Source organism: Thalassovita mangrovi (assembly GCF_009857745.1).
Taxonomy (GTDB): Bacteria; Pseudomonadota; Alphaproteobacteria; order Rhodobacterales; family Rhodobacteraceae; genus Thalassobius; species Thalassobius mangrovi.
The window spans coordinates 57,443-168,717 of sequence record NZ_WWEN01000002.1; the positions used below are offsets into that span (position 1 = coordinate 57,443).

Consider the following 111,275-nt stretch of genomic DNA (forward strand, 5'->3'; position numbering starts at 1 on the left):
GTAGATGTCGCGCAGGAACCCGTTGTCGATCGCCGCCTCGGTGGTCGGCATCTTGGCCACCGGATAGGTGCGCTTTTCCGGATGCAGGGTGGAAATCGCCTTGCCGTCCTTCGACAGGCTGAACGTGCCCATGGTCGAGAAATAGTTCGGCCCCTGCACCCGTTCGACCTTGTCCAACACCAGGGTGTAGCCCGCGATGTCGAACGGTTCGCCGGTCTGCGCCACCAGGATGTCTTCCTGTTCCCAGGCCATCAGCCCGGAAATCCCCAGCATGGTCACGCCAAGCCCGGCATGGGCCACCGATTTCCCCCAATCGGCGCGCGGCAGCCGCATCAGCCGCTTGAAGCCGGCACTGCCGGTACGGGTCCACAGGTCAACCGCCGATCCGAAGACCAGCCAGGAGCCGAGGAACATCCCCACCGGCCCCAGCAGCGACCGGCCCGACTGCACCGCCCAGGCCAGCCCGCCGATCGCCAGCGCCAGCACGAAGACCGGCAGCAGCTTCTTGAAGGTCCGGCTGAGCGAGGCCCGTTTCCACGGCAGCATCGCGCCCACCGGCAGCACCAGCCCCAGCACCACCATGAAGGGGGTGAAGGCCATGTTGAAGAACGGTGCGCCGACCGACAGTTTACGGGCGAAGGCGATTTCGGCCACCAGCGGCCAGATCGTGCCGATGAAGACGACGAAGGCGGCGACCGCCAGCAGGATATTGTTCAGCACCAGCCCGCTTTCGCGGCTGACCATGCCGAAGATGCCCTTGGCCTCCATCGCGCTGGCCCGCGCGGCATACAGCATCAGCGCGCCGCCCATGAAGAAGGCGAGGATGAACAGGATGAATACGCCGCGTTCGGGATCGTTGGCGAAGGCGTGCACCGAGGTGATCACGCCCGAGCGCACGATGAACGTGCCGATCAGCGAAAAGCCGAAGGCCATGATCGCCAGCAGGATGGTCCAGCTTTTCAGGCTTTCGCGCTTTTCCACCACGATGGCCGAATGCAACAGGGCGGCGGCGATCAGCCAGGGCATGAAGGAGGCGTTTTCGACCGGGTCCCAGAACCAGAACCCGCCCCAGCCCAGTTCGTAATAAGCCCACCAGGACCCCAGCCCGATGCCGATGGTCAGGAAAACCCAGGCCGCCAGCGTCCAGGGCCGCACCCAACGGGCCCAGGCGGCATCGACACGGCCCTCGATCAGCGCCGCGACGGCGAAGGAGAACGCCATCGAAAGCCCGACATAGCCCAGATACAGGAACGGCGGGTGGAAGGCCAAACCGGGGTCCTGCAGCAGCGGATTGAGGTCCTTGCCGTCAAACGGCGGCACCGCCAGGCGCAGGAACGGGTTCGAGGTGAACAGGATGAAGGCGAAGAAGGCCACCGAAATCGCCGATTGCACCGCCAGCACCCGCGCCTTCAGCGTCGGCGGCAGCGCCCCGCCGAACCAGGCTGCGGTGGCGCCGAACAGGGTCAGGATCAGCACCCAAAGCAGCATCGATCCTTCGTGGTTGCCCCAGACGCCGGACACTTTGTACAGCATCGGCTTCATCGAATGGGAATTCTCCACCACCAGTTTCAGCGAGAAATCCGAGGTGACGAAGGCATAGGTCAGCGCCGCGAAGGAAAAGGCGGTCAGCAGGAACTGCGCATTGGCCGCCGGTTCGGCCACGGCCATCCAGCCGGGCCAGCGTTTATGCGCGCCGATCAAGGGAACCACCGCCTGCACGCAGGCGACGAGGAAAGCGAGGACGAGGGCGAAGTGGCCGAGTTCTGTAATCATGGCCCGGTTATAGAGCTTTGAATATGATGGGCCAATGGGATTCGCACCGCCCCGCCGATCACATTGTCGCGGGGTCGGTTGACAGGGGCGAAATCCGGCGCGGATTTCGCGGCGTTTTTCGTGTCAAGAAACGCTAGCGCGCCTCGCGCCAGTCCTCCAGCGCGGGATTGCGTTCCGGGGTGATCGCCTCCAGCGCCAGCGCCGCGTCGTGGCCGGTATCGGCCGCCGGTTCCATCCGCTCAAGCGTCCTGCCCGCCTGCCCCTGCGGCGCCCGGGCCAGGGTTTCGGACAGGCGCGCCTGGAATTCCTGCCCCTTGGCCTGATGCCGCGCGCCGAAATAGAACGACACGATCGCCCCCAGCAGCCACCACAGAGGTTCGGGCACCAACGCCAGCCCCTGCATCCGCGCCGCGAACCATTCCGGGTCGGCCATCGCCGCCGCGAACAGCCCCAACGTGCCAAGCGCCAGCCCCGGCCGCGGCAGCCGGTTCACCGCATCCATCAGCCGGTCGAAGCGGCCGCGCTGCGGCAGTTGGAACTCCGCCCCGAACTGGCGCAGCGCGGCACCGCGCGCCTGCGCCGCGCGCACCGCCCGGGCCTCGGCATTTTCGCGAAACAGCTCCACCGTCCGGCGCAATTCCTGTTGCCCCGGACCGAACAGCACCTCGAACAGGCTTGCCATCAATCCCATTTCGCCACCCTCGCGCTAAACTCCGCGTCGCTCAGCCGGTAGCGCGGCGCGATGAAGTCCTCGGCCCGTTTGATCCAGCCGCCCTTGCCGCCCGCCCGGGTGCGGGCGTATTTGCGGCTGGCCGGGCGGGCATCGGCCAGCCGGAAGTAATAATTGCGCCGCGCGATGCCATAGGCATCGGCAAGGTGATCCGACGCCGCCATCGCTGCCGCCTGCGCCGCGCCCGCCGTTTGCGGCCCGATCACCCCGTCGACCGCGATGTCGTGGCCCATCTGGCGCAGCAGCCGCTGCAGGATTTTCACCGCATTGGCGCCCGCGTTCACATACATGTCGAAGACGGAGGGCTGCAAAACCTCGGGCAAGCGGTCGATCCCCGGTTTCCGGAAATAATCGGTCAGGAAAATCTCAACCGCCCGGTCCCGCCCGAGCGCCCGCACATCCGCCGCATCCACGTCGCCGTCACCATCCAGGTCCAGCCTCAGGCGGCGCATCGTGTGAAGGGTGACGCCGTGATTGGTCGCCCCACCCGGATCGGCGGGATCGTCCACGAACCCGCCTTCGCGCGCCACGATCGTTCGCGCGATCTGCCTGACATCCAACATGAAAAACCCCAGCTCTGTCCGTTGCCGGATCAGGCTGGGGCGAATGGGTTAAGCGCCGGCAAACGGCCCGCGCTCAGGATCAGCTGTTGGGGTCCTGGTAGACGCCCTGTTCCTTCAGCGCGTCCATGACTTCCTTGGGCATATAGCTTTCGTCATGTTTGGCAAGAATTTCAGAGGCTTCGAAGACACCGTTCACATATTTCCCGGTGCCGATCATGCCTTGGTTTTCCGCGAACAGGTCGGGCAGGATACCGGTGAAGACCACCGGCACGGTGGCGCCGCCATCGGTGACGCTGAAGCTGACCGTTTCGCCTTCGCCGCGCTTCAGGGTGCCTTCTTCGACCAGCCCGCCGATGCGGAAGGTTTCCGACGGGCCCGGCGGTTCTGCCATGACCTGGCTCGGCGAGCGGAAGAAATTGATCCCGTCGCGCATCGCATAGCCGATCAGCCCGGTCGACAGCGCCAGCGCGAACACGGCCACCACGATCACCTGAATACGACGCTTTTTCTTCAAGCCCTTCATGCGCTTGCTCCTCACCCCTTGGTCTTCGGACCGGCCTTTGAAACCGCCCCCGGTTCCCCAATCATACATGCAGTAGTTAGCATTGATAAGCCTCAGCGCAAGTCCCCCGGACTGCTACCTTTTGTCAGCAATGCCGGTCCCGGCCGATTCCCCTCAGGCGGCCTGGAAGGTGATCTTGCGGCGCAGGAACTGCGTGGCCCGGTCCGACACCTTGCGCGGATCGCCGGTGGTCAGGAACATCGATTCCGTGCCCGAACCAATCATGGATGGATGACGTTCGAGGTAATCTGCCAGGCTTTCCGCCACCAGGTTGGCCTGCGAATAGACCTTCACATCGGCCCCCAGGGCATCCTGGAACACGTCCTGCATCAGCGGGTAATGGGTGCAGCCCAGGATCGCGGCCTCGGGATGGGGCATCTTGCGCTTCAGCGCGTCGACATGGCTGCGCACCAGCGCCTCGGCCAGGATCAGGTCGCCCTCTTCGATCGCGTCGACCACGCCGCCGCAGGCCTGCGCCTCGACATCCACGCCGATGGCGCGGAAGGCCAGTTCGCGCTGGAACGCGCGGCTGGCGACGGTGGCGGGGGTGGCGAACAGCGCCACGTGTTTCACCTCGACCTCGCGCGGCGGGCTGTTGTCACCCCAGCTGCGTTCGGTCAGCGCTTCGATCAGCGGCACGAAGACACCCAGAACCCGCTTGTTGGGCGGGATCCAGCTTTCCTGCATCCGGCGCAGGGCGGCGGCGCTTGCGGTGTTACAGGCCAGGATCACCAGGTCGCAGCCCGCATCCCACATCCGTTGCACCGCCGCGGTGGTCAGGTTGTATACGTCATCCGCGTCGCGCACCCCGTAAGGCGCGTTGGCGTTGTCCCCGAAATAGACGATCGGCACGTCGGGCAGCCGCTTGACCACCGCGTCCAGTACCGTCAATCCACCCAGACCACTGTCGAAAATGCCTACTGCCATCTGTCTGCCACCCGATTTGCGCTTATGCGCGGTGTTTCTCTTCGAACTCATACCCGTAGGAGAGGGTTTTGAGCGGTGTTGGGGAAAGCTCATACGTCGCTTTGCGCAGGAAATCCATCAATGCTTTCGCATCGGTTTGCCGCGCGCTGATCTCTTTGCGGTCAATGGGTTGGCCGATCACGACCCGCACCGGGGTATCGATCCGCCGCCTGAATTCTTTGATCAAAAGCCCCATGCGCAGGGTGCTGTGCAGGTGACTGGCGATCTGGAACAAGCGGCTGGTATGACCGTCGAAATAGACCGGCACCACGGCAGCGTCCGATTTCGCCACCATCCGCGCGGTGAAATTGCGCCAACCCGGGTCCATCGGACGGGCAAAGGGCGTGGCGCCGGTCGACACCGTGCCGCCGGGGAACACCCCGACCGCACCGCCCTGCCCCAGATAGCTCAGGCAGTTCTTGCGGGTTTGCAGGTTCAGCTGCAGCGCCTCTTTCGTTTCGTCGAAGGAAACCGGCAGGATCGCCCGGTTCAGGTCGGGCGCCTTGCGGAACACCTGATGCGCCAGGATGCGGAAATCGCCGCGGGTGCGCGCCAGGATATGGCCCATCATCAGCCCGTCGAGGATGCCGTAGGGATGGTTGGCGATCAGGATCAGCGGGCCGGTCGTGGGGATGTTGGACAGCGATCCGCCCACCACCTCGAGCGTCAGCCCATAGCGATCCACCATCACCTGCCAGAAATCGCCGCCATTCGCGACGTCGAGGTCATAGCCCCGCGCGCGTTTGATCAAACCTATCCGCCCGGTGACGTTTTCCATCGCCCGGATCATCACGCGCCCGCCCCGGCTTTGCGCCGAATGGGCATAACTGATGTCGCGCGCGATTTGGTGTTTCGAAGCCATGGCGGGATCGTCTTCAGATAGAATCACCGCCTGATTAGGAAATCCCACGCTTTCTGAATAGAGGCAAACCGCCGATTGGCCCCGGGCGGCATCAAACCGCCCGGGACCGATGGGTTCATTCCGCCGCCGTGGCCATCGCTGCCTTGGGGTTGGCGATCTGGTCCAGCAGCGCCTCGCGCTGTTTCGCCGCCTTCGCCTCGCTCTCGGCCTTGACCGGGCCGAAGCCGCGGATTTTCAGCGGCAGTTCGGCCAGCGCGACGGCGGCGTCCATGACCTCCGGCGACAGTTTGCCCGCCAGATCGGCCATGTCGGCCTCGTACTGCTTGATCAGTGCGCGTTCCATCTGCCGCTCCGCGGTGCGCCCGAACGGGTCAAACGGCGTGCCGCGCAGCCCCTTCATCTTCGCCAGTATACGGAAGCCGCGCATCATGCCCGGGCCAAATTCGCGTTTCTCGGGCCGTCCGTTCGCGCCCATCTTGGACAGGATCGGCGGAGACATGTGGAATTTCATTTTGAAATCGCCGTCGAATTCCGCCTCGGCCTTGGCGCGGGTATCCAGCAGCAGCCGCGCCACTTCGTATTCGTCCTTGTAGGACAACAGCTTGTGATAGCCCTTCGCCACCGCTTCCTTCATCCGCGGGTCGTCGAACTTGTCGACCAGCTTGCGGTATTTCTTGGCCAGGCGCTTGCCCTGATAATCGATCAGCTTGTCGGCGCGGAAATCGATTTTCTCCTGCAGGCTCAGCGGTTTTTCGACCACTTTCGGGCTCAGCAGCGATGCCGCCTCTTCCGGGTGCAGCGCCGCCCAGCGGCCGATTTCGAAGGCGCGCAGGTTGCGTTCCACCGCAGCGCCGTTCAGCGTGATCGCCTCGATCAGCGCCTCGTGGCTCAGCGGCACCAAACCGCGCTGCCAGGCCGCGCCGAAGATCATCATGTTGGAAAAGATCGAGTCGCCAAGCGTGACCCGCGCCAGTTCCGAGGCGTCGAACAGGATCACCTTGTCCTGCAGGCGTGCCTGCAACTGCAGCTCCAACCGGTCCGAGGGCAGATGGAATTCGGTGTTGCGGGTGAAATCGCCGGTGATGATTTCGTGGCTGTTGACCACCGCGCCGGTCTTGCCGCTGCGGGTCAGGCCCAGGGTTTTCGCCCCCGCCGACACCACCAAGTCGCCGCCGATCAGCGCGTCGGCTTCGCCCGTTGCGACCCGTACTGCGCTGATATCGTCGGGTTTTTCCGCGATCCGGCAATGGATATGCACCGCGCCGCCCTTCTGGGCGAGCCCCGCCATTTCCATCATGCCCGCGCCCTTGCCGTCGATCTGCGCCGCCTGCGCCAGAACCGCGCCGATGGTCACCACGCCGGTGCCGCCGACCCCGGTGATCACCACGTTATAGGTGCCGTCGATGCCGGGGATTTCCGGTTGCGGCAGGTGCGGCAGGTCCAGCTGCGCGGTTTCGGCCTTCTTCAGCTGCGCCCCTTCGACGGTGACGAAGCTGGGGCAGAACCCGTTGAGGCAGCTGAAATCCTTGTTGCAGCTCGATTGGTCGATAGCGCGCTTGCGGCCCAGTTCGGTTTCCACCGGCACGATCGACACGCAGTTCGATTGCACCCCGCAATCGCCGCAGCCTTCGCAGACGTCCGTGTTGATGAACACCCGGCGATCCGGGTCCGGGAACAGCCCGCGCTTGCGCCGGCGGCGTTTTTCCGCGGCACAGGTCTGGATGTAAACGATGGCCGTCACACCCTTGATTTCACGCAGTTTCTTCTGCGCTTTCATCAGGTCGGCACGTTCGTATTTTTCCACTCCGGACGGGAAGGCGTTCAGGTCGACCTCTTCCTTTTCGTCATAGACGACGGCGATATGCTTGACGCCCATCGCCTTGATCTCGTCGACGATGCGGTAGGCGTTCAGCCCGCCTTCGTTCTTCTGCCCGCCGGTCATCGCGACGGCGTCGTTATAGAGAATCTTGTAGGTGATGTTGGTGCCGGCGGCCAAAGCGGCGCGGATCGCCTGCACCCCGGAATGGTTATAGGTGCCGTCGCCCAGGTTCTGGAACACGTGGTCGCGGTTGGAAAACGGCGCCTCGCCGATCCAGTTCGCGCCCTCGCCGCCCATATGGGTGAAGCCCAGCGTGTCGCGGTCCATCCACTGCACCATGTAGTGACAGCCGATCCCGGCATAGGCGCGGCTGCCTTCGGGGATCTTGGTGGAACTGTTATGCGGGCAGCCGGAACAGAAATACGGCAGCCGCGATGCGATTTCTTCGGCATTGTCGTTGCGGCGCACTTCTTCGAGCGCCGCCAGCCCGGCCTTGATCCCGTCGGTGCCGCGGCCTTCGTCGATCAGGATCTTGCCCAGACGTTCGGCGATCATGATCGGGTCCAGCGCACCCTTGGTCTGGAACAGTTCCGGCCCGTGCATCGACCCGGCGCCGCCGCCCATGTGCCAGCCCCAGACGCGCCGCCCGCGGCGGTCGTCGAAGATCGCTTCCTTGACCTGCACCTCGATCAGCTTGCGCTTTTCCTCGACCACCACGATCAGGTCCAGCCCTTCGGCCCAGTCGTGGAAGCCCTTCATGTCCAGCGGGAAGGTCTGCCCGACCTTGTAGGTGGTGAGCCCGAGGCGTTCCGCTTCGGCCTCGTCGATGTTCAGCAGTTCCAGCGCATGCACGAGGTCGAGCCAGTTCTTGCCCGCCGCGACGAAGCCGATCTTCGCCCCCGGCTTGCCCCACATCCGCTTGTCCATCTTGTTGGCGTGGGAAAACGCCTCGGCGGCGAAGCGCTTGTAATCGATCATCCGCGCTTCCTGTTCGGTCGGATTGTCGATCAGCCGGATGTTCAGCCCGCCCGCGGGCATGTCGAATTCGGGAATGACCAGGTTCATCCGGTCGATGCGGCCATCGACGACCGCCGTGGCCTCGATCGTGTCCTTCATCGTCTTCAGACCGACCCAAAGACCGGAAAACCGGCTCAGCGCGATGCCGTAGATGCCGTAATCGAGGATTTCCTGAACCCCCGCCGGGCTGACCACCGGCATGTATGCATCGACCATCGCCCATTCGGATTGGTGCAGAACGGTGGAGGATTCGCCGGTATGGTCGTCGCCCATCGCCATCAGCACGCCGCCGTTTTTAGACGTACCCGCCATATTGGCGTGGCGCATAACGTCGCCGGTGCGGTCCACCCCCGGCCCCTTGCCGTACCAGAGCCCGAAGACGCCGTCGAACTTGCCCTCGCCGCGCAGCTCGGCCTGCTGCGCGCCCCACAGCGCGGTGGCGGCCAGGTCTTCGTTCAGCCCTTCCTGGAAGCGGATATCGGACTCAGTCAGCTGTTTTGCGGCGCGCGACATCTGCAGATCGACCGCGCCGAGCGGCGATCCGCGATAGCCCGTCACGTAACCGGCGGTGTTCAGCCCCGCCGCCTTGTCGCGGGCTTTCTGGGTCAGCATCAGGCGCACCAGCGCCTGCGTCCCGTTCAGTAGAATTGGCGATTTTTCCAGATCGAAACGATCGGTCAGAGATACCTTCTGGCGTGTCATTGCGGCGTCCTCCCCACACGGCATGCATTGCTCGAATATAGAGCAATATTAGGTCATAAAGTTTGACCTACCAAGGAAAAATTTTTACTTTTCTGTACAGATAGTGCTCCAGACCCCTTAACGTACAAACTGTTTCGTGTATGTGGGCCCGACGAATCTGAAAGTTGTGGAAATGGACTGGGATAAACTAAGAATCTTTCACGCCGTGGCCGATGCCGGCAGCCTGACTCATGCGGGCGACGTTCTGCATCTGTCGCAATCGGCGGTCAGCCGGCAGGTGCGCGCGCTGGAAGAAAGCCTGAACACCACCCTTTTCCACCGTCACGCCCGCGGACTGATTCTCACCGAACAGGGCGAATTGCTGTTCGACGCGACCCGCGCCATGGCCAAGCGGCTGGAAGCGGCCGAAGCGCGCATCCGCGACAGCGAAGAAGAAGTGTTCGGCCAGCTGCGGGTCACCACCACGATCGGCTTCGGGTCGCTGTGGCTGGCGCCGCGCCTGCCCAAATTGTACGAAAAATATCCCGACCTGAACATCGACCTGATGTTGGAAGAACGGGTGCTGGACCTGCCGATGCGCGAAGCCGACGTGGCGATCCGCATGAAGGAGCCCAGCCAGGCCGACCTGATCCGCAAGCGGCTGATGTCGGTGCGCATGCTGCTTTACGCATCGCGCGCCTATCTGGAAAAAAACGGCACCCCCGAAACCATCGAGGATATCGCCGGTCACCGGCTGATCAGCCAGAACCCGCATTCGGCCCAGGTCGGCGCCGGCGCCAACCTGGTGCAGCACCTGATGACCTATGACGTCAAATCGATGCTGACGGTGAACAACTATTTCGGCGTGCTGCAGGCGGTGATCAACGATCTGGGAATCGGCGTGCTGCCGAATTACCTGCTGTACGATTTCCCCGACCTGGTCCGCATCCTGCCGGACGTGCAATCGGTCGAGGTGCCGGTCTTCCTGGCCTATCCGGAAGAATTGCGGCACTCGAAGCGGATTTTTGCCTTCCGCGATTTCGTCCAGGACGAAATCATCGCCTATCGCAAACAGATGAAAAATCAGGCTCTTATCTGATTTATCAAGACAGCTATGCGTTGATCGCATAGCAGCCATGCTGCACCTGCGGCAAGATGGAGCTTGATCGATTCATTTCTGATGCCTATTTGAGCTTTCGACGGTGATGCTGAAGCTTTTAGCATCATCTTCATACCTCCCTGTTGGACTTTGGCCGAGCTTAGTGCTCGGCCTTTTTTTTCGCCGCTAGACTTCGCGGCGGGATTCGTCCGCCGCCGCCCTGCCCCCTCAATCCTGAAAAGCAGCCCATCTTGATGGGTGACCTTATTGTGCGCCTGCGGCGCGCAGGGGGAGCTTCGCGCGTGCCGCGCGAAGCGGATCAGGGGGCGCTGCCCCCGTCGTGGCAAGCCACGACTCCCCCGGAGTATTTGGACCAAGAAGAAGACCGTCGGCGTTTTATTAAAGATTGTCGCGGCCGCCGCTTTATACTGCCGGGCATTCTGCCCCCTTTCCCCGCGCGTTCTCATGGCGTAAAGAACGCGCAACAAGCGCCCTCGCAGAGAGACCTGACATGCAAGACCCAGCCATCACGCCGGACCTGATCGAAGCTCACGGGATCAGCCCCGATGAATATGCCACGATCCTCCAGATCCTGAACCGTGACCCGAACTTCACCGAGCTGGGGATCTTTTCGGCGATGTGGAACGAACACTGTTCCTATAAGTCGTCGAAGAAATGGCTGCGCACCCTGCCGACGGAAGGCTCGCAAGTGATCTGCGGCCCCGGCGAAAACGCCGGCATCGTCGATATCGGCGACGGCCAGGCCATCGTGTTCAAGATGGAAAGCCACAACCACCCGTCCTACATCGAACCCTACCAGGGCGCCGCGACCGGCGTGGGCGGCATCCTGCGCGACGTCTTCACCATGGGCGCGCGCCCGATCGCGGCGATGAATTCGCTGAGCTTCGGCGAGGTCGGTCACCCCAAGACCAAGCAGCTGGTGCATGGCGTGGTCGAGGGCATCGGCGGTTACGGCAACTGTTTCGGCGTCCCCACCGTGGGCGGCGAGGTCCGTTTCGACCCCGCCTATAACGGCAACTGCCTGGTCAACGCCTTTGCTGCCGGCCTGATCGATACCGACAAGATCTTCTACTCGGCGGCCTCGGGCGTCGGCATGCCGGTGGTGTACCTGGGCGCCAAGACCGGGCGCGACGGCGTCGGCGGCGCCACCATGGCGTCGGCTGAATTCGACGAAACCATCGAGGAAAAGCGCCCCACCGTTCAGGTCGGCGACCCGTTCACCGAAAAGCGACTGATGGAGGCGACGCTGGAGCTGATGCAGACCGGCGCGGTGATTTCGATCCAGGACATGGGCGCGGCGGGCCTGACCTGTTCCGCGGTCGAAATGGGCGACAAGGGCCAGCTGGGCATCAAGCTGCAGCTTGACGACGTGCCGCAGCGCGAAGTCGCGATGACCGCCTATGAGATGATGCTAAGCGAAAGCCAGGAACGCATGCTGATGGTGCTGCGCCCGGAAAAGGAAGCCGAGGCGCGCGCGGTGTTCGACAAGTGGGACCTGGATTTCGCCATCGTCGGCGAAACCATCCCCGAGGACCGTTTCCTGATCCTGCATGGCGACGAGGTGAAAGCCGACCTGCCGCTGTCGCGGCTGAGCTCCAGCGCGCCGGAATACGACCGCCCCTGGCAGCCGACCCCGGCGGCAGAGCCGCTGGCCGATGTGCCCGCGGTCGACGCCATCGACGGTCTAAAGGCGCTGATTTCCTCGCCCAACTATGCCGCCAAGCAATGGGTCTATGAACAATACGACACCATGGTGATGGCCGACACGCTGCGCACCCCGGGTCTGGGCGCCGGCATCGTGCGCATCCACGGCACCGACAAATCGGTCGCCTTCACCTCGGACGTCACCCCGCGCTACGTCAAGGCCAACCCGGTCGAGGGCGGCAAGCAGGCGGTGGCCGAAGCCTATCGCAACCTGACCGCCGTCGGCGCGACGCCGCTGGCCACCACCGACAACCTGAACTTCGGCAATCCCGAAAAGCCCGAAATCATGGGCCAGTTCGTCGGCGCGATCCAGGGCATCGGCGAAGCGGTGGCGGCGCTGGACACGCCCATCGTGTCGGGCAACGTGTCGCTTTATAACGAAACCGACGGCTCGGCGATCCTGCCGACGCCGACGATCTGCGCCGTGGGCCTGATCAAGACGCCGGAAGAGGCGATCCTGGACACCGCGCGCGACGGTCACGTGGCGCTGCTGCTCGGCGAAACGACCGGCCATCTGGGGCAGTCGGCCCTGCTGGCCGAGGTATTCAACCGTCAGGACGGCGACGCGCCGCATGTCGATCTGGCCGCCGAGAAGCGCAACGGCGATTTCATCCGCGCAAATCACGCGCTGATCAAGGCCTGCACCGACCTGTCCGATGGCGGTCTGGCGCTGGCGGCGTTCGAAATGGCCGAAGCCGCGGGCGTCGGTGTCACCATCGACGAGACCGACATGGCGCAGCTGTTTGGCGAGGACCAGGCGCGGTACCTGATCGCCTGCAACTTCGACCAGGCCGAAGCGCTGATGACCGAAGCGGGCAAGGCCGGCGTCACCATCAAGACCGTCGGCAAGTTCCACGGCGACACGGTGAAGCTGGGCGACGCCGAGGCCCCGCTGGCGGAACTCGCCGGGGTTTATCGCTCGAGCTTCGGTGCTGCTTTTGATTGAGATCATGGCAGGCATCGCAACGCCTCTCCACGCTTGAGTAAAACCGGGCCGCTGCGGCCCGGCGGGCTTGAGGGGAGAGACAAAGATGTTTGGAAAACTTGCAGCGACCGCCCGTATCCTGGCGGTCGCGGGACCGGTCTGGCTGGGGATCGCCCCCGCGCCGGTGGCCGCTGACGAGATCGCCGATCTCAATGACATGTACGAGTCGATGGTCGCGCTCGAAGCGCATCTGCTGGACGAGCAGCGCCAGGCGCAAAGCGCCCTTGCCGACAAGAACGCGATCCTGATGCGGATTGACGACGGATCGATCGTGGCGGTGCCCCGCGCCACCGTCCGCGACACCGCCGGGCAGATCTATGACTGGGCCCAGCACTGGGACATCCAGACCCTGCTGCGCCCCGTCATGCCGCCGGAAATCCAGGCGATGATGGATCACGAACTCAGCGGCATCGGCGCGCGGATCAAGGCCGCCGACGCGCTGGAAGCGGCGATGACCCGCGATCAGGCCGACCTGCGCGTCGATCTGAGCTGGCGGTTGCAGGAAATCGACCGGCTGCTGACCAAGGCCCGCACCATCGCCGCAAATGCCATCGCCCAACGCGACGCGCTGATCCGGCAGCGCGACAGCGCCGGCATCATCGATCTCAGCCTCTGCCTGGACCCGGAGGTGCCGATGGATGGCGAGGCCCAAGTCGCCACCATCGGCTATGGCGGCGGCAATTTCCCGGTCAAGGGGCAGTATATCTGTCTCGGGCCGCGAAGCTTCCTGTGGGACAGCGGCGCGACCATCCGCGAATACCGCTGCACCGGCCCGCATGACTGCTCCCTGTTCAGCGAAATGGCCTATGACACCACCCGCCGCGAGGATACCGGCAACACCGTCTATTGGCTCGAAGACCAGCGCACCCATATCACCTTCTTTTTCAAATAGCCCCGGGGGCCTGAACCGCGCCTCTTGCCTCGCTCCACGCGCCGCCCTAGATCAGGGCAGGACAGACAGGAGCGCGACACATGCCCACGCGGAACACAGCAGCCCGGCCGCCAAGCGGCGGCGGGCGGATCGGGGCCGCATGACGGCGGGGATGGCCGTGCCGCTTCCCTCGCTCGAAGCGGATTGCCAGGCCTGCGCCGCCCTGTGCTGCGTGGCTTATCCATTTGACGCGGATGAGGATTTCGCCCTCCTGAAGGAGGCCGACACCCCCTGCCCCAACCTCGGGCAGGATTTCCGCTGCACCATCCACAAGGACCTGAAACAAAAGGGCTTTGGCGGCTGCGTCGCCTATTCCTGCGCCGGTGCCGGGCAGCGCATCACGCAGGAGCTGTTCCCCGGCGAAACCTGGCGCGACGATCCCGACCTGATCTGGCACATGGCCTATGCGCTGCGGGTTCTGCGGCCGATTCACGAGGCGCTCTTGCTGTTGAAACAGGCGCAAGCGCTGGCGATCCCGGCGGAACGGGCGGCGCAGGGCCGCGCCCTGATGGAAGCGATGTGCCCCGAGGCCCCGACATCGGTCCACGATTTCGAAGAGCCGGAGGTCCAGGACGCGCTGGCCGCGGTTCCGCGCTACCTGCAATCGCTGGCGCCATATGTTTAATTTCACCAAAAGGAACTCTGCGAATTTGTTCGCCGCCGTGCCGGAATGAACTAAGATACGTGATACGCGCATCTTTTCCGCCTTGCGTGTCCGCACTCTCTTGCACCGGCCCCTAACCCACCTTAATTTCACGGTGAAAACACTTTAAGGAGACCCCAATGGCTGTCTATGCACAGGAGCTCGAAGACCTGCTCCGCGCAGCGTTCCCCAATGCCCAGATCGCTGTCGAAGGCAGCGACGGCAAGCACATGTCCGCAATGGTGGTGGATGAAAGCTTCCGCGGCATGAACCGGGTGCAGCAGCAGCGCGCCGTCTATGCCGCGCTGAAGGGCAAGATGGACGGGGCGAATGGCGAGTTGCACGCCTTGGCGCTGACCACCAAGGCGCCGGAGTGAGCTGGGGGGCGATCATAGCCCTTGGGTTGATCGCCCTGCTTTGCTTTGGCATCTGGTTGGAGCTGCGCGCGAAAAAAGGAAAACATAGGCCCTTGAGCGCAATGCAGCCTTCCGCCTTGACGGTCAGTGCAACACCCCCAGCTCCGCAACGTGTCTATGTACGCGAGAAATAGCAGGTCTGGCCGAAAGGCGTATGGAAGAAGAGGCTGAAAACCAGCGTCACCGCCACAGCCGAGCCAAACGCGCCGAACATGACGAGCGCATCGCCAGACAGAAGAAAATCCGCCCTTGGGATGATATGTAAGGGCAAGAAAAAGGAAACGCAGATGAGCGACGCACAAACCCGCATCGACGAAACCGTGAAATCGAACGACGTGGTGCTTTATATGAAAGGCACCAAGGACATGCCGCAATGCGGATTCTCGCAGCGCGTGGCCGGCGTTCTGAACTACATGGGCGTCGATTACACCGACGTGAACGTTCTGGCCGACGATGAAATCCGCCAGGGCATCAAGGAATATTCCGACTGGCCGACCATCCCGCAGCTTTACGTGAAGGGCGAATTCGTCGGCGGCTGCGACATCATCACCGAAATGACCCTGTCGGGCGAGCTGGACACGCTGTTCGACGACAACGGCGTCGGCTACGACAAGGACGCGGCGGAGAAGATCCGCGAAGCGAACGCTTAAGACAATGACGGCAAGGGGCGACAACCTTTGCCGCGAATTCCGGGGGGCGCGGCGATGAAAAGACCCGCGCCCCTTCGGATTCTGTGGGATCATCACAAACCCACGCTGGCGCTGCTGGCGCTGGCGCTGGCCGTGGCGCTGTTCTTCGCCGCCCGTTTCATGGTGCATTGGGTCTACTGGCATGATCAGCGCAGCGCGCGGCCCGATCTGGAACCGTGGATGACCGTGGGCTTCATCGCCCATGCCTGGCACAAGCCGCCCGAATCCATCGCCCTGCTGATTGGCGATCCCGACAAGCTGCACCGCAAATCGCTGGAAGACATCGCGCGCGATCAGGGCCGCCCGGTCGAAGACCTGATCGCCGAACTGACCGCCGCGCTGAGCAAGGGCCGGCCATGACCGAAACCCTGCTTGAGCTGCTGCCCGATTACGGCGCGCCCTTCCTGGGGCTGGTCACGCTGTTGAGCTGCCTGGCGCTGCCGGTTCCGGCGTCGCTGTTCATGATGGCGGCGGGCGGCTTTGCCGCCGCCGGGGACCTGTCCTTGGGGCTGACCATCCTGGCCGCGCTGATCGGCGCGGTGCTGGGCGATCAGATCGGCTTCCTGCTGGGCCGGGGCGGCTCGGGCGTGCTGCAACGGCTGGAACGGCGCGGCGGCAAACAGGCGCTGGCGCTGGCCCGCGCCACCGCGCTGACCCGCGAGCGCGGCAATATCGCGGTGTTCCTGTCACGCTGGCTGCTCAGCCCGCTGGGGCCTTACGTGAATTACGCCGCCGGGGCCGCGCGGATGCGCTGGCACCGGTTTTCACTGGCCAGCCTGAGCGGCGAAACCGTCTGGGTGGCGATCTATATCGGGCTGGGCGCCGGGGCGATGGATCAGTTCGATACGCTGTGGCCGATGATCAGCGACATGCTGGGGCTGCTGGCGGCGGTGGCGGTGGCGCTGCTGCTGGTGCTGCGGCTGGGGCACCTGGTGCAGATCCACCGGCAGGCGCACCCGCGCAGGCGGCGCGCAGACCGGGGCTAGGCCCCGGCCTTTTCCTCGACCGCATCGGCTAGTGCCTCGGCTTGGGCGGCGATTTCGGCCAGCGTGTCGGTCACAATCTGCGGGATCACCGGCACCTCGACCTTTTCGGCCTCGGGCGCGGGCGCGTTGCGCAGACGGGCCAGTTCGGCGTCCTTTTCGGCCAGTTCCGCTTCCAGCGTGCTGATGCGATCTTCGACCCCGGCGGTCTTATCCGCCAGCATCAGCCCGGCCATCAGCAGCATCCGCGCCTCGGGCAGCCGCCCGATCTGCTGCGTCAGAACCGAGGCTTCGGCATCCAGCATCGCGGCAGCGGACTGCAGGAACTGTTCCTCGCCTTCCTGGCAGGCGACTTCGAAGGACCGGCCGCCGATATTGATTTCAACTTCGGGCATCAGGCGCTCTCCTTCTCGTCAGCCGTTTCGATCAGGGTGTCCAGCGCCGCCGCGATCGCCGCCGTCTCGGCCGCTTCCGCCGCCCGTTCGGCCTTCAGCGCCTCGAGCTCGGCCTGCAGCGCGGCATCGGCTGCACCTTCCGCGCCCTCGCGCAGCGTCTCGCTGGCGCCGCGCAACTCCTCGCTGGTCGCTTTCAGCTGCACCTGCGCGGCCTCCATCGCGGCCATCGCCTGCTTCAATTCGTTGATCTGCAATTCGGCCTCGGCCTCTTGCTTGTCCAGCTTGGCGCGCAGCGCTTTCAGCCGCTCTTCCAGCTGCGCGTTGGCCAGCTTTTCGTCCTCAAGCGCCTGCTGCAGCCCGGCCACCTCGCCCGACGCATCCGCATCGGGTTCGGCCACGTCCTTTGCCGCACCCAAGCCTTCGACGCCCTTTGCGATGCGATCCATCGCGGCGGTGATGCGGCGCTCTAATTCGCTGATCTCGCTCATTCGCCTCTGCCCTCTGTTCTTAGCGGCCCGCTCGCAAGATGCGCGTCTGCGAATCAAAATGGCGGGTCTTCGCCCAAAGTTTACCCAATGGGATGGCAAAATGCGCCCCCCAAGGGAAGCCCTACCCTACCCTAGTGCTTGATCTTCAGCCAAGGGCTGTTATGAGCAGCGCCAACAAAGCCAGATCAAAGGACGTCTCCCGTGGATATTTCTGCACTGCGCACTGCGAACCCCGAACACTGGTCCAAGGCGGCCGCGATCCGCGCCCTGACGCTGGATGCGGTCCATGCGGCCAATTCGGGCCATTCCGGCATGCCGATGGGCATGGCCGATGTCGCCACCGTCTTGTTCGAAAAGCACCTGAAATTCGACGCCGCCGCGCCCTACTGGCCGGACCGCGACCGGTTCATCCTGTCGGCGGGCCACGGGTCGATGCTGCTTTATTCGCTGCTCTACCTGACCGGCAACGAAGACATCACGCTGGAGGAAATCCGCAATTTCCGCCAGTGGGGGTCGAAAACCGCAGGCCACCCGGAATACGGCCATGCCTCGGGCGTGGAAACCACCACCGGGCCGCTGGGCCAGGGCATTTCCAACGCCGTGGGCTTCGCCATGGCCGAAGAAATCCTGCGCGCGCGCTACGGCAAGAAACTGGTCGACCACCACACTTACGTGATCGCCGGCGACGGCTGCCTGATGGAAGGCGTCAGCCAGGAAGCGATCGGCCTTGCGGGCCGTCACCAGCTGTCCAAGCTGATCGTGTTCTGGGACAATAACAACATCACCATCGACGGCAGCGTCGACCTGGCCGACCGCACCGACCAGGTGCAGCGCTTCAAGGCGTCGGGCTGGCACGTGCAGGAAATCGACGGCCACGATCCGCAAGCCATCGACGAAGCCATCACCGCGGCCAAGAAGGCCGGCAAGCCCTCGATGATCGCCTGCAAGACCCATATCGCACTGGGATCGTCGGCGCAGGACACTTCGAAGGGTCACGGCGCACTGACCGACGAGAAACTGATCGCCGACGCCAAGGCCGCCTATGGCTGGACCTACGGGCCGTTCGAAGTCCCCGCCGACCTGAAGGCAGAGTGGGAAGCGATCGGATCGCGCGGCGCCGCCGACCGGGCCGAATGGGAAGCCCGCCTTGCCTCGGTTTCCGACCGCAAGCAGCAAGAATTCAACCGCGTCTTCGAACGCGGCGTGCCCAAGCGCCTGTCGGCCACCATCCGCGCGCTGAAAAAGCAGATCAGCGAAGAGGCCCCCAAGGTCGCCACCCGCAAGTCGAGCGAAATGGTGCTGGAAGTGATCAACCCGATCATGCCCGAAACCGTCGGCGGCTCGGCCGACCTGACCGGATCGAACAACACCCTGACCGGCGACATGGGCGTGTTCGACATCGACAACCGTTCGGGCCGCTACATCCACTGGGGTATCCGCGAACACGGCATGGCGGCGGCGATGAACGGCATGGCGCTGCACGGCGGTATCCGCCCCTATGGCGGCACCTTCATGGCCTTCACCGATTACGCCCGCCCGGCGATGCGTCTGGCCGCGCTGATGAAGATCCCCACCGTCTTCGTGATGACCCATGACAGCATCGGCCTGGGCGAAGACGGCCCGACCCACCAGCCGGTGGAACATGTCGCCATCAGCCGCGCCACGCCCAACACCATGGTATTCCGCCCCGCCGACACGATCGAGACGGCGGAAGCATGGGAACTGGCGCTGTCCTCCACGGAAACCCCGTCGGTTCTGTCGCTGACCCGCCAGAACGTGCCCACCGTGCGCACCAAGCACACGACCAAGAACCTGTCCGCCCAGGGCGGTTACGTGCTGGCCGAGGCCGAAGGCAAGCGCCAGGCGATCCTGATCGCCACCGGGTCGGAAGTGGAAATCGCCCTGGCCGCGCGCGATCTGCTGCAGGCCGAAGGCATCGGCACCCGCGTCGTGTCCATGCCCTGCATGGAACTGTTCGCCGAACAGGACGAAGCCTATCGCAAGCGCGTTCTGCCCGCGGGCCCTGTCCGCGTGGGCATCGAGGCCGGCGTGCGCATCGGCGGCTGGGACCGGTTGCTGCTGGGCGAACGCGGCCGCGAAGCCAAGGCCGGGTTCATCGGCATGTCCGATTTCGGCGCTTCGGCCCCGGCGGGCGTTCTGTACGAAAAATTCGGCATCACCGCCGAGGCTGCGGCGGCGAAAGTGAAAGAGCTGCTGGGCTGATCGCGCGGTGGGGTGAAACCCCACCCTACGGAAATTGACGAAGGGCCGTGCGCAAGCGCGGCCCTTTGGCGTTGTGGCGATTGGGGGGAATTGCCGCGTTGTCGAGTGCACTCTGCACGTCAGGTTCTCAATTTTCTGATGCGAACCAAAGCCTCTATCACGCGGTCCGATGCGAGCCCTGGCGCCAGGCAGTCGAGCAATCCCCGGTTTTGCGCAATCCCCAGACATCCCTTATAAGTAGTTGATCCAACAGTGTTTCGCGGTATCAGCCAGGCGGCGCGTTTCTGTGTCAGGTTGCAGAGAATTTCCGCTCATAAGCCCCGCCAGGGACCAGCCAACCTTTGCAAAACCGAGTCATTTCGTGTTAACTATTCACTAATTTTATACCAGTTGAGAAGATGGATTGGTGCGACGTCCCATCGCCGAACTTTCCGTCGAGGAGGTCGATTATGACTTCGGACGGCCCTGTTTTGCCGCATTCGGGCATACCCCTCGTTTTCATGGAGGAAGGTCATGCCCTCATCGCCCTGGATGAAGATGGGCACCTGATCCATGCGAATAAGCTCTGCGATCGCGCCCATAACATCGACATGAAACTGTCCTGCGGCAGCATCTGGACGGGAAACGCGCGGATCGACAAGACGATCGTAACCATGCTCGAGGCCTGCCGAGACTACAACGACGATGATCCCGTCCCGATGCCCGCCCCCGTCTCGGCCACGCTGAGCGACGGAAGAACCCTGCATGTGGACGTCTTCCTGGTGCCGCGCGAACTGGGCGCGGCCATCGACGGCGCCCGTTTCATGCTGGTCCTGCGGGAACTGGAGGGGCGCACGAAAACGCGCAAGCAGTGGCTGCGCAAGGATTTCGGCCTGACGGTCACCGAGGCCGACCTGGCGGACCTGCTGGTACAGGGATTGAGCCTGAAAGAGGTATCAAAGCAACTGTGCATTTCGATCTGGACCGTGCGCAGCCATCTGCGCGCGATCTTCCAGAAAACCGGCACCCACAGGCAAGGTGAACTGATCGCGATGATCAATCGCAAGACGCGGTGAGTGGCGGAAATATTGCACGCCAGCCGACCGTCGGGCTCGGCCATCGTCGGCGTGGATGTGCAACACAAGCCCGATCGGCCTGAGGGTCAAGGGAGCGGTGTCCCGCTCCCCCGATGAGCGCGATCAGTCCGGCAGGTTGGTCCAGAACTTGTCGCAGTTGGTCACCGCCGTCGGCAGCTGCTTGGAGTCGTTTTCGCTGCCGGTTTCGCTGCCGGTTTGCCCATTCGCGTTCTGCTTGATGATCACGGCGCGGCAGTTAGCCATCGCCTTTTCCTGACCATTGGCCGCATTTTCATTTGCGTTGGTCGAATAGGCGAAACCCATGCTGGACGTCGCCATCAGCGCCGACAGGGCCAGTACGATTGTCTTTTTCATCTTCTCCTCCTGTGTCTGAACAGACTTCAGATACTGAGTCGGCGCGGCGATTCCCGCATCCCTCGAATTGGTACGATCTGATGGCTCATTCGAGCGATACGCCGGCCGAAAACGAGCCTCAAATGAGGGATTTCAAATCACCCCACTCCTGTAGGTTTTTCGTACTGGTGACTCGGGTCCACCGAGGACCGGTAAGTGAGCTTTGTAGGGAGATTTATTATGAAAAAGTTAGGCCTTATTTCCGTTGCCGCGCTTCTCGCGCTGGCGCCGTTCGCGGTGTCCGCCGACGAGGGCGGAGTGCCCAACGAAAACGCATATACCCAGACCGGGAACGGTGATCCCAACGGGCGGAAAGGGACCTGCATCCCGCCCGGCAGCTTGTTCAGCCAATCCGCCAAGGAAGAAGGCCCGAACGAATACTACGGTGGCCCTCCGGGCCAGGGCGTGAAGAACGAATGCACGCCGAACGCACCGAGCTGATCGCAGCTCGCAGCGGACGGCGCCCGGCTATATAGCGCAGGGCGGAAGGAGGGCTCGCAAGAGCCCTCTTTTTACGTCAGCGCTTCGGGAACGAACCAGCCCCCGATGCGATCGCTTCATTCCGTGCGCAAACACTGGATCGGGTCTTCCGATGCCGCGCGGCGGGCCGGGTAATAGCCGAAGAAAACCCCGACCCCTGCCGAAACCAGCAGCGACAGCGCCATCGTGCCCGGCGACAGATAGACCGGCCATTGCGCGAAATGCGCCACCAGAACCGTCGCGCCAAGCCCGATCAGCAGCCCGATCACCCCGCCGAACAGGCACAATAGCACCGCCTCGATCAGGAACTGGCGCAGCACGTGGCGCTTGCGCGCGCCCAGGGCCATCCGCAGCCCGATTTCGCGCCGCCGTTCGCTGACCGACACCAGCATGATGTTCATGATGCTGATGCCGCCGACCACAAGCGACACCGATGCGATCGATGCCAGCAACCAGGCGAACACCCGCGCCGACGCATTCTGCGCCTCCATCGACGCCGCGGGCACCGTGACCGAGAAATCATCTTCCATGCCCGGTCGCAGTCCATGCCGCGCCCGCAGCAGCGCGGTGATCTCGTGGCGCGCCGGTGCGATCGCGTCTTCGGAAACGGCCTTGGCCAGAAGGTAATCCACCGCGTCGCGGTTCACCTGGTTGGCGCCCCCCAACAACCGTTGGCGCAGGGTCTGCAGCGGCATGAAGACGACGTCATCCTGATCGCTGCCGAACCCCGAAGGCCCCTTGGCGGCCAGCACCCCGATGACCGTGAAATTCGAATTCAGGATGCGGATGGTCCTGTCCAGCGCGGCGGCGGGGCTGCCGAACAGCTGCTTCGCGACCGTCTGGCCGATCAGGATGATCTTTTCCCCGGCCTGCTGTTCCTGCGCCGAAAAAGAGCGCCCCGCCTCCAGCGGCCATTCCCGAATGGCGAAATATCCCGTCTGGGTGCCGTTCACCGAGGTCCACCAGTTCCGGTTCCCGGCGATCAGCTGATAGGACCGCCGGACCGAGGACACGGAATGCGACACCGTCGCAAGCTGCGCTTCGATCGCCCGGGCATCGGCGTCGATCAGCGCCCGCTGCGACGCACCCTGCCGATGCACCCCGTCCCGCCGCGCCGCTTCTGGGTTGATCATCAGGACATTCGCCCCCAGCGACCGGATCTGATCCTGGATCTGATTGCTGGCCCCGGCGCCGACCGCGATCATCGTCACCACCGAGGCCACGCCGATGATGATACCCAGCATGGTCAGGGCCGAACGCAGCTTGTTCGCCATCAGCGACCGTATCGCGATCTTGAAGGTTTCCGAGAAGGTCATCGCTTTTTCTCGTCCCAGGTCCAGTGCTTGAAAAAGCCCGCGTTCTTCGGCGGCGCCTCGCGCGGTTCGGCCCGGGTGGCCGGCAGGGTTCCGTCGCCGGTGATCCGGCCATCGGCAAGGCGCAGCACCCTGCCCGCCTGTGCCCCGATGCCCCGGTCATGCGTCACCAGCACGATGGACACCCCCTTGGCGTTCAGCCGGTCGAACAGCTGCATGATCGCATCGCCTGTCACGCTGTCGAGAGCGCCGGTCGGTTCATCCGCCAGCACCAGCGCCGGGTCGGACACCATCGAACGGGCAATCGCCACGCGCTGCTGTTCGCCGCCCGACAATTGCGCCGGCCAATGCCCCATCCGGTGACCCAACCCGACGGCTGACAATGCCTCGCTGACCCTCTTTTCGCGCGATATGCGGTCGATCCCGGCATAAATCATCGGCAGCTCGACATTTTCATAGGCCGTCAGCCGGGGCAGCAGATTGTAGGACTGGAAGACGAAGCCGATCCGCTTGCTGCGGATTTCCGCCCGGTGGTCCGCGTCCAGTTTCGACACGTCCCGGCCTTCGAACAGAAGCTGACCGCCGCTCGGCGTATCGAGCAGCCCCAGCAGGTTCATCAGGGTCGATTTCCCCGACCCCGACGGCCCCATGATCGCGACGAATTCGCCCGGCCCGATCCGCAGGTCCACTTCCCTGAGCGCGGGGACCGGCCCAGACCCGGAAATGTAGTCCTTGGTCAATCCCTTCGCCTCAATCATCCGATGGCCGCTTCCCTTCAGAACCCGAGCTTGATGCCAAACAGGCGACGGGGCTGTTTGGTGGTGTAAGCGCTGGTGATCACCTTGTCGCCGACCGCCAGAGCATCCGATTCCACGGCGATCTGGGTGCGGTTCTGCTGCCCCACCGCAATGTCGACCGGGCGGGGCTTTTGATCCGCGCCCATGACCCAGACCCGCGGCCTGTCCTGATCGTCGGGCGCGGCCGTTTCGGGCCGGAAATCCAGCGCCGCGATGGGCACCTTGACCACCGGTTCGGTTTCCATCACCCGGATGGCGAGCCGCGCCGTCATCCCGGGCAGCAGCAGGCGCTGATCGTTACGGGTGCGGATCACCACCGTGTAGGTGACGACGTTCTGAACGATCTCGGGGGCCAGCCGGACCTGGGTGACTTCGCCCGAAAAGACGCGGGTCGGATAGGCGTCGACGGAAAAGCTGACCGGCTGGCCGATCTTCACCGCGCCGATATCGGTTTCGTCGACCCGGGCGTGCAATTCCATTTCCGACAGGTCCTCGGCAATCGTGAACATCGTCGGGGTTTCCAGGCTGGCGGCCACGGTCTGGCCCTCCGACACATTGCGCTTGATCACCACGCCGTCGATCGGGGCCAGGATCGTGGTCCGTTCCAGATCCGCCTCGGCGAGTTCGAGCAGCGCCTGCTTTTGCGGGATGAGCGCCTGCCCCGCCTGCAGATCCGCCTTCTGGCGATCCACATTGGCGCGGGCGACGTCGATCCTGAGCCGGTGCGCGGTCAGGATCGCATCGGCTTCGCGCAGGGCGGCGGCGGCGATCCGGGCGTTCATCTGGGCCGTTTCGGTTTCTTCGAGCGTGATCAGGTTGCGGCTGCCCAGATCGGCCTTGCGCTTGGCCTCGGCTGTAAGCGCCTCCTGCCGGGCCAGCGCCCCGTCCCGGCGCGCGGTCAGCACGGCCAGATTGGCCTCGGCATCCTCCAGCTCGGCCAGCGACCGGTCCAATTCCGCCTGCTTGATCTCCACCCCCACCTTGGCGATCCGCAGCGAGGCCCGAGCCTCCGAACTGCGCGCCTCGAACCGCTTGGCGTCGAGCCGGGCAATCGGCTGGCCCTTGGTGACCACATCGTTGAAATCGACCAGCAGCTGGGCAATGCGGCCGGACAATTCGCTGCCCACCTCGACGGTTACAACCGCCTGCAGCGATCCCGTTGCGGTCACGACTTCCTGTAGCGGACCCTCGGTGACATCCGCTGTGATATAATTGGGTTCGGTTTCCGGCGAAGCCGCGTCGCTGTAATAAACGGCGGCCCCGGCAAGGCCGATAAAAATCAACGCAATAAAGAGGCGCTTGCGCATTGCGAGCCTCCCTCACCTGCCCTTAACAATCCGGGCGAAGATCAGGATAAGCGCGAATATCCTTGCATGGCAACGATTAGGAGCGGTTTTAAACCTACCCGGGTCAGCCATCCGACATGACCGCGTTTGACGGGATTTTACCGCCTCTTCTCACCGACGGCCGAAACAGTCGGCCGCGATCAGGCGGCAAGCCATGCACAGCGCCCCCCGAGGCAATTTGAACGTTGAGCGTTCAGTGCGCGGCCTTCTTGCCCGACAGCGCCTTGAACAGCGGGCCGATCACCCGGGTGGCGATGGGGATCAGGACAAAGCCATAAGCCAGGCCCAGGATACCGTCGGCCAGCGCGGTCACGCTCCATTCCACCGCGCCGCGGGCGTTTTCAGACACCGAATGGCCGATGGCGACAGCGATATCATGGATATCCGCATAGGGATGATGCATCCCCAGTTCATGCAGCCCGTGGATCATGATCGACCCGCCGACCCACAGCATCGCGGCGGTGCCGACGATGGACAGGATGCGCATCAGCACCGGCATGAATTTCACCAACCCGCGCCCGAAGCCCTGGCCGAAACCGGTGCGGGCGTTCTGCGCCACGTAGAGCCCGACATCGTCCATCTTCACGATCAGCGCCACCGAGCCGTAGATCGCCATCGTCACCACGATGCCGACCAGCCCGAGCGCCGCCGCTTCGAGCCACAGCGCCCCCTCGGGGATCGCCGACAGCGCGATGGTCATGATTTCTGCCGACAGGATGAAATCGGTCTTGATCGCGCCGCTGACCTTCTGCTGTTCCAGGTGGCCGGGGTCCTGCACCGACATGTCCTGTTCGATATGCTTGTCGCCGTGCGGGAACAGCGCGTGGAAAATCTTCTCCGCGCCTTCGAAACACAGGTAGCTGCCGCCCATCATCAGCAGGGGCGTGATCAGCCAGGGCGCGAAATTCGACAGCAGCATCGCGGCGGGCAGCAGGATCACCAGCTTGTTGAAAAACGACCCCCGGGCGATTTTCCAGATGATCGGCAATTCGCGCGCCGGGGCAAACCCGTGGACGTATTTCGGCGTCACCGCCGCGTCGTCGATGATCACCCCCGCGGTCTTGCCCCCCGCCTTGGACGCGGCGGCGGCGATGTCGTCGACGCTGGTGGCCGCCACCTTGGCGATGGCCGCGACGTCATCCAATAGCGCGAGAAGACCGCTCATACCTGCACCTCATTGCTTGCTCAGGCCAACTTAGAGGATGTGGCGAAGGGGGCAAGTCAGAAGCGAGCGGAGGCGTTAGCGCAACCGCGACATGTTTTCGCTAACACGCTTTCAAATAACCGATTTCACCCTTCACGCTGGGACCGGGCGCGGCTATACGCCCCCCTGAACATTCGTTTAAGGAGCGTGACCCCCATGACCATTACTGTCGGCATCAACGGATTTGGCCGTATCGGCCGCTGCACCCTGTCGCATATCGCCGAAAGCGCGCGCGAAGACATCAAGGTGGTCAAGGTCAACGCAACCGGCCCGCTGGAAACCGCCGCCCACCTGATCCGCTATGACTCGGTACACGGCCGTTTCCCCGGCGAAGTGACCACCGGCGAGGGCTGGATGGATCTGGGCCGCGGCCGGATGGAGATGTTTTCGACCTATGACATGGACGAACTGGACTGGTCCGGCGTCGACGTGGTGCTGGAATGCACCGGTCAGTTCAACGACGGCGAGAAAGCCAAGAAGCACCTGGAACGCGGCGCAAAGTCGGTTCTGATCTCGGCCCCCGCCAAGAACGTGCAGAAAACCATCGTCATGGGCGTCAACGACGACCAGCTGACCGGCGACGACGTGATGGTGTCGAACGGGTCCTGCACCACCAACTGCCTGGCGCCGCTGGCCAAGGCGCTGAACGACAAGATCGGGATTGAATCGGGCATCATGACCACGATCCATTCCTATACCGGCGACCAGCCGACGCTGGACCGCCGCCACAAGGACCTGTACCGCGCCCGTGCCGCTGCCATGTCGATGATCCCGACCTCGACCGGTGCCGCGAAAGCCCTGGGCGAGGTTCTCCCGGCGCTGAAGGGCAAGCTCGACGGGTCCGCCGTGCGGGTGCCGACCCCGAATGTGTCTGCCGTGGACCTGACCTTCGTCGCCAGCCGCGACGTGACCGAGGAAGAGGTCAACGCCGTCGTCGCCGAAGCCGCCGCGGGCCCGATGAAGGGTATCCTGGGCTATGACATCGAGAAGAAAGTCTCGGTCGATTTCAACCACACCGAGGAAAGCTCGATCTTCGCGGCCGACCAGACCAAGGTGATCGGTGGCCGCCTGGTGCGGGTGCTGAGCTGGTACGACAACGAATGGGGTTTCTCTTGCCGGATGGCCGACGTGGCCGTCGCGATGGGCCAGCGCCTGAAGTAGGCGCTTGCCTCGGGCGGCACGGTTGGGCATGAATTGGCATAACGCCAACTTGCCCGGACCCGCCTGCAGATGACCAACCAGATCGCCATCGGACTTGGCCTTGTGATCGTCGCCTTCATCGGCGGCGATCTTGCTTTGACCGGGGGCGACAACATGCTGTTCCTGGCCCGGAAATTCGCCGACCTGCTGGAATGGCTGGCCTTCTGGCGCTAATCTGACGCGACGTTGCGCAATCGGCGCATGACAGCGCCACCCGCCCCGCCCTAGCATGGCGGCGCGAAGCGAGGGGGGAATGCCATGTCGATCGGATGGATCATCGCACTGATAATCCTGGGCCTTCTGGGGCTCAACGCCTGGATGGTGTTCAAGACCTGGCGGATCAAGCGGCGGGTCGAAAAGGCGGTGCCGCCGCGCGGCAAGTTCATCGACATCTCCAGCGGCCGTTTGCACTACGTCGATCGCGGCGAGGGCCCGGCGATCGTGATGATCCACGGGCTGGCGGCGCAACTGGGCAATTTCGACATGGGGCTGATCGACGCGCTTTCCCGCGATCACCGGGTGATCGCGCTGGACCGGCCCGGCATGGGCTGGTCCGAGCGTGGCGAGGAGGTGCCGGCCAATCCGCGGGCGCAAGCGGCGCAGGTGGTCGAGCTGATCGATGCGCTTGGCGTTGAGCGGCCGCTGGTGGTGGGCCATTCGCTGGGCGGCGCGATCGCGCTGTGCCTGGCGCTGGATTTCCCGCAGAAAACCCGTGGCCTGGCGCTGCTGGCGCCGCTGACCATGCGCGGCGGCAAGGTGGCGGCGCCGTTCCACGCGCTGAACGTGAAATCGCGCTGGATGCGTTTCGTGCTGAGCTGGACGCTGGCCAGCATCAACAGCATCCGCAACACGGCACTGGTCTTCGGCTATGTCTTCGGCCCGGAAGAGGTGCCCAAGGGTTATTCGGTGCAGGGTGGCGGTTTACTGGGGCTGCGACCCGTTTCCTACCGTAATTCCTGCCGCGATTTCCTGGCCTCGGCGCGCGATCTGAAATGGATGGCGGCGGGCTATGGCGGGCTGCAGGTTCCGGTCTCGGTGCTTTATGCGCGGGGCGACCGTATCCTCGACCCCGACCTGCAGGGCACGCAATTCGCCCAACAAAATCCCGCCGCGATCCGGCTGAGCCTGATCGAGGGCGGGCATATGTTGCCGGTGACCCAACCGGACGCCTGCGAAAGCTTCATCCGCGAGGCCGAGGCCGGTTCAGCAGGGATAGGTGAACATGACGCGGCGGATCAGGGGCGGGTTGTTTGACGCGATGCCGCGATTGCGCGATGTCGGCCGGCCTTTCGGGCTGATCACCACAATGTCGTATTTGCAGCCCGGTCGCATCCGGTCATAGATATCGGCCCGTTTCTGTCCCAGCCAGGGCCGCGGATAGCTGTGCGGCAAAGCGAAATTGCCAAGCGAGGTCCGCACCGCGCCGCAATAACCCAGATAGGCGCGCCGCGGCGGGTGGCTGCGATGCGCCCTGCTCTTGCCGAGAAGGAAATTATTGGACGCTTCCCAGCAATCGCGCGGCGCATCCATTTCCGCCACCTTGACGGTGATCACGTACCGGTCCTTGGACACGTTCCAACTGACGAAGCTCAGCATCAGGATCATCGGCGCGACGGTCAGCCAGACGATCATGCGTTTGCGAGGAATCCCCAGGATGACTTCGTCTTGCTTTTGGTCCGATGTACGCGGCATAGCCTCTACTTTTTAAGTTTGGCTTGCAGCTCCTCCTTTACCGCGGGGGTAACGAATTTGGAGATATCGCCGCCGAGCCGTGCGATTTCCTTTACCAGTTTCGAGGCAATCGCCTGATGCTTCGCTTCCGCCATCAGGAAAACCGTCTCGACCGAACTGTCCAGTGCACGGTTCATGCCAACCATCTGGAATTCGTATTCGAAATCCGCCACCGCGCGCAGGCCGCGCACGATCATCTGGGCTCCGACGTCATGGGCGCAGTCGATCAGCAGGTTTTCGAACGGGTGCACCACGATTTCGGTGCTGGTTTCTTCCTGCAGCCGGGCGGTTTCCGCCTCGATCATCGCGACCCGTTCTTCCAGGCTGAACAAGGGCCCCTTGTCGCGGTTGATCGCGACGCCGATCACCAAGCGATCCACCAGGGTGGTGGAGCGACGGATGATGTCGAGATGGCCAAGGGTGATCGGGTCGAAAGTCCCCGGATAAAGACCGATGCGCATGAATGTGCTCCCCCCTTTGGAACGCTGCGTTTCAGGTTGGGTGCACGCAATAATATTGCACTGCAGAATGCAAGGGGGAAAGCCAATTTTCGCCGCGTCAGAGCCACATGTTTCAGTGGCCCATGATCATGCCTTCCAGCGCGTTGCGTTCCATCGACAGTTCTTCGAGGCGCGCCTTGACCACGTCGCCGATGGTCACGATGCCGACCATAACGCCGTTTTCGACCACCGGCATGTGGCGGAACCGGCCGTTGGTCATCCGGGTCAGCACGTCGTCGGCATTGTCGTTGCGACTGCAGCAGACCGGGTTGCGGGTCATCATGTTGTCGACCGTCTGTTGCATGCAGGCCGGTCCCTTGACCGCCAGCGCCCGGACGATATCGCGCTCGGAAATGATGCCCTCGGGGTCCTGCCCGTCCTTGGACACCACCACGCCGCCGATCCGTCGTTCCGCCAGGATCTGCGCCACGTCGGCAACCGATGTGCCCGGTTTGACGGTGACGACGCCGTCGTCGCGTTTCGCTTTCAGGATCTGATGGACAAGCATGGCAAAACTCCTACGCAACAATATTTCGCGCCCCCAGCGTCCCCCAGCTGCGACAACCTGTCAAGCGAAAGCTGCGACATTCTGTCACGCCATCGCTTCGAGCCGCGCCACCTCGGCCCGCAAACCCTCGCTCAACAGCGCCGCGAAACGGTTCTGCCGCTCCAGCCGCCGGTCGTCGGCGTGGCGGATCAGGTAGAAGCTGCGGGTCAGGCTGATCTGGTCGGTCAGGATCTTGCGGATGCCGCGCCCGAAGGGGATTGCGAAATCGTGCACGATGCCCACGCCGCCGCCGCTGCGCACCCAGTTGAACTGCACCGAGACCGAGTTGGAGGCCAGGTTCACCTTTTCGATCCCCGCCTCGGCGAGGTAATCCAGTTCCTTGTCGAAGATCAGGTCGGGGATATAGCCGATCACCCGGTGCCCTCTGAGATCTTCGAGCGTCTCGATCTTCGGGTGCTGGATCAGGTAGGACCGCGCCCCGGCCAGGTGCAGCTTGTAATCGGTGATCTTCTGCACCGTCAGCCGCCCGGCGGTGGGCGGGCTGACCCCGATGACCATGTCGGCCTCGCGCTTGGACAGGTTCAGCACCCGCGGCAGCGCGACGATCTGGATTTCCAGGTCCGGGTTGTCCTCCATGATCTGGGAACAGACCTGCGGCAGCAGGTAATTTGCGCAGCCATCGGGCGCGCCGATGCGGATCTGCCCCGACAGGTCGCCCGCCTGCCCCGCCAGTTCCTCGACCGCGCCCGCCATCGCCTGTTCGGCATGTTCGGCATGGATCAGCAGCCGCTGGCCGGCATCGGTCATCGCATAGCCCTGCGGCGACTTCGCAAACAGCGGCGCGCCCAGTTCCTCCTCCAGCCGGGCGATCCGGCGGCCCACCGTGGCCGGATCCACCTTCAATTCGCGCCCCGCCGATGACAGGCTCTCAAATCGCGCAACTGCCAGAAAAACCTTAAGATCGTCCCAGTTCATCCCTGCCCCTATGCATAAATGCAAAACCTTTTTGGCAACTTGCACCTTTTCACGGGATTTATGCAATCCTATTGTGCCCGCAAAGTCGTAACGGAGGAACCCATGCAGGAAATTCATCACTATATCGACGGCACCGAGTCCAAAGGCACTTCGGGCCGTTTCGCCGACATCTACAACCCCGCCACCGGCGAGGTTCAGGCCAAGGTGGCGCTGGCCACCAAGGATGAACTGGACGCCGCCGTCGAAAAAGCCGCCGCCGCACAGGTCGGCTGGGCCGCCACCAACCCGCAGCGCCGCGCCCGGGTGATGATGAAATTCGCCGCCCTGATCAACGAAAACATGGACGTCCTGGCCGAGCTGGTCAGCCGTGAACACGGCAAGACCCTGCCCGACGCCCGCGGCGACGTGCAGCGTGGCCTGGAAGTGGTCGAAGTCTGCATGGGCGCCCCGAACATGCTGAAGGGCGAATACATGAACGACGGCGGCCCGGGCATCGACCTCTACTCGATGCGTCAGCCGCTGGGCGTCGTTGCCGGCATCACGCCGTTCAACTTCCCCGCCATGATCCCGCTGTGGAAAATGGCCCCCGCCCTGGCCAGCGGCAACGCGATGATCCTGAAACCGTCGGAACGCTGCCCCTCGACCTCGATGAAGCTGGCCGAACTGCTGAAGGAAGCGGGCCTGCCCGACGGCGTTCTGCAGGTCGTCAACGGCGACAAGGAAGTGGTCGACGCGATCCTCGACAACGAAACCGTTCAGGCCGTTGGCTTCGTCGGTTCGACCCCGATCGCCCAGTACATCTATGGCCGCGCCGCCACCAACGGTAAGCGCGCCCAGTGCTTCGGCGGCGCCAAGAACCACATGATCATCATGCCCGACGCCGACATGGACAAGGCCGCCGACGCGCTGGTCGGTGCCGGTTTCGGCGCGGCAGGCGAACGCTGCATGGCGATCTCGGTCGCGGTTCCGGTCGGTGACAAGACCGCCGACGCGCTGATCGAACGGCTGATCCCGCGCATCGAAGCTCTGAAGGTCGGCCCCTACACCGCCGGCGACGACGTCGATTTCGGCCCGGTCATCACCGCCCAGGCCAAGGCCCGGATCAACGGCCTGGTCGACAGCGGTGTCGAACAGGGCGCCAAGCTGGTGATCGACGGCCGGAACTTCAGCCTGCAGGGTTACGAGGACGGCTTCTTCGTCGGCCCGTCGCTGTTCGACAACGTCACCCCGGACATGGATATCTACAAGGAAGAGATCTTCGGCCCGGTTCTGAGCCAGGTGCGCGCCAAGTCCTATGACGAAGCGCTGGACCTGATCATGAAGAACAACTACGGCAACGGCACCTCGATCTTCACCGCCGATGGCGACACCGCGCGCGACTTCGCAAACAAGGTCAACGTGGGCATGGTCGGCATCAACTTCCCGATCCCGGTTCCGCTGTCCTACTTCACCTTCGGCGGCTGGAAGAAGTCGGCCTTCGGCGACCTGAACCAATACGGTCCCGACGCGTTCCGCTTCTACACCAAGACCAAGACCGTGACCGCGCGCTGGTTCTCTGGCATCAAGGAAGGCGGCGAATTCGCCTTCAAGGCGATGGACTGATTTGCAACGCCTGAAATGATTTCGAAGGGGGCATGCTTCATGCCCCCTTCATTTATTTTGAATGCGCTGTACCATTCCTCCATGTCGGTACGCTTCAATATCCTGCCGGGTCATGGGCTTGTCTATGTTCGCCTCGACGGCGACATCTGCGCCTCGGAATGTCTTGCGATCTTCAATGAATACGCCAAGCACCCCGAATGCCGCCCCGGTCAGAAACAGCTGATCGACTTTTCGCGCGCCACCGGTCTCGATACCGATTTCGTGAAACTGATCGAATTGCAGGCCCGCAAGGCGGATATCTTCCTGGCCGACGGGGCGCAGACCCTGACCGTCTATTACGCGCCCTGCCGCCACACCCGCGAACTGGCGAAGGTGATGCAGCGCAACTGGGAAGCCTTCCCCGGCGTGGTCACCGTCATCCAGGATGACGAAGCCGCCGCGCTGTCGATCCTTGGGCTGCGGATGGCGACTTTCGACCAGCTTCTCGAGCAGACATTTTGATGCGGATCAAGGAACCAGTACCGCATAGCGGGTATCAGATGACAAATTCATGACACCATCCCCCACCACACGACAGAGACGAATACCCTAAATGCCCGCCCGTTACAGGTTCTTTCCCGAACACGAATGCCTCTACCTCAGATTCGAGGACCCGTTCCTGTTCGGCCAGGCGGATGAGATGGTCAAATCCTTCACCTCGGACCCGGAATTCAAGCGCACCCGCACTCTGGTGTTCGACCTGGCCCGGCTGAGCAATATCAAGATCGACGTCACCCGCAGCGCGGAAAAGGCGATGCAGCTCGGCCCGAACTTTCCCATGAGCGGCGGGCAGATCATCGTGCTGGCCCCCACCGAAACCGGGCAATCGCTGGCGGAACTGCTGCGGGGGTTGTGGGCGAATTTCCCGCATATCGAATATCAGGTTTTCGGCGCGGAAGAGGACTTGTTCGACCATCTCGGCATCGGGCCGGAGTACTGGAACCGGATCACGGGCGAATTCGACGATACAGCCGGGTAAATCGCCCCGGCATCGAACAAATCAAAACGCCCCGGCACATTGGCCGGGGCGTTTTTCTGTTTTGGAGCGATTTTACCAGGACAGGGTTTTCATATTCGGATCGAACAGGAATTTCTCGACAACCGGCCAGCTGCCCATGGTCACGCCGTCGATGTAATCGTCCATCGTCAGCCCAGCCGCGTTCGAACAGGCCTGGCACATGATCACCTGGCCGCCATCGGCCATGAAGTCTTTCAACATGTCCTGGATCGATTTGTCGGCCTCGCGCATCAGCCCGGGCACGTTGCTGGGCCGTTTCTTGTCCGCCAGGTAGACGCCGCGCACGTTCAGCCAGATCACGACGGGTTCGTGCCCGTTCTTCAGCACTTTCTCATGGGCGAAATAGATCGCCTTTGCCGCCGCCCAGGTGTCATCGGTGGTCAGGCTGACGAACAGCCCGGGCTTGCCTTCCTCGGCAACGGCCTGCTGGGTCGGAGCGAAAACCGCCAGCGCCATCAGCGCCAGGGCCAAAACAGTCGTTGTGATTCTACGCATTGGAAATCTCCTCGTTCAATACAGGGCCAATCTCTGCCCCGCCCCTCATGAAGGCTATGACACAGATCAAAACCTTCCAGCGCAGGAAGCTTGCCTTGGTTGCACGGCACCGGGGACCGTGATCTAGTCGAAACGTCATATTCACCAAAACGAGGCCCGGTGCATGTCGATCCCCAAACCAGACTTCACAATCGGCGTGGAAGAAGAATACCTGCTGGTCGATCTGGACACGCTCGACCTCGCCAGCGCGCCGACCGAGCTGATGGAACGTTGCGGCGCCGAACTGCAAGGCCAGTTCAGCCCGGAATTCCTTGATTGTCAGGTGGAAATCGGCACCCGGGTCTGCGCCAACGTGGCCGAGGCCCGCAACGAGTTGAAGCACCTGCGCTCGACCGTCGCCCGGATCGCCAAGGATTTCAACCTCGCCCCGATCGCAGCCTCCTGCCATCCGTTTTCGGACTGGCGCGAAACCCATCACACCGACAAGGAACGCTATAACATTCTGAGCGACGACCTGGCCGGCGTCGCGCGGCGGATGCTGATCTGCGGCATGCACGTGCATGTGGGCATCCCCGAACCGGACCAGCGCATCGACCTGATGAACCAGATGCGCTATTTCCTGCCGCATCTTCTGGCGCTGAGCGGGTCCTCGCCGTTCTGGCAGGGCGAAGATACCGGACTGAACAGCTACCGGCTGACCGTGTTCGACAACCTGCCCCGCACCGGGCTGCCGCCGCGTTTCGACAGCTGGAGCCAATATGACCGCTCGGTCCGGGCGCTGGTCGATCTGGACCTGATCGAGGATGCCTCGAAAATCTGGTGGGACATGCGGCCCTCGGCGCGCTTCCCGACCATCGAGTCGCGGATCTGCGATGTGTCGCCGCGGCTGGAAACCACGCTGACGCTGGCGGCGCTGACCCAGGCGCTGACCCGGGCGCTGTGGCGGCTGTCGCTGAGCAACCAGCGCTGGCGCATCTACGACAATTTCCTGATCTCGGAAAACCGCTGGCGGGCGCAGCGCTATGGCACCGAAGCCGGGCTGATCGATTTCGGCGCGCGTGAAATCCTGCCCTTCGACCAGTTGGTCGAGGAACTGATCGAGCTGGTGACCGTGGATGCCGATATCCTTGGCTCGCTATCCGAGATCGCCAACATGCGCTGCATCCTGGAACAGGGCACCGCCGCACAGCAGCAAAGACGGATCTACGAGGATGCGATCCAGGCCGAAGACACCCCGCACAATGCGCTGAAACGGGTGGTCGAACACCTGATCGAAGAATTCCACGCCGATCTTTGAGCGCTGGCGGAGGCTGAAAAACTTCTGTAGGATTTCGGAATTAAACACACGTTCAATAACGTGACATCGCGCCATTTGGGAGGAGACGAATGGATTTCGCACTGAGCGAGGAGCAAACCGCCATTTTCGACATGGCGAAGGGTTTCGGCGAGGAAAAGATCGCCCCTTACGCCCATGAGTGGGAAAAGCAGGGCACCATCCCCAAGGAATTGTGGGCCGAGGTCGGCGCATTGGGACTGGGCGGCATCTACGTGTCCGAGGACTCGGGCGGATCGGGGCTGACCCGTCTGGACGCGGCGCTGATCTTCGAGGCGCTGTCGATGTCCTGCCCCTCGGTGGCGTCCTTCCTGTCGATCCACAACATGTGCGCCAAGATGCTCGACACCTTCGGCAGCGACGATGTGAAGGAACGTTACCTGACACCCGCCATCAGCATGGACACGGTGCTGTCTTATTGCCTGACCGAACCGGGATCGGGATCGGACGCGGCGGCGCTGAAAACCCGGGCGGAGCGCAGCAATGACGGCTACGTCCTGAACGGCACCAAGGCGTTCATATCGGGCGGCGGCTATTCGGATGCCTATGTGGTGATGTGCCGGACCGGCGATGACGGGCCCAAGGGCATTTCCACCGTGGTGGTCGAGGACGGCAGCGCCGGGCTCAGCTTCGGCGGGCTCGAGGACAAGATGGGCTGGAAAAGCCAACCCACCCGCCAGGTGCAGTTCGACGATTGCAAGGTGCCCGCGGACAACCTCGTCGGCGAGGAAGGCAAGGGCTTCAAATACGCGATGATGGGGCTCGACGGCGGCCGGCTGAACATTTCCGCCTGTAGCCTTGGCGCGGCGCAATCGGCGCTGGACAAGACGCTGCAATACATGGGCGAACGCAAGGCGTTCGGCAAAACCATCGACCAGTTCCAGGCGCTGCAATTCCGCCTGGCCGACATGGAAATCGAACTGCAGGCCGCGCGCACCTTCCTGTATCAGGCGGCGTGGAAACTGGATCAGGGCACGCCGGACGCGACCAAGTTCTGCGCCATGGCGAAACGCTTCGTCACCGAGACCGGGTCGAAGGTCGCCAACCAGTGCCTGCAGCTGCATGGCGGTTACGGTTACCTGGCCGATTACGGCATCGAAAAGATCGTGCGCGATCTGCGGGTGCATGAAATCCTGGAAGGCACCAACGAAATCATGCGGATGATCGTTGCGCGCCAAATGCTGAGCGACCGGGCATGAGCGACATCAATATCCGCATCGACGGCAAGATCGGCCACATCACCCTGACCCGGCCGAAGGCGCTGAACGCGCTGAGCTACGACATGTGCCTGGCGATCGAAAAGGCGCTGGACGACTGGCGCGAAGACGATGCCGTTTCGATGATCCTGATCGACGCCGAAGGTGATCGCGCCTTCTGCGCCGGCGGCGACATCCAGGAACTCTACGACACCGGCAAGGCGGGCGATTTTGGCTATGGCCGCAAATTCTGGCGCGACGAATACCGGATGAACGCCAAGCTGTTCGAATTCCCCAAGCCGGTGGCCAGCCTGATGCAGGGCTTCACCATGGGCGGCGGCGTCGGCATCGGCTGTCACGGATCGCACCGGGTGGTCTGCGAAAGCAGCCAGGTGGCGATGCCGGAAACCGGCATCGGGCTGGTGCCCGACGTGGGCGGATCGCTGATCCTGTCGCGCGCGCCGGGCCGTGTCGGCGAATACCTCGGCTCCACCGGCGGCCGGATCGGGGCGGCGGATGCGATCTATGCCGGGTTCGCCGATTACTTCGTACCGCAGGAAGACTGGACCGCGCTGACGGCGGAACTGGTCGAAACCGGCGACTGGACCGCCATCGACCGCGCCGCGAAACCCGCCCCGGCGGGCGATCTGGAAGCCTTGCGCCCCCAGATCGACGCGCATTTCGCGGGCGAAACCCTGCGCGATATCCTGATCACGCTGCAAGATGACGACGGCGACTTCGCCGCCAAGGCGCTGAAATCGCTGAACCGGGTGTCGCCGCTGTCGGCCGCCTGCACCATCGAGATGATCCACCGGCTGCGCGGCAGCGATGACATTCGCCAGGCGCTGGAAATGGAATACCGCTTCACCTTCCGCGCGATGGAAGCGGGTGATTTCCTTGAAGGCGTGCGCGCCCAGATCATCGACAAGGACCGCAACCCGAGCTGGAAACACGAAGGCCCCGGCGCGGTCACGGATATGGAAGTCGCGAAAATGCTGATGCCGCTTGGCGCGGACAGCCTGACATTCGAGGAGGAGGAATAATCATGAAGATCGGATTTATCGGTCTGGGCAATATGGGCGCGCCGATGGCCGCCAACCTGGTCAAGGAAGGCCACGAGGTCACCGGTTTCGACCTGGCCGCCCCGATGCCCGAGGGCGTGAGCAAAGCCGACACCGCCGCCGCGGCGGCGGCAGGCCAGGACGTGGTGATCACCATGCTGCCCAACGGCGCGATCCTGCGCGCGGTGGCGGATGAGGTGATCCCGGCGATGAAACCCGGCGCGGTGCTGTGCGACTGTTCCACCGTCGACGTGGACAGCGCCCGCGCGGTGGCAGACCAGGCCGCAGCCGCCGGTCTGGGCGCGCTGGACGCGCCTGTTTCGGGCGGCGTCGGAGGCGCGACGGCTGGCACCCTGACCTTCATGGTCGGCGGCAGCGCGGACGCGTTCAACACCGTCAAGCCGCTGTTCGACATCATGGGGCAGAAGGCGGTGCATTGCGGCGCCTCGGGCGCGGGGCAAGCCGCCAAGATCTGCAACAACATGATCCTCGGCGTCACCATGATCGCCACCTGCGAAGCCTTCGCGCTGGCCGACAAGCTGGGGCTGGACCGGCAGAAGATGTTCGACGTGGTCAGCACCTCGTCGGGTTACAGCTGGACGATGAACGCCTATTGCCCCGCCCCCGGCGTCGGCCCGCAATCGCCCGCCGACAACGATTACAAGCCGGGTTTCGCATCCGAACTGATGCTGAAGGACCTGCGCCTGTCGCAACAGGCGGCGGAATCGGCGGATGCCGACACCCCGATGGGTCAGCTGGCCAAGGCGCTGTATGAACAGTTCGTTGAAAACGAAGGCGGCAAAGGCATGGATTTCAGCGCCATGCTGCCCCGGTTCGAAAAACGCGGGCACAATTGATCCAAGTCATGTTCCGCCAACACCGGCCTCTTTTAAGCTGCATCGAATTGACATCAATGGAGCTTTAAGATGTTTGCAAAGAACGTTGGCGCAATTGACAAAGTCCTGCGCATCGTCGTCGGCGCCCTGCTGATCATCGGGGCGCTGATGGGCTATGGCGTGTGGATGTGGATCGGGGTGATCCCGCTGGTCACCGGGTTGCTGGGCACCTGCCCGATCTATTCGATCCTGGGCATCAATACCTGCCCCAAGAAATGAGCTTCCGGCGGCGGGCGCCTCAGGCGCCCCCGCCCCCGCCCTGACCGGCATTATCCAAGATCCAGTCCTTCTGCGCCGCCACGATGCGGCGGCCCTCGGCGATCGCTTCGGCGCCGCGGTGGAATTCCAGCACCGTGATATGCGACAGGTCGGCATTCAGCAGAACATGCGGCGGTTCCCCCGCCAAACGCGCCCGGCGGATCTGTTCGGTCATCACGTCGATGGCGGTCGACACCACCTCGGTATAGCCCGGCGGGGCGTTCTTATCCTCGGCCGGCATCAGCGCGTTGGACAACCAGTCCGGCAGGTCCTTCAGCTGGTGTTCCAGCGCCCGCGCCGGTCGGTTCCACATCTTGCCCCTGAGCTTGGCATTGGGATTGACCGCGATGGTCATCTCGGCTCCCATCGCCCGGGCGGTCGACACCGGCACCGGGTTGGTCAGCCCGCCATCCAGCATCCAATGCCCGTTCACCCGGTAGGGGCTGATCACCCCCGGCAAAGCGACCGAGGCGCGGACGGCATCGCTCAGGTTGCCTTCGCGCAGCCAGACCTCGCGCCCGGTTTCCATATCGGTGGCCACCGCCGCAAAGGGAATCTCAAGGTCCTCGATCCGTTCGGGCAGGCCGAGGTTCTGGATCAGGCTGACGATTTCGGTACCCGCCACGATACCGCCGCTGCCGGGGCGGATATCGATCAGCCCGACAAACCGCGCGGGCGTCAGGGCGGTCAGCCACTCTTCCAGCGCGTCGAGCTTGCCGCCGGCATAGGCCGCGCCGACCAGCGATCCCATCGAACAGCCGGCGACGACGCCGGGTTTGACGCCGATCTTTTCCAGCTCGCGCAACACGCCGATATGGCACCAGCCCCGTGCGCCGCCCGATCCCAATGCCATGCCGACCGTTGTCATCCGCCCTACTCCGCCGCGACCTTGCTGCCCGCAAGCATCGGTTTCAGATAGTGCCCGGTATGGCTGCGCGGTTCCTCGGCCACCTGTTCCGGCGTGCCTTGCGCCACGATTTCACCGCCGCCATCGCCACCTTCGGGGCCGATATCGATGATATGATCGGCGGTCTTGATCACGTCGAGATTGTGTTCGATCACCACAACCGTGTTGCCTTGATCGACCAGTTCATGCAGCACTTCCAACAGCTTGCGCACGTCTTCGAAATGCAGGCCCGTGGTGGGTTCGTCGAGGATGTAGAGCGTCCGGCCCGTTGAGCGCCGCGCCAGTTCCTTCGACAGCTTCACCCGCTGCGCCTCGCCGCCCGACAGGGTCGTCGCCTGCTGGCCGACCTTGATGTACCCCAGACCGACCCGCACCAGCGCATCCATCTTTTCGCGGATCGACGGCACCGCCTGGAAAAATTCCTGCGCGTCCTCGACCGTCATGTCCAGCACGTCCGCGATGGACTTACCCTTGAACTTGATTTCCAGCGTTTCGCGGTTGTAGCGCGCCCCATTGCAGGTTTCACAGGTGACATAGACGTCGGGCAGGAAGTGCATCTCGATCTTGATCACACCGTCGCCCTGGCAGGCCTCGCAACGGCCGCCCTTGACGTTGAAGCTGAAGCGGCCGGGCTTGTAGCCGCGCGCCTTGGCCTCGGGCAGACCGGCGAACCAGTCGCGGATCGGGGTGAAGGCGCCGGTATAGGTGGCCGGGTTCGACCGCGGCGTGCGCCCGATGGGCCGTTGGTCGATGTCGATCACCTTGTCCAGGTGTTCCAGCCCCTTGATCGTCTCACAAGGCGCGGGCGTCTGGCGCGCCCCGTTCAGCCGCATCGAGGCGGTCTTGAACAGCGTCTCGATCGTCAGGGTCGACTTGCCGCCGCCAGACACGCCCGACACGCAGACGAACTTGCCCAGCGGGAATTCGGCGGTCACGTCGCGCAGGTTGTTGCCCGACGCCTTGACCACGGTGAGTGTCTTGCCATTGCCTTCGCGCCGCTCGACCGGGACCGCGATTTCGCGCGCGCCGCTCAGGTACTGGCCGGTCAGGCTGGCCGGGTCCTTGGCGATTTCCTCGGGCGTGCCCTGCGCCACGACCGATCCGCCATGCACCCCCGCGCCGGGGCCGATGTCGAACACGTAATCGGCCTCTCGGATCGCTTCCTCGTCATGTTCGACCACGATCACCGTATTGCCCTGATCGCGCAGGTTCTTCAGCGTCCCCAACAGCCGGTCGTTGTCGCGCTGGTGCAGCCCGATGGAGGGTTCGTCGAGCACGTAAAGAACCCCGGTCAGGCCCGACCCGATCTGGCTGGCCAGCCGGATCCGCTGGCTTTCTCCGCCCGACAGGGTGCCGCTGTTGCGGCTCAGCGTCAGATATTGCAGGCCGACATTGTTGAGGAAGCCCAGGCGTTCGCGGACTTCCTTCAGGATGGCGCGGGCGATTTCGTTCTTCTGCGCGGTCAGGTGTTCCGGCACTGTCTGGCACCAGTCATAGGCCTCGCGGATCGACATCTGAACGACCTGGCCGACATGGAGGTCCGCGATCTTCACCGCCAGCGCTTCCTCGCGCAGACGGTAGCCGTGACAGGCGCCGCATGGACGGTTGTTCTGGTAGCGCTCAAACTCCTCGCGCACCCAGTTGGAATCGGTTTCGCGGTAGCGCCGTTCCATGTTGGGAATGACACCCTCGAAGACACGGCTGACCTGGTAAACCCGCCCGCCCTCGTCATAGCGGAACTGGATTTCCTCGTCGCCGGACCCGTGCAGGAACACCTGCTGCACCTTCTTCGGCAGGTCCTTCCATTTGCAGTTCTTGTCGAACTCGTAATGCTTGGCGATCGCCTCGATGGTCTGCAGGAAATAGGGCGACTTGCCCTTGCGCCAAGGCGCCAGCGCGCCGTCATAGACCTTCAGGTTCTGATCCGGCACCACCAGCCGTTCGTCGAAGAACAATTCCATCCCCAACCCGTCGCAGCTCGGGCAGGCGCCGAAGGGCGCGTTGAAGGAAAACAGCCGCGGCTCGATCTCGGGGATGGTGAAGCCGCTGACCGGGCAAGCGAAATTTTCGCTGAAGGTGATCCGTTCGGGATCGCCCTCCTTCGGCGCGGTTTCCAGCACCGCGATACCGTCGGCCAGGTCCAGCGAGGTGCGGAAACTGTCCGCCAGCCGGGTTTCCATCCCTTCGCGCACCACGATCCGGTCGACCACAACGTCGATGTCGTGGCGGTATTTTTTGTCCAGCGTCGGCGGCGTATCGAGTTCGTGGAATTCGCCGTCCACCTTGACCCGCTGGAACCCCTGCTTGCGCAGTTCCAGGAATTCCTTGCGGTATTCGCCCTTCCGATCCCGCACGATGGGGGCCAGCAGATAGGCCCGGGTGCCCTCCTCCATGCCCATCACGCGGTCGACCATGTCCTGCACCTGCTGCGCCTCGATCGGCAGACCGGTGGCGGGGCTATAGGGCGTGCCGACGCGGGCGAAAAGCAGCCGCAGGTAATCGTAGATCTCGGTCACCGTGCCGACGGTCGATCGGGGGTTTTTCGACGTGGTCTTCTGTTCGATGGAAATCGCAGGGCTCAGCCCGCTGATGTGATCGACATCGGGCTTTTCCATCATGTCGAGGAACTGGCGCGCATAGGCCGACAGGCTTTCGACATAGCGCCGCTGCCCCTCGGCATAGATCGTGTCGAAGGCGAGCGAGGATTTCCCCGACCCCGACAGGCCGGTGATCACCACCAACTCGTCGCGCGGAATATCCACGTCGATATTCTTCAGATTGTGTTCGCGCGCGCCGCGCACCTCGATTTTCTTCAGCTCAGCCATCTGTGCCCCCAGTACGTCACCGCTGTGACGGGTTAAGAGATAGTTGAGAGCGCCCGAGTCTCCAACCCAAAACTGTGAACATAGCGTGAACAAGCGCCCAGTTGCCGCAGTGGATCGGCGCGGTTTCGCCTTCACGGCCCTGTTTTTCATCCCCCGACCGGGGGCAAAGGCGCCGGTTTCGCCCGATTTGCCTAAAAATACCGCCTTTTATCGTCGAAATCGGCCTTGCTGCTGCGCAGCATATTGCATTCACGTTTTTGAATGTTATATTTGCTGCAACGCCGCATCGCCGGTCACAGCAATCGCGAAAGGGAATGACATGTTCTTTCTGAGACAACAGCGCCCCCAGGGCATGACCCCGGCAGAAGCGGTCGAACAGGCCGGTACCGGCGCGGTAACCGTGATCGACGTGCGCGAACATGGCGAAGTCGCCAGTTCCGGCAAGGCCAAGGGCGCGATCCACATCCCGCTGATGCGGCTGCGCGACATGGCCGATCCGCGCCATCCCGATTTCGTCGAGGCGCTGAAGGATGCCGGCCCGATCTGCGTTTACTGCGCCTCGGGCGCGCGCTCGCACAGCGCGTCGCAACTGTTGCAGCAACTGGGCTATGACGAAGTGCACAATATCGGCGGTCTGGGCCATTGGGTTCAGGCGGGCGGCGAAATCGAACGCGGCTGACCCCTGCCCCATCGCATGAGAAAACGGCGCGGATTTCCGCGCCGTTTCTTTTTGTCGGTTCTGACGGTTGGTCAGATGTGGATCACCCGGTCGAACGCGTCGAGCACGCTTTCATGCATCATTTCGCTGAGCGTCGGATGCGGGAAGACCGTGTTCATCAGGTCTTCCTCGGTGGTTTCCAGCTGACGGCCCACCACGTAGCCCTGGATCAGCTCGGTCACCTCGGCGCCCACCATATGCGCGCCCAGCAATTCGCCGGTCTTGGCGTCGAACACGGTCTTCACCATGCCCTCGGCCTCGCCCAGGGCGATCGCCTTGCCGTTGCCGATGAAGGGGAAGCGGCCGACCTTGACCTCGTAGCCCAGTTCCTTCGCCTTCGCCTCGGTATAGCCGACGCTTGCCACCTGCGGGTAACAGTAGGTGCAGCCTGCGATGCTTTCGGGTTTGACTGGATGGGCATGCTTGCCCGCGATCAGTTCGGCCACCATCACGCCTTCGTGGCTGGCCTTGTGCGCCAGCCAGGGCGCGCCTGCGATATCGCCGATGGCATAGAGCCCGTCGACGCCGGTGCGGCAGAATTCGTCGGTCACCACATGGGTGCGGTCGATCTTGACGCCAAGCGCTTCCAGCCCCAGCCCTTCGACATTTCCGACGATGCCGACGGCGGAAATCACCGTGTCGAATTCCATCTTCTCGACCTTGCCGCCGGTTTCGATATGGGCGGTCACCTTGCCCTGCCCCCGGTCGAGCTGCTTGACCATGGATTTTTCCATGATCTTCATGCCCTGCTTGACGAATTGCTTCTTGGCGAAGGCGCTGATTTCGGCGTCTTCCACCGGCAGCACCCGGTCCATCACCTCGACCACCGTGGTGTCGGCGCCCAGCGTGTTGTAGAAGCTGGCGAATTCGATGCCGATGGCGCCCGATCCGATCACCAAGAGCTTTTTCGGCATCCGCGGCGGGTTCAGCGCGTGCTTGTAGGTCCAGACCAGATCGCCATCGGCTTCCAGCCCCGGCAATTCGCGCGCCCGCGCGCCGGTGGCCAGGATGATATTCTTGGCGGTCAGTTCCTCGACCCCGGCGTCGGTCTTGACGCTGACCTTGCCCTTGGCGGGCAGCGTCGCCTCGCCCATGATCACGGTGATCTTGTTCTTCTTCAGTAGGCCCTTCACCCCGGCCGACAGCTGCTTCGCCACCCCGCGCGAACGTTTCACCACCGCGTCGAGGTCGTAACCGATGCCCTCGGCCGTCAGGCCGAATTCCTTGGCCCGGTGCATCAGGTGGAACACTTCCGAGGACCGCAGCAGCGCCTTGGTCGGGATGCAGCCCCAGTTCAGGCAGATGCCGCCCAGATGTTCGCGTTCCACCACCGCGGTGTTCAGACCCAGCTGGGCCGCCCGGATCGCGGCCACATATCCACCGGGACCCGCCCCGATCACGACGACGTCAAATGCTTTGGACACAGTCAGCCCTCCGATTCCAAAATTAGTTTGACATTAAACTATTCTGAAATCCGCTTCAACGACGACCGAACACCCTGCCGCGTTTTCACGCGCAGCCAGGGGTAAGCCACTGGAAACCAGCGATTTTAAATTACGGAAAACCGGCCAGGCTCAGCCGTTTTGCACTTGCCGGAGCTTGTTGCCGTAACCGCCCGCTTGCAGGAATTCGGTTTCATGCAGCGTGTCGTGACGGTGCAGCGCCCGATTCCGATACGGGAAACGGCCGAATTCGCGGATCACGTCGCGATGCGCCTTGGCATGGACAAGGCTCGCCGCCCCGCTGTCCGACATCCGTTCGCACATCAGCCGCACGCAGCGTTCCTGATCGCACAGGTTCTCCGAATGCATCAGCGGCATGTAGAAGAACTGTCGCGCCGGTTCGTCGATCTTCATGTCCCATTTGTGGTCGATCGCGTTCTTCGCCGCCGCCAGAGCCGCCGGATCGCTGGCAAAGGCCTTGGCCTCGCCGCGGAACATGTTGCGCGGGAACTGGTCCATCAGGATGATATAGGCCAGCGCGCCGGAGGGATAGGTCAGCCACAGCGCATAGGTGCCGTCGCAGGCCGCTTTCCAAGCGTCCTCGAACCGGTCCCGGATCGCGTTGTCGATCTTGTCGTCGGTCGCGTACCAGCCGGACGGCCCCACCTCGTCCAGCCAGAATGACAATATTTCTTCTGCTCGCACCATTGGCTGCCTCCTGATCGCCTTTGGCAATGTCTTACATGAAAATGTTACATACGGATTCTTGCAGATTAACAGTAAAAAATTGCAACAATCGCGTAGTATTAGCTCGCGCCGCCCTCTTCTTCGTCATCGCTAGCGCTATCAATGGCATATTCCCGCGCAATCTCCACCGCGACCGGGGTCGCGGACTGCATCACCGGGGTATAGGCGGTCATGTCTTCGGCGGGAATCGCCGGGCGCTGAGTCATCCGGTAGGCGGCATAAAGCGCCACCGCGACCAGCAGGAAGGCGATGATCACGAAATAGCCCTGCGGTCCGAACACCCCCATGATGTAGCCGGTGATCAGCGGTCCCGAAATCGCCCCCACCCCGTTGATGAAGACCAGCCCGCCCGAGGCCGCCGCCATGTCCTCGGCATCGAGGAAATCGTTGGTATAGGCCACCAGCAGCGAATAGAGCGGGTTCGAGGCGCCGCCGATCACGAAGGCCGACACCAGCAGCAGGGTGAAATTGCCGCCCAGCAGCAGGCCCAGAATGCCGCCTGCGCCGCCGATCGCCGCCACGATCAGGATCAGCAGGCGCCGGTCCATCCGATCCGAAATCAGCCCCAGCGGATATTGCAGCAACACCGCGCCGACATAGAAGGTCGCGACGAAGGTGGAAATCTCGCCCAGGCTCAGCCCGGCCTCGGTGCCGTACACGGCCGCCATGCCGAATTGCGCGGCGTATACGCCGCCCATCAGGAACATGCCGACGCAGCCCAGCGGCGAGATATCCATCAGCTGCTTCAGGCTCATCGGGGCGGTGGTATCGAAGGCGGGGGTCGGATTGACCGACAGCAAAATCGGCGCGAAGGAAATCGACACCAGCACCGACGGGATCACGAACAGAACGAAGCCCGACGGATCGGCCGTCAACAGCAATCCCTGCGCCGCGATGATGCCGATCATCTGCACGATCATGTAGAGCGACAGCGCCTTGCCCCGGTTTTCATTGGTCGCGGCATTGTTCAGCCAGCTTTCGGCGGTCACGTAGACGCCCGAGAAACAGAACCCGATCAGCACCCGCCCGGCGGTCCAGATCCACGGATCGGCAAAGGTCGGGTACAGGATCAGAACGGCGGAAATCAGCGAGGCCAGCGCCGCGAAGACCCGCACATGGCCGACCCGCCGGATCATTTCCGGCGCCATCCGCGACCCGCCAAGGAAGCCCACGAAATAGGCCGACATCACGATCGACATCTCGAAGGTGGAAAACCCCTCGATCTGGCCGCGCACACCCAGCAGCGTGCCCTGAAGGCCGTTGCCGACCATCAGAAGCATCAATCCCAGGAACAGGGGCCAGGCGTTGGACAGAATCTGAATCATATCGACCTCACGAAAACAGACCCGAGGCTTACCCGCAACTAAACCCTCGGATGTATCTCGAAAACGACAAAGATATGTCGGAATTCGCCAATCAGTCGGCGGCGTCCTGCGGGATCAGCAGCGAGGCGTCGCCATAAGAAAAGAAGCGATATCCTTCACTTACCGCGTGATCGTAGATTCGCTTGATCCGGTCCTGCCCGATCAGCGCCGACACCAGCATCATCAGCGTCGATTTGGGCAGGTGGAAATTGGTCATCAGCGCGTCGGCCACGTGGAATTTGAAGCCGGGATAGATGAAGATATCGGTCTCGCCACGCCAGGGTTCGATCCGCCCCGATCGCGCGGCGCTTTCGATCAGCCGCAGCGCGGTGGTGCCCACCGGGATCACCCGCCCGCCCGCCGCCTTGGTCGCGGCGATCTCGGCGGCGGCTTGTTCCGACACCTCGCCCCATTCGGCGTGCATCTTGTGGCTGGTGACGTCCTCGACCTTGACCGGCAGGAAGGTCCCCGCCCCCACATGCAGCGTCACATGGGTGAATTCCACGCCCTTGTCACGCAGCGACGTGAGCAGCGCCTCGTCGAAATGCAGTGATGCGGTGGGGGCTGCCACCGCGCCCAGGTTGGCGGCCCAGACGGTTTGATAATCCTGCTTGTCCTGATCGTCGGCGGCACGCTTGGCGGCGATATAGGGCGGCAGCGGCATCGCGCCCGCCTCGGCCAGCGCGGCATCGAAATCGTCGCCCGTGAGGTTGAAGCGCAGCAGGCCCTGGCCTTCTTCCTTCGCCTCCAGCCGCGCCGTGAGCGTCTCGGAAAACACGATCTCCTCGCCCTCGCGGATCTTCTTCAGCGGTTTCAGCAACGCCGCCCAGGTCCCGTCGGCGCGCGGCTCCAGCAGGGTCGCTTCCATCCGGGCGCGGGTTTCGCCCTCGGGGCCCATGCGCACCCGTTCACCCGACAGCCGCGCCGGGATCACCTTGGTGTCGTTCAGCACCAACCGGTCGCCGGGCCGCAGCCAACCCGGCAGATCAAAGACATGCGCGTCGGTGATCGCGTCGCCTTCGGCCACCAGAAGGCGGGCCGAGGAGCGCGGTTTTGCGGGCCGGGTGGCAATCAGATGCTCCGGCAGTTCGAAATCGAAATCGCTGAGTTTCATTCGCTGACCTTTGGCGGTGGGCGGCGGAATATCTCGCGGAACATGCCGGGTGTAAAGATCGACAATGGATTGACCTGCACCGAGGGTTTTTCAGGGCTGCCCCGCAGCGAGTAGTTGAACCCGATCAGCCCCTCGCCCTTGCGCGTCAGCAACGACCCGATGGCGTTGATCGCATAGATCGGCGACAGCACGCCCTGGAAATCCATCTTGTTCTGCTTGAAATCGTAAATCCCGTCCATCGACAGACCCATCGAGGCACCCACCGCGCTGCTTTCGCGCAGGATCAGTTGATCGGGGGTCAGCCGGAACCGCGCCTCGACCTCGCCGAACAGGATGCCGGTGCCGCCCATCTGTTCCAGCAGCCCCACCACGCTGATCGCGTGCAGCAGCGAGGCCAGCGCGGGGACGTCGCGGATGCGGATGTTTTCGATCTTCAGCCTGCCGTCGTAATTACCGGGATCGGATACCGGGGTCAGCCGCAGCGCCAGCGTGCCCTGGTGGCCCTTCTTCAACAGCCCCGCCGCCGCGACGGCGGCCCCGGCATCGTTGGCGCTGATGTCGATCCCTGTCCGGTCGCCCACCGGGAACACCCGGCCGGTCACCGGCGCCTGGCCGTTGATCCGCCCGGCAAAGGTCCCGGCAAAGCCGTCGCCGGCGGTGAAATCGCCGCGCACGCCGGTCAGGGCGATGGATTTCGTCACCTGCACCCGGTCCAGCGCCGCGCTGATCGGGGTCGACCCCGCGCCGCCGTCGCCGCCGCGGCCGGCGATGTCGGGCCGGCTGGGCAGGTCGATCCAGCCGCCGTTGACTTCCACCGCAGGGGCGACCCCCTTGCCGCGCCCGATCAGCGTCACCGGCGCGTTCAGCCAGGCGCCCGCCGCCACCGTGTCGAATTGCAGCCGGTCCAGCGCGCCGTCCTCGGTCAGGCTCAGCGTCCCGGCGGCGCTCAGCCCCGGGGCCTGCAGCGACATCCGCTCGACCTGCAGCGGTTGCGACAGCTGACCGTTGATTTCAAACGTCCCGCCGGTTTCCTGCCCCAGAGCCCAGCCCAGCTCGGGCACCCGCAACCCGATCCCCTTCAGGTCGCTCGACAGGGTGAACCGCGCCGCTTCGCCCTTTTGCAATGCCAGTTCGAACACGCCGTCGCCCCGCCCGGTCAGCGTGTCGCGCGGCAGGGCGATGGAAAATTCGTCGAGGAAGGCGTTGGACAGCTCCGCCACGCCATAGACGCGCGAGCGGCCCTTGTCCTCGGGGCGCAGATCGTCTTCGAACACCGCGTCGAAGGGCACCTGCCCGATCCGGCCGCTGCCCGAAATGGTCAGCAATTCGTTTTGCGCCGACAGGTCCAGCCGCGCCGCGCGCAACACTCGGCCCGGCACGATCTTGTCGCTGCGCAGGTTGCGCAGATCGGCGGTGATGTCGAAGCTGATCTCTTCCTTCAACAGCTTCTTCTTCAGCAACAGGTCCAGCGTGCCGCGCGCCTGCGCCCGCCCGTCGGCCAGATCGACCGGCCGCCCGGCCTTGGTCAGCAGGTTCAACGGATCGCTGTCGAGCAGCGACAAGGCGGCAGTGATGGTGCTGGAGGTGTTCAGGTCTACCCGCGCCGGGGTCGGTTTCAGCGTTGTGTCGGGGATGATGATGGAACTGCCCGCGATATCGATCGCGCCGCCCTGCGCCGCGCGGATATGGCCCCGGTCGGCCGCGGCGATGAAGCGCGTGCCCCGGATCTCGGCATGGCCCGACCCCGCCTCGACCGGGGGCATGTTGGGGGAAAACCGGACCTTGGCACCGTCGAATTCGAACCCGGCATAAAGGTCATGCGGCCGGTTCGGCAGCTTGCGATAGGCCAGCTGCCCGCGCGACAGGGTGACGTCGAGGATGTTTTCCGCCACCCAGCTCCGCGTCTTGGTCTTCAGGCTTTCGGGCCAAAGCGCCAGCACGACGTCGGAATCGAGCCTGTCCGCCTGCCCCTGCACCGCCAGCCGCCAGCCTTCAGGTTCCGCCGCCGCCTCGCCGCTCAGCACGATGACCTGGCCCTGTTCTTCCAGCATCAGCTCGCCCATGTGCAGAACGAAGGGATCGAGCTCCATCCGGAAACTCATTTCCGCCGCATCCAGCGACAAAGGCGCGTCCAGCAGGTCGTCGGGATTGGTCGACAGGCCGGTCAGGGTGAATTGGCCCAGCAATTCCTCGGGCAGCCCGGTTTCCAGCCCGCGCAGGATCGCCTTGCCCTCGGCCCGCGCGGTGATCCATTCGCTGCTGACCGACACCTCGTCGAACACCAGGGTCTCGGCTTCGGGGAAATAGGTGAAATAGGTCCGCGCCTCGGTGAAGGGGATCGGGCGGGTCTGATCGGTGGGCTGGATCACCCCGTCTGAGATCTGCACCGTGCCGCTGATATCGCCGATGCCGGTTTCGGTCACCGACCCGCGCAGCGCCCCCGAAATCGGCGCCCGCACCACGTCGAGCCAGGCCACCGCCGCGCTTTGCACCGCGATGTCCTGCGCCGGCATATCCTCGAAGATCATGCCGAACTGCGCCTCGGTTTCGCCGATCCTGCTTTCGAAGTTCAGCTCGACCGTGGTGGCGTAATCATATCCCGACAGCACCGCCAGGTCGCCGCTGATGCGCAGATCGTCGCCCTCGCGGGTCAGCCGCACCCGGCCGCCGTCGATGGTCCAGGCCCGGCCCGCGCGCAGGTCCTCGTAACGCACGATCAGGGCGTCGGCGTCGATCGCGGTCAGGTTGCTGAGCTGCGGGCTCAGCAACAGCCCGTCCAGCCCGTCGATCAGTTCCTGGATGCGCGCCGCCTGCCCGACCTGCGGCAGGGTCGATCCGAAGGACAGGTCGAACGATCCGTCCTTGCGCCGCGTCACATGGATCGCCGCCCCCGACAGCCGCACCCGGCCCAGCTGCGCCTTGCCCTTGAGCAGCGGTTTCAGCGCCAGCCCGGTTTCCAGGTCCGACATCGCCAGGATCACCGGCCCGTCCGGCTGCGATATTTCCACGTCGCGCAGCTGCACCCGCGGCCTGCCATTGGCGTTGACGATGACGCTGAGCGCGCCGAAGCTCACATCCATGTCGGGCAGCATCTGCGCCAGCCGCGCCTCGATCCGGCTGTGCAGCCAGGCGGGCGCCTGGATCGGCCGGCCGATGGCGGAATAGATCAGCCAGGACAGCAGCGCCAGAACCGCAACGATCCCGCCACCGCCCCACAGGGCGATCCGTCCGGCGCGGCCGGTCCGCTGCTGTTCTTGCTGCTTGTCTTGCTTGGGGGACATGCCCCGGTACTCCTGCTGCCCGGCCCGTCTGTGCGCGGTCTTTATTCCTGCGTCCGTCACGCTATACCTAGCGCATAGAATAATCCACCGAATGAGGAAATGCAGTGACCGATCGACACCCCGCCCCCGATTTCACCCTGCCGCAGGATGGCGGCGATCCCGTCACCCTTTCGGCGCTGCGCCCCGTGCCCGTCGTCCTGTTCTTCTATCCGCGCGACAATACCTCGGGCTGCACCAAGGAAGCCAAGGCGTTCACCGCGATGCAGGCGGATTTCGAAGCGGCGGGCGCAAAGGTGTTCGGCATTTCCAAGGACAGCATCGCGGATCATGAAAAATTCCGCCTGAAGCAGGAACTGGGCATCCCGCTTCTGTCCGACGCCGAGGGCACGACCTGCGAGGACTATGACGTCTGGAAGGAAAAATCCATGTACGGCAAGACCTTCTGGGGCATCGTTCGTTCGACCTTCCTGATCGACGGCGACGGCAATATCGCCCGCGAATGGCGCAAGGTGAAGGTCGACGGCCATGCCGAGGAAGTGCTGGAGGCGGTGAAGGCGCTGTGAAGACCCTGACCGAAATGGCGGTGGAGGTTCTGACCACCGCCGACGGCCGCGAAAAGACCGCGCTGTCGCACAAACACGCCGCCACATGGTTCGCCGCGCGCAAGGCGGGCGAAACCATTCCCGTCGGCACCGCCAACCCGCCGCTGCGCCCGGCACGACCCGAAAAGCCGGAACTGCTGGACCCGCGCGACGTGCCGCGCCGTCGCCCCGGCAGCCCGGCGGGCCGCATCGCCATCCTGCATGCGGTGGCGCATATCGAACTGAACGCGGTCGACCTGCATTGGGACATCATCGCGCGTTTCGGCGATGTGCCGATGCCGATGGGGTTCTACGACGACTGGGTGAAATCGGCCGACGAGGAATCAAAGCACTACAACCTGATCTGCGACTGCCTTGAAAACATGGGCAGTTTCTACGGCGCCCTGCCCGCCCATGCCGGCATGTGGCGCGCCGCCGAAGACACCGCCGAAGATTTCATGGGCCGGCTGGCCGTGGTGCCGATGGTGCTGGAAGCCCGCGGGCTGGACGTCACCCCGGGGATGATCGAGATCTTTGAGAAGGCCGGCGAAACCGACACGGTCGAGGCGCTCAAGGTGATCTATGCCGAAGAGGTCGGTCATGTCGCCTATGGCTCGAAATGGTTCCACTTCCTGTGCGGGCGCCATGAAAAGGACCCCAAGGAAGTGTTCCACGACCTGGTGCGCACCTATTTCCACGGCGCGCTGAAACCGCCCTTCAACGAGGAAAAGCGCGCCGAGGCCGGGTTGCCGCCCGATTTCTACTGGCCGCTGGCCGACCAGACGCCCCCGAAGGGTGGCTAACCCCTTCCCAAATCGGCGAGATTTCGCCTGTTAGGCGGTTTTTGACCGCCTGACGCCCCACATTTGGCTAAACTTGTTGCTCCCCGCCCACGCTTTGGTAAACATCTGCGCAAGCAGATATGACAGCAGATCATGTGCTGCATTTGGGGATGGACAACAAAAGGACGGACGGGTGAAAACACGTCTTATGGCACGTATCGACGCCATGCTGGAACCGTGGTTCCCCGAGCGTCGGCTTTTTCTGAAATCCGACAGCGAAACCCGGTTCATCCGGCTGCATCCCTCGACGCAGCTTTTCGCCTTCGCGGGCGGTGCCGTGGTGGTGGCCTGGACGATCGTGGCGACCGCGATCCTGCTGATGGACAGCATCGGGTCGGGCAATTTCCGCGAACAGGCCAAGCGCGATCAGCGCACCTATGAAAACCGTCTGAACCTGCTGGCCAGCGAACGCGACACCCGCGCCGAGGAAGCCCAGGCCGCGCAGGCCCGCTTCAACCTGGCGCTGGATCAGATTTCCGACATGCAGACCGAGCTTCTGGCTTCGGAAACCGCGCGGCGCGAGCTGGAAACCGGGATCGAGGTGATCCAGACCAACCTGCGCAAGACGATGAAACAGCGCGACGCGGCGCGGCGCGACCTGGTCGCGCTGCAGACCGAAAACGCCGATGACGCACAAGGCACCGGCCTGGCCGACGCCAGCCAGCCGGTCAGCGAAACCGTCGATTTCCTTGTCGCGGCGCTGTCCGACACCGCCGCCGAACGCGACCAGATCCTGACCGACGCGCAGCAGGCGCTGAGCGCCGCCGACGATCTTGAGTTCGAAATCAAGCTGATGCGCGACCAGAATGAACAGATCTTCAGCCAGATCGAAGACGCGATGACCATTTCGGTCGAACCGCTGGACAAGATGTTCCGCGCTGCCGGGCTGAACACCGAAAGCCTGATCAACCAGGTGCGCAAGACCTATAACGGCCAGGGCGGCCCGATGACGCCGATTTCCTTCTCGACCAAGGGCGAAGATCCCAGCACCGACGAATTGCGCGCCAACCGCATCCTGAACCAGCTCGACGCGCTGAACCTCTATCGCATCGCCGCCAGCCAGGCGCCTTTCGCCAAGCCGGTTCATGCCGCGGTGCGCTATACCAGCGGCTTCGGCTATCGCCGCGATCCCAAGACCGGCGGCCGCCGTCTGCATAAGGGATCGGATTTCGCGGGCCCCGTCGGCACCGCGATCTTTGCCACCGCCGACGGCGTGGTCACCCATGCCGGCTGGGGCAGCGGTTATGGCCGGCTGATCAAGATCAAACACGCATTCGGGATCGAAACCCGTTATGCCCATTTGTCAAAAATTCGCGTGAAGGTCGGTCAAAGGGTCTCGCGCGGGGAACGTATCGGTGATATGGGAAATTCCGGACGTTCCACTGGCACCCATTTGCATTATGAGGTGCGCGTCGACGGTCAGGCCGTCAATCCGATGATCTATATCAAGGCTGCAAACGATGTTTTCTAAAAGCAAAATCAACGAACCCGGCCCCAAGGCCGCTGACGCTGCAAAACCCGCAGCCCCTGAAACCCCGGTCGCGCCCAAGGGCGACTACAAGGCGCCCCCCGCCAAGGCCAAGCCGCCGGCATCGGTGCTGTCCTCGGACCTGCATATCACCGGCAACCTGAAGACCACCGGCGATATCCAGGTCGAGGGCACGGTCGAGGGCGACATCCGCGCCCACCTGCTGACCGTCGGCGAAAGCGCCACCATCAAGGGCGAAATCGTCGCCGATGACGTGGTGATCAACGGCCGCATCGTCGGCCGCGTGCGTGGCCTGAAGGTGCGCCTGACCTCGACCGCACGGGTCGAAGGCGACATCATCCACAAGACCATCGCGATCGAATCCGGCGCCCATTTCGAAGGCTCGGTGCAGCGCCAGGACGACCCGCTGTCGACCGGCAAGCCCGCCGCCCCCAAGCCCGCCGCGCCCGCCCCGGCACCGAAGGCCGAAGGCTGAGCAACCGCTCAAGGACCGAATTGAAAAAGCGCCCTGCGGGGCGCTTTTTTTAACGCGGAAAATCGGAGCGGCGGTTTAAACCGCTTCAGCGACATTCACTGAAATATGGGATATCAGGCTTCTGTTCCCCCAAATCGCAGACGTCATTGCGAGGCAAAGCCTTCGGGACGGAATCGGACTTTGGCCTCGGAGCCTCGCGGATCAAGCTCGTAAAGCAACGGTCGTGCGGCCAAATAGGCGCGCCAAGTTTTTTCGGGATAGGTGCTGATCTTTGCCCCATGTGCCTTGTGCATCTTAGGCCCGAGTTCAGCTACACGCATGCCCTGCCCTTTCGTGCTATGCTGGGCAATCATACTTCGGATTTTCAAGTCAAACGCCGAACAACCGCTTCCTATCGTCTCCAAGGGCCAGCGCTCGTTTCGATCACTTAATGGAATGAATTCGGTACACGCCAGTCGAAATCTATCCGGTGCTTTTGCATCACCAAGGCCCAGCACATGCAGTCCGCGTTCGAGCATGCGTTGCGCTAAATGCGTAAAGTCGCCGTCTGACGTTGCAATCACGAAGGTTCCGACACCTCCTTCGAGTGCCAGCTCCATCGCATCTATACTCAATAGAAGATCTGCAGCGTTCTTGCCCGTACCGGCATGCATCAATCGGTAACCGGGCTTGTTTAGCCAATCTGATCGTTTGTTCAAATCGGCATACACGCGTGCGATGTCCACCCGGCCCAACTTACGTGCTTCAAAAAGAACTTGATCCGAATGCTGCGCGCTTATGTTGTCGCCATCGACGAAAACTGCAATGCGTCTAGAAGACATGCCCCCGCTCCAGAACAACTCGAAATTACTAAGTCAATAATCAACACTCTGCAAAATTTTATCTTTTTAGAGAAGCTAAAAGCACCTGCCTCTACCAAAGCGCCTTTGATCACATAAAAAACTTTTTGTTTTCGCTTCGATGGCTGGTGGCCATCACGTCGCCTGGATCATGGCTGCAACGGGAGAGCCTTGTGGGACACCCGGCGAATTTCACTCTACCGCTCACGCCTCAAGCTCGGCATCCCAGTAGAGGAAATCCAGCCAGCTGTCGTGCAAGTGGTTCGGCGGGAACTTCCGCCCGGTATTGCGCAGCTCGTCCGCCGTCGGGCGACGCGGCGGTTTGCGCAGGTGCATCCCGGCGCGGCGCAGGCTTTTCGATCCCTTTTTCAGGTTGCAGGGCGAACAGGCCGCCACCACGTTTTCCCAGCTGGTGATCCCGCCGGCGGCGCGCGGCACCACGTGGTCGAAGGTCAGGTCGCCCTTGCTGCCGCAATACTGGCAGCGGAATTCGTCCCTCAGAAATAAATTAAAGCGCGTGAAGGCCACGCGCTTTTGAGGTTTGACGTAATCTTTCAGAACCACGACCGAGGGTATCTTGATCCGGGTGCTCGGGCTTCGCACCTCGAAATCGTATTCGGCGACGATATCGACCCGATCGAGCCAGACCGCCTTCACCGCCTCCTGCCAGGGCCACAGCGACAGCGGGTAATAGGACAAGGGCCGGTAATCGGCATTCAACACAAGCGCCGGATGTTGCTTCAGCACCCCGCGTTCCCTGACAAAATCGTGCCTGAAATCTCCGTCCATGGCGATCAAAGTCTCCCTGCCCTGTCTGCCCAAGAGTGGCACCAAGGCGGGACATCCCGCCCCAGCTATGACTCAACTATATATCCTGTGTGTTTTCGGGCAAGCCCCACGACATACAGTATCGTCCCCCAATGACCTAACGCAGCCAGATGACAGTATGGTGACGCATATTTACGCAAAATCCAGCCTTTTCCGCCAAATACCGCCCCTGCCGCTGTCCTTGATATCGCGCAAACCGCTTGGGCCGCAGCTGCGCTAGGCTGCCCCCAGGCGGATCGGCGCCAGAGGGAGGATCACGAGATGCAAGACAGCGACTCCAGTGCCGGGGAACGGCATCACATCGTCGGCGGCGGCATCGCCGGGCTGGCCGCGGCGGTGTTCCTGATCCGCGACGCGGGCGTGCCGGGGCCGCAGATCAGTATTTACGAACAGCTGCCGGTGCTGGGCGGATCGCTTGACGGTTCCGGCGACGGCGAGGCCGGTTACCTGGCGCGCGGCGGCCGAATGTTCGAAAAGCATTTCGCCTGCACCTTCGACCTGCTGGGCAGTATCCCCTCGGCCGACGATCCAAACGTATCGGTCAAACAGGACATCATGGATTTCAATAAAATAGTGCCGGGGTCGTCCAACTGCCGGCTGGTGCGCGACGGCAAACCGGCCGAAGACCGCTATGACCTGACCCTGACGGCGCAGGACATCGTGGATATCAACCGGCTGATCCTGCACTCCGAACACGGGCTGGACGGCCAGACCATCGAGGATTGGTTCAAGCCCTCCTTCCTCGACAGCAATTTCTGGCTGATGTGGTCGACGATGTTTTCCTTCCAGCCCTGGCATTCACTGATCGAAATGCGCCGTTACCTGCGCCGGTTCATCCACCTGTTTCCCGGCTTCACCCGCATCGCCGGCATCCTGCGCACCCGCTATAACCAATACGATTCACTGATCGCGCCGATCGTGGTCTGGCTGCGCGAACGCGGCGTCGACTTCGACACCGGGGGCGCCGTGACCGACCTGAGCATCGAGGGCGACAGCACCGCCCGCCGGATCACCGCGCTGATCCTGTCGGATGGCGAAACCGTGCCGCTTCAGGCGCAGGACCGCGCCTATGTCACGCTGGGATCGATGACCGACGGCTCGGTGCTGGGCGACATGGACACGGCCCCGCCGCTCAATGATGCCGAAGGCGGCGCCTGGCGGCTGTGGCGCAAACTGGCCGCCGCGCATGACGGCTTCGGCCGGCCCGAGGCCTTCTGCGGCGACACCGAAAAAACCGCCTGGCATTCCTTCACCGCGACGCTGGAAGGCCCCGGTTTCTTCGAATTCATGGAAGATTTCACCGGCAACCGCACCGGCACCGGCGGGCTCGTCACCTTCGCCGACTCGGGCTGGACCCTGTCCATCGTGCTGTTCCACCAGCCGCATTTCCGCACTCAGAAACCGGGGCTCTACACGCTCTGGGGCTACGGGCTGCGCGGCGACCGGCCGGGCGATTTCGTAGACAAACCGATGTGGCAGGCGACGGGACGCGAGATCCTGACCGAACTGAGCGGCCAGCTGCGCCTGAACGACCAACAGAAAGCCTGGTTCGACACCGCCAGGGTAATCCCCTGCCGCATGCCCTTCATCACCAGCCAGTTCATGCCGCGCAGCCCCGGCGACCGGCCGAAACAGCGCCCACAAGGGGCGCAGAACTTCGCGCTGCTTGGCCAGTTCGTCGAACTGCCGCGCGATTGCGTCTTCACGGTGGAATATTCGGTGCGCTCGGCGCGGCAGGCGGTGTCCGACCTCACCGGCCGCAGCGCCCCGCCGCCCCCGGTGGCCCGCACCGATCGCGACCCGCTGGTGCTGATGCGCGCCGCCAAGGTGCTGATGGGCGGCTGAAACCGCCGCCCGCTTCTTCTGTTAAAAAATATCCTGGGGTGAATTGGCCCTTGGGCCAAGAGGGGCAAAGCCCCTCCACTACCCGATAGGCGTCACAGCCCCAGCTTGTCGCGCATGAAGGCCAGCGCCACCGACAAGCCGTCGGGCGCGATGCCGTGGGCGGTGCCCTTCATGATATGGGCGTAAACGTCCTCGAACCCCGCCTGCTGCAGCGCCTCGGCTGCCTCGGGCAGCGATTGCACCGGCACCACATCGTCCTGATCGCCATGGACCAGCAGCACGGGCGGTTTCGACACCGCCTCGTCGGCCAGAAGTTCCGGCGACAGCAGCCGGCCGGAAAACGCCACGATCCCCGCCACCTCGTCTTCGCGCCGCGGCGCCACGTGCAGCGACATCATGGTGCCCTGCGAGAACCCGAACAGAACCATCTGTTCCGGCAGCAGGTCCTCGTCGATCAGCACCGCGTCCAGAAACGCGTTCAGGTCCTGGGCGGCCTGCACCATGCCGCGTTCGGCCTCTTCCTCGGACGACCCGTCGATCCAGGGGATCGGGAACCACTGGTATCCGAACGGCGCCCCGGCGCAGTTTTCCGGCGCGTCGGGCGCGATGAACAGCGTATCGGGCAGGTGATCCGACAGCGGATCGGCCAGCCCCAGCAGGTCCGCCCCGTTGGCGCCATAGCCGTGTAGAAACACCACGACAGAGCGCGTCTCACCCGATTTGGGCTCTTTCCGCCCTGCCTGCAAAACCCGTGTCATCTGATCCCTTCCCTGTCCTTTGCCACATGGTAATAGGCCCAGAGCTGCCGCGCCGCAACCGCGCGCCACGGGCTCCAGCGTTCGGCCATTTGCCGCAGGGCGCGTTCCTTGGGCCTCTCGTCCAATCCATAGAGGATGCGCGCCGCTTCCTGCAGCGCCAAATCGCCCGGCGCGAACACATCCGCGCGGCCCAGCGAAAACATCGCGTAGATTTCCGCCGTCCACACCCCGATGCCCGTCACGGCGGTCAGCACCTCGATCACTTCCTCGTTCGGCGCGGCGCGCAGCGCGTCGTAGTCGATCCCCGCCTCGGCCAGCGCCAGCGCGTAGCGCGCTTTCTGTCGGCTCAGCCCGACCTCGCGCAATTGCTCGGGCGTGTTGGCGGCGATGGCATCCGCGCTCAGCAGCCCGGCCTCTTCCAGCCGCCGCCAGATCGCATTGGCCGAAGCGACGCTGACCTGTTGCGACACGATGGCGCTCAGCAATTGGGTGAACCCGTCGGGTTTGCGGCGCAGCGGCAGCGGCCCGGTGGCGGCATGGGCCTCGGCCATTTTCGGATCATTGGCGCAGAGCCATTCGATCCCTTCGGCGACGCAGGCCTCGGTTTCGATAATCCGTCCGGTCATAAGTTATCCACCCAATTCAAAGCCTCGTCCACCATCGCCACTTTCGGCCCGTCCGGTTGCGGCGGCCGGTCGATCATCAGCACCGGGATGCCCAGCTCCCGCGACGCGAGGAGCTTTGCGTAAGACCCCGTTCCACCTGCATTTTTTGCCACAACGAAATCCACACTCAGCTCCGCCAGAAGCGCCCTTTCATCCTCCAGCCGATACGGCGGCCGTGCCACCAGATACCGCCCCTTCGGCAAGGGAAACGGCCCCGGTTGCGGATCGACCACACGCAGGGTCACGTCGCAATCCGAAAGCTGCGCAAACCGATCCAGCGATTTGCGCCCGGTGGCCAGGAACACCCGCGACCCGGCGGGAATCAGGCTTGCCGCCTCCGCCTCGTCCGCCACGTGCCGCCAATCGTCGCCCGGCCCGACTTCCCACGCGGGGCGCAGAAACTGGCAATAAGGCAGCCCCCGGTCCCGCGCCACCTGCGCCGTGCGATGGCTGATCTTGGCCGCAAAAGGATGGGTCGCGTCGAGGATCGCTGTTATGTTTTCCCGCTCCAGAAAGGTTTCGAACCCTTCACGCCCGCCGAACCCGCCAATCCGGGTCGGGATCGCCAGGGCTTCCGGCGTCCGGGTTTCGCCCGCAAGCGACGCGATGGCCGTCACGCCCCGCTCGGCCAGCCCCCGCGCCACCTGACGCGCCTCAAAGGTTCCGGCCAGCAGCAAAAGCGTCATGCCGCCCCCGCCCGGGCCAGGATCGCGCCACCGCGATCGATCACCACGATATCGGCCACAACGCTGTCGGGCAGCATGCCCCGCACCTGTTCCAACGCCTTTTTTGACACTTGACTAGCCAAACCTTCCCCTGCGATTTCATAGGCTTGCAACGCGGTATTACAGCCCTTCAGCCGCACATCGCCCATCCACTCGGCCAGCAGATCGAAATCCACCTGGCTGCGCCCCGAATGCAGATCGCGCGCGCCCTGTGCCAGCTTGGTCAGCTTGCCGATGCCGCCGCCCACGGTCACCCGCTCGACCGGGTGGCGGGCGATGTATTTCAGCATCCCGCCCGCGAAATCGCCCATGTCCAGCATCGCCCCGTCGGGCAAGCCATAAAGCCCCTGCACCACCCGTTCCGAGGTCGCCCCGGTGCAGCCCGCCACATGGGTCAAACCCTCGGCCCGCGCCACGTCCACCCCGCGATGGATCGAGGCGATCCAGGCCGCGCAGGAAAACGGCCGCACGATGCCGGTGGTGCCCAGGATCGACAGCCCACCCTTGATCCCCAGGCGCGGGTTCCAGGTCTTCTGCGCCAGCTTTTCGCCGCCGGGCACCGACACGGTGATGCGGATGTCGGGCGCCTGGCCCAGCCGTTTCGCCATCAGCTCAACCGTCTGCGCCATCATCTGGCGCGGCACCGGGTTGATCGCGGGCTCGCCCGGCGGGATCGGAAGGCCGGGCTTGGTCACCGTACCCACGCCCTCGCCGGCAGCGAACACCACCCCGCCATCTGAGGCCTCGACCCGCGCTCGGATCAGCGCGCAATGGGTCACGTCCGGATCGTCGCCCGCATCCTTGATCACCGCGGCCTCGGCCCAGCTCGCGCCCTGCGCCGCCTCGGCGATGGCAAATTCGGGGCGTTCGCCGCGCGGCAGGGTGATCCGCACCTTGTCCGGCCGCCCCTCGCCCCACAGCATCATCAGCGCCGCGCGCGTCGCGGCGGTGGCGCAGGCGCCCGTGGTCCAGCCACGGCGCAGTTCCTTTTGGGGTTTCCGGCTCATCGCCGCGAATATAGGCGCCGCGCGCGGCCGCGCCAATATGTCGTTTCCAGACTTCAACGCGCGGACGAAGCGCGGCATAAGGAGGTCATGACAGACTCGCTCCCCCTTCCCGCCGGCACTTGGCCCACTCTCGAACCCGGCTGGGTCTGGCTTTGCGGTGCCGGCCCCGGCGATCCCGGGCTGCTGACGCTGCACGCGATCAACGGTCTGCGGCAGGCCGACGTAGTGATCTACGACGCGCTGGTGCAAAAGGCGATCCTCGACTGGGCGCCGCAGGCGGAACATATCTATGCCGGCAAGCGTGGCGGCAAGCCGTCGGCGAAGCAGCGCGATATTTCGCTGCGGCTGGTCGATCTGGCGCGCGAGGGCAAGAAGGTGCTGCGTCTGAAGGGCGGCGATCCCTTCGTGTTCGGCCGCGGCGGCGAAGAGGCACAGACGCTCATCCAGCACGGCGTGCCGGTGCGGATCATCCCCGGCATCAGCGCCGGGATCGGCGGTCTGGCCTATGCCGGTATCCCGGTGACCCATCGCGACGTGAACCAGTCGGTGACCTTCGTCACCGGCCATGACCAGACCGGCGAAACGCCATCCTCGCTGAACTGGAAGGCGATCGCCGAGGGCGCCCAGGTGCTGGTGATCTACATGGGCATGAAACATGTGGAACGGATCGCAAATGCGCTGCTGGACGCGGGCCGGCCTGCGGATGAACCCTGCGCGGTGGTCTGTTCGGCCACGACCCCGGACCAGCAGGTGCTGGAAACCACACTGGGCCGTATGGCGGCGGATATCGAAGGCAGCAATCTGGAGCCGCCCGCGATCCTCTGCGTCGGGCGGTCGGTGCTGATGCGGCAGGTGCTGGACTGGCAGGCGCTGATGCAGGGCGCGCGACCGCGCAACCTCGATCCGCTGGGCCGCGGCCGCCCGGCCGAAAACGCGTGATCGGGCTGATCCTCGCCGCGCCGTCCTCCGGGGCGGGCAAGACCACGGTGACGCTGGCGCTGCTGCGGCTGTTGTCCCGCGAAGGGATCAGCGTCAGGGGCGCCAAATCCGGCCCCGATTACATCGACCCGCGCTTTCACGAAGCCGCCTGCGGCGCGCCCTGCCTGAACCTCGACGCCTGGGCGATGATGCCCGACCGGATCAGGGCGCTGGCGGCGGGCGAAGGCACATTGCTGATCGAGGGCGCGATGGGCCTGTTCGACGGCGCGCCGCCCGACGGCAAGGGGGCGGTCGCCGATCTCGCCCGCATCCTGGACCTGCCCGTGATCCTGGTGGTCGACGCAGGGCGCATGGCGCAATCGGTGGCGCCGCTGGTCGCGGGGTTTGCTGCCCATGACCCGCAGGTGCACCTCGCGGGCGTGATCCTGAACAACGTCGGCAGCGAGAGGCACGAAACGATGCTGCGCCGTGCGCTGGCGCCGCTGAACCTGCCGGTGCTGGCAGCGTTGCGGCGCGATCCCGCCCTTGCCATGCCGTCGCGTCACCTCGGGCTGGTGCAGGCCGGGGAACGCAGCGATCTCGACGCCTTTCTCGACCGCGCCGCCGATGCGCTGGCCGAAACCCTCGACCGCGACGCCCTGCTGACGCTCGCCCGCCCCTTGCCTGCGGCGACGGGGCAAACTCGCCTGCCGCCCCCGGCGCAGGTGATCGCCATCGCCCGCGACCGCGCCTTCGCCTTTTCCTACCCGCATCTGCTAGCCGATTGGCGCGCGCAGGGGGCGGAGCTGAGGTTCTTCTCGCCGCTGGCCGACGATCCGGTGCCCGAGGCCGATTTCGTCTATCTGCCCGGCGGCTATCCCGAGCTTCACGCAGGCCGCCTGGCCGGCAATCACACCTTCATCAAAAGCCTGCAAAGTGCCGCGCAACATTCTGATATATACGGGGAATGCGGCGGATACATGATCCTCGGGCAGGGCCTGACCGATGCCGAGGGCCAGCGCCACGAAATGGCCGGGCTGCTGCCGCTGGAAACCTCCTTCGCCACCCGCAAACTGCACCTGGGTTATCGCCGCCTGACCCCGCTCGGCGGTCCCTTCGCCATGCCCCTGACAGCCCATGAATTCCACTATGCCACCACGCTCAAGGCGGACGGCCCGCCGCTGTTCGCCGCCCATGATGCCGAAGGACAGGCCCTGCCCGACATGGGGCTCCGCCTGAACCGGGTCAGCGGCTCCTTCGCCCATGTCATCGACCGCGCGCCCTGACCCCGCTTCTTCTGTTCACAAATATCCCGGGGGTTCGGGGGCTGGCCCCCGATTGTTCCCGTCACAATTCCCGCCTTGCGCCAGCCGGGACAAGGCTCTAGCAATCCTCACATGACCCAAGCTGAATATGTCTCCGACGATCGCCGCGCCCGGCGCAACGTGATCATCCTGGTGCTGGCCCAGGCCATTCTGGGCGCGCAGATGCCGATGATCTTCACCATCGGCGGGCTGGCCGGACAGGCGCTGGCCACCAACCTGTGTTTCGCCACCTTGCCGATTTCGCTGATCGTGCTGGGCAGCATGGCAGCGGCGACGCCGATTTCGCATATCATGCAGAAATACGGCCGCCGCTCCGGGTTCTTCATCGGCACCGCCGCCGGGGCGATCGGCGGCGCGGTGGGGGCTTACGGGCTTTATACCGCTTCTTTCCCGGTCTACCTGCTGGGCAGCCTGATCACCGGCATCTACATGTCGGCGCAGGGGTTTTACCGCTTCGCCGCCGCCGATACCGCCAGCGACGCGTTCCGGCCCAAGGCGATTTCCTACGTGATGGCGGGCGGTCTGGCCTCGGCCATCATCGGGCCGCAGCTGGTGAAAGTCACCGCCGACGCGATGGTGGTGCCCTTCATGGGGACCTACCTGGCGGTGATCGGAGTGAATGTCATCGGGTCGTTCCTGTTCGTGCTGCTTGAAATCCCCAAACCCGTCGCCGCCCACCCCGACGCGCCGCGCGGGCGGACCCGCTGGGAACTGATCACCACCCCGCGCATCGCGGTGGCGGTGATCTGCGCCATGGTGTCCTATGCGCTGATGAACCTGGTGATGACCTCCACGCCGCTGGCGGTGGTCGGCTGCGGCTTCGAGAAGAACACCGCCGCCGACGTGGTCAGCGCCCACGTGCTGGCGATGTACATCCCGAGCTTCTTCACCGGCCACCTGATCGCCCGCTTCGGGGTGGAAAAGGTCGTCGCCATAGGGCTGGTCATCCTGGCCGGTGCCGGGGCTGTGGCGCTGCAGGGCGTGGATCTGGAAAACTTCTTCGTCGCGCTGATCCTGCTGGGTGTGGGATGGAATTTCGGCTTCATCGGTGCCACCACCATGCTGGCGGGGGCGCATGAGCCGGAAGAGCGCGGCAAGATGCAGGGGCTGAACGACCTGCTGGTCTTCGGCGGCGTGACCACGGCCTCGCTGGCCTCGGGCGGGCTGATGAACTGTTCGGGCGGCACCGCGCAGGCGGGCTGGACAAGCGTCAACCTGGCGATGGCGCCGTTCCTGATGCTGGCAGGCGGTGCGCTGATCTGGCTGATGTTCCAGCCGAAGGATGAGTGAAGGTTGGGGGCGCTGCCCCCGCCGCTGAAAATCCGTTGGATTTTCAACGACTCCCCCGGGATATTTTTGAACAGAAGAAGCTGGCTTACCAGCGCAGCGTCTGGGCGCGCCACATCAGGCTGAGCGCGTTGCGGAAGTCCGAGGTGCCCAGGGCGCCCGCCTTGACCCGTTGCGGCTGTTGCGCCGCCTGGGCCAGCACCGGCGCCGCGGCCCAGGCCGACAGCAGCGCAGGCGCGGCGGTGCGAGAGACCTGAGCGCGCCGCGCGCGGGCGCGTTTGAGCCGCTCAAGCCCGTCCCGGGCCAGCGCCGCCACGCTATCGTCCCGGCCATCGAGCAGCGGCACCCGACCGGCCTTTTCCAGCGCCGGGATGGCGCGCAGGTAATTGGCGAGCCCCAGGGCGTAGCCCAGATCGCGTACCACGTCTTCGTCCCCGTCCCCGAGCGCACGCACCGCCGCCAGCAGCAGGTTGGAGGAGGTTTTCTGCAGATAGTCTTCGAACGCCGCCTCGTCCGCGAAGGGATCGCGGTAGATGTCCCAACGGCGCGCCTCGATCAAACCGTCCAGCAGCGCCGCGCCGGCGGCATCGATCCCCCGCGCCAGCGGCGTCACCACCTCGTGCCGGCGCGGCGTCTTGCCCTGCGCGATCTCCTCCATCGCGTCGCGCCACCATTGCAGCCGCATCTCTGCGATCATCTCTTCCTGCGTCACCCAGGGGGCGCGGGCGATTTCCACATTGGCCGCGAATAGCGGGAACAGCACCGCGCGCGCTGCCACCGGCGCGGCCATCGCGGCGCGGAACCGGTCGGGATCGGCGCGCTGCACCAACCCGGCGCAGGCGATCAGGTCGGGATCGTCAAAGCTCATTCAGGAAGTCCCGGATCGCGGTCTTGGTTTCGGGCGCATCGACGATGTCGAGATGCGACACGCCCTCGACCAGCCGGTACTGCCCGTTGCCGTTCAGCGGCGCCATCAGCGGCTCAAAACGGTCGGCGAAGAACGCCTCGTCCTCGGCCCCTGCGATCAGCAGGAAGCGGGGAAGTGCTGCGATATCTTTCTCATAGGCACTGCGCGGCGCGAAGGACGTGTTGAGCCGATGGGAATAGGCCGTGGTCGCGGTATGGCCCAGCGGGCCGTCCAGCACCGTCTTCGGCATGTCGAACTGGATCACCGTCAGATGGTTCAGCGCCTTGATGCCCGCGGCGTTTAACATGGTCAGCCCGATGATCCGGCGCAGCAGAATATGCGCCCAGCCACCGGAATTGGGCCGCGTGGTGGGGGCGTTGTATTTCAGGAAGGGCGCCATCAGGACAGCGCCGTCGATCAGGTCGCGATGTTCCCCGCCGGCGAAACGCACCACCAGCCCGCCGCCGGAGCTGTGACCGGCCAGCACCACCTTCTGCCCCGGCTGCGCCGTGGCGCGGATCAGGTCGGCCAGGTCATCCTCGAACTGGCCGATATAATCGACATCGCCGCGCCGCTCCGGCTCGGCCCCGTGACCGCGCAGGTCGGGCGCCAGAACCTCGGCCACATCCGCCAGCTGCGGCGCCAGCGCGTCGAATTGCGCGCCATGCCAGCCCGATCCGTGCACCAGCACCAGAAGCGGCTTGTCGCCGCCCTGCCCGACATGGCGAACCGACAAGCCGAACCCGTCGCGCATCGCCACTTTCTCAACCGGCAGCGGATCGCCCTTGCGAACGACCTGACGGGAAAAATCCAAACCGCCCGCGCCCGCCATTTCGATGGGCCGCTGCGACGCGATCAGCCCTAGGGCGATGGCCAGCGGCACCGCCACGAAACTGGCGACAATGCGTGGAATTTTCCCGATCATCCTAGTGGTTTCCTTCGCGCAGCAGCTTCCAGTTGATCGCATCGAGCAGCGCATCGAAGGACGCGTCGACTATGTTCGGCGACACCCCCACGGTGGACCAGCGCCGCCCCTGCCCGTCTTCGCTGTCGATGATGACGCGGGTAACGGCCTCGGTGCCGCCCTGGGTGATGCGCACCTTGAAATCGACCAGCCGCATATCGGACAGCTGTTCCGAATAGCGCCCCAGATCCTTGGACAGCGCCTTGGCCAGCGCGTTCACCGGGCCGCGATCGCTGCCGGTTTCATCCAGGGATTCCGACACCGACAGTTTCTTTTCGCCGTCGACCTTCACCACCACGACCGCCTCGGACAGGCTGATCATCTTGTCGTACTTGTTCTTGCGCCGCTCAACGGTGACCTTGTAGCGCTTGACCTCGAAGAAGGTGGGGCTCAGGCCCAGTTCGCTGCGCGCCAGCAGTTCGAAACTCGCCTGCGCGCTGTCATAGGTATAACCCTCGGCCTCGCGCTGCTTGACGGTCTCCAGGATGCGGGCCAGCGCCGGGTCGCCCTTGTCGACCTGCAACCCGGCCTCGGCCAGGCGGCGGCGCAGGTTCGACTGGCCGGCCTGGTTCGACATCGGGATGATCCGCTCGTTACCGACCAGGCCTGGATCGATATGCTCGTAGGTGGATGGGTCCTTCAGGATCGCGCTCGCGTGCAGCCCCGCCTTGTGGGCAAAGGCCGAGGCCCCCACGTAAGGCGCCTGCCGGAACGGCACCCGGTTGAGGATATCGTCAAGCTGACGGCTCGCCCGCACCAGCCCGGTCAGGGCGTCGCGCGAAATTCCGGTATCGTAACGGCTGGCATAGGGTTCCTTCAGCAGCAGCGTCGGGATCAGCGTGGTCAGGTTGGCGTTGCCGCAACGCTCGCCCAGCCCGTTCAGCGTGCCCTGGATTTGCCGCGCGCCCGCATCGACGGCAGCCAGCGATCCGGCCACCGCGCTTTCGGTGTCGTTATGGGTATGGATGCCAAGGTGGCTGCCCGGGATACCCGCCGCGATCACCGCGCGGGTGATCTCGCCGATCTCGCCCGGCAGGGTGCCGCCATTGGTATCGCAAAGCACCACCCAACGCGCCCCGGCCTCATAGGCCGCCTTCACCGTTTCCAGCGCATACCCCGGGTTCGCCTTGTAGCCGTCGAAGAAATGCTCGGCATCGAACAGGGCCTCGCGCCCCTGCGCCACCAGGTATTCGACCGAACGCGCGATATTCTCGGTGTTTTCCACCAGCGAAATCCCGAGCGCCGTCTCGACATGGAAATCGTGTGTCTTGCCGACCAGGCAGACCGCTTCGGTCCCGGCATTCATTACCGCCGCCAGCACGTCGTCGTTTTCCGCCGACCGCCCGGCCCGCTTGGTCATGCCGAAGGCGGTGAAGCGCGCCTTCAGCTGCGGTTTTGCTTCGAAAAATTCGCTGTCGGTCGGGTTGGCGCCGGGCCAGCCGCCCTCGATGTAATCCACCCCCAACGCATCCAGCGTCGCGGCGATCTGCGCCTTCTCGGCGGTGGAAAACTGCACCCCTTGCGTCTGCTGCCCGTCGCGCAGGGTGGTGTCGTAGATGTAAAGACGCTCGCCGCTCATCCCCGGCCCCCATCTTCTTCTGTTCTGAAATATCCTCGGGGGGTGAATGCGTTGAAAATCGCACGATTTTCAACGGAGAGGGGGGCAGACAGCCCCCCTTTACCCGCCCGCCGCAGGCGAAACCGTGCCATCACAGCCCCTCCAGCTTGGCGGCGTCGAAGCCCGGCCCGGGCAGCAATTCGACCCCGGCCTTGCTCATCCGCACCTCGACGCCCGCGTCGAGCAGCGCCGCCTTCATCCGGTCCACCTCGGAGAAATCCTTGCTCTCCATCGCGGCCGCCCGGATCGCCGCCAGCTTATCCGCCAGCCCGCTCAGGTCCACGTCAGGCTCCGCCGCCCAATCGCCCAAGCCGTCGGTCAGCAGCCCCAACAGCCGCGCCGAGCCCTTCAGCCCCGCCGCGTCACCCGCATTCGCCAGCTTGTGCAGTTCCGTAATGGCGCCTGCGGTGTTCAGATCGTCGGCCAGCGCATTCAACACCGCCTCGTTCACCGCTCCGGGCTCCACGCCCTCGACCAGCTTGCGCCATTTGCGCAGCGTCGCCTCGGCCTCGGCGGCCTTCTTGGCGGTCCAGTCCATCGGCTTGCCGTAATGGGTCGACAAGAACACGAAGCGGATCACCTCGCCCGGCACCGGCGGCATGCCGTCATGGCCGTCCAGCAGGTCGCGCACGGTGAAGAAATTGCCCAGGGACTTGGACATCTTCTTGCCCTCGACCTGCAGCATCTCGTTGTGCAGCCAGTAATTTGCAAAATGGCCCTCGGGATGGGCGCAGCAGCTTTGCGCGATTTCGTTCTCATGGTGCGGGAACATCAGGTCGTTGCCGCCGCCATGGATGTCGAACGTGTGCGGCTGTTTCTTGGCCGCTTCCGACAGCCGTCCCTCGGCCAGCGGTTTTTCCCACAGCAGATCGTCGGACATGGCCGAGCATTCGATATGCCAGCCCGGCCGCCCGCGGCCCCAGGGGCTGTCCCACCCGGGCAGGTCGTCCGACGACGGCTTCCACAAAACGAAATCCATCGGGTTGCGCTTGTAGGGCGCGACCTCGACCCGGGCGCCGGCGATCATGTCGTCGACCGAGCGGCCCGACAGCCGCCCGTATTCCTTGTAGCTGTCCACCGCGAACAGAACATGGCCCTCGGCGGCATAGGCGTGGCCCTTGGCGATCAGGTCCTCGATCATCGCAATCATCGCGCCGATATAGGCGGTGGCGCGCGGCATATGGGTCGGTTCCAAGGCGCCGAGCGCCCCCATGTCGTCAAGATACCATTGCGTGGTCTCGGCGGTGATTTCGCCAATCGCGCGGCCGCTTTGCGCCGCCCGCGCATTGATCTTGTCATCCACGTCGGTGAAGTTGCGCACGTAGGTCACGTGATCGGGCCCATAGACATGGCGCAGCAGCCGGAACAGCGTATCGAAGACCACGACGGGCCGCGCATTGCCGATATGGGCGCGGTCATAGACGGTCGGGCCACAGACATACATCCGCACGTTGTCGGGATCGATCGGGGTAAAGACCTCTTTCTGGCGGGTCCTGGTGTTGTGCAGCTTGATGGTCGTCATAAGTCCTCGCAGGCGCAGCCGGGCTCGCGGCGGGCTTATCAACTTCGTTATATCTTTGGAAGTAAAGAACGGCCCGCCTGAGAAACTCAGCAGGTAATAATGCAGCAGATGATGCAGGTCGAAGCGTTCATGGCGGCGATGATAGACCGTGATGGCCCGGGTCACAATCGCTGAATTGACAATTCCTGAAATCACGGGCCTGCTGCGGCGGAACTTATGCGTGCAGGATGAAGATTGCCGCGCGAAAACAACGAGATGAGGTCGAATATGCGTCTGTCTTCCCGGGTGCAGAATATCAACGATGGCGGATCGGATGGCTGGGAGGTGTTCTATCGCGCCCGGGCGCTGAAGGCGGCGGGCGAAAAGGTGATCGAACTGACCATCGGCGAACACGATATCGGCACCGCGCCCGATATCCTCGACGCGATGCACCGCTCGGCGCAGGGCGGCCATACCGGCTATGCCGAGGTGCCGGGCATAAAGGCGCTGCGCGACAAGGTGGCAGACCGATTCCAGGCGCGCAGCGGGGTGGAAACCGGGCGCGACAACGTGCTGATCACCGCGGGCGGCCAGGCGGCCCTGTTCGCGACCCATCTGGCCTGCTGCGATCCGGGCGACCGGGCGCTGTTCATCGATCCCTATTACGTCACCTATCCCGGCACGATCCGGGCGGGCGGCGCGGTGCCGGTGCCGGTGCAAGCGCGGCCCGAGGCCGGGTTTCAGCCCCGGGCGGCCGATATCGATGCCGCGGCGGAAGGCGCGCGGTCCTTGCTGATCAACACGCCGAACAACCCTGCCGGGGTGGTCTATTCGCGCGACACTCTGGAAGGCATCGCCGGGGTGGTGAAAGATCACGACATGTGGCTGATCTCGGACGAGGTGTATGACAGCCAAATCTGGCAGGGCGATCACCTGAGCCCGCGCGCCCTGCCCGGCATGGCCGAGCGCACGCTGGTGATCGGGTCGATGTCGAAAAGCCACGCGATGACCGGCAGCCGCCTGGGCTGGATCATCGGCCCGGCCGAGGCGATCGCGCCGCTGGCCGATCTGGCCATCACCACCAATTACGGCGTGCCCGGCTTCATCCAGGACGCCGCGCTTTATGCGCTGAACCAGGGTGAGGCGGCCGAGGAAACCATCGCCGCCCCGTTCCGCCGCCGCCGCGAAAAGGCGCTGCAAATCCTCGCCGGGCAAAACGCGGTGAAGGCGGTGCATCCGGACGGGGCGATGTATCTGCTGCTGGATATCCGCGCGACGGGGCTGAGCGGCGACGGGTTCGCCAATGCGCTGCTGGACGCGCGCCGGATCGCGGTGATGCCGGGCGAAAGCTTCGGCCAGGCCGCGGCGGGGCATGTGCGGGTGGCGATGACGGTGGCGGACGATCTGTTCTGCGACGCGCTGGAAACGCTGGTCGGCTTCGCCGGGGAGCTGGCGCGGGAGAACATGGCCGACGCCGGGTAACGCGAGCTGGGACTATTGCCACCGCCCGAACAGCGGCGCCTTGCGCGGCCGGTCGCTGCCCGCGCCCTGCCCTGCGTTGAACCGTAAAACGCTACACCCAACGAAAAAGGCCCGGCACATCGCCGGGCCTTTCCTCTAACTCACAACGCGCCGATCACTCGGTCACGGTGACCTTTTTCATCACGTCGGGCTGGCCCATGACCTCGCCATTGCGGCCCTCGCCGCGCTTGATCTGGTCCACGACCTCCATGCCGCCGGTCACCTTGCCCACAACGGTATATTGGCCGTTCAGGAAATGCCCCGGCGCGAACATGATGAAGAATTGCGAATTGGCCGAATCCGGGTCCTGCGACCGCGCCATGCCGACGACACCGCGCTCGAACGGGATATCGGAAAATTCCGCCTTCAGGTCGGGCCGGTCAGACCCGCCGCGCCCGGCCATGCGCATGTCGCCGCCAAGCTTGCCGAACTGCACGTCGCCGGTCTGCGCCATGAAGCCGTCGATCACCCGGTGAAACACCACGTTGTCATAGGCGCCTTCAGCCGCCAGCGCGGCGATCTGCGCCGCGTGACCGGGGGCGGTATCTTCGAACAGGTCGATGGTGATGGTGCCGTTTGCGCCCTCGCCCTCGACCTCGATGCTGAGACCTGTCGCCGCAGCCGGACCCGCCAGCGCGGCCGCCAGAACCGCGCCGATCAGGGCCGATTTGTTACGCTTCGACATCGGCCGCCACCTTCATGCTGATCATCCGGTCGGGATTCGCGGGCGGCTCGCCGCGGGTGATCGCATCGACGAATTCCATGCCCGAAATCACCCGGCCATAGACGGTGTATTGGCCGTTCAGGAAATGGTTGTCCTTGAAGTTGATGAAGAACTGCGAATTGGCCGAGTTCGGGTTCATCGAACGCGCCGCGCCCAGGGTGCCCCGGTCATGCGGCAGTTTCGAAAATTCCGCAGGCAAATCAGGAAGATCGGACCCGCCGGTGCCGGCGCGGCCCGGGTTGTAATCCTTTTCCATATTGGCGTTCTGCACGTCGCCGGTTTGCGCCATGAAACCGTCGATCACACGGTGGAAGGCGACGTTGTCATACTGACCTGCGCGGGCCAGTTCCTTGATCCGCTCGCAGTGCTTGGGCGCCACGTCGGGCAGCAGTTCGATGACGACCGTCCCGTCCTTCAATTCGATCAGGATGGTGTTCTCCGGGTCTTTGATATCGGCCATGTCGGGCTCCTTCGTTTATGCGTTGATTGTTACCTAAGCTTCCCCGGCGCGATTGCCAAGCATCAGCTTGACGCAACGCCCGCTTCGGGTCATGACAGCCGTAAAAGACGCGAGGAGGAAACTGCATGGCCTGGAAAACTCTTGACGACATGGATCTGAACGGCAAGCGCGTGATGGTGCGTGTCGATATCAACGTGCCGGTCAAGGATGGCCATGTCACCGACGCCACCCGAATCGAACGCATCGTGCCGACGATCGAGGATATCCTGGCCAAGGGCGGCAAGCCGCTGCTGGTCGCTCATTTCGGCCGCCCCAAGGGCAAGGTCGTGCTGGACATGAGCCTGCGCGTCACCCTGAAGGCGCTGGAAAAGGCCCTGGGCCATTCGGTCGCCTTCGTCGAAACGCTCGACGCCGCGGAATCCCCGACCAGCGAAGTGAAGGCGGCCGAGGTCGTGCTGCTGGAAAACATCCGCTTCCACCCCGGCGAGGAAAAGAACGATCCCGAATTCGCCGCGCGGCTGGCGAAACTGGCCGATGTCTATTGCAACGATGCGTTTTCCGCCGCCCACCGGGCGCATGCCTCGACCGAGGGGGTGACGCATTTCCTGCCGTCTTGCGCCGGGCGTCTGATGCAGGCGGAGCTGGAAGCGCTGGAAAGCGCCTTGGGCAACCCGCAGCGCCCCGTCGTGGCGGTGGTCGGCGGCGCCAAGGTGTCGACCAAGCTGGAACTGCTGGGCAACCTGGTGGACAAGGTCGATCACCTGGTGATCGGCGGCGGCATGGCCAACACCTTCCTCGCGGCGCAGGGCATCGATGTGGGCAAGTCGCTGTGCGAACATGACATGACCGACACCGCGGTCGAGATCCTGGCAAAGGCCAAGGCCACGGGCTGCGATATCGTACTGCCCGCCGACGTGGTGGTGGCCTGCGAATTCAAGGCGGGCGCCAAGAACAAGGTCGTCGCTGCCGATGCCTGCCCCGCCGAGAAGATGATCCTCGACGCCGGGCCGCAGGCGGTGGACCGCATCACCGCAGTGTTCGAGGCGTCCCGGACGCTGATCTGGAACGGCCCGCTGGGCGCGTTCGAAATCGAACCCTTCGACACCGGCACCAACGCCGCCGCGAAAAAGGCGGCCGAGTTGAGCCGCGCCGGATCGCTGATTTCGGTTGCCGGCGGCGGCGACACGGTGGCCGCGCTGAACCAGGCCCATGCGGCCGACGATTTCACCTATATCTCCACCGCCGGCGGCGCTTTCCTGGAATGGATGGAAGGCAAGACCCTGCCTGGCGTCGCCGCTCTGGAAGCCAGCGCCGCCTGATACGGGGCGCATCCGGGCGCGCGCCCGGATGTCCCGCCCGCGCGCGCGGGCGGTTCCCCCTTCGGGGACGTTTTCGCTTTCCTTTTCACCACGATATCTGCCGGAACCGCAAAGCCGCGAAAAAGTTCCGCGGTGTTAGCGCAACCGAATTGTATCCCTCCGCACGGTCGCCTATTGGCTAGGCCGAACCGGGCGAAGGACGCCCAAATCGATTGCAGCAGGGTAATAATTGAACATGACCGACCAGAAACAAACCGAACAAATCCGATCGGCCGACGGCTTCATCGCCGCGCTTGACCAAAGCGGCGGTTCCACCCCGAAAGCGCTGCAGCTTTATGGCATCGAGGCAGACGCCTACAGCTCGGACGCCGAAATGTTCGACCTGATCCACCAGATGCGGGCGCGGATCATCAAGTCGAAAGGCTTCAACGGCAACCGCATCATCGGCGCGATCCTGTTCGAACGCACCATGGACGGCGATATCGACGGCAAGCCGACCGCCACCTACCTGTGGGAAGACTGCCAGGTCGTGCCCTTCCTGAAGGTCGACAAGGGGCTGGCCGACGAAGAAGACGGCGTGCGGATGCTCAAACCGATGCCCGATCTCGACGCGCTGCTGGAAAAGGCCGTGTCGAAGGGCATTTTCGGCACCAAGATGCGCTCGGTGATCGACGCCGCCTCGCCCACCGGCATCGCAGCGGTTGTCGCGCAGCAATTCGAGATCGGCAAGCAGATCCTGGGTCACGGGCTGATGCCGATCATCGAACCCGAAGTCACCATCACCATCGCCGACAAGGCTGAGGCCGAGAACATCCTGCTGGCCGAGATCACCAAGCAGCTCGACGCGCTCGAAGACGGTAAGCAGGTGATGCTGAAGCTGACCCTGCCGGAAGTGGCGAACACCTACAAACCGCTGGTCGATCACCCCAAGGTGCTGCGCGTCGTGGCGCTGTCGGGCGGCTACAGCCGGGAAGAGGCCAACACCCGCCTGTCGCAGAACACCGGCATGATCGCCAGCTTCTCGCGCGCGCTGACCGAAGGCCTGTCGGCGCAGCAGAGCGACGAAGAATTCGACGCCACGCTCGACGCCAGCGTGCAGTCGATCTACGACGCCTCGGTCGCGGGCTGATCCCTGCCCCGGAGCGCTTGGAATTGAGGGAACGGGGCGGCACTGGCCGCCCCTTTTCGTTGGAGAGATGAAGATGCAGATCAGGAACGCCACAGCCGAAGACGCGGCCGCCATCGCCGCGATCTATAACGACGCGGTGATGAATTCGACCGCGATCTGGAACGACGTGACGGTGGATGCGGCAAACCGGGCGCATTGGATCGACGACCGGCAGGCGCAGGGTTTCCCGGTGCTGGTCGCCTGCGACGGGGCCAATGTGCTGGGCTATGCCAGTTTCGGCCCGTTCCGCGCCTTCGACGGCTACAAGATGACTGTGGAACATTCGGTCTATGTCGATGCCGCGCGGCGCGGCGGCGGCATCGGGCGGGCGCTGTTGCAAGCGCTGATCGAACGGGCCCGCGAGGCTGGTTTCCACGTCATGGTGGCGGCGGTGGAAGCCGGCAATACCGGGTCGATCCGGTTGCACGAAGCCTTGGGGTTCGAGCGGACCGGGTTCATGCCGCAGGTGGGGCAGAAATTCGGCCGCTGGTTGGATCTGGCGATGCTGCAGCTGAGACTGGACGAGCGGGAAGCGCCGTAAAAGCTGCCCCCGCCCGAACAGCGGCGCTCCGCGCCGCCGGGCAGCGCCCGACCGCCCACACGGGCGGGCGCTTCTTCACTGTCCAAACGATACTGAAACGGCGGAAGAGGCGGCGAGATAAACTGCCAATCACGAAGTTTCGTGCGCCCACCCGCAGCCGGTCGCTACCCGCTTAAATCCGCGCGACAATCGCCGCCACGTCGATCCCCGAAACCGCCCCCGCCGTCGCGCCGCGCTGCCCGGCCAGCCGGGTCGCCACATAGCCATCCGCCACCGCATGGGGCGCGCCTTCGATCAGGAAGGACGCGGCCAGCAGCGACGCCAGGCTTTCGGTAAACCAACGCGCCTCGGCCTCGGAGGGTAGCGCGGGCCAGCGGTCCAGATGCGCCTTCAGCGCCGCGTCGTAGCGCGCATCCGCCCCGGCCACGCGCTGCAGCCGCGCCATCAGAACCTCGCCCGCCAGCGGCGCCCGCGCCAGGGTCCGCAGGATATCGAGGCAGATCACATTCCCCGATCCTTCCCAGATCGAATTCAGCGGCGCCTCGCGATAGAGCATCGGCATCGGCGTTTCCTCGATATAGCCCATGCCGCCCAGCGTCTCCATCGCCTCGTAGATCATGCCCGGCGCGCGCTTGTTGCTGAGGTACTTGGCCAGCGCCACCGCGATGCGGGCGAAGGCGCGGTCCTCCTCCGCCTCGCTGTCGAAGGCCGCGGCGCAGCCCATTGCCAGCGCCAGCGCCGATTCCCAGTCCAGCGCCAGATCGGCGATCACCGATTGCATCAGCGGCTGGTCGATCAGCCGGCGCTGGAAGGCGCTGCGATGGCTGACCCACCACTTGGCCTCGGCCAAGGCGGCGCGCATCAGCCCCGCCGGCGCCACAGCCGTGTCGAGCCGGGTGTGATGCACCATCTCGATGATCGTCTTGACGCCCGCGCCTTCGTCGCCCAGCCGATACGCCAGCGTATTGTGATACTCGATCTCGGACGACGCATTGGCCTTGTTGCCCAGCTTGTCCTTCAGCCGCTGCAGATGCATCGTGTTGCGGCTGCCATCCTCCAACCAGCGCGGCACCAGGAAACAGGTCAGCCCGTCCGGCGCCTGCGCCAGGGTCAGGAAGCCGTCGCACATCGGCGCGGAACAGAACCATTTATGCCCGGTCAGCCGGTAATGATCGCCCATCCGCACCGCCGCGGTGGAATTGGCGCGCACGTCCGATCCGCCCTGCTTTTCGGTCATCGCCATGCCCATGGTGACGCCCTGCTTGGCCGACAAGGGCCTGACCGACGGATCGTAATGGCGCGCGGTCAGCTTCGGCGCCCAGGCCTCGGCCAGCGCCGGATCATTCTGCAGGGCGGGCACGGCGGCATAGGTCATGGTCAGCGGGCAGGACACGCCCGGTTCCAGCTGCGCCATGTAGTAACACAAAGCCGCATGGGTGACATGGCCGCCCTTTTTGCCCTCCCAGGCGCTCGCGGCATAGCCGTGGGTGATCCCCAGATCCATCACCTGGTGATAGCCGGGATGAAAATGCACCTCGTCCAGCCGCCGCCCGGAGCGGTCGAACAGCTTCAGCCGCGGCGGATCGCGGCGGGCATCCTCGGCGGCTTGCAGCATGTCCTCGGTGCCAAAGGCGGCCCCGGCATCGGCCAAGGCCGCACCATCGGCGCCGGTCGCCTTCGCCCAGTCCCTGAGCGGCGCATCGTCGGCCCACAGATCGCGCGCCCCGCGCGGTTGCGGCTGATTGCTGACTTCATGGGTTGAAAATACGCTATGGCCCTGCGTCATCCCGTTTCCTCCCTCGGTTGACGGGGGCAGGATGGAACGGATCGCCGCGCCGTTCCAGCATGACGCCACGACGCGGCCGGTTTCCGCCACTGCCGCGGCCTTTTTTGCAAGAAAAAGCAAATACATCCCTTTGAGGGATTCCCAAAGCGAATCAGCTGTGGCAAAGTGTTTTCACCGCCCTTGAAGAGGCGGAAAACGAGGCAGAAAAATGCAACGCAGGAAACGACCGGCCATCGGGGCTTGGGCCTATTTCGCAGTGGCCTTCATGCTTGGCGCCTATTTCACCTTCGCCGCCGTTCAGGGCGGTTACGGGCTGTTCCGTCGGACCGAGATTCAGGCCGAGGCCGACCTGCTGCAACGCGACCTCGATCAGTTGAACGAACAGGTCGCGCGGATGGAAAACCTGACGCGGCGGCTGTCGGACAACTACCTCGACCTCGACCTGCTGGACGAACAGGCGCGCTCGGTGCTGGGGCTGATCCGCAGCGACGAGATTGTCATCCGTTAAGGCCACTACTTCTAACCACAAGCGATAGAGGCAAACGCGAGCCGGGCAAGCGCCAGTCCGCGGGGTGGCGCGGCACACCTCTGAGCGTGGCAGTTTATCCCGCCGAACACGCGCTCCCTATCAGCCTCAAAACACGCCTCACAAAAGCGCCAGCCCGTCCGGGGCGGACTGGCGCTGGCCCGGCAGCCTTCGGCCTTGTTCTGGGCCGGGTGTCTGAAAGCTGCGCGACCGCCGCCCGGCGCGCGCCGGGCGGATGCGCGACCGCGCGGTCGCGCCGCTCCCAACCTCAGCCCCGCTCGGTCATGAGCCGTTTCATCTTTCGCCAATTTATCCTCGCCCTCCGCCCCAAAATACCTTATAAGATAGTTTAACGCTAAACTATTATTGGAAACGGCAGGAGGACGCCCAATGGCAGCCAGAAAAACCCAAGCCAAAACAAATGTTTCCGCTGAAGAGCTGAAAACCTACTACCGCGACATGCTGCTGATCCGGCGATTCGAGGAAAAGGCCGGCCAGCTTTACGGCATGGGCCTGATCGGCGGCTTCTGCCACCTCTATATCGGCCAGGAAGCGGTCGTCGTGGGGCTCGAAGCGGCCGCCGAGGAAGGCGACAAACGCGTCACCTCCTATCGCGATCACGGCCACATGCTGGCCTGCGGCATGGACCCGAACGGCGTGATGGCCGAACTGACCGGGCGCGAGGGCGGCTATTCCAAGGGCAAGGGCGGCTCGATGCACATGTTCTCCAAGGAAAAGCATTTCTACGGCGGCCACGGCATCGTCGGCGCCCAGGTGCCGATCGGCGCCGGGCTGGCCTTTGCCGACAAGTACAATGACAACGGCCGCGTCACCTTCGCCTATTTCGGCGACGGTGCGGCGAACCAGGGCCAGGTCTACGAGACCTTCAACATGGCCGCACTGTGGAAACTGCCGGTCATCTTCGTGATCGAGAACAACCAGTACGCAATGGGCACGGCGCAGGCGCGCTCGACCTCGACCAAGGATATCTATCACCGCGGCGAAGCCTTCGGCATCCCCGGCGAAATGGTCGACGGCATGGACGTCCTGGCGGTCAAGGCGGCCAGCGAAAAGGCCACCAAGCACTGCCGCGAAGGCAAGGGCCCCTATATCCTCGAAGTCAAAACCTACCGCTATCGCGGCCACTCGATGTCGGACCCGGCCAAGTACCGGACCCGCGAGGAAGTGCAGAAGATGCGCGAGGAACGCGATCCGATCGAACATGTGCGTGAACTGCTGCTGACCGGCAAGCACGCCACCGAGGAAGACCTCAAGGCGATCGACAAGGAAATCAAGGATATCGTGAACAAATCCGCCGATTTCGCCAAGGAAAGCCCGGAACCCGCTCTCGAAGAGCTGTGGACCGACATCTATGCCGACGCGGACGCGTAAGGGGGAATAAGACTATGGCAACCGAAATTCTCATGCCCGCGCTGTCTCCGACCATGGAGGAAGGCACGCTCGCCAAGTGGCTGGTGAAAGAGGGTGACACCGTATCGTCGGGCGACATCATCGCTGAAATCGAAACCGACAAGGCGACGATGGAATTCGAAGCGGTGGACGAAGGCGTGATCGGCAAGATCCTGATCGCCGAGGGCACCGAAGGCGTGAAGGTGAACACCCCCATCGCCGTGCTGGTGGAAGAAGGCGAAAGCGTGGGCGACGTGGCGGTTTCCGCCCCCGCCGCCGCGGCCCCTGTCCCGGCAGCCCCCGCAGTACCGGCACCTGCCGCCGTGGCAGCGCCGGCCGCAAAGCCCGCCGATCTGACCCCGGATTGGCCCGCAGGCACCGAGATGAAGAAACAGACCGTCCGCGAAGCCCTGCGCGACGCGATGGCCGAGGAAATGCGCAGCAACGAAGACGTGTTCCTGATGGGCGAGGAAGTCGCCGAATATCAGGGCGCCTACAAGGTATCGCAGGGGCTGCTGGACGAATTCGGATCGAAGCGGATCATCGACACGCCGATCACCGAACACGGCTTTGCCGGTATCGCCGTCGGCGCCGCCTTCGGCGGGCTGCGCCCGATCGTCGAATTCATGACCTTCAACTTCGCCATGCAGGCGATCGACCAGATCATCAACTCGGCGGCGAAAACGCTCTACATGTCGGGCGGCCAGATGGGCGCGCCGATGGTGTTCCGCGGCCCCAACGGCGCCGCCGCCCGCGTCGGCGCCCAGCACAGCCAGGATTACGCCGCCTGGTACGCGCAGATCCCCGGCCTGAAGGTGGTGATGCCCTATTCGGCATCGGACTATAAGGGCCTGATGAAGACCGCGATCCGCGATCCCAACCCGGTGATCTTCCTGGAAAACGAAATCCTCTATGGCCGGTCCTTCGAGGTGCCGGTGATGGATGATTTCACCATCCCCTTCGGCAAGGCCCGCATCTGGCGCGAAGGATCGGACGTGACCATCGTCAGCTTCGGCATCGGCATGCAATACGCGCTGGAAGCCGCCGACAAGCTGGCCGAGGAAGGGATTTCCGCCGAAGTCATCGACCTGCGCACCCTGCGCCCGATCGATTACGACACGGTGATCAATTCGGTGATGAAAACCAATCGCTGCGTCACCGTGGAGGAAGGCTTCCCCGTCGGGTCCATCGGCAACCACCTGGCGGCCACGATCATGACCCGCGCCTTCGATTACCTCGACGCGCCGGTGATCAACTGCACCGGCAAGGACGTGCCGATGCCCTATGCCGCCAACCTGGAAAAGCTGGCGCTGGTCACCACCGACGAGGTGATCGCGGCGGTTCGCCAAGTGACCTATCGCTGAGGAGACAGAACAATGGCAACTGAAATCCTGATGCCCGCCCTGTCCCCCACGATGGAGGAAGGCACCCTGGCCAAATGGCTGGTCAAGGAAGGCGACACCGTCAGCTCGGGCGACCTTCTTGCCGAGATCGAAACCGACAAGGCGACGATGGAATTCGAAGCCGTCGATGAAGGCATCGTCGGCAAGATCCTGGTGGCCGAGGGCACCGAAGGGGTGAAGGTGAACACCCCCATCGCTGTGCTGGTCGAGGAAGGCGAAAGCGCCGATGACATCGCCGCAGCGCCTGCCGCCGCCCCGGCGGCAGAAGCAGCCCCGGCAGAAGCGGCACCCGCACCGCCCCCCGCAGCGGCAGCCCCTGCCCCGGCAGCGCCTGCCGCCGCCGATGGCTCGCGCATCTTCGCCTCTCCGTTGGCGCGCCGGATCGCCGCCGACAAGGGTCTGGACCTGAGCCAGATCGCGGGTTCCGGCCCGCGCGGCCGGATCGTCAAGGCCGATGTCGAAGCGGCACAGCCGGGCGCGCGCCCGGCTGAAGCGGCAGCGCCCGCTGCCGCCCCCGCGCCGGCAGCCGCTGCGCCTGCCGGTCCCTCGGCGGATGTCGTGGCGCGGATGTACGAAGGTCGCGACTACACCGAAATCAAGCTCGACGGCATGCGCAAGACCATCGCCGCGCGCCTGACCGAAGCGAAACAGACCATCCCGCATTTCTACCTGCGCCGCGACATCAAGCTCGATGCGCTGCTGAAATTCCGCTCGCAGCTCAACAAGCAGCTGGAAGCGCGTGGCGTGAAGCTGTCGGTCAACGATTTCATCATCAAGGCCGTCGCCAACGCGCTGCAAGCGGTGCCCGAGGCCAACGCGGTCTGGGCCGGCGACAAGGTGCTGCAGATGAAAGCCTCGGACGTGGCCGTGGCCGTCGCCATCGAGGGCGGGCTGTTCACGCCGGTGTTGCAGGATGCCGACATGAAATCGCTCTCGGCGCTGTCGACCGAGATGAAGGACCTTGCCGCCCGCGCCCGCGACCGCAAGCTCGCGCCGCATGAATACCAGGGCGGCAGCTTCGCGATTTCCAACCTCGGCATGTTCGGCATCGACAATTTCGACGCCATCGTGAACCCGCCCCATGCGGGCATCCTGGCGGTCGGCGCCGGGGTCAAGAAACCGGTGGTGGGCGACGACGGCGAACTGACCGTGGCGACCGTGATGTCGGTCACCATGTCGGTCGATCACCGGGTCATCGACGGGGCGCTTGGCGCCAACCTGCTGCAGGCCATCGTCGACAACCTGGAAAACCCGATGGTGATGCTGGCCTGAGGCCAAGCCTTTCAGAACGAATAAAAAAACGCCGGGGAAATCCCCCGGCGTTTTGTATGTAAGCGCCGCTTTTGCGCCTCACATCGCCTTGGCCAGCTGCACCGCCGCGATCACGTAACAGGCCATGGTCCCGAAGGACGCCGCCGTGCGCAGGTGGTTCCAGACCACCCAGCCCCTGACGTAATCCGGCCAATAAGCCTGCGCCGCCGCCCCGGCCTGCGGCATCGCTTCGAGCCGCATGTTCATCGGCACATTGCCGAGCCCCGTGACCAGCATGACACCGGCGAAATAGACCGCCGTCGCCACGATCAGCCACGCCGACGCCGATCCCGGCAAAGTGAAATAGCCGAACAAGGCCACGACAGCCGAAACCGGGACCAGCCCGATCAGCAGCAACGCGAAGATCGAACCATGGACTTCGCGGTTGATGATCTGCATCGCCTCGGTCCCCGCCGCGGGTTTCGAGGCGGAAAGCGAGGTCATGATGAAATCCGAAAAGGCCAGAAACACCCCGGCGACAAGACCGGCGGACAAGGCAAGGGCAACGATGCCCCAGAGCATCCAATCAGCGAACATATCAAGTCTCCTTCAAATAATCGTTCTGGGCGCGCGGCCCGAATCCGTCTCTTGACACAATGTCAAGAATGACATCGGAATAAACTTCACTTGACACTATGTCAACCAAAAGCCCCATTGCAAAAATGCCGGGACAAAACCGCCCCGGACCGGTTCATGCATGCAGAACCGCCACCATCGGAGCGATGCAAAACCCAAGGCAATGATAAGAAAAACAAAAAACGCCGGGGAAATCCCCGGCGTTTCGGCTTTCTGTCCCTGCTTCCCGCGGTCTTATTTCATCTGATAGCCGGGGGTCGAGCGCATCAGCGCGATCTCTTCCTCGCTCATCCCGGCGGCGATCCCGTCGAACAGCGGCGTTGACAGGTAGCGTTCGCCGGTATCGGGCAGCATCGCCAAGATCACCGATCCCTCGGGCGCCTCTGCCGCCACTTCCATCGCGGTGGCGAAAGTCGCGCCGCCGGAAATGCCGGTGAAAATCCCCTCGGCCAGCGCCAGCTTGCGGGCGTATTCGACGCTTTCCGGCCCACCGATCGGCACCAGCTGGTCATAGCCTTTCGTGTCCAGCAATTCCTGCAGCACCGCCGGGATGAAATCCGGCGTCCAGCCCTGGATCGGATGCGGGTTGAAGGCCGGGTGGCTGGCGGTCGGTTCACCGTCTTCGGCCCGTTCCTGCGCGATGCCGCTTTGCACCATCGCGGCATTGGCGGGTTCGGACAGGATGATCTTTGTTTCGGGCCGTTCGCGCCGCAGCACCCGGGCGATGCCGGTCACCGTGCCCCCGGTACCAAAACCGCTGACGAAGTAATCCAGCCGCCCGCCTGCGAAATCCGCGATGATTTCGCGCCCGGTGGTCATTTCGTGGATATCCGCATTGGCCTGCGTTTCGAACTGCCGGGCGAAGAACCAGCCGTTCTTTTCGGCCAGTTCCTTGGCCTTGCGATACATGCCGGTGCCCTTTTCCTCTTTCGGGGTCAGGATCACCTTGGCGCCGAGGAACCGCATCAGGCGGCGGCGTTCCTCGGAAAAGGTTTCGACCATGGTGATGACCAGCGGATAGCCCTTGGCGGCGCAGACCATCGCCAGCCCGATCCCGGTATTGCCGCTGGTCGCCTCGACCACCGTCTGGCCGGGTTTCAGCGCGCCGGATCGTTCCGCCGCCTCGATGATGTTCAGCGCCAGCCGGTCCTTGACCGATCCGCCGGGATTGAACGCCTCGGCCTTCACATACATCGTCACGTGATCCGGGGCCAAGCGGTTGATGCGGATCGCCGGGGTGTTGCCGATCGTGTCCAGCACGCTGTCGTAAAGCCGCCCGCGGCCCTCTGTTTGGTATGTCATCGCCGCCCTCCCTTTCGTGATCAAATCCCCGGTAAACTACGCCGGGAAGAACGGGGCGACAATGCCATCTGGCGGAAAGCCGTTCCATTTTCGCAAACATGTCCGGAACGATCCGTCCGCTCAGGACAGCGCGCCGCTGATCCAGTCCGCGAAGCGCAATACCGGGTCGGCGCGGTGCAGATTCGCCGGGTGAATCAGGTAGTAGCCGATATCCCGGCCGGTTTCGGGCAGCCACAATTCGCGCAGATCGCCCCGGCGCAACGGTTTTTCCACCAACAGGCGAGGAGCGATCGCCACGCCCTGGCCCTCCATCGCCGCATCGATCGCCAGCACGGTGTAATTATAGCGCCGGATGTCGCGCCCCCGCCCGGGCAGGAACCGGTCCCAATAACCATGCGCATCCTGCAACAATACTGCACCCTCGAACCCCGGCGCCCCGCCGACACGCGCGGCGTAATCGGGCGTGGCTACCGCGACGAACTCCACCGGGCACAGCCGCGTGACGACAGCCCCCTCCACCTCCGGCCGCGGCCCCATGCGGATGGCGGCATCGACGATGCCGCGCCGCAGCGGCTGCACCTTCACATCGGCGCTGACCGCCAGGCGCAAATCGGGATGCGCCGCCTCGAATTCCGGGATCGCTGCCACCAGCCAGCGCGCGGCGAAACTTGGCGGAACGCTGATTTGCAGGGTCTTCTGCCCGGTTTCCAGCGCATCCACCGCCTGATCCATCAGTTCCAGCGCCGATCGCGTCGCCTTGGCCAGATGCGCCCCGGCGGCGGTCAGCACCACCCCGCGCGGCAGCCGTTCGAACAGCGGCTGGCCAATCTGATCCTCCAGCGCGCGGATCTGCTGCGCCACCGCACCGTGGGTCAGGTTCAGTTCCTCCGCCGCCAGACGGAAATTCCCGTGACGGGCGGCGGCATCGAAGGCGCGGATCGGTGAAAGGCGCAGGCGGGGCATGTCAGTCCTGTAGGTTTCCTACAGGGTTAGGCCTGAAAGCATGAATAGTCAAATGCCCGCACCAATGCCATTTCAGGCTTCCCGATCTTCAGGAGAAACCGGATGCAACAGGCCCTGACCCGACACGCAAACCTGATCCAGCCCGTCAAATGGACGGCCTCTATCGCGCAGATTTTCGGCTATGCCTTCACCGCCTTCGACATGGCGCCGTGGAACATCTACATGTTCCTGATCGGGCTTGTCGGGTGGTTTGCGGTGGGCGTGCTGTGGAACGACCGCGCGATCATGCTGATCCACGTGGTCGCCCTTGGCTCGATGGTCGCGGGGATGCTCAGCCGCTGATCACTTGGTGCCCAGCAGCTGATCCATGGTGATCGAGGGCGTCGAACAGCCCGCCTCGCCCACCACCTTGGCCGGCACGCCGGCCACGGTGGTTTTCGGCGGCACCTCGTGCAGCACCACCGACCCGGCGGCGATGCGCGAACAGTGGCCCACATGGATATTGCCCAGCACCTTGGCCCCGGCACCGATCAGCACGCCGTCGCCGATTTTCGGGTGGCGGTCTTCCTCTTCCTTGCCGGTGCCGCCCAGGGTCACCGAATGCAGCATCGACACGTTGTCGCCCACCACGGCGGTTTCGCCGATGACGATGGAATGGGCGTGGTCCATCATGATACCCTTGCCGATCCGGGCGGCCGGGTGGATATCGACGCCGAACTGTTCCGACACCCGCATCTGGAAGAAATAGGCCATGTCCTTGCGGTCATTCGCCCACAGCCAATGCGCCACGCGATACGCCTGCAGCGCCTGGAAGCCCTTGAAGAACATCAGCGGCTGGACGAAGCGGTTGCAGGCCGGATCGCGTTCATGCACCGCCATGATGTCGGCCCGTGCGGCCAGCGCCAGCGATGGATCGTCGGCATAGGCGGCGTCGCAAATCTCGCGGATCAGCTGCTCCGACATCTCGCCCGAAGCCAGCTTCAGCGAAGTCCGGTAGGCCAGCGCGCGCTCGATCGATTCGTGGTGCAGGATGCTGGAATGGATCAGCCCGCCGAGCAGCGGTTCCTGCGCAACGGCGTCTTCCGCTTCGGTCCTGATCCGGCTCCAGACGGGATCGAGTTCTGCAAATTGTGTCTTGGTCTTGGCCATGGATGGGGTCCTCCGGTCGCGCTCACTATACCAGATAGACCGCTTTGGCAAAATGCAAAGCTGTGACAGGGGTTATTCGGTTTCGGAATGGTTCGTTTCCAAATCGGCGAGTTTTCCACACAGGGGCAGAAGCCGCTCAAGGGCCTGCTTTCCCACCCTTAAAGACAAGGCTTTTCGAAAAGCCTTGTCCACGCAATTTCGAATTTGCGTGCGAAAGCGCCTTCGAAGGCGCTTTTCACCCGAGGTTATCCCCTACCCGCCCAGCTCCAGCCGCGCCGCCGCCCCGGCACCATATACCGCCGACACCTGCGCCACCTCCGCCACCAGACCAGACAGCCCGCCATCCGCGGCAATCGCCGCCGCCGCATAGGTCCATTCGGCCGACGCAACCGTTTCCTCGCGCAGCACCTGCGCCCCGTCCAGGATACGGACCAGGTACAGCTCCTGTTCCTCGCCCAGGGGCACCTCCAGCCCGTCCCAGCTGTCGCCCCCGACCCGTGTGCGGCGGATCCAGCGCAATGTCACATCACCCGCCCCGGTCGCCTCGGCCCGCAGATGCACCGGCGCGAAGGGTTTCAGCCCGATCCCGGAGAAGGCAAGCTGGTAATGCCGATAGGACGGATCGTCATAGCCGCGGCTGGCCGGCCCGATCCGGTAATGCCGTGCCAGGTTGCGGCTGGCCGCGGACAGGCCCAGCTGCGTCACCGCGTTATCCAGCAGCACGAAATAGGACCCTGCGGGCCAGCTGTCGGGCATCAAAGCGTCGCTGCCCTGCTGTCCGCGCAGCAGGTGGCGCAGCAGATAGGTATTCGTGTCCACCAGTTCGGCATCGCGGAACTGCACCAGTTCCCAGTTCTCCGCCGCCCCGTCGCCGATCGCGGCCAGGTTGGCCCCGGCCAGGATATCGTCCTCCGACCGGCTTTCCAGGCTGCCACTGGCCAGCCGGACCTGCAGCGTGTTGCCACGATCCCACAGCCCCGGCCGCGCCCGGTAGAGCGCGGTTTGAGTGACCCCGACCGTCGCCCGCGCCTGCTGCGTTGCCAGTAGGGCATAATCGGCGTCGCTCGCCGCGTGATACACCGCGACGCTGCCAGACCAGGGCGTGGCGGTTACCGCCAGGTGCGGCGCATGGGGCAGCTCATCGCCACGCAGCAAAGGCAGGTCGAGAAACAGAGGCAACACATGCGCCGGCGCGACGTAGGGGGTAACCGGGCTCGTCTCGTCGGTAAAATCCGCCGGGCGATAGCTTTGCTTGTCGATCCGCACCGCCTCAAGGATCTGCGACGCGCCATATTCGACCCGGTCCACCCGGTAGCTGCCGCTCCCTGAGCCATCGGGCAATGCGATCACGTCCCCCGCCCCGATCCCCAGCGCCGAGGGCGGCAGCGCGATCCGCACGCTGTCGCGCGACAGTCGCGCCTCGCTCAGCCAGCGTTCGACCACCTGGCGCCCCTCGGCCCGGGTCATCGCCAGGGGGATTTCGCTGGCGGCCACCGCATGGGTCGCCTCGTCGGGCAGAACGCTTTCCTCCGAAGCGGTTTCGAAATCGGCATCCGCCTCAATGAACCGCAGCCGCACCCGCCCCGCCATGTCGCTTTGCGCCGCGCGCCGCGCCTCGGTGGATGCGGGCAGGTCATCGTTGACCGCCAGCATGTCCTCCCCCAGCGCCCAATCGGTCAGCCCGGTGCGGCTGCGGAAGACCAGAACACCGTCGCGCTCAATCGCATCGAACCCATAGCGCAGCATCAGCGGCTGCAGCGCCGAACGCGCCTCGCTGGCATCGCTCAGGTGATAGCCCCGCACATGACCGAACAATGCGGTGGTATCGATCCCGCTCACCCCGGCCTGACGGCAAATCTCGGTCACCACCGAGGCCAGCGAACGCGCCGATCCGCGCCCGTTGATCCAATGCCCCTTGGCGTAGTTGTCGCCATCGCCCCACAATTCGGTATTGCGCGGGAAGGCCGGGTAAGGCCGCGCGTCCCAGGCCCAGACGAAGGCGCGCGACATGTCCAGCATCCGGCCGTCATATTCCTCTGACGCCGGGTTGTTCGCATCCTCGCCCCAGTACCCCAGCATGGCGCGCAGATATTGCATCTGGATCAGCTCGTCGCGCCGCCCGTCGGAATAACGCGGCAGCACCGATTCCGACGACTTGGGATCGAGGAACTTGTTGGGCTGGTTGGTCCCCTTGTCGATGGCGCCGCAGCCAAGTTCGGTCAGCCGGATCGGTTTCGATTGCGGCACCCAATCGGTGGGCGTTTCCAGGCGCACACCGCCGACCCTTTCGTGATGCGTATTCCCCCACCAGGCGCGGATATCCTTGTAGCGGTAAACCCAAGGCTCGCCATAGGCGCCATCGGTGATCGGGGTGCGGATCTGCGCCTCGCGCGCTTCCTCGGAATGGTAATACCAGTCGTATCCTTCCCCACCCTCGATATTGGACCGCAGGTAGCCGAGGTCATAGATCGCCCCCCATGCGGCATCGCGGTGATCCTCCCCCTCGCGCCAATCCGACAGCGGCATGTAATTGTCGATCCCGATGAAATCGATTTCCTCATCGGCCCACAGCGGATCGAGATGGAAGAACACGTCGCCCGACCCGTCCTGCGGGTGATAGCCGAAATATTCCGACCAGTCGGCGGCATAGCCCAGCTTCACGTCAGGCCCCAGCAACGCCCGCACCTGCGCCACCAGCAGCCGCATCCGTTCCACCGCCGGGAATGTGTCATTCGCCCCGCGCAATTGCGTGAGCCCGCGCATCTCCGACCCGACGCAGAAGGACTCCACGCCCCCCGCAGCGGCGCAAAGCGCGGCATTGTGCAGGATGAAACGGCTGTAGCTCCATTCCTCCGGCCCGGTATAGGTGACCTCCCCCTCGCCCACGATGAAATCCGCCGCCGTCACGGTGCCGAAGAAATCCGCCACCTGCGCATCCATCGCGGCGCTTCGATCCGGCGAGCCATCCATGCCCGGCGCCAGCGACGCGGTGATCCTTCCCCGCCAGGGCAGCACCGGCTGCCCCGCTTCCCCGGTCCAGGGATTGGGCAGCGTATTGCCCGCCATCTGCTCCATCAGGATGAAGGGATAGAACATCACCGCCTGCCCGGTCTGCTGCAATGCCACGATGGCCTGTATGACCGAGGCGTCGCTTGGCGTACCGCCATAGACCGGCCGCCCGTCCTGCAACGGCACCAGACCGGCCGTCGCCCGGCTCAGCCCCGACACAGACCAGGGCATGCCTTCGGCATCCTGCTCGCTCTGTTCCACCTTGGGCCGCAGCGCACAGTCGCCACAGTGCAGGTCGTCGCCGAACCAGCTGACGATTAGCGACACCGCCTCGCAATTCGGCAGCTCCTGCTGCAGCTGATCCAAAGAGGTCGCCAGGTCGCTTTGCCCCGAGGCGGAATTGATATTCGCCGTCCGGGTTTCCCCCAGCCCGTAATCGAACACCGCCGGGTCGGTGGCCAGCGCGTATTCCCCGGTACCTGGCATCAGGGCGACGCCACGGATCGCGTGTCCCGGTTCTTCATCGACCGTACCGTCATATTCGAAATCGGGGCGCAGCACCTCGAAGGTGAACTGCGGCACCCGGCTGCCGAAGGGCGCCAGGTCCAGGTCTTCCATTACCACGTAAGCGGTGCCGCGATAGGCGGGCACCTTGCCCGCGCCCTCCACCGCCTCGATCTTGGGATCGGGCAACTGGTCCATGCTGCCGCGATAGACCCGTATGTTCAGGTCCTCCGGCGCCACCTCGTTGCCATCGGCCCAGACCCGGCAGACGCCGCCGATCTCGCCCTCGCAGAGCGCAATCGCCAGGCTGACCGTATAGCTGTATTCGGTACTGCGCCGCCCACCGCCCTTGCCGCCGCGCGTCGTATCCGCGTGTTCCTCGAAATGGGTGGCCCAGATCACCTGCCCGCCGATCCGCATCCGCCCGTAAAGCCGCGCCACCGGATCGCCCTCGCTGGCGCCGGTCAGGCGGAACCGGTCGATCCGGCCGGTTTCCACCGCCTCTGATCCTTCGCCCAGCAGGCGCTGATCGATCGCCCGGCCCAGAAGCGCCCCGGCAAACCGCCCCACCGCGACCGAGGACAGGCCCAGAACCGTGCCCCCGATCGAGCCGCCAATCGCGGCCCCTGCCGCCGACAAAAGAATGGTCGCCATCACACCCCCCCTTCGGGCAAAGCAAATCGCGCCACGATGCGCCTGCGCCAGGGCAGGCTCAGCGGGCTTTCCAACACGGCATGGCCGGAATAGGCGTGGATGAAGCTGGGCCGTTCCCCGACCCGCCCCGCGATGCCGATATGTTTCGCAACCCCGCCCGCGCGCATCTGGAACAGCAGGATATCGCCCGGCGCCTCGTCCCCCGGTCGCTTGACCAGCAGATGCCGCTTCGCCGCCCGCCACAGCAATTCGTCACCCTGCGGTTCCGACCAGTCGCGGCTATATGCGGGCGGCGCTTCGGGCTCATCCCCCAACAGATCGCGCCAGACGCCGCGCAAAAGCCCCAGGCAATCGCACCCCGCCCCCCTGACCGATCCCTGATGCCGATACGGCGTGCCGATCCAATCCCGCGCCGCCGCGACCACCGTTTCGCCGTCCATCGCATTCATCGCCGGCTGCCCCCGTCGGTGACGCTGGCGCTGGCCGGATAGGCGGCGGTCCAGTCGTCGCCCGGAATGTCCGGAAAGCCCTGGAAGTTCAGCAGATTGTCGAATTTCACCCGGCAGGTTTCAAACCGCTTGTCGCAGCCCGCGATCAGCCGCAGCCCGACACCAGTCGCGACCTCCGCCCCAAGCGGCGCCCACAGCTCGATCACCCTCTGGCCGTCCTCGACGTAATCCTTCTTGACCACCCCGCGCAGTCCCGCCGCCGCGCCGCCGGTCACGTCCAGCCGCCCACGTGTGAACCATCCCGCCTCGTACCCGGGCAAGGCGTCGAAACGGAACACCCGCCGCTCCTCGACCTCCTGCGCAACCACCTCGGCAACATAGCCCGGCGTGCTCAATTCAAATCCGCACGCCCCGTCACCCAGCACCGCCGAGCAGGGTTTCTGATACACCCGCCCGAAGGGTTGGTTCAGCAGATCGGTCAACCCGCGCAGTTCGGCCTGGAACGCCCCGCCCGAGCGGGTCAACTCGCCCAGGCTCCCGGCGAACTGCAACGCCCGCTGCGCCGGGTCGGCCCAGTTGACCAGCCAGCAGCGCAACCGCGCGTCGTCGAACCGCCCCGCCTCGATATCCGCCTCGCTCAGCGCCGCGTCGCTCAGCGCGCCCAGGGCCTCGGTATTGTCCACCGACAGGCCCGTCGCCTGCTGCAGGGCCGTGGCCGACATGCCGCTGCCCGCCTTGAACGCCACCCCGTCGAAACTCAGCTCGCAATCGTGATCGGTGAAGCCATAAGACACCCCATCGGCCCGCTGCAGCAGCCAGCAGCGGCACAGGGTGGTGACGCCCGTATCCAGATGCGCCTGGAATTCCGCGCCCAGCCTCATACCCGCACCTCCAGCACCGGCACATCCGGCACCTCGCCCGCCTGGAAACTGGCGACATTGGCGTGGATGTGATCGGTGTCGAACCGCACCGGAACGTCGAATTCGAACCCGGCGGTAATGTCGGCGCCCGCGTTGGGCGGCTCGGCCAGGGTGACAATGCCGGTCGCGCAATCGACCTCGAAATGCACGCCCTCGAGCATTTCCGCCCCTTCCACCCCGATCCGGACGGTGCCCAGAACCGGCTTGCTAATCGGCCGGACATAGCTCTTCTCGCCCGAGCGGTAGTTCTTCACCAGCTGGAACGACAGCGTATCGCCGTCCCCGGTTGCGATCACCTGATCGGTATAGGCCACCGGGGCCGAGGGCGCGGCGGATTTGTAGTCGGCCCAGTCTTTCCAGCGGAACCCGTACATCTGCCCGCGCCGCGCCTCGAAAAATGCGATAAGCGTCTCGATATCGTCGAGCGACCGCAGCCCCAGCCCGGCGTCGTAGCGCCTGCGCGAATGCGCCCAGGGCGTGTTGCGCTCCTCATACCCGTTGGCCAGCGTCACCACATCGGTGCGCCGCTCCGGCCCGCCAAGCGCCCCGAAGCTCAGCGAGGCGGGAAATCTCACGTCGTGAAACTGCATCTTGTCCCCCTCACCTGATCCGCTGGCCGCGCGACAGCGCCCGGCTCATCCGCGCCGCGATCTGGCTTTGCGAGCGTTCGAAGCCCTGCACATCCGGCGTCTTGATATTCATCACCACGGTCACATTGCCGCCGCCGCGCGCCTGCACGCCTAGCTTGCCGTCGGCGCCCCGGGTCAGCGGCATGATCGCCTCGGGCCCCGCTTCGCCCATCAAGCCGGTGCCGCCACGCATCGGGAACACGGTCGGCCCCGACACCACCCCACCATTGGCAAAGGGCATCACCCTTCCTTGCGCGAAGCTGCCGCCCTTTTCGAACCCAAACAGCCCCGACACGACGCTGCCGACCCCTTGGGCCAAAAGCGATCCGAAATGATCGGTCACCGGGCGCACCGCCGCCGAATAGGTCGCATCGACCATCGACTGCGCCACCGTGCGCAAGGCTCCCGACAGGTTCATCCCGTCCAGCACCACCCCGTCGATGGCCCGGCGCAGCCCGCGGCTCATGCCGCGTTCCAGCGCCGCCGCATCCAGCGCGGTTTCGCCAAAGGCGCTGCTCACCCGGCGCAGTTCGGCCTCGAACCCGCCCGCCATGGTGACCGCCGCACCCAGGCTGGCCTCCAGCGCCTCGACCTGGTCCTGGAAATCGTCAAGTTCCGCCATTGTCATCCTTTCCCGCGCGGTCCGGATAGGCCCGCAGCAATTCCTCCAACCGATCGCGGCCCAGCGGCGCCGCGCCCGACCCGGTGCCCAGCAGCAGGGCCAGCTCAGCCGGTGTCAGCGCCCAGAATTCACCAGGACGCAGCCCCAAACCGCGCATCCCCGCCCACATCAGCCCCGGCCAGTCGAAGCGGCTCATGCCCCTGCATCCGGCAGGGCGAAGGCCCGCGCCAGCAATTCCGCCGCCGCCTTGGCCGCGCCCATCGGGCCGCCCTCGATCTCGGCCTGCATCAGGTCGGAGGCGCGACCCTGCCAGCCGCCGCCGCGCAATCCGGCGACGATCAGCATCAGCACGTCGCGCGTTGAGAACCGCCCTGCTTCGAACCGTTCCACCAGATCGACCAGCGATCCTTCCGCCAACCCGGCCTCCAGCTCCGCCAAGGCGCCCAAGGTAAGCTTCAGCACCCGCCGCTTCCCGTCGATCACCAAAGCCACCTCACCCGCCCAAGGGTTCGCCATCTCAGACCGCCGCCGTGAAGGTCAGCTCCCCGGCGGACGCCATCGACAACTCATAGGTCGCCTCGCCGTTATGGCTGCCGGCATATTCGATCGCGCTCATCTGGAACGGGCCTTCGATGGTGCCGAAATCGGGGATGATGACTTGGAAATCAGGCATTTCGCCGTCGAAGAAGATCTGCCGCGCGCGTTCGTCGCTCGACGCGTCCTTGAACACGCCCGACCCCGAAATCGCCGCCGATTTCACCCCCGCACCGGCCAGCAATTCGCGCCAGCCTCCGGCGCTTTCCAGACTGGTCACATCGACGCTTTCGGCGTTGAAACTGACCCGCGTCGCGCGCAATCCGGCGATGGTTTCAAACTGCCCGTCGCCGGTCAGGTCCACCTTGATCAACAAATCCTTGCCGTTCTGAGCCGCCATCTTCTTTCTCCGTTCCTGAAATCAGTTGTCTTCCACCCGGGCGCGGAACCGCATGTCGATCCGGCGGCCATCGCCGCTGGTCTCGCGTGCCGCCACGGCCTTCACGAACCACAGCCCGACCAGGTGCCCCCGGCTCAGCGCCATGTCGGCATCGATCAGCGCATCGCTGACCGCCGCCGCCGCCTGTTTCGCCGCTAGAAACCCCGACGCGTCGCCGATCACCGACACGGTGAAATCATGCTCGGCCCCGCCGCCGGTCTTGTCCGACCGGTCGCGCGCGGTTTCCGGCCCTAGGGTGAGGTAAATCTCGGGCAGTTCCCCCACCGGGATCGCGTCGTAGATGCCACCGACCAAAGCGGTCACCCCCGCGTCGCCCGACAGGCGCTGATACACCGCTTCCTGCAGGGCCGCCGTCACGCCGTAGCTCATGCGACCACCTCCTCATTGGCATAGCAGGTCAGGTAACGCCCCTCCGCATCGCGTTCCGACACCGCCTCGATGCGAAACACCCGTTCGCCGTCGCGAAACCGCTGATCCGGACGGGGCCGCATGGTCGATCCCTGCGGCGCGCCGCGCAGCACGATGCGGAACCGCGCGGTGGAAAATCCGCCGGACTCGCGCCCGCTGCGCAGCGACACCTCGGCCCAGACCTGCCCCAGCACGGTCCAGCTCTCGGCAAAGCCGCCCGCCCCGTCGGCCACCCGCGCGGGGGTTTCCAGCAGCAAGGCCCGGTTCAGACGCGGCGCATTCATCGCTGCGCCCCCGCCGAAATCCGCAGCGGCCGGTAGCGTTCCAGCAGGCTGGTCACCCCGAAAGGCATGCAGCCGCCGCTCAGCGCGGTGTCGTGGCGGTATTCGTAGTAATGCGCCGCCAACATCAGCACCGCCTGCGCCAGGTCGGCGGGCAGGTCGGACCAAGCGGCCCCGTATCCCGCCACCATCTCGATCCGCACCGTGCCGCCCGTGGGTACCGTGGGCAGCAACGCCGACACCGGGCAAAGCTGCGGCCGGTGGGTATCGCGCGCCAGGCGGTAAGCGTCCGCCGCAACAGCGATTTCCACCCCCAGCCGGTCGATCAGAACCACCGCAGAAACCGCGCTGACCGGGGCCACCGGTAACACCTGCCCCGAAGCGTCGCGCCAATCCTGCAAGGTCCAGCTGAAGGCGCGTTCGATCAGGATCTTGCCAGTGCGCGCCTCCACCGCCGCCATCGCCGCGCGCAGGAAACTTTCCAGCACCGCGTCCTGGACATCGTCCTCGGCAAAGCCGCTGCCCAGCCGCAGATGGGCCTTGAACCCGTCCAGCGGCAACGCCGCCAGCGGCACCGGGGTTTCCTCGACTAACATCATGAAGTTACTCCAAATTCTTCCCCCGCCCAGGGACCGGCCCGCGGGCCGGTCCCGTCGTCACAGCGCCTCAGGAGATGGCAAAGCGCAGCAGCTTGATCGCGGCGAAATCGCTGACATCGCCGCCCACCCGCTTGGTGGCATAGAACAGCACATGCGGCTTGGCGCTGAACGGATCGCGCAGGATGCGCAGGTCGGGCCGTTCGGCCACGGTATACCCGGCGCCGAAATCGCCGAACGCGATGGAATCCGACCCGCTGGCGATATCCGGCATGTCCTCGGCGATCAGCACCGGATAGCCCAGCAGCCGCGCCGGTTCCCCGGCGGCCAGCCCGTCGGACCACAGGAACCGCCCGTCATTGTCCTTCAGTTTGCGCACCGTGCCCGCCGTCTTGGAATTCATCACGAAGGATGCGTTGGCGCGGTATTCCGCCCCGAGCGCATAGACCAGGTCGATGATTTCGGTGGCATCGTTGAACCCGGCATCCACGCCGGTGGCGACATAGCCCAGGTTGCCCCAACTCCAGCTGCCATCGGCGACCACCGTGTGGGTCAGGAACCCGGTCGGCTTGTCCACCCCGTCGCCATTGACGAAGGCCGACGCCTCGGCGCGGGCGAACTTGTCGGCGATACGGCCCGCCAGCCAGCCCTCGATATCGAAGGCGCTGTCGTCCAGCAGACGCTGGCTCGCCTTCGGCAGCGCCGACAGTTCATGCAGCGGAATGGTGATCCGGTCGATCGACGGCGTGCCGCTTTCCGACACCGAACCGGCCTCGGTCGCCCAGCCATGGCCGACGTCGGAATGGTCGATCAGCACGTCGAAGGACGTCGATTCCACCGACACCACATTGGCGATCTGCCGGATCGAGGCGCCCGATTGCAGCACGCTCTTGATGCTCGCCGCCGTTTCGGGATCGACCAGGTAACCGCCATCGCTGTTGACGGCGGTGGACAGCGCCTTGCCCTCCAGTTCCAGCCCGCGCAGCCCGTCGTCGTCGCCGCTGCGCAGATAAGCGTTGAACGCCTTGCGATGCGGCGCCTCGATCTCGGCCGAGGCGGACAGAACCGGCCGCGCCGGGGTGAATGATTTACGATCAAGCATGGTCAGTCGCTCTTCCTGTTGTTCAAACCGTTTCTGAACATCGGCCCGAAAGCCTTTGAACTCCCTCAGAAAACCCGTCACGGCGGATTTCATTTCCTGGACCGGAGACAAATCTTCCCCGGCCCGAGAACGCGTCTCGGTCATAGCCATCCCTTTCTGTTTCTTGTCCGTCCCGGCGCGTCAGCCCCGCGCCATTTCCTCACGCGCGGCGCTCAACACCGCCGCTATCTCGCGCAGCTCCGCATCGTCCCCCGCGCCGGATTTCGCTCCGACCCGGGCGCTGGCCAGCATCGGAAAGGTCACCAGCGACACCTCCCACAGCTCCAGCTCGGTCAGCACCCGCTGGCCCTTGTCGTTCTTCACCGCGCGCCTGGTGCGATAGCCGATCGACAACCCGTCAATCGCCCCCGCCGCGATCAGCGCCGCCGCCTCGCGCCCCTTGCCGATACTGTCCAGCAACCGGCCCTTGACCCACAGCCCCTTGCCGTCCTCGCGCACCTCGTCCCAGACGCCGATCGGCTGCGCCGGATCGTGCTGCCACAGCATCTTGACCGCACGGCCGTCGCGTTTCAGCGCCGCCAAAGACGCCGCATAGGCGCCCTGTTGCACCACGTCGCCGCCCTGATCGACCCGCCCGAAATAGCTCGCATAGCCCTCGATCAAAACATCATCCGTGACGCTCAAGTCACTGTCGAAGCGTGCAAATTTATGCTCAAGACCACTTTCCATCCGGCATCCCCTCATTGCAACTGCAGCAGCGACTGAAAGGCCTGGGCCAGCACCAGCCCCACCACTCCGTAAACGGTCAGCCACAACCGTTTCTCCAGCCGCTCCATTTCCTGTTCCAGCTTCTCCAGCCGCCGGTTCAGCCCGTCGACCTGCAGCTTGCTCACCCTCTCATGCGCCTCCAGCCGCAGCGCCGGGGCGCAATCGAACGCCTCGAACCCGGGCCGATCATCACGCATCCCCGTCTCCGCCCATCGGCGGCAGCCCCAGCAACGCGCGTTTCTCGGCATCGCTCAGGAACGCCGCCTCGCTGATCCGCCGCCACTGCGCATCGCGCTCCGCCGCCAGCGCCGGCACCTGGTCCAGGTCCGGCCGCAGGTCCAGCGCCTCGCCCGCGTGGCGCGACAGCCATTCCGCCACCCGCGCCGTCACCTTGGTCACCAGCGGCAGCACCGTCAGGCGGTAAAATGCCCGGTTGGCCTCCTGGTAATTGGCATAGGTCGCGTCGCCCGGGATCCCCATCAGCATCGGCGGCACCCCGAAGGCCAGCGCGATCTCGCGCGCGGCGCTTTCCTTGGTCTGCTGGAATTCCATGTCCGAGGGTGAAAATCCCATCGGTTTCCAGTCCAGCCCCCCTTCCAGCAGCATCGGCCGCCCGGCATTGCGCGCGCCCTGATGATAGCTTTCCATCTCCGACACCAGCCGGTCATACTGATCCGCGCTCAGGCTGCCCTGACCCTCGCCGCCGGAATAAACGATCGCCCCCGAAGGCCGCGCCGCATTGTCCAGCAGCGCCTTGGACCAGCGCGATGCGCTGTTATGCACATCCACCGCCTGCGCCGCCGCCTGAAGCGGCGAAAACCCGTAATGATCGTCCTGCGGATGGAACGCCCGGATATGGCACACCGGCGCGGCCTCGCCCCGCATGTCGAACCGGTGCTTGCGCCCGTTCACCACGTAATCGTAAGCGATGGGCCAGCCATCCACCCCCGGCACCAGGTTCATCCGGTCCGACCGCAGCACATGCAATTCGGCCGGCACCGCGCTTTCGCCGCCCACCGCCTCGACATAGGCGTTGCCGGTCAGAAGCAGCTGCGCATAAAGCGCCTCGAACAGCTCCGCCTTGCCCTGCACCGGGTTGGGATGGTCGATCAGCTGCAGCATCGGGTGCAGGTCATAGCGCTGCATACGGTCCTGCAACACCAGCGGCAAGGACGCCGCCGCCTCGGCGATCATCTTCACGCAGCGAAACCCGACCGGATTGCCGGTGAACCCGGTGCGGGTCAGCGAAGCACTGTCACGCGGGCTCCAGGCCACGCGCCCCGCGCCTTGCACCGCGATCACCCGGCCCGCCGCGCTGGCCTTGGTTTCGGGTGCCTTACCCTTGTCGCCGCCCCGGAAGAATTGAAATGCCATTCCCCTACCGCTCCTCGTCCCGTGCAAATCCCTGCCGCCAGGTCGCCCCGGCCTTGTTTTTGAACAATGCTGCTAAAACCTTAACAATCCCGGATCACAGCGAACGCAGCGCCGGACGGCGCCAATGCGCGCTCGGCCCCAGGATCAGGTCGTGCAGCGCCCAGACCAGCGCATCGACCCGGTCGGGGCTGCCCTTGCCCTCGAACCCCTGCGCCGTCATCGCGCACATCTGGTCTTCCAGCGCGCCCAGGTCACGGGCATGAAACACTCGCCCCTGTTCGTACAAGGCCGCCGCCGGCTCCGCCCGCGCCGCCTTGCCGCGCGAGGCATGGACCTTGGTCAACGGCACCATCGGGTCGACCTGCCGGATCACCGCCTCGACCAGGTCACCGCCCTGGTTGACCTCGGCCACCAATCGGTCCGCCCCCCATTTCTCCATCATCGAAATCGCCGCCCGCGCCCATTGCGTGGGCCCCGACGCCCCCAGGCTGGCATCTTCCAACACATAGGCGCGCCAGTCCTGCACCGGCCCCTGTGTCACCGCGCCGACCACCACGATGCCGCATTCGTCCGATCCCGCATGCCCGGTCACCGGCGGGTCCACCGCCACCACGATCCGGTCCAGATCGGGCAAAGTATCGACCCGCTGCGCCTCGATCATCGCCGATGTCCACATCGCCCCCTCGCTGTCTTCCAGCAGCACGCCGTCGAGTTCCTGCCGCCCCAGCCTTGTGCCGGCATAGCGCGCCTGCACTTCTTCAAGGAAACTCTCGGCCAGATGCGCCCGGTTCGCCTCGGTCGGCGCATGGGTCACCACTGTCGATCCCTGCTTCAGCAGGTTCTTCAAAACCGCCACGTTGCGCGGCGTGGTGGTGACGCAAACCCGCGGATTTTCGCCCAGCCGCAGCCCGAATTGCAGCATGTCCCAGGTCTCCTGCGCCTTGGGCCATTTCGCCAGCTCATCGACCCAGGCTGCATCGAATTGCGGACCTCTCAAACTCTCCGGGTCATGCGCCGAAAAAATCTGCGCCGTGGCCCCGTTGGGCCAGCTCAGCATCCTGCGCCCGGCCACCCAGTCGGGCCGCCGGTCAGGCGGCGAACAGGCCAGGATGCCGCTTTCACCGAACACCATCACCTCGCGCGCCTGGTCGATCGTCTCGCCGACGATCGCCACCCGCTTGGCCCGCCCCGGATCGCCCGGCCGCGCCCCTTCGACCATCGACCGCACCCATTCGGCGCCCGCCCGCGTCTTGCCCGCGCCGCGCCCGCCCATGATCACCAAATTGCGCCAATCGCCCTCCGGCGGCAGCTGGTGATCGAGCGCCCAGAACTCGAACAGGTAAGGCAGCGCCAAAAGCTCCCCCTCACTCAGCCCGTTCAGGAACGCCGCCCTCGTGGCAGCATCGGCGGAGGCGATCCAGCCGGCACCGGATCTGATCCCTTGCCTGGTCGAAGTCGACGGCATAGCTCCGCTCGATTCCGGCTTGCTTGCGTTTTCTGTCATGGAACGTGGCCTCCATCTCATAGGCGATCTTCAACCAGCCCCGGATATCCGCGCTCAGCCGCGCGCCATCCTTGATGGCCCCCAGCTCGCCGTCACGGATCCGGGTCTGAAGCCGCTTCACCTCTGCCTTCAGGTCCAGAAAGACCTCCTCGATCTCCACCAACCTTTCGGCCAGCGGAAAGGCGTCCTTGTCCGGTCTGATCACTGTCATCTCTGCTCGCTCTGCCTCATGCGTTGCCGCCGCACGACCGGCGCGTTCCAATTCGCGCCTTCCAGCGGGACACACCCTAGCCCGGCACAAACGGCCAAAGCCTTAACCCACCGCCCGCTTCTTCTGTTCGGAAATATCCTCGGGGGTGAATGCCGCAGGCAGAGGGGGCAGACAGCCCCCTTTCCCCCGCCGCGATAAAACGCCCCCCGGTACAAGAAACCCTTTGCCCTCCCGGCGATCCGCCGCTAAGTGGTCCCCCATTCGAATCCGAGTGTCGCTTCTGAACAAGGACCGCCGCCAGATGCTCCAGACTCCCTACTATCTGATCGACAAATCCCGGCTGCAGCCGAACATGGAAAAAATCGCCTGGCTGCGGGAAAATTCCGGCGCCAAGGCGCTGTTGGCGCTGAAATGCTTCTCGACCTGGCCGGTCTTCGACTTCATGTCGCAATACATGGACGGCACCACCTCCTCCTCGCTCTATGAGCTGCGGCTGGGGCGTGAAAAATTCGGCAAGGAAACCCATGCCTATTCGGTCGGCTGGGCCGATCACGAAATCGACGAAGCGGTGTCCTACGCCGACAAGATCATCTTCAACTCGCTGGGGCAGCTCGACCGGTTCGGCGACCGCACCAAGGGGCTGGCCACCGGGCTGCGGCTGAACCCGCGCTTTTCCACCTCGGGCTTCGACCTGGCCGATCCGGCGCGGCCGTTTTCGCGCCTGGGCGAATGGGACATGGCGCGGCTGGAACAGGCCGAAAACCGCATCAACGGCGTGATGATCCACTACAATTGCGAAAACGACGATTTCGACCTCTTCTCGCAGCAACTCACCCGCATCGAAGGTGAATTCGGCGCCTTCCTGAAAAGGCTCGACTGGGTGTCGCTCGGCGGCGGTATCCATTTCACCGGCGAAGGCTACCCGCTGGAAAAGCTCGCCGACCGGCTGAAAGCCTTCAGCGACGCGATGGGCGTGCAGGTCTATCTCGAACCCGGCGAGGCCTCGATCACCAAATCGGCGACGCTGGAAGTTTCGGTTCTCGACATCCTCGACACCGGCAAGAAGGTCGCCATCGTCGACAGCTCGATCGAGGCGCATATGCTCGACCTGCTGATCTACCGCGAAACCGCGAAACTGCCGCAAAACGGTACCCACGAATACCAGATCGCGGGCAAGACCTGCCTTGCCGGCGACATCTTCGGCGAGGCCAGATTCGACAAACCGCTGGAAATCGGCGACCGTATCTCGATTCAGGACGCCGCCGGTTACACAATGGTTAAAAAGAACTGGTTCAATGGCGTGAAGATGCCCGGCATCGCCGTTCGCGATTTGGACGGCACGGTCACGCTGGTGCGTGACTTCGGTTACCAAGATTTCGTCGCGGCGCTCGGCTGACGGGCCCGCAAAATTCACCACCCGAATACCAAAGGGGGTCTCCTCAGTTGAAAAAGAACGTTCTCATCATCGGCGCCGGTGGCGTCGCTCAGGTCGTGGCGCATAAATGCGCGCAGAACAACGATGTGCTTGGCGATATCCATATCGCCAGCCGGACGCTTGGCAAATGCGAAGCGATCCTTGAGTCCGTCCGCGAAAAGGGCGCAATGAAACAAGAGGGCGTTCTTCAGGCGCATGCGGTCGATGCGATGGACAGCGCCGCAGTGGCCGCCCTGATCCGGGAAACCGGCGTGCAGATCGTCATCAACGTGGGCACCGCCTTCGTCAACATGACCGTGCTCGACGCCTGTATCGAAACCGGCGCCGCCTATATCGACACGGCGATCCACGAAGACCCGACGAAGATCTGCGAAACCCCGCCCTGGTACGCCAATTACGAATGGAAAAAACGCGATCTCTGCGCGGAAAAGGGCGTCACCGCCATCCTCGGCGCGGGCTTCGACCCGGGCGTGGTCAACGCCTATGCCCGTTTCGCCATCGACATGATGGACGAGGTGAAATCGATCGACATCGTCGACATCAACGCGGGCAACCACGGCAAATACTTCGCCACCAATTTCGACCCCGAAATCAACTTCCGCGAATTCACCGGCACCGTCTATTACTGGGAAGACCAGAAATGGAAGGAACTGTCGATGTTCGAAAGCGGCCGCACCTGGGACCTGCCGGTGGTCGGCCCCTCGCAGGCCTATCAGTCGGGCCATGACGAAGTGCACAGCCTCGCCACCAACTACCCGCAGGCCGACGTGCGGTTCTGGATGGGCTTCGGCGATCACTACATCAACGTCTTCACCGTGCTGAAGAACCTCGGCCTGCTGTCCGAACAGCCGGTGAAAACCGCCGAAGGTCTGGAAGTGGTGCCGCTGAAAGTGGTCAAGGCCGTGCTGCCCGACCCCGCCTCGCTGGCGCCGAACTATACCGGCAAGACCTGCATCGGCGATCTGGTCAAGGGCGTGAAGGACGGTCAGGACTTCGAGGTCTTCGTCTACAACGTCGCCGACCACAAGGACGCTTATAACGAGGTCGGTTCTCAGGGCATTTCCTACACCGCAGGCGTGCCGCCGGTTGCGGCGGCCATGCTGGTCGCCAGCGGCGAATGGGACGCCCATACGATGAAGAATGTCGAGGAACTCGATCCCAAGCCCTTCTTCACCATCCTCGACCGGATCGGCCTGCCCACCCGCGTGCAGATCGGCGGCCTGGGCGGCGAAGACAAGGCGTGGAACGAATAAGGGACCGGCTGATCGCCCGCCCTACGACGAAGTATGGAAAGCCCGCCATCTGGCGGGCTTTTCTTTATTCTGACATCGAAAGAATAGCGGGCATCGCCCGGCCGCGGGTGGGCGTCCAAACCTGTGAGGCTGCCACTTTATCAATCCGCACCTTCCTACCTTTCAGTATCGCGCAACCCTCACCGAAGCGCCCGCCCGGGGGGCGGTCGGGCGCTGCCCAGCGGCGCAAAGCGCCGCTGTTTCGGGCGGGACGCATTATGCTGAGCGATTGTCAGCTCCGCTATCTAAGCGCCCCTCACCCTTCAACGCCATGCACCACCACATCAAACCCCTCCTCCGGCGACGGCGCGACGTAGTGCTTGGAAAACTGCCGGAACTGCGCCTCGGTGGCCGCGAAGGGATGATCGCCCTGCGCGTTGCGCGCCCGCAGCCGCGCCAGGCAGACCTCATCGGGCACATCCAGCACATGCAGCTGGTGGGCCGCGCCTGTCGCCTGCAAGATACCGCGCATCCAGGCGCGGTTTTCGACCGTGTTGGCGGGGAAGTCCAAAACAACCGATACCCCCGCATTCAGCAGCGCCGCCACATGCGGCCCCATGGCCTGGCGCAGTTTCGCGGCATAGCGCACGTAATCCGCCGCAGTCGCCATTTCTTCGGCAAAAAGGGCGTTCAGCCAATCGTCCTCGGCGATCAGGACGGTTCCGTCCTGGCCTTCCAGCCTGGACGACAAAGTGGATTTTCCAGCAGCGATTTTCCCGCACAGCATGTGCAGCGTAGGAGATGTAAGAGACATTGAAATAACCTTGTTCGGCGCTTCGCGCTCATCAGACGTTCAGAAATCGACCACCCGGCCCGGACTGTCAGGCCGGGACCGTAATTCGGATGTGACGCCGCGCGCCGATGTTCTGCATCAAGGTTTTCATGGCCCGGGGGATTGCCACACAACTGCAGGTGTGTCCAGCCCGAAGCCCCAAATAAAAAAACACCCGCCGAAGCGGGTGTTTCATATCACTGATTGGCCTTTTCCGCCTCGATCCGCCGCCACTTGGCGACGTTGGCGTTATGCTCGGCCAGGGTTTCGGCAAAGGCATGGCCGCCCGATCCGTCCGCCACGAAGAACACGTATTTGGTGTCCGCCGGGTCCAGTGCCGCCTCGATGCTGGCGCGGCCCGGATTGGCGATCGGCGTCGGCGGCAGCCCGGGGATGAGATAGGTGTTCCACGGGGTTTCCCCGCGCAGCTCGCTTTGCCGCAGCCCACGGCCCAGAACGCCCTGCCCCTTGGTGATGCCATAGATCACCGCCGGGTCGGTCTGCAGCCGCATCCCCTGGTTCAGGCGGTTGACGAAGACGCTCGCCACCTGGCGGCGTTCTTCCGGCACCCCGGTTTCCTTCTCGATGAGCGATGCCAGGATCAGCGCCTCTTCCTTGCTGGCGATCGGCAAGCCGTCGACGCGGTTCTTCCACGCTTCGTCCAGGATCGCCGTCTGCTCCTCGGTCATCCGGCCGATCACCGACGCACGGGTGTCGCCCGAACGCACCTCGTAGCTGTGCGGTGCCAGCGTGCCCTCGGCGGGCAGTTCGACGATGTCGCCAGTCAGCACCGACACATGTTTCAGCCCCTCGACAACCTGCCAGCTTGTCACGCCTTCGGCAAAGGCGATGCGGTGGCGGGTATCGCCCTGCGACAACGGCTCGGCGAATGCTTCCGGCACCTCGTCGCCGGTGGGATCATAGGCCGCCTGTTCGACGTAACGGTTGGTTCCCGGGTCCAGTTCGCGCAGCACGAATTCGCTGCTGGTGACGCCGATCCGGTACACGATTTCGGTGCCGCAGGTGCTGGCGCCGCCGCGGGTCAGGATGTCGACGATGTCCTGCATCGACGCGCCCTCGGGCACCAGGAAGCTGCCCGCCTTCAGCTGGTCGGACTTGTCGGAATAATCCGCACCCAGACGGAAGATCGTGCCGTTGGAAATCGCGCCGTCCGCTTCCAGCTTGCGGCTGATCTTGGTCATGTTCGACCCCGGCTCGACCCGCACGCAGATCGCTTCCTGCAGCGGCCCGGTCGTTTCATAGCTGCGCTTGCCCCAGAGGATCAAGCCACCGCCGAGGAACAGGAAAACGATCAGCAGGGTCAGCGCGTTAGAGGCGATTGCCCGCCACATCAGCCGACCTTTCCGAACAAGACGCTGGCATTGGTGCCGCCAAAGCCGAAGCTGTTGGACAGCGCCACGTTGATTTCACGTTCGCGCTTGACGTTCGGGGCCAGGTCGATCGGGCTTTCCACCGCCGGATTGTCCAAGTTGATGGTCGGCGGCGCCACCTGATCGCGGATCGCCAGGATCGAGAAGATCGCCTCGATCGCGCCGGCCGCGCCCAACAGGTGCCCGGTCGCCGATTTGGTCGAGGACATGGTCGCCTTCGACGCCGCATCGCCCAGCAGACGCTCCACCGCGCCCAGCTCGATCGTGTCGGCCATGGTCGAGGTGCCATGCGCGTTGATGTAATCGATCGCCGACGCCTCGAGCCCGGCATTCTTCAGCGCCGCGCGCATCGCCCGCTCGCCGCCTTCGCCGTCTTCCGACGGGGCGGTGATGTGATAGGCGTCGCCCGACAGACCATAGCCCAGGACTTCGGCATAGATCTTGGCGCCGCGCGCCTTGGCGTGTTCGTATTCTTCCAGAACCACGACACCGGCTCCTTCGCCCATGACGAAACCGTCGCGGTCGTTGTCATATGGACGGCTGGCCGCCTGCGGGTCGTCCTTGCGCTTGGTCGACAGCGCCTTGCAGGCGTTGAAGCCCGCGATGCCGATTTCGCAGATCGCCGCCTCGGCGCCGCCCGCGACCATCACTTCGGCGTCACCGTATTTGATCAGCCGCGCCGCATCGCCGATGGCGTGGGCGCCGGTCGAACAGGCGGTCACGACTGCGTGGTTCGGACCCTTGAAGCCGTATTTGATGCTGACCTGACCGGAAATCAGGTTGATCAGCGCACCGGGGATGAAGAAGGGCGACACCCGGCGCACACCCTTTTCCTTGATCGTCACTGCGGTTTCGGCAATCGATTGCAGCCCGCCGATGCCCGACCCGATCAGAACGCCGGTGCGTTCCAGGCTTTCGGTGTCTTCCGGCTTCCAGCCGGAATCTTCCACCGCCTGGGTGGCGGCGGCGATACCGTAGAGGATGAAATCGTCGACCTTGCGGCGCTCTTTCGGCAGCATCCAGTCGTCGGGGTTGAAGGTGCCGTCGCTACCGTCGCCCAGGGGCACTTCGCAGGCATAGTCGGTCGCCAGGTGGCTGGCATCGAAACGCTGGATCGTGCCGGCGCCCGATTTCCCGTCCAGAAGCCGCGACCAGGTTTCTTCGACACCGCATGCCAGCGGGGTCACCATGCCCAGTCCGGTTACAACAACTCGACGCATATTCTGCTCTCCTCTGCCTCGACGGTTCGAGGTTCTCAATAGCTTGGATCACGCCAGTGGCGCAAGTGGATGGCGGGGCTTATAGGCGTTGCCGACCGGTCACCGCCAGCGGAAAACGGCTTGGTAACGGCCTGACCGGGGTGGCAAAACCGCCCGACCCGGCCCCGCAGCGGATATAGAAATCATTTCATAAAAGAAAAGCCCCCGCCTTTCGGCGAGGGCCCTTGAAAATGCGTGATGTTAAGCGATCACGAAGCTTGGCTGATGAATTTCACCGCGTCGCCGAAGGTCTGAATGGTTTCAGCGGCGTCATCGGGGATCTCGATGCCGAATTCTTCTTCGAACGCCATGACCAGCTCAACGGTGTCCAGGCTGTCCGCGCCCAGGTCGTCGATGAACGACGCGTTCTCGGCGACTTTGTCTTCTTCCACACCCAGGTGCTCAACAACGATCTTTTTGACGCGGTCTGCGATATCGCTCATTTTATGTCCTCATCCTTTGGGCATTTCGCCCGAATTGTCGCCCTTGCCCGCGGGCAGGCTTGATTTGTGCCCAACAAGCGGGCGGCTCCTTTCCCGCGTGAACACGGGACATTCCGTGGGCTGGCGCGCCCGCCCCCGGAAAAATCTGCGTGGCCTATAGCACATGGTGCGGCCCACGCAAACGCTTTCGCACCCACCCACCGGGATTGCGCGGATTTTTTTATACCCCCGTGCGAAACCGGTTCCCGAGAGGTGCTGCCAGCTTACAGCATCGCCATGCCGCCGTTCACATGCAGCGTGGTGCCGGTGACATAACCCGCCTCGGGGCTTGCCAGGTACAGAACAGCCGCGGCGATTTCTTCCGGCGTCCCCATGCGGGCGGCGGGAATCTGCGCGTTGATCTTTTCCTTCTGATCGTCGGTCAGCTTGTCGGTCATCGCGGTGGCGATGAAGCCCGGCGCGACGGCGTTGGCGGTGATTCCGCGGCTGGCGACCTCATAGGCGATCGATTTGGTCATGCCGACCATGCCCGCCTTGGCGGCGGCATAGTTGACCTGGCCGGGGTTGCCGGTGGCCCCCACGATCGAGCTGATATTGATGATCCGGCCCCAGCGGGATTTCATCATCGGGCGCATCACGCCGCGGCACAGACGCATCGCCGAGGTCAGGTTCACGTCGATCACCGACTGCCATTCGTCGTCCGACATCCGCATGAAGATCTGGTCGCGGGTGATGCCCGCGTTGTTGACCAGGATGTCCACCGCGCCCATCGCCTCGATCGCCTGCTTGGGCAGCGCGTCGACGGCTGCGGCATCGCTCAGGTTACAGGGCAGAACATGGGCGCGTTCGCCCAGCTCGGCCGCCAGCGCTTCCAGCGGTTCCACCCGCGTGCCGCTCAGCCCCACGGTGGCGCCCGCCGCGTGCAGCGCCTTGGCGATGGCGCCGCCGATGCCGCCCGACGCCCCGGTCACCAGGGCGCATTTTCCGGTCAGATCAAACATTTCGGTTCTTCCTCTTTATCGCATCGGCCCGCCGCAGAGCGCCGGGCCGGAAATTTCGGTTCCGGCTCAGCCCAGGCTGGCCAGGGCTTTGGTGACATCCTCGGGCGTGCCCACGGCGGTGCAGGCGATCGATTTCTCGATCCGGCGGATCATCCCGGACAGCGCCTTGCCCGCGCCGATTTCCCAGACCTCGGTCACGCCGTGTTGCGCCATCCACATCACGCTTTCGCGCCAGCGCACCGACCCGGTGACCTGATCGACCAGCAGCGACCGGATCGTCGCCGGATCGCTGACCGCCTCGGCCACCACATTGGCGACGACCGGCACCACGGGGCGCAGGATTTCGACATCGTCCAGCGCCTCGGCCATCACCCGGGCCGCTGGTTCCATCAGGGCGCAATGGAACGGGGCGCTGACCGGCAGCAGCACGGCGCGCTTGGCGCCTTTTTCCTTGGCCAGTTCGACGGCGCGTTCGACCGCGTCCTTGTGACCCGACACCACCACCTGGCCGGGATCGTTGTCATTGGCGGCCTGGCACACCTCGCCCATCGCCGCTTCCTCGGCTACCGCCTTGGCGGCTGCGAAATCCAGCCCCAGCAGCGCGGCCATCGCACCTTCGCCGACCGGAACCGCGTCCTGCATCGCCTTGCCGCGGGTGCGCAGCAGCCGCGCGGCGTCGGAAATGCTCAGCGCGCCGGCCGCCGCCAGCGCCGAATATTCGCCCAGCGAATGCCCCGCGACATAAGCCGCCTGTTCGGCCAGCACCACGCCTTCGGATTCCAGCGCCCGCAGCGCCGCCAGCGAGGTCGCCATCAGCGCGGGCTGGGCGTTCTGAGTCAGGGTCAGTTGATCCTGCTCACCTTCCCAGATCAGCGTGCTGAGCTTTTCGCCCAGGGCGTTGTCGACCTCGTCGAACACGGCTTTCGCCGCCGGATAGGCATCGGCCAGTGCCTTGCCCATGCCGATGGTCTGCGCCCCCTGGCCGGGGAAAACGAATGCTTTTGTCATGATGCCCCTCATCACGTTTGTGTTTGACGTGATGTAATCGCCCCCGCCGCCGATCACAAGAGAAAGGCCATGCCGCCGGGGCGCCCCGGTGCCGGGGTCAGACCGCGGGCGCCGCTTCCCGCCCGGCCACGCGCCCGCCGGCGGCGGGCTGCGGCTGGGGCTTTGCAACGGCGGGTCGTCGGTCATCGCCGCCCGACCGGCCGAGGCGGAACAGGCAGAAACCGATACCGCCCACCACGCAGGTCAGCGCGACCCGGATGGCGACCGCGCCCGGCTCGGCCAGGTTTTCCGGCTGCAGCCAAAACCCGACGGGGGACAGGCCCAGAACCGCGCCGCAGACCGTCAGCGCATTACCCGCCAGACGCCCGGCTCCAACCATGGAACCCCGCGCCCCGCCCCTGCCCGGCTTCATTTCGCTCTGATCCATGCCATCCTCCTGCTGTTGCAACCGGCAGTTAACCTTGGCTTCTGGGCGAAAATGCGGCAAAGTCGCGTCACCGCCCGCGCCGGGGCCAAACACCGGAACAAACCGCCGGGCCAGATCCCCCGGGCAAATCCCGTTCTTTGGGTTGCAACCGGCCCCGATGCGTCGTATACGCCCGCATCCTTCCGCATTTATATGTTGAACCGCGCAGTCTCTCGTGGATGGGTCGCGGAAGGATTAGCCCTCCTATGAAATGCGCCTGAAAATGAACAGGAGTGCACATGCCGCTTTACGAGCATGTATTCATCTCGCGCCAGGACCTGTCCAACGCGCAAGCTGAAGGCCTTATCGAACATTTCGGCACCGTTCTGGCGGACAACGGCGGCAAAGTCGTTGACAGCGAGTACTGGGGCGTCAAGACGATGGCCTACAAGATCAACAAGAACCGCAAGGGCCACTACGCCTTCCTGAAAACCGACGCCCCGGCGGCTGCGGTTCAGGAAATGGAACGCCTGATGCGCCTGCATGACGACGTGATGCGCGTTCTGACCATCAAGGTTGACGGTCACGAAGAAGGCCCCTCGGTCCAGATGCAGAAACGTGACGATCGTGGCGAACGCCGCGAACGCCGCCCGCAGTAACCCCAAGAAAGGAAGCTAACCAATGGCAGCTAAACCGTTTTTCCGCCGCCGCAAAGTTTGCCCCTTCTCGGGTGAAAACGCGCCGAAGATCGACTACAAAGACACCAAACTGCTGCAGCGCTACATTTCCGAGCGCGGCAAGATCGTGCCCTCGCGCATCACCGCAGTGTCGGCCAAGAAGCAGCGTGAACTGGCCCGCGCCATCAAACGCGCCCGCTTCCTCGCCCTGCTGCCCTACGCCGTGAAGTAAGGAGACGAACAGATGCAAGTTATCCTTCTCGAACGCGTGGCCAAGCTGGGCCAGATGGGCGACGTCGTCGACGTCAAATCGGGTTACGCCCGCAACTTCCTGCTGCCCCAGGGCAAAGCCCTGACCGCTTCGGAGGCCAACAAGGCCAAATTCGAAGCCGACAAAGCGCAGCTGGAAGCCCGCAACCTGGAAACCAAGAAAGAAGCCGAAGCGCTCGGCGAAAAGCTGGACGGTCAGCAGTTCGTCGTGATTCGCCAGGCTTCCGACGGCGGCAACCTGTACGGTTCGGTCACCCCGCGTGACGCGGCCGACGTTGCCACCGCAGGCGGGTTCTCGGTCGACCGCAAGCAGGTCGTCATCCCGACCCCGATCAAGGAACTGGGTCTGCACAAGGTCGACGTGACCCTGCACCCCGAAGTTCAGGTTCAGATCGAACTGAACGTCGCCCGTTCGGAAGAAGAAGCCGAACTGCAAGCCTCGGGCAAGTCGATCCAGGAACTGGCCGCCGAAGCCGAAGCGGAAGCAGAATTCGAAATCGCCGAACTGTTCGACGATATCGGTGCCGCCGCATCGGACGAAGAGCTGGAAGAAGCCCCGGCTGGCGAAGCGGAAGAAGAATCGGAAGAGTAAGAGCTCCGAATCTATACATTACGAAGCCGCGCAAAGATTTTGCGCGGCTTTTTTACGCCCGATGGTTGCGAAATTTGCCTCCGACAACAGGAAATCAAATTTCATCTTGTCCCTTTTCCGAGAGCATTGCACTATTCTGGCCGAAACTGTTCAAATTCTAGACCGGTCAAGTAGTTCCGCTCGCTGAGCCGTTGCTATGTACGCTCAAAGTACCGACATATCGCGGCAAACCGGCTACGAGGCGGAAGGCAAAAGATGGCGCTCATTGATCTAACCAGCTTTCAGGGCAACGAGAAATACGACGAATTTCTGGTGAGCTTGGGCGAGACGCTGGGCTTCAGTCATGCATCTTATGCAACGACGAGCCTGGTGACGGGCGATATTCACGGCTTCACAACATACCCTGACGAATGGGAAATCCATTACGCCACCAAGGGCATGCAGCGGTTCGATCCGACGCTGCAGGCGGCGGCGCTCAGTGTTGCCCCGGTCGATTGGCAACGGCTGCGGGAACATGAAAAGTTCAAACTGGTCTTTTCCGACGCCCATGATTTCGGCATTTCCGATCGCGGGCTGAGCATTCCCATTCGCGGCCCCTACGG

Annotated in this window: 113 protein-coding genes (2 of these 113 running past the window's edge); 46 read left to right on the plus strand and 67 right to left on the minus strand. The window is 64.3% G+C overall.

Features of this window, described 5'->3' with window-relative positions:
* The 7 genes from GR167_RS02045 to GR167_RS02075 all read right to left on the minus strand — a co-directional run.
* Positions 1–1,773: the 5' portion of a heme lyase CcmF/NrfE family subunit gene (locus GR167_RS02045; protein WP_160971787.1), read on the minus strand. Its footprint begins 192 nt before the window's first position; the window shows 1,773 of its 1,965 coding nt (coding positions 1–1,773); the start codon lies at positions 1,771–1,773; its stop codon lies beyond the left edge, outside the window.
* 133 nt (positions 1,774–1,906) lie between these two features.
* Positions 1,907–2,464, minus strand: a complete 558-nt coding sequence (locus GR167_RS02050) for a holin family protein (protein ID WP_160971788.1) — start codon at positions 2,462–2,464, stop codon at positions 1,907–1,909.
* Positions 2,455–3,066, minus strand: coding sequence for a holin-associated N-acetylmuramidase (locus tag GR167_RS02055; protein ID WP_160971789.1), 612 nt, complete (start codon positions 3,064–3,066; stop codon positions 2,455–2,457). The genes GR167_RS02050 and GR167_RS02055 overlap by 10 nt, the downstream gene beginning before the upstream one ends.
* A 79-nt stretch (positions 3,067–3,145) precedes the next feature.
* A complete protein-coding gene (gene ccmE, locus GR167_RS02060; protein WP_160971790.1) occupies positions 3,146–3,589 on the minus strand; it encodes a cytochrome c maturation protein CcmE in 444 nt (147 codons plus the stop codon).
* Between the two features lie 153 nt (positions 3,590–3,742).
* Positions 3,743–4,555, minus strand: coding sequence for a glutamate racemase (gene murI, locus GR167_RS02065; RefSeq protein ID WP_160971791.1), 813 nt, complete (start codon positions 4,553–4,555; stop codon positions 3,743–3,745).
* Positions 4,556–4,577: 22 nt separating this feature from the next.
* Positions 4,578–5,456 (minus strand): lysophospholipid acyltransferase family protein, encoded by an 879-nt coding sequence (locus tag GR167_RS02070; protein WP_160971792.1) that lies wholly within the window; start codon positions 5,454–5,456, stop codon positions 4,578–4,580.
* Positions 5,457–5,571: 115 nt separating this feature from the next.
* Positions 5,572–9,018 (minus strand): indolepyruvate ferredoxin oxidoreductase family protein, encoded by a 3,447-nt coding sequence (locus GR167_RS02075; RefSeq protein WP_160971793.1) that lies wholly within the window; start codon positions 9,016–9,018, stop codon positions 5,572–5,574.
* A 148-nt stretch (positions 9,019–9,166) separates the two neighbouring features.
* Here GR167_RS02075 and GR167_RS02080 point away from each other — a divergent pair, with 148 nt between their 5' ends.
* From GR167_RS02080 to GR167_RS02115, 8 genes are all read left to right on the plus strand, one after another.
* The gene (locus GR167_RS02080; protein WP_160971794.1) at positions 9,167–10,072 is read left to right on the plus strand and encodes a LysR family transcriptional regulator; all 906 of its coding nucleotides are present in this window, start codon (positions 9,167–9,169) and stop codon (positions 10,070–10,072) included.
* Positions 10,073–10,583: 511 nt separating this feature from the next.
* A complete protein-coding gene (gene purL, locus GR167_RS02085; RefSeq protein ID WP_160971795.1) occupies positions 10,584–12,743 on the plus strand; it encodes a phosphoribosylformylglycinamidine synthase subunit PurL in 2,160 nt (719 codons plus the stop codon).
* Between the two features lie 85 nt (positions 12,744–12,828).
* Entirely contained in the window at positions 12,829–13,674 is an 846-nt protein-coding gene (locus tag GR167_RS02090) for a hypothetical protein (RefSeq protein ID WP_160971796.1), read from the plus strand.
* Between the two features lie 151 nt (positions 13,675–13,825).
* Positions 13,826–14,338, plus strand: a complete 513-nt coding sequence (locus GR167_RS02095; RefSeq protein WP_212769809.1) for a hypothetical protein — start codon at positions 13,826–13,828, stop codon at positions 14,336–14,338.
* Between the two features lie 158 nt (positions 14,339–14,496).
* Complete coding sequence (locus GR167_RS02100) at positions 14,497–14,733, plus strand: BolA/IbaG family iron-sulfur metabolism protein (protein WP_160971797.1); 237 nt, start codon at positions 14,497–14,499, stop codon at positions 14,731–14,733.
* A gap of 326 nt (positions 14,734–15,059) precedes the next feature.
* A complete protein-coding gene (gene grxD, locus GR167_RS02105; protein WP_160971798.1) occupies positions 15,060–15,422 on the plus strand; it encodes a Grx4 family monothiol glutaredoxin in 363 nt (120 codons plus the stop codon).
* Between the two features lie 54 nt (positions 15,423–15,476).
* On the plus strand, positions 15,477–15,821 hold the full coding sequence (locus GR167_RS02110; RefSeq protein ID WP_160971799.1) for a hypothetical protein: 345 nt from the start codon (positions 15,477–15,479) through the stop codon (positions 15,819–15,821).
* Positions 15,818–16,447, plus strand: coding sequence for a DedA family protein (locus GR167_RS02115; protein ID WP_160971800.1), 630 nt, complete (start codon positions 15,818–15,820; stop codon positions 16,445–16,447). Before GR167_RS02110 ends, GR167_RS02115 begins: the two co-directional genes overlap by 4 nt.
* Here GR167_RS02115 and GR167_RS02120 read toward each other — a convergent pair.
* The gene (locus GR167_RS02120; protein WP_160971801.1) at positions 16,444–16,839 is read right to left on the minus strand and encodes a cell division protein ZapA; all 396 of its coding nucleotides are present in this window, start codon (positions 16,837–16,839) and stop codon (positions 16,444–16,446) included. The genes GR167_RS02115 and GR167_RS02120 overlap by 4 nt on opposite strands.
* Complete coding sequence (locus GR167_RS02125) at positions 16,839–17,327, minus strand: hypothetical protein (RefSeq protein WP_160971802.1); 489 nt, start codon at positions 17,325–17,327, stop codon at positions 16,839–16,841. Before GR167_RS02125 ends, GR167_RS02120 begins: the two co-directional genes overlap by 1 nt.
* A 201-nt stretch (positions 17,328–17,528) precedes the next feature.
* Here GR167_RS02125 and tkt point away from each other — a divergent pair, with 201 nt between their 5' ends.
* Positions 17,529–19,550, plus strand: a complete 2,022-nt coding sequence (gene tkt / locus GR167_RS02130) for a transketolase (protein ID WP_160971803.1) — start codon at positions 17,529–17,531, stop codon at positions 19,548–19,550.
* A gap of 449 nt (positions 19,551–19,999) precedes the next feature.
* Complete coding sequence (locus GR167_RS02135; protein ID WP_160971804.1) at positions 20,000–20,605, plus strand: helix-turn-helix transcriptional regulator; 606 nt, start codon at positions 20,000–20,002, stop codon at positions 20,603–20,605.
* A 123-nt stretch (positions 20,606–20,728) separates the two neighbouring features.
* On the opposite strand, the gene GR167_RS02140 is transcribed toward GR167_RS02135, so the two are convergent.
* Positions 20,729–20,980 (minus strand): hypothetical protein, encoded by a 252-nt coding sequence (locus GR167_RS02140; RefSeq protein WP_160971805.1) that lies wholly within the window; start codon positions 20,978–20,980, stop codon positions 20,729–20,731.
* A 219-nt stretch (positions 20,981–21,199) separates the two neighbouring features.
* Between GR167_RS02140 and GR167_RS02145 the strand changes: the two genes are divergently transcribed.
* Positions 21,200–21,460, plus strand: coding sequence for a hypothetical protein (locus tag GR167_RS02145; protein WP_160971806.1), 261 nt, complete (start codon positions 21,200–21,202; stop codon positions 21,458–21,460).
* Positions 21,461–21,576: 116 nt separating this feature from the next.
* On the opposite strand, the gene GR167_RS02150 is transcribed toward GR167_RS02145, so the two are convergent.
* From GR167_RS02150 to GR167_RS02165, 4 genes are all read right to left on the minus strand, one after another.
* Entirely contained in the window at positions 21,577–22,815 is a 1,239-nt protein-coding gene (locus tag GR167_RS02150; RefSeq protein ID WP_160971807.1) for an ABC transporter permease, read from the minus strand.
* Positions 22,812–23,552 (minus strand): ABC transporter ATP-binding protein, encoded by a 741-nt coding sequence (locus tag GR167_RS02155; RefSeq protein ID WP_235915823.1) that lies wholly within the window; start codon positions 23,550–23,552, stop codon positions 22,812–22,814. Before GR167_RS02155 ends, GR167_RS02150 begins: the two co-directional genes overlap by 4 nt.
* 35 nt (positions 23,553–23,587) lie before the next feature.
* Entirely contained in the window at positions 23,588–24,916 is a 1,329-nt protein-coding gene (locus tag GR167_RS02160) for an efflux RND transporter periplasmic adaptor subunit (RefSeq protein WP_160971809.1), read from the minus strand.
* Between the two features lie 232 nt (positions 24,917–25,148).
* Positions 25,149–26,120 carry a DUF808 domain-containing protein gene (locus tag GR167_RS02165; RefSeq protein WP_160971810.1) on the minus strand — a complete coding sequence of 324 codons (972 nt, stop codon included), beginning with the start codon at positions 26,118–26,120 and terminating at the stop codon, positions 25,149–25,151.
* A 195-nt stretch (positions 26,121–26,315) separates the two neighbouring features.
* Here GR167_RS02165 and gap point away from each other — a divergent pair, with 195 nt between their 5' ends.
* The 3 genes from gap (at position 26,316) to GR167_RS02175 (ending at position 28,613) form a co-directional block, all read left to right on the plus strand.
* Positions 26,316–27,320, plus strand: a complete 1,005-nt coding sequence (gap, locus tag GR167_RS02170; RefSeq protein ID WP_160971811.1) for a type I glyceraldehyde-3-phosphate dehydrogenase — start codon at positions 26,316–26,318, stop codon at positions 27,318–27,320.
* A gap of 69 nt (positions 27,321–27,389) precedes the next feature.
* Positions 27,390–27,533: a hypothetical protein gene (locus GR167_RS20095; protein WP_212769810.1), complete on the plus strand. Its 144-nt coding sequence runs from the start codon at positions 27,390–27,392 to the stop codon at positions 27,531–27,533.
* Between the two features lie 84 nt (positions 27,534–27,617).
* The gene (locus GR167_RS02175) at positions 27,618–28,613 is read left to right on the plus strand and encodes an alpha/beta fold hydrolase (protein WP_160971812.1); all 996 of its coding nucleotides are present in this window, start codon (positions 27,618–27,620) and stop codon (positions 28,611–28,613) included.
* On the opposite strand, the gene GR167_RS02180 is transcribed toward GR167_RS02175, so the two are convergent.
* The 4 genes from GR167_RS02180 to GR167_RS02195 all read right to left on the minus strand — a co-directional run bounded on the left by GR167_RS02180 (position 28,563) and on the right by GR167_RS02195 (position 31,073).
* Complete coding sequence (locus GR167_RS02180) at positions 28,563–29,051, minus strand: hypothetical protein (RefSeq protein ID WP_160971813.1); 489 nt, start codon at positions 29,049–29,051, stop codon at positions 28,563–28,565. The genes GR167_RS02175 and GR167_RS02180 overlap by 51 nt on opposite strands.
* A 5-nt stretch (positions 29,052–29,056) precedes the next feature.
* Positions 29,057–29,551 carry a pantetheine-phosphate adenylyltransferase gene (gene coaD, locus GR167_RS02185; RefSeq protein WP_160971814.1) on the minus strand — a complete coding sequence of 165 codons (495 nt, stop codon included), beginning with the start codon at positions 29,549–29,551 and terminating at the stop codon, positions 29,057–29,059.
* Positions 29,552–29,663: 112 nt separating this feature from the next.
* Complete coding sequence (locus GR167_RS02190) at positions 29,664–30,098, minus strand: CBS domain-containing protein (protein ID WP_160971815.1); 435 nt, start codon at positions 30,096–30,098, stop codon at positions 29,664–29,666.
* Positions 30,099–30,182: 84 nt separating this feature from the next.
* Positions 30,183–31,073 carry a LysR family transcriptional regulator gene (locus GR167_RS02195; RefSeq protein ID WP_160971816.1) on the minus strand — a complete coding sequence of 297 codons (891 nt, stop codon included), beginning with the start codon at positions 31,071–31,073 and terminating at the stop codon, positions 30,183–30,185.
* A 102-nt stretch (positions 31,074–31,175) separates the two neighbouring features.
* Here GR167_RS02195 and GR167_RS02200 point away from each other — a divergent pair, with 102 nt between their 5' ends.
* The 3 genes from GR167_RS02200 (at position 31,176) to GR167_RS02210 (ending at position 33,693) form a co-directional block, all read left to right on the plus strand.
* Entirely contained in the window at positions 31,176–32,675 is a 1,500-nt protein-coding gene (locus GR167_RS02200) for a CoA-acylating methylmalonate-semialdehyde dehydrogenase (protein ID WP_160971817.1), read from the plus strand.
* A 39-nt stretch (positions 32,676–32,714) separates the two neighbouring features.
* The gene (locus tag GR167_RS02205) at positions 32,715–33,176 is read left to right on the plus strand and encodes an eL24 family ribosomal protein (protein WP_235915824.1); all 462 of its coding nucleotides are present in this window, start codon (positions 32,715–32,717) and stop codon (positions 33,174–33,176) included.
* Between the two features lie 91 nt (positions 33,177–33,267).
* A complete protein-coding gene (locus GR167_RS02210; RefSeq protein WP_160971818.1) occupies positions 33,268–33,693 on the plus strand; it encodes a hypothetical protein in 426 nt (141 codons plus the stop codon).
* A gap of 72 nt (positions 33,694–33,765) precedes the next feature.
* On the opposite strand, the gene GR167_RS02215 is transcribed toward GR167_RS02210, so the two are convergent.
* A complete protein-coding gene (locus GR167_RS02215) occupies positions 33,766–34,227 on the minus strand; it encodes a DsrE family protein (RefSeq protein WP_160971819.1) in 462 nt (153 codons plus the stop codon).
* 163 nt (positions 34,228–34,390) lie between these two features.
* On the opposite strand from GR167_RS02215, the gene GR167_RS02220 reads away from it, so the two are divergent.
* The 5 genes from GR167_RS02220 to GR167_RS02240 all read left to right on the plus strand — a co-directional run bounded on the left by GR167_RS02220 (position 34,391) and on the right by GR167_RS02240 (position 38,932).
* Positions 34,391–35,524 (plus strand): carboxylate-amine ligase, encoded by a 1,134-nt coding sequence (locus tag GR167_RS02220; RefSeq protein WP_160971820.1) that lies wholly within the window; start codon positions 34,391–34,393, stop codon positions 35,522–35,524.
* An 89-nt stretch (positions 35,525–35,613) separates the two neighbouring features.
* Entirely contained in the window at positions 35,614–36,759 is a 1,146-nt protein-coding gene (locus GR167_RS02225; RefSeq protein ID WP_160971821.1) for an acyl-CoA dehydrogenase family protein, read from the plus strand.
* A complete protein-coding gene (locus GR167_RS02230; RefSeq protein ID WP_160971822.1) occupies positions 36,756–37,799 on the plus strand; it encodes an enoyl-CoA hydratase/isomerase family protein in 1,044 nt (347 codons plus the stop codon). The genes GR167_RS02225 and GR167_RS02230 overlap by 4 nt, the downstream gene beginning before the upstream one ends.
* A gap of 2 nt (positions 37,800–37,801) precedes the next feature.
* Positions 37,802–38,674 (plus strand): 3-hydroxyisobutyrate dehydrogenase, encoded by an 873-nt coding sequence (gene mmsB / locus GR167_RS02235; protein ID WP_160971823.1) that lies wholly within the window; start codon positions 37,802–37,804, stop codon positions 38,672–38,674.
* 69 nt (positions 38,675–38,743) lie between these two features.
* On the plus strand, positions 38,744–38,932 hold the full coding sequence (locus GR167_RS02240; protein WP_160971824.1) for a YgaP family membrane protein: 189 nt from the start codon (positions 38,744–38,746) through the stop codon (positions 38,930–38,932).
* Between the two features lie 19 nt (positions 38,933–38,951).
* On the opposite strand, the gene GR167_RS02245 is transcribed toward GR167_RS02240, so the two are convergent.
* Positions 38,952–39,839 carry a patatin-like phospholipase family protein gene (locus tag GR167_RS02245; protein WP_160971825.1) on the minus strand — a complete coding sequence of 296 codons (888 nt, stop codon included), beginning with the start codon at positions 39,837–39,839 and terminating at the stop codon, positions 38,952–38,954.
* Positions 39,840–39,844: 5 nt separating this feature from the next.
* Entirely contained in the window at positions 39,845–42,703 is a 2,859-nt protein-coding gene (gene uvrA, locus GR167_RS02250; RefSeq protein ID WP_160971826.1) for an excinuclease ABC subunit UvrA, read from the minus strand.
* Positions 42,704–43,022: 319 nt separating this feature from the next.
* Between uvrA and GR167_RS02255 the strand changes: the two genes are divergently transcribed.
* On the plus strand, positions 43,023–43,382 hold the full coding sequence (locus tag GR167_RS02255) for a rhodanese-like domain-containing protein (RefSeq protein ID WP_160971827.1): 360 nt from the start codon (positions 43,023–43,025) through the stop codon (positions 43,380–43,382).
* A 71-nt stretch (positions 43,383–43,453) separates the two neighbouring features.
* On the opposite strand, the gene lpdA is transcribed toward GR167_RS02255, so the two are convergent.
* The 5 genes from lpdA to GR167_RS02280 form a co-directional block, all read right to left on the minus strand.
* Positions 43,454–44,845 carry a dihydrolipoyl dehydrogenase gene (lpdA, locus tag GR167_RS02260; protein ID WP_160971828.1) on the minus strand — a complete coding sequence of 464 codons (1,392 nt, stop codon included), beginning with the start codon at positions 44,843–44,845 and terminating at the stop codon, positions 43,454–43,456.
* Positions 44,846–44,995: 150 nt separating this feature from the next.
* A complete protein-coding gene (locus tag GR167_RS02265; RefSeq protein ID WP_160971829.1) occupies positions 44,996–45,571 on the minus strand; it encodes a DUF924 family protein in 576 nt (191 codons plus the stop codon).
* 98 nt (positions 45,572–45,669) lie between these two features.
* The gene (locus GR167_RS02270) at positions 45,670–46,935 is read right to left on the minus strand and encodes an MFS transporter (protein WP_160971830.1); all 1,266 of its coding nucleotides are present in this window, start codon (positions 46,933–46,935) and stop codon (positions 45,670–45,672) included.
* Positions 46,936–47,026: 91 nt separating this feature from the next.
* Positions 47,027–48,088, minus strand: coding sequence for a tRNA preQ1(34) S-adenosylmethionine ribosyltransferase-isomerase QueA (gene queA / locus GR167_RS02275; protein WP_160971831.1), 1,062 nt, complete (start codon positions 48,086–48,088; stop codon positions 47,027–47,029).
* Entirely contained in the window at positions 48,085–51,369 is a 3,285-nt protein-coding gene (locus GR167_RS02280; RefSeq protein WP_160971832.1) for a YhdP family protein, read from the minus strand. Before GR167_RS02280 ends, queA begins: the two co-directional genes overlap by 4 nt.
* 104 nt (positions 51,370–51,473) lie before the next feature.
* On the opposite strand from GR167_RS02280, the gene GR167_RS02285 reads away from it, so the two are divergent.
* The 4 genes from GR167_RS02285 to GR167_RS02300 all read left to right on the plus strand — a co-directional run bounded on the left by GR167_RS02285 (position 51,474) and on the right by GR167_RS02300 (position 54,756).
* Positions 51,474–51,932 (plus strand): peroxiredoxin, encoded by a 459-nt coding sequence (locus tag GR167_RS02285; RefSeq protein ID WP_160971833.1) that lies wholly within the window; start codon positions 51,474–51,476, stop codon positions 51,930–51,932.
* A 14-nt stretch (positions 51,933–51,946) separates the two neighbouring features.
* Complete coding sequence (locus tag GR167_RS02290) at positions 51,947–52,753, plus strand: ferritin-like domain-containing protein (protein ID WP_160972617.1); 807 nt, start codon at positions 51,947–51,949, stop codon at positions 52,751–52,753.
* A gap of 172 nt (positions 52,754–52,925) precedes the next feature.
* Positions 52,926–54,263, plus strand: coding sequence for a DUF5930 domain-containing protein (locus GR167_RS02295; protein WP_160971834.1), 1,338 nt, complete (start codon positions 52,926–52,928; stop codon positions 54,261–54,263).
* Positions 54,253–54,756 (plus strand): bactofilin family protein, encoded by a 504-nt coding sequence (locus GR167_RS02300; RefSeq protein ID WP_160971835.1) that lies wholly within the window; start codon positions 54,253–54,255, stop codon positions 54,754–54,756. Before GR167_RS02295 ends, GR167_RS02300 begins: the two co-directional genes overlap by 11 nt.
* 143 nt (positions 54,757–54,899) lie before the next feature.
* Here the strand turns inward: GR167_RS02300 and GR167_RS02305 are convergent, their stop codons facing one another.
* Both GR167_RS02305 and GR167_RS02310 read right to left on the minus strand, forming a co-directional pair.
* Positions 54,900–55,577, minus strand: a complete 678-nt coding sequence (locus tag GR167_RS02305; protein WP_160971836.1) for an NYN domain-containing protein — start codon at positions 55,575–55,577, stop codon at positions 54,900–54,902.
* Positions 55,578–55,799: 222 nt separating this feature from the next.
* Entirely contained in the window at positions 55,800–56,384 is a 585-nt protein-coding gene (locus GR167_RS02310; RefSeq protein ID WP_160971837.1) for an HNH endonuclease, read from the minus strand.
* Between the two features lie 300 nt (positions 56,385–56,684).
* On the opposite strand from GR167_RS02310, the gene GR167_RS02315 reads away from it, so the two are divergent.
* On the plus strand, positions 56,685–58,268 hold the full coding sequence (locus GR167_RS02315) for an oleate hydratase (RefSeq protein ID WP_160971838.1): 1,584 nt from the start codon (positions 56,685–56,687) through the stop codon (positions 58,266–58,268).
* Positions 58,269–58,360: 92 nt separating this feature from the next.
* Here GR167_RS02315 and GR167_RS02320 read toward each other — a convergent pair whose 3' ends face one another.
* From GR167_RS02320 to GR167_RS02335, 4 genes are read right to left on the minus strand one after another with little or no spacing between them, the layout of a single operon-like run.
* Entirely contained in the window at positions 58,361–59,026 is a 666-nt protein-coding gene (locus tag GR167_RS02320) for an alpha/beta hydrolase (protein ID WP_160971839.1), read from the minus strand.
* Positions 59,023–59,652 (minus strand): DNA-3-methyladenine glycosylase family protein, encoded by a 630-nt coding sequence (locus GR167_RS02325; RefSeq protein WP_160971840.1) that lies wholly within the window; start codon positions 59,650–59,652, stop codon positions 59,023–59,025. The genes GR167_RS02320 and GR167_RS02325 overlap by 4 nt, the downstream gene beginning before the upstream one ends.
* The gene (locus GR167_RS02330) at positions 59,649–60,377 is read right to left on the minus strand and encodes a cobalt-precorrin-6A reductase (protein WP_160971841.1); all 729 of its coding nucleotides are present in this window, start codon (positions 60,375–60,377) and stop codon (positions 59,649–59,651) included. Before GR167_RS02330 ends, GR167_RS02325 begins: the two co-directional genes overlap by 4 nt.
* Positions 60,374–61,423, minus strand: coding sequence for a cobalt-precorrin-5B (C(1))-methyltransferase (locus GR167_RS02335; RefSeq protein ID WP_160971842.1), 1,050 nt, complete (start codon positions 61,421–61,423; stop codon positions 60,374–60,376). The genes GR167_RS02330 and GR167_RS02335 overlap by 4 nt, the downstream gene beginning before the upstream one ends.
* An 87-nt stretch (positions 61,424–61,510) precedes the next feature.
* On the opposite strand from GR167_RS02335, the gene cobA reads away from it, so the two are divergent.
* From cobA to GR167_RS02350, 3 genes are all read left to right on the plus strand, one after another.
* Positions 61,511–62,362 carry a uroporphyrinogen-III C-methyltransferase gene (gene cobA, locus GR167_RS02340; RefSeq protein WP_160971843.1) on the plus strand — a complete coding sequence of 284 codons (852 nt, stop codon included), beginning with the start codon at positions 61,511–61,513 and terminating at the stop codon, positions 62,360–62,362.
* On the plus strand, positions 62,359–63,627 hold the full coding sequence (locus GR167_RS02345) for a cobyrinic acid a,c-diamide synthase CobB (protein WP_160971844.1): 1,269 nt from the start codon (positions 62,359–62,361) through the stop codon (positions 63,625–63,627). The genes cobA and GR167_RS02345 overlap by 4 nt, the downstream gene beginning before the upstream one ends.
* Before the next feature lie 111 nt (positions 63,628–63,738).
* Positions 63,739–64,956: an MFS transporter gene (locus GR167_RS02350; RefSeq protein ID WP_160971845.1), complete on the plus strand. Its 1,218-nt coding sequence runs from the start codon at positions 63,739–63,741 to the stop codon at positions 64,954–64,956.
* 85 nt (positions 64,957–65,041) lie between these two features.
* On the opposite strand, the gene GR167_RS02355 is transcribed toward GR167_RS02350, so the two are convergent.
* The 4 genes from GR167_RS02355 to cysS form a co-directional block, all read right to left on the minus strand.
* Positions 65,042–65,821 carry a squalene/phytoene synthase family protein gene (locus GR167_RS02355; protein ID WP_160971846.1) on the minus strand — a complete coding sequence of 260 codons (780 nt, stop codon included), beginning with the start codon at positions 65,819–65,821 and terminating at the stop codon, positions 65,042–65,044.
* Entirely contained in the window at positions 65,811–66,785 is a 975-nt protein-coding gene (locus tag GR167_RS02360) for an alpha/beta hydrolase (protein WP_160971847.1), read from the minus strand. Before GR167_RS02360 ends, GR167_RS02355 begins: the two co-directional genes overlap by 11 nt.
* 1 nt (position 66,786) lies before the next feature.
* Complete coding sequence (cimA, locus tag GR167_RS02365; protein WP_160971848.1) at positions 66,787–68,403, minus strand: citramalate synthase; 1,617 nt, start codon at positions 68,401–68,403, stop codon at positions 66,787–66,789.
* Positions 68,404–68,533: 130 nt separating this feature from the next.
* The gene (gene cysS / locus GR167_RS02370) at positions 68,534–69,964 is read right to left on the minus strand and encodes a cysteine--tRNA ligase (protein WP_160971849.1); all 1,431 of its coding nucleotides are present in this window, start codon (positions 69,962–69,964) and stop codon (positions 68,534–68,536) included.
* A gap of 267 nt (positions 69,965–70,231) precedes the next feature.
* On the opposite strand from cysS, the gene GR167_RS02375 reads away from it, so the two are divergent.
* Complete coding sequence (locus GR167_RS02375; RefSeq protein WP_160971850.1) at positions 70,232–71,425, plus strand: pyridoxal phosphate-dependent aminotransferase; 1,194 nt, start codon at positions 70,232–70,234, stop codon at positions 71,423–71,425.
* A 154-nt stretch (positions 71,426–71,579) separates the two neighbouring features.
* Here the strand turns inward: GR167_RS02375 and GR167_RS02380 are convergent, their stop codons facing one another.
* Both GR167_RS02380 and GR167_RS02385 read right to left on the minus strand, forming a co-directional pair.
* On the minus strand, positions 71,580–72,149 hold the full coding sequence (locus tag GR167_RS02380) for a peptidylprolyl isomerase (protein ID WP_160971851.1): 570 nt from the start codon (positions 72,147–72,149) through the stop codon (positions 71,580–71,582).
* Positions 72,136–72,648, minus strand: coding sequence for a peptidylprolyl isomerase (locus tag GR167_RS02385; protein WP_160971852.1), 513 nt, complete (start codon positions 72,646–72,648; stop codon positions 72,136–72,138). The genes GR167_RS02380 and GR167_RS02385 overlap by 14 nt, the downstream gene beginning before the upstream one ends.
* 125 nt (positions 72,649–72,773) lie before the next feature.
* Here GR167_RS02385 and GR167_RS02390 point away from each other — a divergent pair, with 125 nt between their 5' ends.
* The 3 genes from GR167_RS02390 to GR167_RS02400 all read left to right on the plus strand — a co-directional run bounded on the left by GR167_RS02390 (position 72,774) and on the right by GR167_RS02400 (position 75,676).
* Complete coding sequence (locus tag GR167_RS02390; RefSeq protein WP_160971853.1) at positions 72,774–73,967, plus strand: phosphoglycerate kinase; 1,194 nt, start codon at positions 72,774–72,776, stop codon at positions 73,965–73,967.
* A gap of 235 nt (positions 73,968–74,202) precedes the next feature.
* Positions 74,203–75,096, plus strand: coding sequence for a fructose bisphosphate aldolase (locus tag GR167_RS02395; protein WP_160971854.1), 894 nt, complete (start codon positions 74,203–74,205; stop codon positions 75,094–75,096).
* Between the two features lie 73 nt (positions 75,097–75,169).
* Positions 75,170–75,676 (plus strand): GNAT family N-acetyltransferase, encoded by a 507-nt coding sequence (locus GR167_RS02400; RefSeq protein ID WP_160971855.1) that lies wholly within the window; start codon positions 75,170–75,172, stop codon positions 75,674–75,676.
* Between the two features lie 172 nt (positions 75,677–75,848).
* Here the strand turns inward: GR167_RS02400 and GR167_RS02405 are convergent, their stop codons facing one another.
* Positions 75,849–77,462, minus strand: a complete 1,614-nt coding sequence (locus GR167_RS02405; protein ID WP_160971856.1) for an acyl-CoA dehydrogenase family protein — start codon at positions 77,460–77,462, stop codon at positions 75,849–75,851.
* A gap of 208 nt (positions 77,463–77,670) precedes the next feature.
* On the opposite strand from GR167_RS02405, the gene GR167_RS02410 reads away from it, so the two are divergent.
* From GR167_RS02410 to GR167_RS02425, 4 genes are all read left to right on the plus strand, one after another.
* Positions 77,671–77,970, plus strand: coding sequence for an FtsB family cell division protein (locus tag GR167_RS02410; RefSeq protein WP_160971857.1), 300 nt, complete (start codon positions 77,671–77,673; stop codon positions 77,968–77,970).
* Between the two features lie 408 nt (positions 77,971–78,378).
* On the plus strand, positions 78,379–79,380 hold the full coding sequence (gene pdhA, locus GR167_RS02415; RefSeq protein ID WP_160971858.1) for a pyruvate dehydrogenase (acetyl-transferring) E1 component subunit alpha: 1,002 nt from the start codon (positions 78,379–78,381) through the stop codon (positions 79,378–79,380).
* Positions 79,381–79,394: 14 nt separating this feature from the next.
* Entirely contained in the window at positions 79,395–80,762 is a 1,368-nt protein-coding gene (locus GR167_RS02420) for a pyruvate dehydrogenase complex E1 component subunit beta (RefSeq protein WP_160971859.1), read from the plus strand.
* A 12-nt stretch (positions 80,763–80,774) separates the two neighbouring features.
* Positions 80,775–82,073: a pyruvate dehydrogenase complex dihydrolipoamide acetyltransferase gene (locus GR167_RS02425; protein ID WP_160971860.1), complete on the plus strand. Its 1,299-nt coding sequence runs from the start codon at positions 80,775–80,777 to the stop codon at positions 82,071–82,073.
* Positions 82,074–82,151: 78 nt separating this feature from the next.
* Here the strand turns inward: GR167_RS02425 and GR167_RS02430 are convergent, their stop codons facing one another.
* The 3 genes from GR167_RS02430 to GR167_RS02440 form a co-directional block, all read right to left on the minus strand.
* Complete coding sequence (locus tag GR167_RS02430) at positions 82,152–82,649, minus strand: anthrone oxygenase family protein (RefSeq protein WP_160971861.1); 498 nt, start codon at positions 82,647–82,649, stop codon at positions 82,152–82,154.
* A gap of 273 nt (positions 82,650–82,922) precedes the next feature.
* Positions 82,923–83,990, minus strand: a complete 1,068-nt coding sequence (cysK, locus tag GR167_RS02435; RefSeq protein ID WP_160971862.1) for a cysteine synthase A — start codon at positions 83,988–83,990, stop codon at positions 82,923–82,925.
* Between the two features lie 120 nt (positions 83,991–84,110).
* Positions 84,111–84,953 (minus strand): LysR family transcriptional regulator, encoded by an 843-nt coding sequence (locus GR167_RS02440; RefSeq protein WP_160971863.1) that lies wholly within the window; start codon positions 84,951–84,953, stop codon positions 84,111–84,113.
* Positions 84,954–85,055: 102 nt separating this feature from the next.
* Between GR167_RS02440 and GR167_RS02445 the strand changes: the two genes are divergently transcribed.
* Positions 85,056–85,295: a DUF6552 family protein gene (locus GR167_RS02445; RefSeq protein WP_160971864.1), complete on the plus strand. Its 240-nt coding sequence runs from the start codon at positions 85,056–85,058 to the stop codon at positions 85,293–85,295.
* Here GR167_RS02445 and cysE read toward each other — a convergent pair whose 3' ends face one another.
* The 18 genes from cysE to GR167_RS02535 form a co-directional block, all read right to left on the minus strand.
* The gene (gene cysE / locus GR167_RS02450; protein WP_160971865.1) at positions 85,296–86,102 is read right to left on the minus strand and encodes a serine O-acetyltransferase; all 807 of its coding nucleotides are present in this window, start codon (positions 86,100–86,102) and stop codon (positions 85,296–85,298) included.
* Between the two features lie 252 nt (positions 86,103–86,354).
* On the minus strand, positions 86,355–90,269 hold the full coding sequence (locus tag GR167_RS02455) for a baseplate multidomain protein megatron (protein WP_160971866.1): 3,915 nt from the start codon (positions 90,267–90,269) through the stop codon (positions 86,355–86,357).
* Positions 90,269–90,709, minus strand: coding sequence for a C40 family peptidase (locus GR167_RS02460; protein WP_370741258.1), 441 nt, complete (start codon positions 90,707–90,709; stop codon positions 90,269–90,271). Before GR167_RS02460 ends, GR167_RS02455 begins: the two co-directional genes overlap by 1 nt.
* Positions 90,710–90,714: 5 nt before the next feature.
* Positions 90,715–91,599 (minus strand): phage/gene transfer agent baseplate hub protein, encoded by an 885-nt coding sequence (locus GR167_RS02465; protein WP_160971868.1) that lies wholly within the window; start codon positions 91,597–91,599, stop codon positions 90,715–90,717.
* Positions 91,596–92,228, minus strand: coding sequence for a DUF2460 domain-containing protein (locus GR167_RS02470; protein WP_160971869.1), 633 nt, complete (start codon positions 92,226–92,228; stop codon positions 91,596–91,598). Before GR167_RS02470 ends, GR167_RS02465 begins: the two co-directional genes overlap by 4 nt.
* A 10-nt stretch (positions 92,229–92,238) precedes the next feature.
* Positions 92,239–92,889, minus strand: coding sequence for an RcGTA-type gene transfer agent tail tape measure protein (locus GR167_RS02475; protein WP_370741231.1), 651 nt, complete (start codon positions 92,887–92,889; stop codon positions 92,239–92,241).
* Complete coding sequence (locus GR167_RS02480; protein WP_160971871.1) at positions 92,876–93,085, minus strand: rcc01693 family protein; 210 nt, start codon at positions 93,083–93,085, stop codon at positions 92,876–92,878. Before GR167_RS02480 ends, GR167_RS02475 begins: the two co-directional genes overlap by 14 nt.
* Complete coding sequence (locus GR167_RS02485) at positions 93,082–93,405, minus strand: gene transfer agent family protein (RefSeq protein WP_160971872.1); 324 nt, start codon at positions 93,403–93,405, stop codon at positions 93,082–93,084. The genes GR167_RS02480 and GR167_RS02485 overlap by 4 nt, the downstream gene beginning before the upstream one ends.
* A 1-nt stretch (position 93,406) precedes the next feature.
* A complete protein-coding gene (locus GR167_RS02490; RefSeq protein WP_160971873.1) occupies positions 93,407–93,823 on the minus strand; it encodes a phage major tail protein, TP901-1 family in 417 nt (138 codons plus the stop codon).
* 21 nt (positions 93,824–93,844) lie between these two features.
* Positions 93,845–94,252, minus strand: coding sequence for a DUF3168 domain-containing protein (locus GR167_RS02495; RefSeq protein ID WP_160971874.1), 408 nt, complete (start codon positions 94,250–94,252; stop codon positions 93,845–93,847).
* A complete protein-coding gene (locus GR167_RS02500; RefSeq protein ID WP_160971875.1) occupies positions 94,249–94,575 on the minus strand; it encodes a head-tail adaptor protein in 327 nt (108 codons plus the stop codon). Before GR167_RS02500 ends, GR167_RS02495 begins: the two co-directional genes overlap by 4 nt.
* Positions 94,572–95,171 carry a head-tail connector protein gene (locus GR167_RS02505; RefSeq protein WP_160971876.1) on the minus strand — a complete coding sequence of 200 codons (600 nt, stop codon included), beginning with the start codon at positions 95,169–95,171 and terminating at the stop codon, positions 94,572–94,574. Before GR167_RS02505 ends, GR167_RS02500 begins: the two co-directional genes overlap by 4 nt.
* 67 nt (positions 95,172–95,238) lie before the next feature.
* The gene (locus tag GR167_RS02510) at positions 95,239–96,420 is read right to left on the minus strand and encodes a phage major capsid protein (RefSeq protein ID WP_160971877.1); all 1,182 of its coding nucleotides are present in this window, start codon (positions 96,418–96,420) and stop codon (positions 95,239–95,241) included.
* 30 nt (positions 96,421–96,450) lie between these two features.
* Positions 96,451–97,014, minus strand: a complete 564-nt coding sequence (locus GR167_RS02515) for an HK97 family phage prohead protease (protein WP_160971878.1) — start codon at positions 97,012–97,014, stop codon at positions 96,451–96,453.
* On the minus strand, positions 97,011–97,235 hold the full coding sequence (locus GR167_RS02520; RefSeq protein ID WP_160971879.1) for a GTA head formation protein, RCAP_rcc01685 family: 225 nt from the start codon (positions 97,233–97,235) through the stop codon (positions 97,011–97,013). Before GR167_RS02520 ends, GR167_RS02515 begins: the two co-directional genes overlap by 4 nt.
* Positions 97,228–98,412 carry a phage portal protein gene (locus GR167_RS02525; RefSeq protein ID WP_160971880.1) on the minus strand — a complete coding sequence of 395 codons (1,185 nt, stop codon included), beginning with the start codon at positions 98,410–98,412 and terminating at the stop codon, positions 97,228–97,230. Before GR167_RS02525 ends, GR167_RS02520 begins: the two co-directional genes overlap by 8 nt.
* A gap of 94 nt (positions 98,413–98,506) precedes the next feature.
* Complete coding sequence (locus GR167_RS02530) at positions 98,507–99,877, minus strand: DNA-packaging protein (protein WP_212769812.1); 1,371 nt, start codon at positions 99,875–99,877, stop codon at positions 98,507–98,509.
* Positions 99,777–100,127, minus strand: coding sequence for a hypothetical protein (locus GR167_RS02535; RefSeq protein ID WP_160971881.1), 351 nt, complete (start codon positions 100,125–100,127; stop codon positions 99,777–99,779). Before GR167_RS02535 ends, GR167_RS02530 begins: the two co-directional genes overlap by 101 nt.
* A 301-nt stretch (positions 100,128–100,428) precedes the next feature.
* On the opposite strand from GR167_RS02535, the gene GR167_RS02540 reads away from it, so the two are divergent.
* Positions 100,429–101,523, plus strand: a complete 1,095-nt coding sequence (locus GR167_RS02540; protein ID WP_160971882.1) for a carboxynorspermidine decarboxylase — start codon at positions 100,429–100,431, stop codon at positions 101,521–101,523.
* 47 nt (positions 101,524–101,570) lie between these two features.
* Entirely contained in the window at positions 101,571–102,815 is a 1,245-nt protein-coding gene (locus tag GR167_RS02545; protein WP_160971883.1) for a saccharopine dehydrogenase family protein, read from the plus strand.
* A 295-nt stretch (positions 102,816–103,110) separates the two neighbouring features.
* On the opposite strand, the gene GR167_RS02550 is transcribed toward GR167_RS02545, so the two are convergent.
* From GR167_RS02550 to GR167_RS02580, 7 genes are all read right to left on the minus strand, one after another.
* Positions 103,111–103,608, minus strand: a complete 498-nt coding sequence (locus tag GR167_RS02550) for a P-loop nucleotide/nucleoside kinase family protein (RefSeq protein ID WP_160971884.1) — start codon at positions 103,606–103,608, stop codon at positions 103,111–103,113.
* Positions 103,609–103,823: 215 nt separating this feature from the next.
* Positions 103,824–104,978 carry an endolytic transglycosylase MltG gene (gene mltG / locus GR167_RS02555; protein ID WP_160971885.1) on the minus strand — a complete coding sequence of 385 codons (1,155 nt, stop codon included), beginning with the start codon at positions 104,976–104,978 and terminating at the stop codon, positions 103,824–103,826.
* Entirely contained in the window at positions 104,978–106,237 is a 1,260-nt protein-coding gene (gene fabF / locus GR167_RS02560) for a beta-ketoacyl-ACP synthase II (RefSeq protein WP_160971886.1), read from the minus strand. Before fabF ends, mltG begins: the two co-directional genes overlap by 1 nt.
* A gap of 248 nt (positions 106,238–106,485) precedes the next feature.
* Positions 106,486–106,719 (minus strand): acyl carrier protein, encoded by a 234-nt coding sequence (locus GR167_RS02565; RefSeq protein ID WP_160971887.1) that lies wholly within the window; start codon positions 106,717–106,719, stop codon positions 106,486–106,488.
* Positions 106,720–106,982: 263 nt separating this feature from the next.
* Complete coding sequence (gene fabG, locus GR167_RS02570; protein WP_160971888.1) at positions 106,983–107,720, minus strand: 3-oxoacyl-[acyl-carrier-protein] reductase; 738 nt, start codon at positions 107,718–107,720, stop codon at positions 106,983–106,985.
* Between the two features lie 66 nt (positions 107,721–107,786).
* Positions 107,787–108,728, minus strand: a complete 942-nt coding sequence (fabD, locus tag GR167_RS02575; protein WP_160971889.1) for an ACP S-malonyltransferase — start codon at positions 108,726–108,728, stop codon at positions 107,787–107,789.
* A gap of 97 nt (positions 108,729–108,825) precedes the next feature.
* On the minus strand, positions 108,826–109,155 hold the full coding sequence (locus tag GR167_RS02580; RefSeq protein WP_160971890.1) for a hypothetical protein: 330 nt from the start codon (positions 109,153–109,155) through the stop codon (positions 108,826–108,828).
* A 278-nt stretch (positions 109,156–109,433) separates the two neighbouring features.
* Between GR167_RS02580 and rpsF the strand changes: the two genes are divergently transcribed.
* The 4 genes from rpsF to GR167_RS02600 form a co-directional block, all read left to right on the plus strand.
* Complete coding sequence (gene rpsF / locus GR167_RS02585) at positions 109,434–109,793, plus strand: 30S ribosomal protein S6 (protein ID WP_160971891.1); 360 nt, start codon at positions 109,434–109,436, stop codon at positions 109,791–109,793.
* 22 nt (positions 109,794–109,815) lie between these two features.
* Complete coding sequence (gene rpsR, locus GR167_RS02590) at positions 109,816–110,043, plus strand: 30S ribosomal protein S18 (RefSeq protein ID WP_009805008.1); 228 nt, start codon at positions 109,816–109,818, stop codon at positions 110,041–110,043.
* A gap of 12 nt (positions 110,044–110,055) precedes the next feature.
* Positions 110,056–110,673 (plus strand): 50S ribosomal protein L9, encoded by a 618-nt coding sequence (rplI, locus tag GR167_RS02595; protein ID WP_160971892.1) that lies wholly within the window; start codon positions 110,056–110,058, stop codon positions 110,671–110,673.
* Between the two features lie 255 nt (positions 110,674–110,928).
* Positions 110,929–111,275, plus strand: the 5' portion of a protein-coding gene (locus GR167_RS02600; protein ID WP_160971893.1) for a helix-turn-helix transcriptional regulator. It continues 352 nt past the right edge of the window; the window shows 347 of its 699 coding nt (coding positions 1–347); its start codon is at positions 110,929–110,931; its stop codon lies beyond the right edge, outside the window.

Excerpts from the sequence above, each read along its gene's own strand:
- GR167_RS02050 (WP_160971788.1), bottom strand. The coding sequence starts at position 2,464 with ATGGGATTGATGGCAAGCCTGTTCGAGGTGCTGTTCGGTCCGGGGCAA.
- GR167_RS02055 (WP_160971789.1), bottom strand. The coding sequence starts at position 3,066 with ATGTTGGATGTCAGGCAGATCGCGCGAACGATCGTGGCGCGCGAAGGC.
- ccmE (WP_160971790.1), bottom strand. The coding sequence starts at position 3,589 with ATGAAGGGCTTGAAGAAAAAGCGTCGTATTCAGGTGATCGTGGTGGCC.
- murI (WP_160971791.1), bottom strand. The coding sequence starts at position 4,555 with ATGGCAGTAGGCATTTTCGACAGTGGTCTGGGTGGATTGACGGTACTG.
- GR167_RS02070 (WP_160971792.1), bottom strand. The coding sequence starts at position 5,456 with ATGGCTTCGAAACACCAAATCGCGCGCGACATCAGTTATGCCCATTCG.
- GR167_RS02075 (WP_160971793.1), bottom strand. The coding sequence starts at position 9,018 with ATGCCGTGTGGGGAGGACGCCGCAATGACACGCCAGAAGGTATCTCTG.
- GR167_RS02080 (WP_160971794.1), top strand. The coding sequence starts at position 9,167 with ATGGACTGGGATAAACTAAGAATCTTTCACGCCGTGGCCGATGCCGGC.
- purL (WP_160971795.1), top strand. The coding sequence starts at position 10,584 with ATGCAAGACCCAGCCATCACGCCGGACCTGATCGAAGCTCACGGGATC.
- GR167_RS02090 (WP_160971796.1), top strand. The coding sequence starts at position 12,829 with ATGTTTGGAAAACTTGCAGCGACCGCCCGTATCCTGGCGGTCGCGGGA.
- GR167_RS02095 (WP_212769809.1), top strand. The coding sequence starts at position 13,826 with ATGGCCGTGCCGCTTCCCTCGCTCGAAGCGGATTGCCAGGCCTGCGCC.
- GR167_RS02100 (WP_160971797.1), top strand. The coding sequence starts at position 14,497 with ATGGCTGTCTATGCACAGGAGCTCGAAGACCTGCTCCGCGCAGCGTTC.
- grxD (WP_160971798.1), top strand. The coding sequence starts at position 15,060 with ATGAGCGACGCACAAACCCGCATCGACGAAACCGTGAAATCGAACGAC.
- GR167_RS02110 (WP_160971799.1), top strand. The coding sequence starts at position 15,477 with ATGAAAAGACCCGCGCCCCTTCGGATTCTGTGGGATCATCACAAACCC.
- GR167_RS02115 (WP_160971800.1), top strand. The coding sequence starts at position 15,818 with ATGACCGAAACCCTGCTTGAGCTGCTGCCCGATTACGGCGCGCCCTTC.
- GR167_RS02120 (WP_160971801.1), bottom strand. The coding sequence starts at position 16,839 with ATGCCCGAAGTTGAAATCAATATCGGCGGCCGGTCCTTCGAAGTCGCC.
- GR167_RS02125 (WP_160971802.1), bottom strand. The coding sequence starts at position 17,327 with ATGAGCGAGATCAGCGAATTAGAGCGCCGCATCACCGCCGCGATGGAT.
- GR167_RS02135 (WP_160971804.1), top strand. The coding sequence starts at position 20,000 with ATGACTTCGGACGGCCCTGTTTTGCCGCATTCGGGCATACCCCTCGTT.
- GR167_RS02140 (WP_160971805.1), bottom strand. The coding sequence starts at position 20,980 with ATGAAAAAGACAATCGTACTGGCCCTGTCGGCGCTGATGGCGACGTCC.
- GR167_RS02145 (WP_160971806.1), top strand. The coding sequence starts at position 21,200 with ATGAAAAAGTTAGGCCTTATTTCCGTTGCCGCGCTTCTCGCGCTGGCG.
- GR167_RS02150 (WP_160971807.1), bottom strand. The coding sequence starts at position 22,815 with ATGACCTTCTCGGAAACCTTCAAGATCGCGATACGGTCGCTGATGGCG.
- GR167_RS02160 (WP_160971809.1), bottom strand. The coding sequence starts at position 24,916 with ATGCGCAAGCGCCTCTTTATTGCGTTGATTTTTATCGGCCTTGCCGGG.
- GR167_RS02165 (WP_160971810.1), bottom strand. The coding sequence starts at position 26,120 with ATGAGCGGTCTTCTCGCGCTATTGGATGACGTCGCGGCCATCGCCAAG.
- gap (WP_160971811.1), top strand. The coding sequence starts at position 26,316 with ATGACCATTACTGTCGGCATCAACGGATTTGGCCGTATCGGCCGCTGC.
- GR167_RS20095 (WP_212769810.1), top strand. The coding sequence starts at position 27,390 with ATGACCAACCAGATCGCCATCGGACTTGGCCTTGTGATCGTCGCCTTC.
- GR167_RS02175 (WP_160971812.1), top strand. The coding sequence starts at position 27,618 with ATGTCGATCGGATGGATCATCGCACTGATAATCCTGGGCCTTCTGGGG.
- GR167_RS02180 (WP_160971813.1), bottom strand. The coding sequence starts at position 29,051 with ATGCCGCGTACATCGGACCAAAAGCAAGACGAAGTCATCCTGGGGATT.
- coaD (WP_160971814.1), bottom strand. The coding sequence starts at position 29,551 with ATGCGCATCGGTCTTTATCCGGGGACTTTCGACCCGATCACCCTTGGC.
- GR167_RS02190 (WP_160971815.1), bottom strand. The coding sequence starts at position 30,098 with ATGCTTGTCCATCAGATCCTGAAAGCGAAACGCGACGACGGCGTCGTC.
- GR167_RS02195 (WP_160971816.1), bottom strand. The coding sequence starts at position 31,073 with ATGAACTGGGACGATCTTAAGGTTTTTCTGGCAGTTGCGCGATTTGAG.
- GR167_RS02200 (WP_160971817.1), top strand. The coding sequence starts at position 31,176 with ATGCAGGAAATTCATCACTATATCGACGGCACCGAGTCCAAAGGCACT.
- GR167_RS02205 (WP_235915824.1), top strand. The coding sequence starts at position 32,715 with ATGCCCCCTTCATTTATTTTGAATGCGCTGTACCATTCCTCCATGTCG.
- GR167_RS02210 (WP_160971818.1), top strand. The coding sequence starts at position 33,268 with ATGCCCGCCCGTTACAGGTTCTTTCCCGAACACGAATGCCTCTACCTC.
- GR167_RS02215 (WP_160971819.1), bottom strand. The coding sequence starts at position 34,227 with ATGCGTAGAATCACAACGACTGTTTTGGCCCTGGCGCTGATGGCGCTG.
- GR167_RS02220 (WP_160971820.1), top strand. The coding sequence starts at position 34,391 with ATGTCGATCCCCAAACCAGACTTCACAATCGGCGTGGAAGAAGAATAC.
- GR167_RS02225 (WP_160971821.1), top strand. The coding sequence starts at position 35,614 with ATGGATTTCGCACTGAGCGAGGAGCAAACCGCCATTTTCGACATGGCG.
- GR167_RS02230 (WP_160971822.1), top strand. The coding sequence starts at position 36,756 with ATGAGCGACATCAATATCCGCATCGACGGCAAGATCGGCCACATCACC.
- mmsB (WP_160971823.1), top strand. The coding sequence starts at position 37,802 with ATGAAGATCGGATTTATCGGTCTGGGCAATATGGGCGCGCCGATGGCC.
- GR167_RS02240 (WP_160971824.1), top strand. The coding sequence starts at position 38,744 with ATGTTTGCAAAGAACGTTGGCGCAATTGACAAAGTCCTGCGCATCGTC.
- GR167_RS02245 (WP_160971825.1), bottom strand. The coding sequence starts at position 39,839 with ATGACAACGGTCGGCATGGCATTGGGATCGGGCGGCGCACGGGGCTGG.
- uvrA (WP_160971826.1), bottom strand. The coding sequence starts at position 42,703 with ATGGCTGAGCTGAAGAAAATCGAGGTGCGCGGCGCGCGCGAACACAAT.
- GR167_RS02255 (WP_160971827.1), top strand. The coding sequence starts at position 43,023 with ATGTTCTTTCTGAGACAACAGCGCCCCCAGGGCATGACCCCGGCAGAA.
- GR167_RS02265 (WP_160971829.1), bottom strand. The coding sequence starts at position 45,571 with ATGGTGCGAGCAGAAGAAATATTGTCATTCTGGCTGGACGAGGTGGGG.
- GR167_RS02270 (WP_160971830.1), bottom strand. The coding sequence starts at position 46,935 with ATGATTCAGATTCTGTCCAACGCCTGGCCCCTGTTCCTGGGATTGATG.
- queA (WP_160971831.1), bottom strand. The coding sequence starts at position 48,088 with ATGAAACTCAGCGATTTCGATTTCGAACTGCCGGAGCATCTGATTGCC.
- GR167_RS02280 (WP_160971832.1), bottom strand. The coding sequence starts at position 51,369 with ATGTCCCCCAAGCAAGACAAGCAGCAAGAACAGCAGCGGACCGGCCGC.
- GR167_RS02290 (WP_160972617.1), top strand. The coding sequence starts at position 51,947 with ATGGCGGTGGAGGTTCTGACCACCGCCGACGGCCGCGAAAAGACCGCG.
- GR167_RS02300 (WP_160971835.1), top strand. The coding sequence starts at position 54,253 with ATGTTTTCTAAAAGCAAAATCAACGAACCCGGCCCCAAGGCCGCTGAC.
- GR167_RS02305 (WP_160971836.1), bottom strand. The coding sequence starts at position 55,577 with ATGTCTTCTAGACGCATTGCAGTTTTCGTCGATGGCGACAACATAAGC.
- GR167_RS02310 (WP_160971837.1), bottom strand. The coding sequence starts at position 56,384 with ATGGACGGAGATTTCAGGCACGATTTTGTCAGGGAACGCGGGGTGCTG.
- GR167_RS02315 (WP_160971838.1), top strand. The coding sequence starts at position 56,685 with ATGCAAGACAGCGACTCCAGTGCCGGGGAACGGCATCACATCGTCGGC.
- GR167_RS02320 (WP_160971839.1), bottom strand. The coding sequence starts at position 59,026 with ATGACACGGGTTTTGCAGGCAGGGCGGAAAGAGCCCAAATCGGGTGAG.
- GR167_RS02325 (WP_160971840.1), bottom strand. The coding sequence starts at position 59,652 with ATGACCGGACGGATTATCGAAACCGAGGCCTGCGTCGCCGAAGGGATC.
- GR167_RS02330 (WP_160971841.1), bottom strand. The coding sequence starts at position 60,377 with ATGACGCTTTTGCTGCTGGCCGGAACCTTTGAGGCGCGTCAGGTGGCG.
- GR167_RS02335 (WP_160971842.1), bottom strand. The coding sequence starts at position 61,423 with ATGAGCCGGAAACCCCAAAAGGAACTGCGCCGTGGCTGGACCACGGGC.
- cobA (WP_160971843.1), top strand. The coding sequence starts at position 61,511 with ATGACAGACTCGCTCCCCCTTCCCGCCGGCACTTGGCCCACTCTCGAA.
- GR167_RS02350 (WP_160971845.1), top strand. The coding sequence starts at position 63,739 with ATGACCCAAGCTGAATATGTCTCCGACGATCGCCGCGCCCGGCGCAAC.
- GR167_RS02355 (WP_160971846.1), bottom strand. The coding sequence starts at position 65,821 with ATGAGCTTTGACGATCCCGACCTGATCGCCTGCGCCGGGTTGGTGCAG.
- GR167_RS02360 (WP_160971847.1), bottom strand. The coding sequence starts at position 66,785 with ATGATCGGGAAAATTCCACGCATTGTCGCCAGTTTCGTGGCGGTGCCG.
- cimA (WP_160971848.1), bottom strand. The coding sequence starts at position 68,403 with ATGAGCGGCGAGCGTCTTTACATCTACGACACCACCCTGCGCGACGGG.
- cysS (WP_160971849.1), bottom strand. The coding sequence starts at position 69,964 with ATGACGACCATCAAGCTGCACAACACCAGGACCCGCCAGAAAGAGGTC.
- GR167_RS02375 (WP_160971850.1), top strand. The coding sequence starts at position 70,232 with ATGCGTCTGTCTTCCCGGGTGCAGAATATCAACGATGGCGGATCGGAT.
- GR167_RS02380 (WP_160971851.1), bottom strand. The coding sequence starts at position 72,149 with ATGTCGAAGCGTAACAAATCGGCCCTGATCGGCGCGGTTCTGGCGGCC.
- GR167_RS02385 (WP_160971852.1), bottom strand. The coding sequence starts at position 72,648 with ATGGCCGATATCAAAGACCCGGAGAACACCATCCTGATCGAATTGAAG.
- GR167_RS02390 (WP_160971853.1), top strand. The coding sequence starts at position 72,774 with ATGGCCTGGAAAACTCTTGACGACATGGATCTGAACGGCAAGCGCGTG.
- GR167_RS02395 (WP_160971854.1), top strand. The coding sequence starts at position 74,203 with ATGACCGACCAGAAACAAACCGAACAAATCCGATCGGCCGACGGCTTC.
- GR167_RS02400 (WP_160971855.1), top strand. The coding sequence starts at position 75,170 with ATGCAGATCAGGAACGCCACAGCCGAAGACGCGGCCGCCATCGCCGCG.
- GR167_RS02405 (WP_160971856.1), bottom strand. The coding sequence starts at position 77,462 with ATGACGCAGGGCCATAGCGTATTTTCAACCCATGAAGTCAGCAATCAG.
- GR167_RS02410 (WP_160971857.1), top strand. The coding sequence starts at position 77,671 with ATGCAACGCAGGAAACGACCGGCCATCGGGGCTTGGGCCTATTTCGCA.
- pdhA (WP_160971858.1), top strand. The coding sequence starts at position 78,379 with ATGGCAGCCAGAAAAACCCAAGCCAAAACAAATGTTTCCGCTGAAGAG.
- GR167_RS02420 (WP_160971859.1), top strand. The coding sequence starts at position 79,395 with ATGGCAACCGAAATTCTCATGCCCGCGCTGTCTCCGACCATGGAGGAA.
- GR167_RS02425 (WP_160971860.1), top strand. The coding sequence starts at position 80,775 with ATGGCAACTGAAATCCTGATGCCCGCCCTGTCCCCCACGATGGAGGAA.
- GR167_RS02430 (WP_160971861.1), bottom strand. The coding sequence starts at position 82,649 with ATGTTCGCTGATTGGATGCTCTGGGGCATCGTTGCCCTTGCCTTGTCC.
- cysK (WP_160971862.1), bottom strand. The coding sequence starts at position 83,990 with ATGACATACCAAACAGAGGGCCGCGGGCGGCTTTACGACAGCGTGCTG.
- GR167_RS02440 (WP_160971863.1), bottom strand. The coding sequence starts at position 84,953 with ATGCCCCGCCTGCGCCTTTCACCGATCCGCGCCTTCGATGCCGCCGCC.
- GR167_RS02445 (WP_160971864.1), top strand. The coding sequence starts at position 85,056 with ATGCAACAGGCCCTGACCCGACACGCAAACCTGATCCAGCCCGTCAAA.
- cysE (WP_160971865.1), bottom strand. The coding sequence starts at position 86,102 with ATGGCCAAGACCAAGACACAATTTGCAGAACTCGATCCCGTCTGGAGC.
- GR167_RS02455 (WP_160971866.1), bottom strand. The coding sequence starts at position 90,269 with ATGGCGACCATTCTTTTGTCGGCGGCAGGGGCCGCGATTGGCGGCTCG.
- GR167_RS02460 (WP_370741258.1), bottom strand. The coding sequence starts at position 90,709 with ATGGACGGCGAAACGGTGGTCGCGGCGGCGCGGGATTGGATCGGCACG.
- GR167_RS02465 (WP_160971868.1), bottom strand. The coding sequence starts at position 91,599 with ATGAGGCTGGGCGCGGAATTCCAGGCGCATCTGGATACGGGCGTCACC.
- GR167_RS02470 (WP_160971869.1), bottom strand. The coding sequence starts at position 92,228 with ATGCAGTTTCACGACGTGAGATTTCCCGCCTCGCTGAGCTTCGGGGCG.
- GR167_RS02475 (WP_370741231.1), bottom strand. The coding sequence starts at position 92,889 with ATGGCGGAACTTGACGATTTCCAGGACCAGGTCGAGGCGCTGGAGGCC.
- GR167_RS02480 (WP_160971871.1), bottom strand. The coding sequence starts at position 93,085 with ATGAGCCGCTTCGACTGGCCGGGGCTGATGTGGGCGGGGATGCGCGGT.
- GR167_RS02485 (WP_160971872.1), bottom strand. The coding sequence starts at position 93,405 with ATGGCGAACCCTTGGGCGGGTGAGGTGGCTTTGGTGATCGACGGGAAG.
- GR167_RS02490 (WP_160971873.1), bottom strand. The coding sequence starts at position 93,823 with ATGGCGGCTCAGAACGGCAAGGATTTGTTGATCAAGGTGGACCTGACC.
- GR167_RS02495 (WP_160971874.1), bottom strand. The coding sequence starts at position 94,252 with ATGAGCTACGGCGTGACGGCGGCCCTGCAGGAAGCGGTGTATCAGCGC.
- GR167_RS02500 (WP_160971875.1), bottom strand. The coding sequence starts at position 94,575 with ATGAATGCGCCGCGTCTGAACCGGGCCTTGCTGCTGGAAACCCCCGCG.
- GR167_RS02505 (WP_160971876.1), bottom strand. The coding sequence starts at position 95,171 with ATGATGTTAGTCGAGGAAACCCCGGTGCCGCTGGCGGCGTTGCCGCTG.
- GR167_RS02510 (WP_160971877.1), bottom strand. The coding sequence starts at position 96,420 with ATGGCTATGACCGAGACGCGTTCTCGGGCCGGGGAAGATTTGTCTCCG.
- GR167_RS02515 (WP_160971878.1), bottom strand. The coding sequence starts at position 97,014 with ATGAGGGGATGCCGGATGGAAAGTGGTCTTGAGCATAAATTTGCACGC.
- GR167_RS02520 (WP_160971879.1), bottom strand. The coding sequence starts at position 97,235 with ATGCGTGATGATCGGCCCGGGTTCGAGGCGTTCGATTGCGCCCCGGCG.
- GR167_RS02525 (WP_160971880.1), bottom strand. The coding sequence starts at position 98,412 with ATGGCATTTCAATTCTTCCGGGGCGGCGACAAGGGTAAGGCACCCGAA.
- GR167_RS02530 (WP_212769812.1), bottom strand. The coding sequence starts at position 99,877 with ATGCCGTCGACTTCGACCAGGCAAGGGATCAGATCCGGTGCCGGCTGG.
- GR167_RS02535 (WP_160971881.1), bottom strand. The coding sequence starts at position 100,127 with ATGACAGTGATCAGACCGGACAAGGACGCCTTTCCGCTGGCCGAAAGG.
- GR167_RS02540 (WP_160971882.1), top strand. The coding sequence starts at position 100,429 with ATGCTCCAGACTCCCTACTATCTGATCGACAAATCCCGGCTGCAGCCG.
- GR167_RS02550 (WP_160971884.1), bottom strand. The coding sequence starts at position 103,608 with ATGTCTCTTACATCTCCTACGCTGCACATGCTGTGCGGGAAAATCGCT.
- mltG (WP_160971885.1), bottom strand. The coding sequence starts at position 104,978 with ATGTGGCGGGCAATCGCCTCTAACGCGCTGACCCTGCTGATCGTTTTC.
- fabF (WP_160971886.1), bottom strand. The coding sequence starts at position 106,237 with ATGCGTCGAGTTGTTGTAACCGGACTGGGCATGGTGACCCCGCTGGCA.
- GR167_RS02565 (WP_160971887.1), bottom strand. The coding sequence starts at position 106,719 with ATGAGCGATATCGCAGACCGCGTCAAAAAGATCGTTGTTGAGCACCTG.
- fabG (WP_160971888.1), bottom strand. The coding sequence starts at position 107,720 with ATGTTTGATCTGACCGGAAAATGCGCCCTGGTGACCGGGGCGTCGGGC.
- fabD (WP_160971889.1), bottom strand. The coding sequence starts at position 108,728 with ATGACAAAAGCATTCGTTTTCCCCGGCCAGGGGGCGCAGACCATCGGC.
- GR167_RS02580 (WP_160971890.1), bottom strand. The coding sequence starts at position 109,155 with ATGGATCAGAGCGAAATGAAGCCGGGCAGGGGCGGGGCGCGGGGTTCC.
- rpsF (WP_160971891.1), top strand. The coding sequence starts at position 109,434 with ATGCCGCTTTACGAGCATGTATTCATCTCGCGCCAGGACCTGTCCAAC.
- rpsR (WP_009805008.1), top strand. The coding sequence starts at position 109,816 with ATGGCAGCTAAACCGTTTTTCCGCCGCCGCAAAGTTTGCCCCTTCTCG.
- rplI (WP_160971892.1), top strand. The coding sequence starts at position 110,056 with ATGCAAGTTATCCTTCTCGAACGCGTGGCCAAGCTGGGCCAGATGGGC.